We start from the raw sequence: 112,915 nt of genomic DNA on the forward strand, positions 1-112,915 counted from the left end.
CCAGCGAGGTGTCGATGGGCCGGCCGTGGTGGCGTCCGCGGAAGCTGGAGTAGCTGCCATCGTGCAGGAAGCCATCCTTGAGGACCTTGGCCAGCACGCCGAGGGACGCGAAATCGCCGTAATACCCTGCGGTCTCGCCGCTGACATTGACGTGCACCGCATGGTGGAAGTCGTCGCTCCACTGCCCGGCAAGACCGAAGCCGTTGGCATCGCGGGGATAGATCAGCCGCGGATTGTTCAGGTCCGATTCGGCGATGAGGGTCTTGGGAAGCCCTGTCTCCGTGGAGATGGCATCGCCCAGCGCGCCGAACTCCTCCAGGAGGTGCACGGCCCGCTCATCGCGGAGTGCGTGAACGGCATCCAGTCGCAGCCCGTCCACGTGATAGTCGCGCAGCCACAGGGCCGCGTTGTCCAGGATGTATTCACGGACGACATCGGATCCCGGGCCGTCGAGGTTGACCGAATCGCCCCACGTGTTGGCGTCCCCCTGCTTGAGGTAGGGGCCGAATTTGGACAGGTAGTTGCCGCTGGGTCCCAGGTGGTTGTAGACCACGTCCTGGATGACGCCCAGTCCGGCGGCGTGGGCGGCGTCCACAAAGCGCTGGTAGGCCGCAGGCCCGCCGTAGCCTTCGTGGACCGCGAACCACTGGACACCGTCGTAACCCCAGTTGTGGGTGCCGTTGAATCCGTTGACCGGCAGCAGCTCCACAAAGTCGACGCCGAGGTCCGCGAGGTAACCGAGCTTATCCGCGGCGGCGTCCAACGTTCCTTCGGGGGTGAAGGTTCCCACGTGCAGTTCGTAGATGACCGAACCGCGCAGTTCCTTGCCCTGCCAGCCGGCGTCCTGCCACCGGTGCGCGGCGGGATCGAAGGTTCGCGAGAGACCGTGGACGCCGTCCGGAACCCGCCGGGACCGGGGATCCGGCACGGGGGTGGTGTCGCCGTCGAGCAGGTAACCATAATCCACTTCGCCGCCGGCCGGCGCGTCCGGCGCGGACCACCAGCCTTCAGAGCCGGGAGCGGAACGGACCTTCTCCATGGGGTACTCCCGGCCGTCAGCCACGAGCACCACGGCGGCGGCGTCCGGCGCCCAGACATCAAAACGGCCGGTTCCCACGTTGGCCAGGGTCATCGTGTTTCTCCATTCGCTGGTACCAGCAGGGCCACCGGATAGGTGCCCAGCAGTTCGGCCACCGGAACGCTGCCGGGCCCGTACCCGACACCGGTGAGTTCATCACGCATCGGAACGGAAAGCTCGACGGCGGTGTCCCGCCATCCGCCGCCGGCCGCCAGTCCCGCAGGGAGCCTGGTGGCCAGGGCGAGCACGCCGGGGGCCTCCGCCGCCGCGCCGCGGGAGAAGGCCACGAGGTGGCCGGCCGCCGCGCCGGCTGCCTGCACCGGGCTGTAGCCGCCGAAAAGCTCCGGCTGGTCCCGGCGCAGCCGCAGTGCCCGCGAGATGACCAGGAGCTTGCTGGCCTCCGTGCCCGCGGCGGGCAGGGTGCCGGCGTCGATGGTTGCCAGTTCGTCGCGGCGCTGCCCGAAGTCCACAGGGCGGCGGTTGTCCGGATCGGTCAGGGACCGTTCCCAGAACTCGCTGCCCTGATAGACGTCCGGGACTCCCGGCATGGCCAGCTGGACCAGCTTCGCCGAGAGTGAGTTGGACGCTGCATGGGCATCGATGCGGTCCACAAACGCCGTGAGGGCTGCCGCCACCTTGGTGTTGTCAAACACGGCATCCACGGCTGCTGTGACGGTCTTTTCGAAGGCCCCGTCCGGTTCGGTCCAGGTGGTGGAGTTGCCGGCTTCGCGGGCCGCCTTCTCCGCGTAGCCCTGCAGCCGCTCCCGGCTGGCCGGCCAGGCGCCCACGATGGACTGCCACAGCAGGTTTTCGAACGGGCCGTCCGGGACGGGGGCCAGCCGGCGGAGGGTGACAAGGGTGTCGGCCCATTCAGCGGGGAGTTCGGCGATCACAGAAATCCGGGCCCGCGCGTCCTCGCTGCGTTTGGTGTCATGGGTGGACAGCGTGGTCATGGACAGCGGCATGTCGCGTTGGCGCCGCTCCATCCGCCGGTGGAATTCCGCCGGCTCCAGGGCGAACTCGGTGGGTTCGGCGCCCACTTCCGTGAGCGTGCCCAGCCGGGTGTACCGGTAGAAGGCGGTGTCCTCCACACCCTTGGCCATGACCATGCCGGAGGTCTGCTGGAACCGGACGGCGATGGCATTGTCCGGATCCAGCAGCAAGGGCAGGAGCGTGTCCACGGCGCCTACCAGCTCGGGGCGGTGGCCTGCTGCGGCGCCGGCTGCTTCGTTCAGCACTTCGGCGCCTGTGGGCAGGTAGGTCCGGTAAACCGGGAAGGCGGCGATGATTTCGGCGAGGGCGTCCGCAGCCTCGGTTACGGACAACCCGGCGGCCTCCGGCACAAGCCGGGCCAGCCGCAGCACCTCGGAGCGCAGGATGCCGTCCGCGATCATGCGCTTGGTGCCGAGGATCATCCCGGCGTAGTCGGCGGGGCTACCGCCCCGCAAGGATGCGTCCAGATCATCAAGACCCGGCTGGCCGGCCGGGTCCACAAAGAGCCGGTCCACGTCCGCCAGGGCGTCGTAGCCGGTGGTCCCTTCGCAGGCGAATTCGCAGGGCAGGACTTCCCCGGGTTCGAGGATTTTCTCCACCAGGATGTACGCACCGCCGCTGAGATCCTTGAGCCAGCGCAGGTATCCCCCGGGATCGGCCAGGCCGTCCGGGTGGTCCACGCGGAGCCCGTCCACCAGGTCCTCGGTGAACCAGCGGCCCACTTCGGCATGGGCTTCCTCAAAGACGCGCGGGGTTTCCACGCGGATGCCCGCCAGGGTGGTGACGGCGAAGAAGCGCCGGTAGTTCAGGTCGGCGTCGGCCCGCCGCCAGCCCACCAGCTGGTAGTGCTGGCGGTTGTGGACGTCCTGTGCGGAGTCCCCGGCCGAGTACGTTCCGATGGCCAGCGGGAACCGGTGGTCGTAGTACCGCAGCTCGCCGTCCACGATTTCCAGTTTGGCCAGGTCATCGTCCGAGCCCAGCATGGGCAGGCGCACCTTGCCCCCGGCGAGGTCCCATTCGACGTCGAACGCGTCCGCGTACGGCGAGTCCTTGCCTTCCTTCAGCAGGGACCACCACCACGGGTTCTGCACAGGAGTGGCAACACCCACATGGTTCGGCACGATGTCCACCAGGACACCCATGCCGTGGGCACGGGCGGCCTGGGATAGCGCCAGAAGACCTTCGGGGCCGCCGCGTTCGGGGTCCACAGCGGAAGGGTCGGTGACGTCGTAGCCGTGGTCCGATCCCTCCTCTGCCGTCAGGATGGGTGACAGGTAGACCCAGTCAGCACCCAGGTCTTTCAGGTAAGGGACGGTGGCTGCAGCGTCAAAGAGCGTGAAGCTGCGCCGGATCTGCAGCCGGTAGGTGGAGGCAGGGACCTTCACTTTTCGTCCGCCTTCGCTTCACTTGCCCTCGCTTCGCTGGCTTTGGCTGCCTGGGTCTGCGCCTCCACCATTTCTTCCTGCGCTTCTTCATGATCGGCCATGGAAGCCAGGGACGCGGCGGCGGACAGGTCCACGTCAGCTTCGGGGCCGGAGTAGGCCCGCAGGACCACCATGGATTTGGCATCCAGGGTCAGCGTGGCGCCGGCCTTGAGCGGTTCGTAAGCGTCTGCCTGGGTGGCGGTGTCGATCATGACCTCCCAGGACTGGGCGTACTCCTCCGACGGAAGGAGGAAGTCCACACTGTCGTCATGGGCGTTGAACGCCATCAGGAAGCTGTCGTCGGTGATCCGGCGGCCGCGGAAATCCTTCTCCTGGATGCCGTCGCCGTTGTAGAAGACACCGATGGTCCGGCCGAAGCCGTTCCCCCAGTCCTCGGGCAGCATCTCGGTGCCGTCGGTCCGCAGCCAGACGATGTCCGGCAGCTTCTCACCTTCGCCGCGGCGGACAGGACGTCCGTCAAAGAAGCGGCTGCGGCGGAACGTGGGGTGGTCGCGCCGGATCTTGTTCACGAAGGCTGTGAACTCGATCAGGGGCTGGTCCATGGCATCCCAGTGGATCCAGCTCAGTTCCGAATCCTGGCAGTAGGTGTTGTTGTTTCCCTGCTGCGTGCGGCCCAGCTCGTCGCCGTGGAGCACCATGGGCACGCCCTGGGAGAGCAGGAGGGTGGCGAGGAAGTTCCGCTGCTGGCGGGCGCGGAGCGTCAGGACTTTCTCGTCGTCCGTGTCGCCCTCTTCGCCGCAGTTCCAGGACCGGTTGTGCGACTCCCCGTCGTTATTGCCTTCACCATTGGCGTCGTTGTGCTTCTCGTTGTAGGACACGAGGTCGCGCATGGTGAAGCCGTCGTGGGCGGTGACAAAGTTGATGGAGGCCACCGGCCGGCGGGCGGAGCTTTCGTAGAGATCCGCGGAGCCGGTCAGCCGGGAAGCGAATTCCCCCAGTGTGGCGTGCTCGCCACGCCAGAAATCACGGACTGTGTCGCGGTACTTGCCGTTCCATTCGGTCCACTGGGGCGGGAAGTTACCCACCTGGTAGCCGCCCGGACCGATATCCCAGGGCTCAGCGATCAGCTTGACCTGGGAGACAATCGGGTCCTGCTGGATCAGTTCGAAGAAGGTGGACAGCTTGTCCACGTCGTAGAATTCGCGGGCCAGCGTGGAGGCGAGGTCGAACCGGAAGCCGTCAACGTGCATTTCCGTGACCCAGTACCGCAGGGAGTCCATCAGCAGCTGCAGGGAGTGGGGGTGCCGGACGTTCAGGGAGTTGCCGGTGCCGGTGTAATCCATGTAGTGCTTGTGGTCGCCGTCGACAAGGCGGTAGTAGGCCTGGTTGTCGATGCCCTTGAAGGACAGGGTGGGGCCCAGGTGGTTGCCCTCGGCGGTGTGATTGTAGACCACGTCAAGGATGACTTCGATGCCGGCACGGTGCAGGTCGCGGACCATGGCCTTGAACTCCTGGACCTGGTTTCCCACGTCCCCGGCGGAGCTGTAGGTATTTTGCGGGGCGAAGAAGCCGATGGTGTTGTAGCCCCAGTAGTTGTTCAGGCCCTTCTCCACCAGGGTGCCGTCATTGACGAACTGGTGGACCGGCATCAGTTCGATCGCTGTGGCGCCGAGCTTTTTGAGGTGCTCGATGACCGCGGGGTGGGCCACGCCGGCGTAGGTGCCGCGCTGCTCCTCAGGAATTTCGGGGTGCAGCTGGGTGAGGCCCTTGACGTGTGCTTCGTAAATGACCGACTGGTGGTAGGGAATACGGAGCTGGCGGTCGCCATCCCACTCGAAGAACGGGTTGATGACCACGCCGTGCATGGTGTGCGGCGCCGAGTCGGCGTCGTTTCGGGAATCGGGGTCGCCGAATTCATAGGAGAAGAGCGCAGGGTCCCAGTCGATCTGGCCCTCAACGGCCTTGGCGTAGGGGTCCATCAGCAGCTTGTTGGCGTTGAACCGGCTGCCGCCTGCAGGATCGTAAGGTCCGTGGACCCGGTAGCCGTACTTCTGGCCGGGCTGGATGTGGGGCAGGTAGCAGTGCCATACGTAGGCGTCCACTTCAGTGAGCTCGATCCGGGTCTCGGTGAGGTCATCGGCCAAGAGGCAGAGTTCCACCCGCTCCGCCTGTTCGCTGAACAGGGCAAAGTTGGTGCCGGTACCGTCGAAGGTAGCTCCGAGGGGGTAAGCGGTTCCAGGCCAGACTTCCATGATGCTCCTCTTTGGTTGCTGCAGCAGGGGAAACGGAACGCCCCACTGCAGGTGCGAACGTATGCCTACCGTAGCGGCAGGCTGTGACTATTACGTGAATGGGGCCCAGAGTTACTAAGCCTACTGACTTTACCCCAGGTGTAGGGTAAGGCATCGGCGACACTGCCGGCGGTGATAGGCCCGCCCTCGCAGGCGTCCGACGCCGATCTGCCGGCCTTGCCGTGCATTGCGGCGCCTAGTGCGGCCAGCGCAGCCCAACGCGCCGGGCCTGGAATGTCCAGTTTTTGGAACCGCCCGACGTCGGTCCCTGACTGCGCCAGCAGCGCACCAATGATGCCGGCCAGGACGTCGCCGCTGCCGGCCGTGGCCAGCCACGGGACGCCGTCGGCCTGGCTGAACACGGCTCCGTCTGGGGCCGCCACCAGCGTGGTGGCGCCTTTCAGGAGGACCGTGGCGCCCGTCAGCCCGGCGGCCTTGCGCGCGGCCGCCAGCGTTCCTGCCTCCACCTCTGGGCGGTCGGCGGGTTCGCCCAGCCGCGCCAGCAAGGCGGCAAGCTCGCCGGCGTGCGGCGTGAGCACCACCTGCGGCCCCAGGACCGCGGGCAGGGCAGGCAGCGCCCCGGCGTCGGCGATGACGGGCAGGCCGGATTCCACGGCGTCGCGGGCGCGCTGGAGCTGTTCGGTGTCGCCGGGCCCCATGCCCGAACCCACGAGCCACGCCTGGACGCGGGTGTCCGCCACGGAGCCCGTACTGCACACCACTTCCGGGCAGGACTGACGCACCAGGTTGGCCACCTCGGGCGGGCCCAGGTAGCGGACCATGCCAGCGCCCGCTGCCAGCGCACCGCGGCAGGCCAGCACGGCGGCGCCCGGATAATCGGCGGATCCTGCCACGACGCCCAGGACGCCGCGGGAATACTTGTGCGAGCGCCTCCCGGGCTGCGGCAGGAGCCGGGCCAGGTCCGCCAGCTCAAACCTGCGCAGTGCCGGCCATGGCAGGTCTTCTTCGATTCCGATGGGCACCACGTGGACGCGGCCGGCGTGATCGGCGCCAGGGTCGGCCAGCAGCCCCACCTTGGCTGCGCCGAATGTTACGGTCACCTCCGCGGACAGCACCGGCGCATGGGCTTCCCCGGTATCGGCATCCACGCCGCTGGGAACATCGCAGGCCACCACGATCCCCGGCTCCCCGGACGAGAGCCGCAGTTCCGCAAGACCCCTGACCAGGTCAGCGGCCGCCCCGCGTAGACCCCCGTTGGCGCCCGTTCCCAGAATTGCGTCAATCACAACGTCGGCACTCGCCACCTGTGCCGCAAGCTCGTTGGCGTTGAGTTCGGTGAGGAGGTACACCCGGCCGCCGGCGCGCTCAAAGGCAGCCAGCGCCTCGGTGTGGGCGGTTCCGGCGGCGAGCACCGCCGTCGTTCGCATTCCCCTGGCAGCCAGGAACGAGGCGGCAAAGAGGCCGTCTCCCCCGTTGTTGCCCTTGCCCGCCAGGACGGCCACGCTGGCGCCGTAAAGCCGCCGGCCACGTGACTTCAGCTCGTGGACCGCCGCGTTGGCGAGCCCGTAGGAGGCGCGTTGCATCAGAACAGCACCCACCCCTGCAGACAGGAACGGCTGTTCGGCCGCCCTGATTTGGGTTCCGGTATAAGCGCTGATCATGGCATCAGGTCCGTTGGCGGGTTGAGCAGGAGGTGGCTCAGCCTTCGGCCAGTACCGTGGCGGTGGCGATCCCGCCGTCGTGGCTCATGGAGACGTGCCACCGCTTGACGCCCTTGGACTCGGCCACTGCGAGGACGGTGCCTTTAACCTGGATGGTGGGTCCATGCTGGTCCAGCCCGATCCAGCAGTCCTGCCAGTTCATGCCTGCAGGCGCGCCGAGCACCTTGGCCACGGCTTCCTTGGCGGCGAACCGCGCGGCCAGCGAGCGGGTGTTCAGTTCACGTTCAGCGGGCACGAACAGCCGGTCCCGGAGCCCGGGGGTGCGCTCAAGCTGGCGGCCGAACCGCTCGATGTCTACAACGTCTACGCCAATGCCAACAATCATGGCGCTATTCTACGGGGACGCTCGTCACTGCACCGTACAGCGCCTTCCGCGGGAGACAACACAAGCCCCGGGCCAAAGGCTCGGGGCTTGTGTTGTTGGTGACTAACCAGCGCAGGGCCGGTCAGGCTGCGGTTACTCTACGGTGACGCTCTTGGCGAGGTTGCGGGGCTGGTCCACGTCGTAGCCCTTGGCCGAGGCGAGGGCCAGGGCGAAGATCTGCAGCGGGACCGTGCTGAGCAGCGGGGCCAGCAGCGTGTCGGTCGCCGGGATGTAGAAGACGTGCTCGGCGTAGGCCTTCACGGCCTCGTCGCCCTCTTCGGCGATCACGATGGTCTTGGCGCCGCGGGCCCGGACTTCCTGGATGTTCGAGACCACCTTGGCGTGCAGCGAGTCGCGGCCGCGCGGGGACGGGACCACCACAAAGACGGGCTGGCCTTCCTCGATCAGCGCGATGGGGCCGTGTTTGAGCTCACCGGCGGCGAACCCTTCGGCGTGGATGTAGGCGAGCTCCTTGAGCTTCAGCGCACCTTCCATGGCCACCGGGAAGCCAACGTGGCGGCCCAGGAACAGCACCGACTTCGCATCCTTCATGGACACGCCGAGTTCCTTGATCTGCGCCTCGTTGTCCAGGATCCTCTGGATCTTCGCGGGGATCTTGTTCAGGTCCGCCAGGATGTCCTTGATCTCGCCCTGGAACTTGTTCCCGCGCAGCTGCGCCAGGTACAGGCCCAACAGGTACGCGGCGGTGATCTGCGCCAGGAACGCCTTGGTGGAGGCAACGGCGATTTCCGGGCCGGCGTGCGTGTAAAGCACGGCGTCGGATTCCCGCGGGATGGTGGAGCCGTTGGTGTTGCAGATGGAGACGGTCTTGGCGCCCTGTTCCTTGGCGTACCGGACGGCCATCAGGGTGTCCATGGTCTCCCCGGACTGGGAGATCGAAACGATCAGGGTGTTCGCGTCCACGATCGGGTCCCGGTACCGGAATTCGTGGGAGAGTTCCACCTCGGTGGCGATCCGGCACCAGCGCTCGATGGCGTACTTGGCCACCTGCCCGGCGTACGCGGACGTGCCGCAGGCCAGCACAATGATCTTGTCGACGTTCTTGAGCAGCTCCGGGTCGATCCTCAGCTCATCCAGGGTCAGTCTGCCGTTAAGGTCCGAGCGGCCCAGCAGCGTCTGCAGGACGGCGTTGGGCTGGTCATGGATTTCCTTCTCCATGAAGGACGGGAACCCGCCCTTTTCCGCGGATTCGGGGTCCCAGTCAACGTGGTATTCCTTGCCCTCGGCCGGGGCACCGAAGAAGTCCGTGATCTCCACCGTGTCGGCGGTGATGGTGACAATCTGGTCCTGGCCCAGCTCCACCGCACGGCGGGTGTAGTCAATGAACCCGGAAACATCCGAACCCAGGAAGTTCTCGCCCTCGCCCAGGCCAACCACCAAAGGTGAGTTACGGCGGGCAGCGACCACAACGTCCGGCTGGTCAGCGTGAACCGCGAGGAGGGTGAACGCACCCTCGAGGCGCTGGCAGGCGAGCTGCATCGCCGTGGTCAGGCCGCCGTCGGAAACGTCGCCGTTAAGTTTGGTGCGGAAGATATCGCCCAGCAGCACGGCAGCGACTTCAGTGTCCGTCTCGGACTCGAAAACATAGCCCTTGCCCACGAGTTCGAGCTTCAGCTCGGCGAAGTTTTCGATGATGCCGTTGTGGATCAAGGCCAGCTTGCCGCCGTCGGCCAGGTGCGGGTGCGCGTTCTGGTCCGTGGGACCGCCGTGCGTGGCCCAGCGCGTGTGGCCGATACCGGTGAAGGTCTCCGGCAACGGACGCTCCTCCAGCTCAGCAAGAAGGTTGCTCAGCTTGCCGGACTTCTTCCGGGACTGAATAGACCCCGCAGAGACCACCGCCACCCCCGCGGAGTCGTACCCCCGGTACTCGAGACGGCGCAATCCCTCAAGGACTACATCCAACGCACTGTGACCGGCAATCCCACGGCCAGCAGAATGGCCCACATATCCAACGATTCCACACATGGACTCCAGCTTATCGGCAGCCGGGTTGAGTTCTAAACTCAGGGTCCTCCATTTCGCTCTCAGGCCCGCGCGGGGCAGAATCTCTAAAGTGACTTTGCAACGCAACGAAGCGAATGGAGAGGGTGCCTCCCCATTCGTTGAGCTGGACCGTCAGACCTGGTCCCGGCTCGCCGCCCAGATGGAGCAGCCCCTTAACGAAGAGGACATTGTCCGCCTGCGTGGCCTCGGCGATCCCCTGGACATGAAGGAGATCCGCGAGGTCTACCTGCCCCTTTCCCGGCTCCTGCACCTGTATGTGGAGGCCGCGGGCCAGCTTCATTCGGCCACCACCACCTTCCTGGGTGAGCAGACCCAGCGGACTCCCTTTGTCATCGGCGTGGCCGGCTCGGTGGCCGTGGGCAAATCCACCATCGCCCGCGTGCTCCGGGAGATGCTGCGGCGCTGGCCCGGCACTCCCAACGTCGAGCTGATCACCACGGATGGTTTTCTTTATCCCCTGGCCGAGCTCAAACGGCGCCAGCTGCTGGAACGCAAGGGCTTCCCGGAGTCTTACGACCGCCGCGCGCTGCTGCGTTTTGTGAGCGAGATCAAGGGCGGCGCGGAGGAGGTCCGGGCACCCTGGTACTCCCACGTTACCTACGACATCGTGCCGGAGAAGGAAGTGGTGGTCCGCCGCCCGGACGTGCTGATTGTGGAGGGCCTGAACGTGCTGGCCCCGGCCCGCCCGCGCCACGACGGCAAGCAGGGGCTGGCGCTGAGCGATTTCTTCGATTTCTCCATCTATGTGGATGCCAAGACCTCCTTCATCGAGGAGTGGTACGTGGAGCGGTTCCGGAAACTCCAGAGCACCGCATTCGCGCAGCCGGAGTCCTATTTCCACAGGTATGCGACGCTGTCCGACGAGGAAGCCGAGCGCACCGCCCGGGACATCTGGAAACGCATCAACGAGCCCAATCTGGAGGAAAACGTCCTCCCCACGCGCGGCCGGGCCCAGCTGGTTCTGACCAAGGACGCGGACCATTCCATCCGCCGCATGCTCCTGCGGAAGGTTTAACCCACATGTGCCACGACTGCGTGGCCGGAGGCCCCTCGGGGGCCAGCCGCCGCTCCTTTACCCGCTTCCTCGCCGCCGGAGCGGGGCTGACCGTCCTGGCAGCCTGCACGCCGGAGGCACCGGCCGGGGTGCCGCCGTCGTCGTCCTCCGCTGCCCCGGCGGTGACCTCCCAGGTCCCATCCCCGGTCGCGGCCCCTTCGGTGGAAAGCACGACGGCGGCAGTTGAGCCGCCGCCGCAGGCTCCCGTGCCGCCGTCGGCAACTCTCCCCCGTCAGTTCTCGCTGACGGACCCGGCCAGTCCGTGGCTCGTGGTCAACAAACACCGTCCGCTGTCGCCGGCGGACTACGTTCCGGCGGATCTCGTCCACCCCAACGTCCGGCTGGCTGTTTCCGGGGAGGCTGCTCTGCTGAACAGCACAACGGCGGTTGCCGCGGAAGCGATGTTCGCCGCCGCCGCGCACGACGGCGTGAGCATAACGCTGGCGAGCGGTTACCGTTCGTACGGCACCCAGGTGGCCACGTACAACGGCTATGTGGCCACCCGAGGCCAGGCCGATGCCGACACCGCCAGCGCAAGGCCCGGCTACTCGGAGCACCAGAGCGGCTGGTCCTTTGACATCGGCGACGGCGGCGGGGCATGCGGCTTCCAGCCGTGCTTCGCGGACCAGCCCGCGGCGGTGTGGGCGAAGGCGAACGGCCACCGCTTCGGTTTTGTGGTGCGGTACCCGTGGATGTTCCACCCGATCACCGGCTACTACTACGAGCCGTGGCACCTGCGGTACCTCGGCGTGGAGGCCGCCACGGACATGGCGGCCCGGGGCATCAGCACTGCGGAGGAGTACTTCGGGGTGGATGCGGCGCCGGCGTACGCCTGACCACCGTGCTGGTGTGTTGCAGGGGCGTCATCCCCTGTTAACGGCGATGCGCTAGCTTGGTACTCATGCTGACAGGATTCAAGAATTTCATTATGAAGGGCAATGTTGTTGACCTTGCCGTAGCCGTTGTGATGGGTGCCGCATTCAGCTCCGTCGTGACCTCTATCGTCCAGGGCCTGCTGACGCCCCTGATCGGACGTCTGTTCAGTGCCAAGGGCGTTGAAGAGATGCAGTGGGAGGGATTCATGTATGGGTCCGTCATCTCCTCCATCATTTCTTTCGTGCTGGTGGCCGCCTCCATCTACTTCGTGGTGGTACTTCCCATGAACCACATGATCGAGCTCCGTAACCGCAAGCTGGGAATCAACAAAGCTGTCAAGGAAGAGGCTGCGGAAGATCCGCAGATCGCGCTTCTGACCGAAATCCGGGACTCGCTGCAAAGCCGAACCCCCTAACTTCACGGCAACCATCTGTGGCCCGCTTCCTGAGGGAGGCGGGCCACACTTTGTTGTCTTGGATCAGTTGCTCAGCGGTCAGTCGGTGACCAGCTCGAGCGCGAGTTCTGTGCGGACCACGTGGACGAGACGCTCGGCGATGGCCTCAGCCGTCGCTTCATCGGCAGCTTCCACCATGACGCGCACTACAGGCTCAGTTCCAGACGGACGGAGCAGGACGCGTCCGGTGTCGCCCAGTTCAGCTTCGGCCTGGGCCACGGCCGCTGCGAGCACCTCGGAGCTGTGCACGCGGCTGCGGTCCACGCCCTTGACGTTGATAAGTACCTGCGGGAGCTTGGTCATCACGGTGGCCAACTCCTTGAGCGGCTTGCCCGTCAGGGCGATCTGCGCGGCAATCTGAAGCCCGGTGAGGACGCCGTCGCCTGTGGTGGCGTAGTCAGCGAAGATCACGTGGCCGGACTGCTCCCCGCCGAGGTTGAAGCCGCCGTCGCGCATACCCTCCAGAACGTAGCGGTCCCCCACTGCCGTTTCGCGGATGCTGATGCCTGCCTCGCGGAGGGCAATCTTGAGGCCGAGGTTGCTCATGACGGTAGCCACCAGGACGTCGTCGGTGAGCTTGCCCGAGGCTTTGAGAGCGACGGCCAGGATCGCCATGATCTGGTCACCGTCCACTTCGGTGCCTTCGTGGTCGACGGCGAGGCAGCGGTCGGCGTCGCCGTCGTGGGCGATGCCGAGGTCGGCTCCGTGCTTCAGCACGGCGGCTTTGAGCGGACCGAGATGGGTGGAGCCCACGCCGTCGTTGATGTTGTGGCCGTCCGGCTCGGCGCCGATCACGATGACGTCGGCGCCGGCGTCCTTGAAGACCTGGGGTGAGCAGCCGCTGGCGGCGCCGTGGGCGCAGTCCAGCACTACCTTCAGCCCGTCCAGGCGGTGCGGGAGGGTGCCCAGGAGGTGCACGATGTAGCGGTCCTCGGCGTCGGAGAAGCGCTGGATCCTGCCGACATCACTGCCGACGGGCCGTTGGGGCGCCCTGCTCATCTGTTCCTCGATGGCGTTCTCGACATCGTCGGGGAGCTTCCGGCCACCGCGGGCGAAGAACTTGATCCCGTTGTCCGGAGCAGGATTGTGGGAAGCCGAGATCATGACACCGAAGTCGGCGTCGAGGTCTGCCACCAGGTACGCCGCAGCGGGAGTGGGAAGGACACCGGCGTCGTAGACGTCAATACCGGAGCTGGAGAGCCCTGCCTCCACGGCGGCGGCGATGAATTCCCCGCTGGCGCGGGGGTCGCGCGCCACCACGGCGCGGGGCCGGGTGCCGTTGGTATTGCGGTCATGACCAAGCACGACGGCGGCCGCCTGGGCCAGGTTCATCGCCAGCTCGGCAGTCAACAGGCCGTTAGCCAGGCCCCGGACACCATCTGTTCCAAATAATCTAGACATCGTGGACAAGTCTAGAGGATGGACACGCGGGGCTTTGAACCGGCTGGTCAGGGTGACGCCGTCTTTGCTTTGCGGGAGCACAACATTAAGGGCAAAAGCCCGCCCCACCAACAGTGGGACGGGCTTCTGCGTAAGCGGGTTTAGCGCTTGGAGTACTGCTGAGCCTTACGGGCCTTCTTGAGACCGGCCTTCTTACGCTCGATGACGCGTGCGTCACGACGCAGGTAACCGGCCTTCTTCAGGGTGGCGCGGTTGTTCTCGGTGTCGATCTCGTTCAATGAACGGGCGATGCCGAGGCGCAGGGCGCCGGCCTGGCCGGAGATGCCACCACCGTGGATGCGGGCAATGACGTCGTACGCGCCATCAAGATCGAGGATCTTGAAGGGCTCGTTGACGTCCTGCTGGTGCAGCTTGTTCGGGAAGTAGTTATCCAGCGCGCGGCCGTTGATGGTCCACTTGCCGGTGCCGGGGACGATGCGCACGCGGGCAACAGCTTCCTTGCGGCGGCCAACTGCGGCGCCGGCGACGGTCAGTGCCGGGCGCTCCTTCTTGGGCGCTTCTGCTTCTGCAGGACCGCTCTCCGAGGTGTAGCTGGTCGGGTTTTCCTCAGCCACAACGGCCTCGGTGGTCTCTTCGTTCTGAGCCACGATTCTCCTTGTATAGATAAGTTGTTTGGTGGCCAGGACTACTGGGCGACCTGGGAAATTTCGAACGTCTTGGGCTGCTGGGCGGCGTGCGGGTGCTCTGCACCGCGGTACACCTTCAGTTTGCCCAGCTGCTGTGCAGCGAGGGAGTTCTTAGGGAGCATGCCCTTGATGGCCTTCTCAACGGCGCGGACCGGGTTGGATTCCAGGAGTTCCGCGTAGTTGACGGAGGTCAGGCCGCCCGGGTAGCCGGAGTGGCGGTATGCGCGCTTCTGCTCCAGCTTGGCGCCGGTCAGGGCAACCTTCTCAGCGTTGATGATGATGACGAAGTCGCCCATGTCCATGTGGGACGCAAAGGTGGCCTTGTGCTTGCCGCGCAGCAGGATTGCGGTCTGGCTCGCAAGACGACCAAGGACAACGTCTGTGGCGTCAATGACGTGCCACTGGCGGTTGATATCGCCGGGCTTCGGGGTGTACGTACGCACGGTTTTTGCCTCGTTCTTGTTCTGGCGTTCTTGTTTAGGTGTCACTCAAGCGTGTGCACCTACTATCTATGCGCTACCGGAACAGAGGTGAGGGCTCTATGTAACCAGTAATCCTGAGGTCCCGAATGTGCTCGTTGAGTAGTCATCCTGCAACCGGATTCTCAAGCGGGCACGCATCATCGAGAAAGGACACGCACAACGACTACCAATGTTAGCTTGAACCTGGCCTCAGGGTCAAAATGGGGTAGCCGGACACCCATGAGTAATTCCGCCGGCCCGACATAACAGGGGATGCAGTGACTACTTGGGGCGACCCTGGCTTAGCAGAACCACTTCTTGTGGCCGTCATCGGCCTGATAGGACTCATCGCCTCACCGTTGGCTGAGCTGCTCATCGCTGAGATGCTCCCCCGTGTCGGCCCGATGCCCGGTTGGGGAGCAAGGATCACGACGGCGGCGATCACCGGAGCCCTCAGCGGAGCCTTCGCACTCCGTTTCGGCGCCGACCCCGCACTGCCGGCCTTTGTACTTTTCGTCATTTTGGGTGTGCAACTGGCTCGAATTGACATCTCGCTGCACTTGCTGCCGGATCCGCTGGTTCTTTTGCTGCTAACAGGATGCCTTTTCTTACTTCTAGGGGCCGCCTTGAGCGGGGGACCCTGGTCCAGCCTCGCTCGCGCACTGTCCGGGACCGCAATTCTTTTCGTCATTTACCTGGCTCTGGCGTTAATTTCACCAGCAGGCCTGGGAATGGGCGACGTTAAGCTCGCCGCACCCGTAGGCCTCTACTTGGGGTACCTAGGCTGGAGCCAACTCCTTTATGGCGGACTGCTGGGGTTCGTTCTCAATGGCATTGTCACTGTTGTAGTGGTAGCGCGAAAGCGCAAAGAACGTACAGCAGAGGTGGCTCATGGGCCGTCAATGATCGGCGCCGCCGTGGGTATCGGGCTTTTGTTTTCCTAGTCCTGGAATCGGACACGACCGCAAGGCCAGGCTGCCCAGAGCAGCAATCCAAGTAGCAGCGCCTCCAAACGTCTGAGTAGTCGCGTACGGTTCCGAGTACGCGCTGAAAATACCAGGAAAAAAGTCGAGTACTACTACGCATTGTTGCGCTGAACGTCCGAATGCCAATCTCGTCTTAGCGAAGTCCAGCAAGCGCTAAGAAGTATGGGGCAGCTGGAAATTCGTTGAAATCAATTCACATCAAATTTCACCGAATCTAAGGAAAATAAAATGACTTCTCTCATGGTCTCAATGACTGCTTTCATCGCCGGCATCAAGGATCGCCTCGCTTCCGAAAAGGGCGCGACGATGGTTGAGTACGGCATCATGGTGGCTCTAATCGCGGTCATCGTCCTCGCAGCCGTCGGTCCGCTCGGCATCGCCATTCGCGATATGTTCGCCGGCATCACCGGCCAGCTGTAAACCAAAAGCCTCGTTGGCCGGCTCTGCTAGCTCTTTGGCTCCAGGGTCGGCCAACTCCTTTTGAAGCCAAAGGGAGCTCAGAACTCTATTTAGTGGCATCGGGCCCGGGGAGACGGTTGTGAAACCGAAACAGAAAGAACGCGGTGCGGTAGCCGTGGAAATGGCTATGATTTTGCCGCTACTGCTTCTCATAGTTATGGGAACCATCGAGTTCGGCCGGGTTCTCAATGTCCAAATCTCCATGACGCAGGCAGCACGTGAAGGCGCGCGATACGCAGCCATTCATTACAAGGACTCGAACTTGGATGTAAGAGCAGCGACGCTCGCTGCAGCGCCGTCACTCTCGGGTCTGCCCGTCGGGGTTACCCACAATGCTGGCAGCTGTACTAGTGGCGCCAACGTCACAGTCACGACCAAGGTGTCGCTGCCTTCACTCTCCGGCTTTCTGGACGCCGGCTTTTTTGGGTCTCCTGGGATGTTTCCCATGACCCTCACCGGAAAAGGAGTCATGAGATGCGGCGGTTAGATCAGGTTCGGGCTCAAAACGAGCATGTAGTGAAGGCTGAAAATTCCCAGCGGGGCGCCGCGAGCGTTATCGTGGCCATTCTTTTGGTGGTCCTCCTGGGCTTCTCTGCGTTGGCCGTCGATGTGGGTGCCATGTACGCGGAGAAAGCCCAGCTGCAAAACGGCGCGGATTCCGCCGCCCTGGCTGTGGCGAACCAATGCGCCAAGGGCGCTTGTGGCAACAGCACTGCGACAGGGCAGCTGTTTGCCAACAGCAACGCCAACGACGGCGCGAGCGGAGCCACCGTAACATTTCCCAGCGCCACCACCGTTCGAGTCGTAACCAAGGCCAGGGCAGCCGGCGCAACCGCGGACGGATTTTCCCTGTTCTTCGCCCGCGTAATGGGGTTCAACACCACCCAGATTGGCGCGACTGCCCAAGCCAAATGGGGGGCGCCTTCTGCAGCTACCACCCTGCCCTGGACATTCAGCGAGTGTGTTTTCAAGAAATACCTCAGCGCTACCCAACTCAATGAATTCAATTCGACCGGAACCTTCACGGGAAGTCCTACACCCACACACATTCTGCTCCGCTACGACACGAATGCCCCAGCGTACCCCGGCTGCGCCTCACAAAACGGCTACATGCCTGGTGGATTTGGTTGGCTGGATACGGACACAGGGTGCTCCACGGATGTCAATGTTGCAAACGCCGAAGTCGGCAGCAATCCGGGCAACGACCTACCCGCAGCTTGCCGCGATATGCCGGCCACCATAAAAGACTCACCGGTCCTCATCCCTGTCTACACATCTGCCGTTCAGAACGGTCAGAAGACAACTTATACGCTCAAGGGCTTCCTAGCGTTCCAGGTTACCGGTTATAAATTCGGCGGAGCCGTCCAAAGCCTCGACCCACTCGCCCCAGCCTGTAACGGCAACTGCCGCGGCATCCAGGGCTACTTCACCCGCTTTGTCTCCCTCCAGGAAGGGCTGACCACAACGAGCGGGACGCCCAACTACGGAGGCTCCGTAGTTTCACTCACTGAGTAGACACTGGCCTTATCCGCCGAACCGATGTACACAACTTTGGAAGGAGCAAGAAAGTGAAATCTCGCCTGCTGGGAGGCATTGCCGCACTATTGCTAGCAATCACCGGGACCATACTGCTGGCCGTTTACGTCCAGGCAGCCGATAGCAGGGCAGCCCAAGGGCTGAACCCTGTGAAAGTACTCGTCGCGAAGGAACACATTCCCGCCGGCACGAAAGTGGAGGATCTGGCCAGCAAGCTGAAGCTGGAGTCCCTGCCACAGTCAGCCGTACCGGCTGCCGCCCTGGAGAGCCTCGACGGCCACGCCGGCAAAGTCACATCCGCCAGCTTGGAGCCCGACGAACAGTTGCTGGCCGCCAAACTGTTGGATCCCAAGGAACTGGTTCCCGGGACTGTGCCGGTGCCGGATGGGCTGGAGGAAGTAACTTTCCTGCTGGCCCCGGAACGAATCCTGGGCGGCAGGCTCGAAGCCGGAGATGTCGTAACTGTTTACGGCTCTTTCAAGACTGAGGATGGAATTCCGGCTGACGCCAACGTGCCGGCGGAGGTCAAAGGTTGGAAGCAATCCACTGGTCTGCTCTTCCACGACGTTCTGGTGACAGCTGTCCAAAAGGCCGCCCCGGAAACAGCCAACTCGGGCTCTAATGGCTCCTCCGCCGATTCCGCGGTTGCCATGCCTAACGGCTCCGCTTTTGTCACCGTGGCAAGGAGCGATGCAGACGCCGCGAAAATGGTCTTTGGCGCTGAATTCGGAACACTGTGGCTCGCCAAGCAGACCGCCACGAGCACCAAATCGCAGCCTCCGGTCACTACCTTTGGTGGGCTGTACTGATGAGCCGGTTTGTTGCTATCACCGGGGTCCGCGACTTCGAATCCCGGGTGCGCCAAGCAGTATCCACCGCGCTACATGGCGAGCTGCAAACCCTGTCCCCGGAGGTTTTGTTCGGGGGGCCCGATGATGTCTTGGGACAGCTCACCGGCGCAGCGCCAGAAGTGCTGATCCTCGGTCCTGGAGTCAACGCGGAAGATGCACTCAAGCTGGCAACAGTGTTTGATCTGCAATTCCCCGAGATCAGTCTGCTCCTTGTCGCAGAGCCAACACCCGAGCTCGTTCTTCGTGCGATGCATTCCGGGATCCGCGATGTGGTCACCCCTGAAATTGAGACAAACGAGCTTCGTGTTCTTTTGGAGCGTGCCTGCTTGGCATACGCCAGCCGCCGCCGAGGGATGGCACTGCCCACGGATCCTGGTCAAGAGCGGGGCCGCGTAATAGCCGTCATGTCGCCCAAAGGAGGTGTAGGTAAGACCACCGTTGCAACGAACCTGGCGATCGGTTTGGGCAAAGTGGCGCCGATGAGCGTGGTGATCGTTGATCTTGACCTGCAGTTTGGCGATGTTGCATCAGGATTGTTGCTCGAACCCGAGCATTCGATCACGGACGCCGTTCACGGAACAGCCTCGCAGGACTCGATGGTCCTCAAAGCGTTCTTGACCGTGCACCCCGCGGGAATCTATGCTCTCTGCGCCCCAAGGACCCCCGCGGAATCGGATTACATTACAGGGGAGCATGTGAGCCGGCTCCTTGACCAGTTGGCAAGCGAATTCAAATACGTCATTGTGGACACCGCGCCGGGCCTGGGCGAGCACGTGCTGGCAACGTTGGAGCGGGCTACCGATGGGGTGTGGGTGTGCGGCATGGACGTTCCGAGCGTGCGCGGGTTGCACAAGTGCTTCGGGGTTCTGAGGGAGCTGCAATTACTGCCGCAGGGCCGTCATACAATCCTTAATTTCGCGGACCGTAAAAGCGGACTGTCGGTCCAGGACGTAGAGGCCACCATAGGAGTCCCCGTGGACGCAATAATTCCACGGTCAAGGACCCTGCCCTTCTCCACCAACCGGGGCGTACCCGTCCTCCAAGCATCCACCAGGGATGCGGCTTCGAAGGGGCTGAAAAAACTAGTGGACCGGTTCGACCCAGAGTGGGTAGCTTCCTCTCGCAATAAATTGCACCGAAGGGTGGTTGTGTCATGAAACTTTCAGATCGGCTCGCCAAGTCACAGAGCACTTCCACCCCCGCAATTGACACAAGCCACGGCTTACAGGCTGTACCCGAGCCAGCCATTCCACCTTCCCCGCCGGAAGCCTCCGGTTACGCTTCGGCAAGCCCGCCGCTGGCTCCGCTCTCCCTTGGGGGCATTCCCGTTGCCACACCCACCGACGCCCTCGCCGGGCTCAAGCAACGAGCCGCCCTGGCCCTGTTCCAGCGGCTGGGAACACGCTTCGGAGACACAACCTCTTCGGAGGAAGAACTGCGCGCTATAGCGGTTGACGAACTTTCGGCGGTCATCGACGAGGAGCAGGTACCGCTGTCCCCCGAGGAACGGCGCAGGCTCATCCGGGAAATCGCAGACGAGGTCATGGGATTCGGCCCACTCCAGCGGCTGCTCGAAGACCCTTCGGTCACTGAGATCATGGTCAACAAGTTTGATCAGATCTACATAGAACGTAACGGCCGTTTGTCACTAACGGGATCGCAGTTCAGTTCCGACGACCACCTGCGCAAGGTTATCGAACGGATCGTTTCCAAAGTAGGCCGACGCATTGATGAATCGTCGCCGCTGGTGGACGCCCGGCTCGAAGACGGTTCGCGCGTGAATGCCATCATTCCGCCCTTGGCTGTAAATGGCCCATCACTGACGATCAGGAAGTTCAGCAAGGTTCCGCTGACAGTAAAAAATCTCATTGACTGGGGCTCGCTGACCCCCGAAATGGCTGAACTGCTGAGCGCCTGTGTTCGGGCCCGGCTTAACGTCATAGTCTCCGGCGGAACCGGCACGGGTAAAACTACCCTCCTGAACGTGCTCTCGTCGTTCATCCCCGAGGATGACCGCATTGTCACCATAGAGGACGCGGTGGAGCTTCAGCTTCAGCAAGAGCATGTAGTCCGGTTAGAAAGCCGCCCTCCCAACATTGAAGGGAAAGGCGCCGTGGGCATCCGGGAGCTCGTCCGGAATTCGCTACGTATGCGGCCTGACCGGATCATTGTGGGGGAAGTACGCGGCGGCGAGTCCCTGGACATGTTGCAGGCAATGAACACTGGTCACGACGGATCACTGTCCACCGTCCACGCGAACTCGCCACGGGATGCCATCGCCCGGCTTGAGACGCTTGTGCTCATGGCCGGGATGGACCTTCCGCTGCGTGCTATCCGTGAGCAGGTCTCCTCGGCCGTGGACCTCATTATCCAAGTCACCAGGCTGAGGGACGGTAGCCGGCGGGTTACGCACGTTACAGAGGTGCAAGGAATGGAGGGTGACATTGTCACACTGCAGGATGCATTCCTCTTCGACTACTCAGCAGGCGTTGATCAGCACGGAAGATTCCTCGGCAAGCCGATCCCCACGGGTATTCGGCCGCGGTTTCTGGACAGGTTCGCGGACCTTGGCATAGCTATTCCCCCTGCTATCTTCGGTACGCCGATTTCAGTGGGGAGGGGGTAGCAGTGGACTCACCGGCTCTTTTTGTCGCGGCAGTCGCGTTATGCTTCGGTGCCCTCCTTGTCCTTGTCCTTGTTGTCCTTAAGCCTCGCTTCACTCCAATTCCCGTGGAACGCCGTCGACCCCATGGCGGTCCGGATAGAACTGCGCTAGGCCGGGCCTCGGAGTCGGCGACAAAATTGATGGGCGGATTCCTCGGCAAATCCGGGGGTCCCTATAACCAGGACCTGCTCTACAACGCGGGCGTAAAGCTGACCCCGGCCGAATTCTCGGTCTTGGTGGCCACTGCCGCCTTTTTGATCGGGTTGCTTGGCGGGCTGCTTAGCAGCCCGCTTATCGGAACGATGCTGGCGCTTGCCACCCCGGTGGGAGCACGTATGGTCTTGGCATTCCGCCGGGACAAGCGACGTGGCCAGTTCGACGCCCAACTATCGGGCACCATTCAAGTGCTCATCGGCGGACTCCGCGTGGGCCACAGCGTGATGCGCACCATTGAGGCCGCCGCTCACGAATCCGACGCACCCACCTCCGAGGAACTCAACAGAATTGTCAACGAAACCCGGATCGGCAAGGACGCCCGGGAGGCCATCGAGGATGCTGCGAATCGGATGGACAGCGAAGATTTCAGGTGGATCGGCCAGGCTATCCAGATCAACAGAGAAGTTGGCGGTGACCTCGCGGAGGTGTTGGAACAGGTGGCGGGTACAATCCGCGAGCGCAGCGAAATCAAGGGCCATGTGAGATCCCTGAGCGCTGAAGGCAAAATGTCGGCCTACATCCTGATGGCTCTACCTGTCGGTGTCGCGATGTTCGTCAGCATGATCAATCCCGGCTACTTGAATGTATTCATAGAAAAACCCATTGGTCACGTGATGATGGTCGTCAGTATCCTGATGTTCGCCATTGGTGGTTTTTGGATGAGCCGAATTATCAAGATCAAGTTCTGAGGACCCGCCATGACTACACTCGCTTGGATAATCATCGCTACAGTAGTTCTCCCCCTCACATACTTCGCGTGGTCCCTGGTGACCCTCGACCGCGGAGGGGCCTTGGCGGTTCAGAGCAACCTCGCCCGCGGATTCAACCTGGGCGCCGCCAGCTCCGCTCAACGTCCACCAGTTCTCCTCGGAATCTCCAAACGGCTTACCCCTGGAAGCTACGAAGCGAAACTCGATCGCTGGCTGTCGATGGCCGGGCGCCCAACCTCCATGCCGCTGGCAAAGCTGATCGTTGCCAAACCACTACTGGCATTTGCCGGCGCGGTGGCAGGAATCCTGCTCCTGGCGAACTCGTTCACATCCACGAATATAGCCCTCGCTGTTTTTATTACCTCGTTGTCGTACTTCCTGCCCGATCTGCTGGTATACAACAAAGGCATAAAGCGGCAGGAGGCCATAGAACTTGAATTGCCCAACACGCTGGACCAGATGCTGATTTCCGTGGAGGCGGGGCTGGGGTTTGAATCCGCTATGGCCCGGGCAGGGTCCTCCGGCGATGGTCCATTAGCCCAAGAACTAATGCGCACGCTACAGGACATACAGGTGGGCCGGCCGAGACAGGAAGCCTACGAAGCTTTGGCGGATCGATCTTCGGTCCCGGACTTGCGAGGGTTTGTGCGGGCTGTAATACAGGCTGATAAGTACGGAATCGGTATCGCGAAGGTCCTCCGGACCCAAGCAAAGGACGCTCGGGTGAAGCGTCGCCAGCGAGCAGAAGAAAAGGCCATGAAGCTTCCAGTAAAGGTACTCTTTCCGCTAATTTTCTTTATTTTCCCCGTGCTGTTCATCGTCCTGCTCGGGCCTGCAGCGATCAACATTATCGAGGCCCTCTCGTAGGCGTGCTGCGACCTAGAGCTGTGGCAGAACAGTAAGCGCGCCAATCGGCGCCCCAAATGCCGGACCCCCTCGGAACCCAGAACCGAGGGGGTCCGTTTGTGTGCCCAGACAGCCCCTTCGGGGTTAAGCGCAGTAGACCCGAAGGGAAAGCACAGGAAATTCGCAGCTGCGGCAGCGTTAGCGCAGGATACTCCAAGATCCGGTCAAGTTGGTTTCAACGATTGCTAGCTTCGTTTTAGAGCTGGTGCAGGGCCAGCCATCCGAACTCGCTCAGGAGTACGACATGCTTTCTCTCATCGCTACCATTCACACCCTCGGCTTCAACCTTAAGAGCCGCCTCAGCAGCGAAAAGGGTGCCACCGCCGTCGAATACGGCATCATGGTTGGCCTCATCGCAGTTGTCATTATCATCGCTGTCAGCACCTTGGGCGGCACTCTTAACGGCTTCTTCGAGTCGATCAACACCCAGCTCGCCCCCGCCGCCCCCTAAGTAGTAGTCCCAGATCTGGGTCTTGTCTATCCATTCCATTCCGCAGGTTGTGCGGTGCAGGAGGCGTACCTGCACCGCACAACGTGCCTCCCGTCCATAATGAGGCCCGAACCAGCGACAGAGGACGTATTGCGAATGCAGAACAACGAACGCGGTGCGGCCGCCGTCGAGTTCGCGATCCTGCTACCCCTTCTCTTGCTGCTGGTGCTGGGAACCATCGAATTCGGGCGCGCCTACAACGCCCAGATCACCCTCACCAACGCCGCGCGCGACGGTGTCAGGGTTATGGCCATCGCCAACGACCCCGCCGGCGCCAAGACTGCGGCCAAGAACGCCGCGGCTTCCGTCAGCACGGCGATACCCACGTCAGACGTCACGCTCAGCACCTCCACGTGCAGCACCGGCAACCAGGTGACGCTCACCATCAAATACACCCTCTCCACCATCACTGGCATAGCCGGCCCGTTCCCCATGACCGGAAAAGGAGTCATGCTGTGCGGCGGCTGACCGGAGGCACCCAAACCAGGGAACGCGGCGCCGTTACGGTCATCGTGGCGCTCCTGATGGTGGTTCTCCTTGGCTCCGTGGCGATCGCCGTTGACGTCGGAGTGATCTACTCCGAGCGCGCCCAACTGCAGAACGGGGCGGACGCCGCGGCCATAGCCACTGCCCAAAAGTGCGCCCGGGACGCGAGCAGCGAGTTGTGCTCGACGACGTCCACGCTCGCCGGCAGCCTCGCGAACCAGAACGCACTGGACGGTCTGAGCAAGGTCTACTCCATTGACCTGGACAAGACCGCGAGAAAAGTGGCCGTCCAAACGTCTGCCAAAGAGAAGGGCGGAACAGACAACTCGGTGTCCCTCTTCTTCGCGGACATCCTGGGGTTCCCGACCAAGGAAGTTGGAGCCAAGGCGTCGGCCGTGTGGGGCAGCCCCAAAGCGGGACGGACGGCTTTTCCTTTGGCCTTCTCCATTTGCCAGGTCAAGGACAGAGTGGGCGGGGCACTCCAGCTCCTCCAGGAACACGGCAAAAACAGCAACCCCGGCTGCAATTACGGGCCTTCCGGTGCGGCCGTTCCCGGCGGCTTCGGTTGGCTGGCCCCTGACGCCGGAAAGTGCGGGGGCAGCATTGATCTTGCCCTCAGCCAGGGCGGTAGCGATACCGGCAACAACGCGCCCACCAACTGCGCGACGGAGCTCAACCGCTGGGCCAGCGAAATCACCGCCGGACGGGAGATCATCGTCCTGCTTCCCATCTTCAACAAAGTCACGGGCACCGGCGCAGGTGCCGTCTACGGCCTGATATCTTTCGCTGCCTTCAAAGTAACCGGCTGGAAGTTCAGCGGAAACGCTGCCCTTCCCTACGAATTCCGCAGCGGCATCTCAGCAACCACCGGCGTGACCAAAGCCACCGAGTGCAAAGGCGATTGCCGCGGGATCATCGGCAGCTTCGTCAAATACGTCTCCCTCGCCGACGGCTACTCGCTGGGTCCCGTGGACGAATACGGGGCCACCATCGTCCGCATGACCCTCTAGTTCCCTCGCGCCCATTCCCAATCCAGGAGTACATAGTGAAATCTCGCATGCTGGCAGGAACGGCTGCGATTGCTTTGGCGATTGTGGGCGCCCTTCTCATCATCTTCTACGCGCAGGGCGCCGACCAGCGAGCGGTGGCGGCAATGAATCCAGTCACCGTCTTGGTAGTCAAGAAGGCCATACCGGCAGGCACTCCTGTGGACCAGATGGCGGCATCGTTGACCATTGAGAAGGTGCCGGGTACCGGCGTGGCCGGGAGCGCGCTCAGTACCCTTGAGAACTCCGCTGGCACGGTCAGCGCTGTGGACCTCATCCCCGGAGAGCAGCTCCTCGCCGAACGCCTCGTCGCCCCTGAAACGGTCAAGGCCGAGGGCACTGTGGAAATACCGGCCGGCTTCCAGGAGGTCTCCTTCGAAGTGGAGCCTAAGAGGGTGGTGGGCGGACGGATCGACGTCGGCGACCACGTCGGCTTCTTCCTCTCATTCGACAACGGAGCGTTCAAAGCCAAACCCGAAGACGCGACCACCCAGCTCACCCTCCGCAAGGTCCTCGTCACCGCCGTCCAGCGCGCACCGCAGACCACACCCGCCGAAAAGCCGGCCGACGGTCACCCCAGCCCCCAGGACACCACCCTTCCGGAGGGCTCGCTGATGCTGACCGTCGCGGTCAACGACGTCGACGCCGGCAAGATCGTGTTCGCCTCCGAGTTCGGTCGCCTCTGGCTGACCAAAGAACCCCTCGATGCCCAGGACAACGGCCCCCGCATCGAGCGCAAGGAAGTGGTGTACAAGTGAGCCGCTTCGTGCTCCTCTCCCCGAACTCCGACTTTGACCACAAGCTCCGCCAGGCTGTAGCGCACGGACTCCGTGGCTCGGTCCAGACCATCGCCTCCGACATCCTTCCCGCCGGACCGCAGGAGCTGTTCGCCCTCCTCAACCAGGAACAGCCGGAAGTCCTCATCATCGGCCCGGACGTCTCCCCCGACGAGGCGCTGCGTTTCGCCAAGGTCTTCGATGTCCAATTGCCCGGCCTCAGCATTGTGCTTGTCAGCGACGCCGATCCCGCCGTCCTCCTGCACGCCATCCGGGCGGGGATCAGGGACATCCTGAGCCCCCACGCCGATGCCGCCGAAATCCGCGTCCTCCTGGAACGCGCCTGCCAGTCCTTCGCCACCCGGAACCGGTCCTTCGACGCACCACCACCCGAAAACGGCGGTAAGGGACTGGTCGTCGGCGTATTTTCCCCCAAAGGCGGCGTCGGCAAGACCACCCTTGCCACCAACATCGCCATCGGGCTGGGCCAGATCGCCCCCATGAGCGTGGTCATCGTGGATCTGGACCTCCAGTTCGGCGACGTCGCATCCGGCCTGTACCTCAATCCCGAGCACACCGTCACCGACGCCGTCAGCCCTGCCGCGGCCCAGGACTCCCTGGTCCTCAAAGCATTCCTGACCGTCCACCCCGCTGGCATTTATGCCCTGTGCGCGCCGCCGACCCCAGTGGATGCGGACCACATCACGCCCGAACAGGTCACCCACCTTCTGGAGCAACTGGCACGCGAATTCCAGTACGTGGTATTGGACACCGCGCCCGGCCTGCCCGAGATCGGGATCGCAGCGCTGGAGCAGTGCACCGATGTGGTGTGGGTCAGCGCCATGGACATCCCCAGCCTCCGTGGCCTCAGGTCCGGCCTGGAAGTCCTCCGCCAGCTGGAGATCATGCCCGAGTCACGTCACGTAGTCCTGAACATGGCCGATGCCAAGTCGGGCCTGACAGTCCAGGACGTGGAGTCCACCATCGGTGCACCCGTGGATATCAGCATTCCCCGTTCCCGCGCCGTGGCACTGTCCACCAACCGGGGCATCCCTGTTCTCCAGGAATCGAAAAAGGACCCGGCCGTCAAGAGCCTTAAACAGCTGGTTGAACGCTTTAACCCCGTCTGGCGGACCCAGGCCCAACGCAAGCTCCACCGAAGGGTGGTCATCTAGTGAAACTCTCCGAACGGATCCAAACCGTCCAGGACAGGAACCAGTCGCTCCATCCGGCGGTCGCCCTGCGCCCTGCCGTTGCCGGTACGACGGCGGCGCGTACCAAGGCGCCCCGGCCCACGGCGCGTGAGGCGCACCTTGAGGAGTCCGCAGGAGCCCAACCTCCCGCCGTCGTACTTTCGCATGCCGGTTCACCGGACCTGGCTCCCCCGGCACCCAAGGCGCAACCGGTGGATGTATTTGCCGCCATGAAGCTCCGTGCCGCGAGCGCCCTCTTTGAACGGATGGGCGCACGGTTCAACGACGCGTCGGTGACCGAGCAGGAGCTTCGCAGCACCGCGAAGGAAGAGCTCACCCTGATCATTGACGCGGAACAGGTTCCCCTGTCCGCGGAGGAGCGGATCCGGCTGGTCCGCGACGTCGCCGACGACGTACTGGGGTACGGGCCGCTGCAGCGGCTGCTGGACGATCCGGCCGTCACGGAAATCATGGTCAACCGGATGGACCAGATCTACGTGGAGCGCAAGGGCAAGCTCACCCTCACCGAATCCCGGTTCAGCTCGGAAGAGCACCTGCGCAAGGTGATTGAGCGCATTGTTTCCAAGGTTGGACGACGGATCGATGAGTCTTCGCCGCTGGTGGACGCCCGGCTGGAAGATGGTTCCCGCGTCAACGCCGTGATCCCTCCCCTGTCCGTGGGCGGGTCATCCCTGACCATCCGAAAGTTCAGCAAGGTACCCCTAACGGTCCGCAACCTCATTGACTTCGGCACCCTCACCCCGGAGATGGCAGAACTGCTGGACGCCTGCGTCAAGGCCAAGCTGAACATCATCGTCTCCGGCGGCACCGGCACCGGAAAGACCACGCTGCTCAACGTCCTGTCCTCCTTCCTTCCAGCAGACGAACGGATCGTCACCATTGAGGATGCGGTGGAGCTGCAGATCCAACAGCAGCACGTGGTCCGGCTGGAAAGCCGCCCACCGAACACGGAAGGGAAGGGCGAGGTGACCATCCGCGAATTGCTGCGCAACTCCCTGCGTATGAGGCCTGACCGCATCGTGGTAGGCGAGGTCCGCGGCGGCGAATCACTGGACATGCTGCAGGCCATGAACACCGGCCACGACGGCTCTCTTTCCACGGTTCACTCCAACTCTCCGCGCGACGCTGTGGCCCGCCTGGAGACCCTGGTCCTGATGGCCGGCATGGACCTTCCACTGCGGGCCATCCGGGAACAGATTGCATCGGCTGTGAACCTGATCGTCCAGATCTCTCGGCTGCGCGACGGGTCCCGCCGCATCACCCACGTCACGGAGGTCCAAGGCATGGAAGGGGACATTGTGACCCTGCAGGATGCTTTCGTTTTTGACTACTCCGCCGGGATGGACTCCCACGGGCGTTTCCTTGGCAAACCGGTGGCCACCGGCATCCGGCCGCGGTTCATCGACAGGTTCGAAGACCTCGGCATCCACGTCTCACCGGCGGTGTTTGCCGGCTCCCTCTCCCCGGTGATGAAATGACGGCTCTCTACCTCGGGGCCGCCGTCCTGCTGGCGGCAGTGAGCCTCCTCGGCATCGCGGTGCTGACCCCCGGCACGCCCGAGGTGCCGATGGACCGCCGTCGTCCGTTCGAATCAAACCCGCCCACCACGCTGACGCGCTTTGCAGCATCCGCAGTCACCTCCTTCGAACGGATGCTGGGAGGCCGGAACGTCCAGCTCTTTTCGCGTGCCCAGCTGGAAAACGCCGGCCTCAGGCTGAGCCAGTCCGAATTCTTCATCCTGGTGGCGGCCGGAGCGTGTGTGGGATTCCTGGTGGGTGTTGTCACCGTCGGGCCGCTGATGGGGTTGTTGCTCGCAATCTTCTCTCCCTTCGTGGGGCATCTCGTCCTTGGATACCTGGTGGGGAAGCGGCGGGCGAAGTTTGATACCCAGCTCGGCGATACGCTTCAGCTCCTCTCGGGAGGCCTGCGCGCCGGCCACAGCATCCTTCGCGCCATCGACGCCGCCGCGGCGGAATCCCAAAAGCCCACCTCGGAAGAGATGCGGCGGGTGATCACTGAGACCAGCCTGGGCCGCGATCTCCTGTCAGCCCTCAATGACACCGCCCTCCGGATGAAGAACGAGGACTTCGTCTGGGTTTCCCAGGCCATCCAGATCAACCGCGAAGTTGGCGGCAACCTGGCGGAGGTGCTGGACCAGGTGAACGAGACCATCCGCGAACGCAGCGAGATCAAGGGGCACATCAAGGCCCTTGCCGCGGAAGGAAAGTTCTCCGCCTACATCCTCATTGCCATGCCATTCGGAATTGTGGCCATGCTGCTTTCGGTCAGCCCAAACTACATGAACCCAATGTTCAGCCACCCCCTGGGCTGGGCCATGATCGGCGGCTCGTTTGTCCTCATGACCATTGGCGCCCTATGGATGCGCAAGATCATCGACCTGAAGTTCTGAGGACATGATGAACCCGCTGATTCTCGTCTCCGTGGTCTTGGTCTGTATTCCCGTCGCCGGACTGGCCTGGTCCCTTCTGACCGCGGATCAGAAAGGCCGGGTGGCAACGGCCGAGCTCCTGGGCCGTGGCGCCTCCCTCTCAGGACTGGTGGCTCCGCCCAGGGCCAGTATGCTCGAAGCCATCGGGCGACGGCTGACTCCGCCTGCGTACGTGGCGTTCTTGGACAAACTGCTTTCGCTCGCCGGCCGGCCGGCCTCCATGCCCCTGGGAAAAGTCCTTGGTTCCAAGCTGGCCATCGGCCTGACGGGTGCGTCGCTCGGTATCTACCTGACCGCCGTCGGAAATACGCCCATGATGAAGCTCGCGGGCATTTTCCTCCTCTTCCTGGGCTATTTCATTCCGGACCTGATGCTGTACAGCAAAGGCCTGGAGCGTCAGAAGGCCATGCAGCTGGAACTGGCCAACACCCTTGACCAGATGCTGATTTCCGTAGAGGCGGGTCTCGGCTTCGAGGGGGCGATGGCCCGGGCCGGCGAAAACGGCAACGGACCTTTGGCGGACGAACTGGTCCGCACTCTGCAGGACATGCAGGTGGGCCGCAGCCGCCGCGAGTCCTACCAGGCGCTTGCGGAGCGCACCAGCATCCCGGAGCTGCGAAGCTTTGTCCAAGCGGTGGTACAGGCGGACACCTACGGCATCGCCATCAGCCGCGTCCTGCGGATCCAGGCCAAAGTCATGCGGGTAAAACGCCGCCAGCGTGCCGAGGAAAAGGCCATGAAACTGCCCGTGATGATCCTGTTTCCACTGCTGTTCTTCATCTTTCCCGTGCTCTTCATCGCCATTCTGGGTCCCGCGGTTATCAACACGGTTGTCACTTTCAGCGGGCAATGACTGTTTTAAAGCGCAAAGTCAGGGATGACTCAAGGTTTCCACAGGATCTACTTAAGACAGGCTCTCACGTTTCTACAGGAAGTAGCCTTGAAGCATGGATAGTCCACCACTCCCCTTCAGCAGCGGGGACGTCCCTGCCCAGCCGTCGGCTGCGGGGGCTGCAGCGGGCGTGGGATCGGGCCCGCCGGCTACAGGAGAAAATACCCTGCGCTGGGTCGACCCGGACATCCTGGCGGAGTTGGAAGAAGAACTCGACGGCCCCGAACTTGCCCTTGGATTCGCCCGAGACTACGCGTCTTTGTGGGACCAACGCTTCAGCCGGCTTGCGGCAGCGGTCCACACCGAAGACCGCCCCGCTGCGTTGGACGCCGTTATCAGCCTGCGGATCGCTTCAGCCATGGTGGGCGGGACCCGGTTGTCCGTATTGGCCCAAGCCCTGGAGGAAGCCATCCGCCGCAGGGACTTCGTCCAAGGCCAAGGTCTCCTGGCAATCGTGGCTGAGCACGGCGGGCATACAGTCTCAGAGCTCCAGGCAAGCTACATCCTCAAAAACGACTAGTGATCGGTTCCCGGCCAGCCCTGTAGGTCGGTCCTCTTCGGTGCGAGCCGGTAGCCCACCCCCCGCACGGTCTGCAGCCAGCGCGGTGCCAGCGGATCTTCCCGCAGCTTGCGGCGAAGGTTCCCCACGTGGACTTCCACAGCCCGCTCGTCTGCCTCACTGATGTAGGCATCCGCCTCATAAAGGTCACCCCGGACCGCCCGCACCAGATCGGATCTCGTACACACCGCCCCCTCGCCGCGGAGCAAAATGTGCAGGAGATCGAACTCGCTGCGCGTGAGCCCGAGATTGACCTCACCAATCGCCACCGTGCGGGTGCGGTAATTCAAAATGAGCCCATTGTGCTGGATAACCCCCTGGTGGGTGAAGGTTGCCGGCGCGGCCGGAGGGGAAGCCCACGAAGCAGCCTGCGGCGGACTGGTGACCTCATGCCGCGGCCGCCGCATCATAGCCGCCACCCTGGCCCGGAGTTCACGCGGCCGGAAGGGCTTGGCGATGTAGTCATCGGCTCCCGCGTTCAGGGCCGAGAGCAGATCGGGTTCCTCTGTCCGGCCGGTCAGCATGACTACATAAGCATCACTGAAATTGCGGATCCGGCGCAGAACCTCAAAACCGTCAATGTCCGGAAGGCCGATGTCCAGCGTGACCACCTGGGCTTTGTTGTGCCGTACCGCCTCGACGCCTTCCCGGCCCTCGGCAGCGGTATGCACCTCAAAGCCAGCCTGACTCAGGATTCCCTCCAGGAGATTCCGTACATCAGCGTCGTCTTCAATTACTACTGCTACGCCAAGATATTCCATGTCTATCCCTGTTGCCAGGTGGAAGAGGTCCCCATCAGCCCAGCGCCAATCCCTCGTCCACTCCAACTCTTTACACGCTACAAGTATGAACGGCGGATGACACGCCTTTCCGCATTTAGTTTTGAAAAGTCAATTACGATGACAACACAGCACACTAAGATTCGTAGGGCTGATTAGCTCAGTGTTCAGATATTCTGCTGCATCAATTTCATTGGTGACGGAGTGGGGGCCGTCAGGAAAGTTGGAGACCCCGCATGGCTCGACGTCCCTCGCCCAAGGGAGTTGCCCTCTACTTCAGAAACCTCGGCCCCCGCACCCAGGTTGCCTTGTGCCAGCTTCCGCTGTCCCTGATTGTCACGGTCATTGGCGTGATGACACCCGTCGGCTGGCCATCGCTGCTGGGCAGCCCCCTCTACATGGCCGGGATCGCCCTTCCCATCATTCTTTTCGGGGCGTGTTTCCTGACGCCATGGGAGCGGATGCCAGACAGCTCCTATCTGCTGATTCCGGTCCTTGACCTGCTTGCGATCGGGCTCCTCCGGAACAGTGCCACAACCCTGCTCCCAGGACTCGTGGTTTTGGTCGTCTTCCCGGTCATTTGGTTGGCCGCCTCGGGGTTGCTGGTCCGTTCCAGCCTCTTACTGTGCGCAGTAGGGCCATTCTTCATCATGTTGCCGTCCGCCGCCGGAAAATTCCCGGTCATGACGGCAACGGACCTTACTCCACTCGTCCTTTTCCCGCTGGTGATGCTTGCTGTTTCACTCGCAATCCGCTTCGCCAGCGTCAATATTCGCGCCCAGCAGCGCGAGCTGCAAACCTTGAGCGAGGAACTACGGGAGCTGCTGGCCGCGAGCCAGGAACGCGAGAAACTGCTGATGACCATCCTGGACGCTACCGATGTCGGCATTGTCGCCGTCGATTCGAACGGTGACCAACTGCTGGCCAATGACATGACGCGGCGATGGCAGCAGAACGCCGCAGCCGCCGGCGTCCTGCGTGCTGACCACAGCGAAGAGCTGGTCTTCGCCCAGGACAAGATCACTCCCCTGCCGCCGGACAAACGTCCCCTCCGGCGCGCCATCGAAGGCGAATCTTTCGCCGACTATCTCGTGTGGATCGGTAAGGGCCCCCAACAGCGAGCGGTGTCTACCGCCGCCAGGCCGTTAATGGACGACGGCGGCCGCCTCACCGGAGCGGTGGTTGTCTTCAGCGACGTGACGGGGATGGTTGAAGCCATGGCCGCGAACGAGGAACTGGTCTCCAACGTCTCCCACGAATTCCGGTCCCCGCTCAATTCCATCCTGGGCAACATCGACCTGGTACTCGAGGCCGGCGACGGGCTTCCCGCCATTACACTCCAGCGGCTGGACGTGGTGCAGCGCAACTCCGAACGGCTGCTTGCCCTGGTCTCTGACCTGACGCTCGAGGCGTCCGCCGCCCTGAATGTCCACCCGAAACGCACCGACATTTCCGGACTCGTGGAGACCAGCATCGGCTCAGCCCAGGCATACGCGGAACGGGCAGCCGTAGCGCTGATGGCCGACGTTCCCTCGCCGCTCTGGGCCCACGCCGACCCGCTGCGGATCGGCCAGGCACTGGACAATGTGGTGTCCAACGCCATCAAGTACTCCCCCAACGGCGGCACTGTGACTATCAGCGCGGCCAGCACCGGAGACTGGGTCAAGCTTGTTGTCCAGGACACCGGTATGGGCATGGCGCCAGAGGATGCGGCCAAGGTCTTCAGCCGGTTCTTCCGCACCGAGTCTGCCCGGGACGCAGCCATCCCCGGAGCCGGGCTGGGCCTTGCCATCACCAAGACCATCTTGGAACGCCACGGCGGGGCCATCGCCTGCGCCAGTGCCCTGGGCGGGGGCAGCACGTTCACCATGACCCTGCCCGTCGAATCCAACCCCGGTGGTTGAGCCCGTCGAAACCCAAGCCCGGTGGTTGAGCCTGTCGAAACCCAAGCCCGACGAAACCCCCAGCACCGGTTTTCCACATAAAGCATCCTCCCACTCGTAGGGCCGCCGACTGCGCTGCAGAATCGTCTCATGCCATTCGCGTATATGCTCCGCTGCTCAGACGGCTCCTACTACGTGGGCAGCACGGTGAATATCGAAATGCGTCTCGCGCAACATCAATCGGGTGAAGGGGCCGCCTACACGCGCCGCCGACGGCCGGTGGAGCTCGTTTGGATTGAAGAGTTCAGCCGTGTTGACCAGGCGTTTGCGCGGGAGAAGCAGGTTCAAGGCTGGAGCCGCGCGAAGCGGGAAGCGCTTATGTCAGGGCGGTACGGCGACTTGCCGGGGCTTTCGGCCGCTCCTGGCAGGCCAACGATTCCGTAGGGTTTCGCCAGGCTCAACCACCGGACCGCCACTCGGTTTCGACAGGCTCAACCACCGAGCTCTGTTTCGACAGGCTCGGTTTCGACAGGCTCAACCACCGGAGCTCAATGCTTGCGGACTGCCCTCGTCAGTTCGGCGCGGGCCGGCATCTCGTCGTCGGACGGGTAGGCAACTTCTTCCAGGACGAGCGGGTGCGGGGCGGCCAGGACGGACTTCGCGTCCCGTTTTTTGGCCAGCAACCGCTCATGCATCCAGCCCGGCTCCTCGATTCCCTCGCCCACGAACAGGGCCGAGCCAACCAGTGAGCGAACCATGTTGTGGCAGAACGCGTCGGCCTGGACGGTGGCCACGATGACTCCGTCCTCACCGCGGTGGAACTCGAAGCGCTGCAGCTCGCGGATGGTGGTGGCGCCGTCCCGCGGCTTGCAGTATGACAGGAAGTTCTGCAGCCCAAGCAGCGGCGCGGCGCCGGCGTTCAACAGGTCCACGTCCAAGGGGCTTTGGTGCCAAAGCGTGAAGTACCGTTCGAGCGGATCCCACAGGGCGGGACCGTCAGCGATGCGGTAGCTGTACCGCCGCCACAGCGCGGAGAACCTGGCATCGAACCCCACGGGCGCCAAGGACACGAGGTGAACCTCGATAGCCCCCGTCAAGTTCCCCAGCCCGCGGCTGAGGGCGCCACGAATCCGCCTTAGGAACGCGACAGCGGGATCCAGTTCGTGCCCGCGCGGCAGTTTCAGCCACTCGGCCTCGGTCAGGTCCAGGTGGACCACCTGGCCGCGGGCGTGCACGCCGGCGTCGGTACGTCCCGCCACGGTGACCCGGATGGGCCGGCGGATCAACAACGCCAGCGCCTCTTCCAGGATCCCTTGGACGGTGCGCAATCCCGGCTGCACTGCCCACCCATTGAAGGGGCCGCCGTCGTACGATAAATCAAAGCGGACACGCAAAAACCCGCCGCCCCCCAAAACGGGGGCAGCGGGTTTTTGGTCGTTCATAGACATAAGTCTATGCGACGGAATTGGCGAATTACTTCGCTTCGTTCTCGTCCTTGTTCTTAGCGGCGGGAGCCTTAGCAGCCTTCTTAGCGGCCGGAGTTTCTTCGGTGGCGGCTTCCTCAGCGGCCGGAGCCTCTTCGGTTGCAGCTTCCGTCTCAACTTCAGCAGCTTCGGTCTCGGTTTCGGCAGGCTCAACAACCGGAGCTTCTTCAGCAACCGGAGCTGCCTTTGCGGCAGCCTGGGTAGCCTCGGCCACAACAGCCTGCTTGGCGGAAACCGGCTCGAGAACCAGTTCGATGACAGCCATGGGAGCGTTGTCGCCCTTACGGTTACCGATCTTGGTGATGCGGGTGTAGCCGCCGTTGCGGTTCTCCACTGCCTGTGCAATGTCGGTGAACAGCTCGTGGACGATGCCCTTGTTGCTGATCAGGCCGAGTACACGGCGGCGGGAAGCCAGGTCGCCACGCTTGGCAAAAGTCACCAGACGCTCGGCGTAGGGCTTCAGTCGCTTGGCCTTGGTCACCGTGGTGGTGATCCGCTTGTGCTCGAACAGTGCGGCGGACAGGTTCGCGAGCATAAGACGCTCGTGAGCCGCTCCGCCTCCGAGGCGCGGACCCTTAGCGGGGGTAGGCATAATAGTTTCTCCTCATATGGAAGCCAGTGGGCTGCGCACACCGTGGTGCATCCAGCCAGCCGGCCAAGATCTGTTATTTAGAGTTCGTCGTCGCCGAAAGCGGCGTCGTCCTCTTCAATTGCTGCGGCGCGTGCTGCGAGGTCAAAACCGGGAGGCGAGTCCTTGAGGGACAGGCCCAGTTCAACCAGCTTTGCCTTGACCTCGTCAATGGACTTCGCACCGAAGTTACGGATGTCCATGAGGTCAGCCTCAGAGCGTGCAACAAGTTCACCCACGGTGTGGATGCCCTCACGCTTGAGGCAGTTGTAGGAACGGACGGTGAGGTCCAGATCCTCGATCGGCAGTGCCATGTCTGCTGCCAGGGCAGCATCCGTCGGCGACGGGCCAATCTCGATACCTTCAGCTGCGGTGTTCAGCTCGCGGGCCAGACCAAAGAGTTCCACCAGGGTGGTACCTGCGGAAGCAACAGCATCGCGCGGGGCGATGGCCTGTTTGGTCTCGACGTCGACAATGAGCTTGTCGAAGTCGGTGCGCTGCTCAACACGGGTTGCTTCCACGCGGAAAGTAACCTTCAGGACCGGCGAGTAGATCGAGTCGACCGGGATACGGCCGATCTCGGAGTCGCCGGACTTGTTCTGAGCTGCCGAAACGTAGCCGCGGCCGCGCTCGATGGTCAGTTCGAGTTCGAACTTGCCCTTCGAGTTCAGCGTGGCAATGTGCAGATCCGGGTTGTGGAATTCGACGCCGGCCGGCGGAGCGATGTCCGCGGCGGTGACGACTCCGGGGCCCTGCTTGCGCAGGTAAGCCACAACCGGCTCGTCGTGCTCGGAGGAAACCGAGAGGCTCTTGATGTTCAGGATGATCTCAGTGACATCTTCCTTGACACCCGGAACCGTGGTGAACTCGTGCAGCACGCCATCGATCCGGATGCTGGTTACAGCGGCACCGGGGATGGAGGAGAGCAGGGTACGGCGGAGGGAGTTTCCGAGGGTGTAGCCGAAGCCCGGTTCCAGCGGTTCAATAATGAAACGCGAGCGGTTATCGGAGACGACCTCTTCGGAGAGGGTGGGGCGCTGTGCAATGAGCACTTAGGTTTCCTTTCGGCGAGCATCCGCTATATGACGCAACACAGGTGGTGGAAATTCGGTCTGAAGACTTAACGCGGCTGGGCTTGCCCGGACCATTGACGGTCCGGGCAAGCTCAAGCAGCTGGAAAAGCCTTAGACGCGGCGGCGCTTCGGCGGACGGCAGCCGTTGTGCGCTGCGGGGGTGACGTCCTGGATGGAGCCAACCTCCAGGCCAGCGGCCTGCAGCGAGCGGATTGCGGTCTCGCGGCCTGAACCCGGTCCCTTGACGAAAACGTCAACCTTGCGCATGCCGTGCTCCTGCGCACGCTTGGCAGCAGCTTCGGCAGCCATCTGGGCTGCGAACGGGGTGGACTTGCGTGAGCCCTTGAAGCCAACCTCACCTGAGGAAGCCCAAGAGATAACAGCGCCGTTCGGGTCCGTGATGGACACGATGGTGTTGTTAAAAGTGCTCTTGATGTGCGCCTGGCCCAGCGCGATATTCTTTTTGTCCTTCTTACGCGGCTTGCGAACCGCGCCACGAGTCTTCGGGGGCATTTTTTCTCCTACAGAAAGTTATTGGGGGAAGACGAGTCAATCCCGAGGGATTTAACGGGCCTTCTTCTTGCCTGCAACGGTGCGCTTCGGACCCTTACGGGTACGTGCGTTCGTCTTCGTACGCTGTCCGCGCACTGGCAGGCCCTTGCGGTGGCGAATACCTTCGTAGCTGCCGATTTCAACCTTGCGGCGGATATCAGCTGCTACTTCGCGGCGAAGGTCACCCTCAACCTTGTAGTTGCCTTCAATGTAGTCACGAAGTTCTACCAGCTGGGTATCGGTGAGGTCCTTAACGCGGACGTCAGCGCTGATGCCAGTGGCAGCCAGGGTTTCGTGTGCACGGGTCTTGCCCACGCCGTAGATGTAAGTAAGCGCAATTTCCAACCGCTTTTCGCGGGGAATGTCTACGCCAGCGAGACGAGCCATAGTGGCAGTGCTCCTTGAATAAACCGGAGGTCGTAGGCAGTACACCCGCACGTTCTGTGCGGCCCCAGCCTCCGACCGGGGGTTAGCTGTCCGGGCTCATACGTCCCAGTTCAGCTTGTGCTGCCTTTTATTTACTTGCGTGGGTTAGCAACCCAGGATTTCCCTTGGAGGGGAAATTAGCCCTGGCGCTGCTTGTGGCGCGGGTTCTCGCAGATCACCATGACCCGGCCATTACGGCGGATCACTTTGCACTTTTCGCAGATCTGCTTGACGCTCGGCTTGACCTTCATGGCGTTCCTTTGCGTGTGGCAGTTGGTCAACTGGTGCAGCCTTCAGCTCACGCTGAGGCCGCCCAGAATTTACTTGTAGCGGTAGACGATACGACCCCGAGTGAGGTCATAAGGGCTCAGTTCCACCACTACCCGGTCCTCAGGGAGAATCCTGATGTAGTGCTGGCGCATCTTGCCTGAGATGTGCGCGAGTACGATGTGCTTGTTGGTCAGCTCAACGCGAAACATCGCGTTAGGCAGCGCCTCAGTCACAACGCCTTCGATCTCAATGACCCCGTCCTTCTTGGCCATACCCTCCGCTAACTGTTGTTGCCGCAGCCCTGCCGGATTGCACCGGACATGACCACGAACGTTTTTGTTGGATCGGTTGTTGCCTCCGGCCCCAAACAGGGCACAGCTGGGCAGACAACCAACAAGCAACATTACTACATCTGTACTCAGTTACCAAAAAATACCGAGTTACACAATCCCGTCCAGGATCGCCAAGCGTACGACGTCGGCTGCCGCGCTCTGCAGGGTAATGAGGCTCACCTGCCGGGCAGTTTCAGTACTGCGGTCCAGCGCCACGTCTCCAGTGGCGAGGCAGAACACAGTATCCCCGTCGGCCAGCGTATGCGAAGGGTTCAGCGCCCGAGCCAAGCCGGCATGCGCGGCAGAAGCAGTCCGCTTGCATTCGGCGGGGTCCAGGATGGCGTTTGTCGCCACAACTACAAGCGTTGTGTTCAACGCAGGCGGGCCGGCATCCGCTGACGGGGAATCGGGAACCCGGAAGCGCGCGTCTAAGGTGGGCCCACGCGAGCCGGGTTCCCTGGCCGAGCTTGCGAGGTTAGGGAGCTCGTGGGGCGGCACGACCGAGCGCGCGGAGGGTTCGGGATTTCCCGGAAGTGCCTCCACGGGAAACCCCAGTGCGTTCACCACGGCCAGCGCCCCCACAACCACGCCGTTCTCGAGCATGACCGATGCCGTACCCAGTCCGCCCTTGAACTGTCCCCGGCCAATGAGAGCTCCGGTGCCGGCGCCCACACTGCCGCGCCCGACGTCGTGCCCGTCCTTTTCCGCAGCGGCCGCAACAGTCGCTGCGTAGCCCATCTCCGCCGTCGGGCGCGCAGAGAAGTCGCCGCCCCTGCCCAGGTCGAAGATGGCGGCGGCGGGGACGATCGGCACCACTCCCCCGGGGACGGCGAAGCCCCGGCCGTTCTCTTCGCACCAGCTCTGTGCACCGTGTGCGGATGCGAGCCCGTAGGCACTGCCGCCGGTGAGGACCACAGCGTCCACGGTGGACACCAGCGTGGTGGGGTCGAGCGCGTCGGTCTCATGAGTGCCGGGACCACCGCCGCGGACATCCACGGAACCCACTGTCCCCGGCGGCGGCAGGACCACGCTTACGCCTGTCAGCCAGCCGTCGCCGGTCTTCTGCTGGTGTCCTACCCGAATCCCCGGCACATCAGTTATGGCTCCCATGGGCTCCATTGTGCTCCATCGCGGACCGGCGCTCCGGCGCGTCAAACAAACACTGTGCAATACTGCTGGAAACACGGCGTTAATGGGCGATGAAGCCTCCAACAACAATCCTCTGGCGAGGGCTTATGCGGGATTCTGCTCACCGACCGTGTGGTGAAGTATGGCTAGATCCCCTGCCCGCCGGGCCCGCCTAGTACGGGCCCCGATCTGTTGGAGACCCTCATGACTCGTCAACTCGCCTCCACACTTTCCACAGAGCCGCCTGGCCCTCCTGGCCCGCCAACGCGGCGACGCCCGAAGCACTGGTCCGGCCGGGCCCGGCGGGACTTCTTCGTGTTCCTGGCGTTGGCACTCCCAAACCTCGTACTCATCGCAGTGTTTACCTACCGCCCGCTTATCAGCAATATCTACTACTCGACCCTTGACTGGACCCTGGGTTCGGCGTCGGCAACGGTGGTGGGACTCGACAACTACGTCACCTTCTTCAGCAGCAACGACGCTACCAAAGTGCTCGGCACCACGGCAGTGTTCACACTGGTGACAGTGGGCGGCTCCATGATCCTTGGCCTGCTCATCGCCTTGGCGCTGAACTCCAAGGTCCGCGGCACAACGTTCGCGAGGTCGGCGGTTTTCGCCCCGTACGTGCTGTCCGGCGTGGGGGTGGGCCTGGTCTGGCTGTTCATTTTCGATCCCGGCTACGGTGTGCTGGCCTGGATCCTCCGCGGCCTGGGACAGCAGAGCCCGCAGTGGATCAATGACCCGCAGCTTTCCCTGGTGATGGTCATCCTCGTCTACATCTGGAAAAACCTCGGATACTGCGCCGTGGTCTACCTTGCCGGCCTGCAGTCACTGCCCCAGGACGTTATGGAAGCCGCCTCGCTCGATGGGGCGAACGGATTCAGGCGCTTCGTCAGTATGTCGATCCCGCTGCTGTCACCCACCACCTTTTTCCTGCTCATCACCAGCATGCTGAGCTCCCTTCAGGCCTTCGACCTGATCCGGATAATGACGCCGCTCGGGACTGGCACCAGCACCCTGATCTACGAGGCCTACCTGCAGGCATTCGGGGCCTTCAACAGGGCCGGATACTCCGCCTCAATTTCCGTGATCCTGTTTGCCATCCTGCTGGTGGTCACTCTGCTCCAACTCCGCTTCGTGGAACGAAAGGTGCATTACTCATGAGTTCCCTGTCGCCGGTCAACCCCGACCCGAGCGCTCCCCCGCTCGTCCACCCTGAAGCCTTTGTGCCCCGCGAGCGTCCGTTCTCGGCTCGGAACCTGCTCCAGACAATCGCCGGCGGATACATTCCGCTGTTTGTTGCCACGATGGTGGTTTTCCTGCCCCTGCTGTGGATGATCCTGAGTTCCCTCAAACAGCCTGGTGAAATCATCACCACGGACCTGCAGATTCTTCCGGACAGCGTCAACCTGGAGAACTACAACATCGCAATGACCACCGTGCCGTTCGCCCAGTTCTTCATCAACAGCACGATCGTGACCGTGGTTGGCGCCACCGTCAAGGTGCTGCTGGCCATCCTGACCGCTTATGCGCTGGTGTTCGTCCGCTTCCCCTTCAAAAACGCCATCTTCATACTGATTCTCGTGGCCCTGATGGTACCGCCGCAGGTATCCATCCTGCCCAACTACATTCTGATCGCCGGCATGGGCGGCAAAAATACTCTCTGGGGCATCATCCTCCCAGGACTGGGAACCGCATTCGGAACGTTCCTCCTTCGGCAACACTTCCTGACGCTGCCAGCATCGATCCTGGAATCCGCCGAGATTGACGGCGCAGGTCATTGGCGCCGCCTGTGGCAGATCGTGGTCCCGGTCTCGGTTCCTTCCATTGCCACAGTGGCGCTGGTGACGGTTGTCAGTGAATGGAACGAATACATCTGGCCGCTCATCATCACGGACCGCCCGGAAACCATGACCCTGCCGGTCGGCCTGACGCTGCTGCAGAACTCCGAAAGCAACGCCTCCGGCTGGGGCATCCTCATGGCCGGCGCTGTGCTGGTCATCGTACCCATCCTGGTGATCTTCGCAGCACTGCAGCGCTACATCGTTGCCGGCCTCACCCAAGGCAGCGTTACCGGCTGACCCGCGTCCGCCGTCGTTCTTCCACCAGAAGCAGCAAATCCCTTTAAGGCAACAACCGAAAGGAACCATCATGACCACGAATCTTGACCGACGGCACTTCCTGGGCCTCGCCGGCGTCACCGCCAGTGCGGCAGCGCTTTCCGCCTGCGGGGGCCCTGACACGGGCGGCACCACGGCAGCAAGCGAAGCGGCGGACATTGATTTCAGCGGCGTCAAGCCGGCCGCGAAGATCGATTTCTGGTCCAACCACCCGGGCAAGTCCCAGGACGTCGAGAAATCCATCATCGAAAAATTCCACGCGAAGTACCCGGACATCAAAGTAAACCTGGTCACGGCCGGAGCGAACTACGAGGAAATCGCGCAGAAGTTCCAGACCTCGCAGGCCGCCAAATCGGGGCTGCCCGCTGTTGTGGTCCTGTCCGATGTCTGGTGGTTCCGCTACTTCACTAACGGCAGCATCATTCCGGTCGACGGACTGATCAAGGAGCTGGACATCAAAGTCGACGATTTCCGACAATCCCTCGTGGACGATTACAAGTACGACGACAGGCAGTGGGCGCTTCCCTACGGGCGCTCTACGCCGTTGTTCTACTACAACAAGGACCACTTTGCTGCCGCAGGCCTGCCGGACCGGGCGCCCGCAACGTGGCAGGAATTTGGCGAGTGGGCCCCGAAGTTGAAAGCGGCCTCCGGTGCACAGTATGCCTACATCTATCCCGCCCTGGCCGGCTACGCAGGCTGGACCCTGCAGAACAACCTTTGGGGCTGGGGCGGCGGCTGGTCAACGGACTGGGAGATCACCTGTGATTCGGCCGAATCGGTGGAAGCTTTGCAGTGGGCCCAGGACTCCATCTATAAGCACGCCTGGGCGGGGGTCTCGTCCAAGGAAGCCGCCGACGATTTCTCGGCCGGTCTGACCTCCTCCACCATCTCCTCGACCGGTTCCCTGCTCGGGGTGCTGAAGTCTGCCACCTTCAACGTTGGCGTAGGTTTCCTTCCTGGCGGCCCCAAAGCGAAAAGCGGAGTTTGCCCCACGGGCGGCGCCGGCCTGGGCATCCCGAGCGGTATCAGCAAGGAGGAACAGCTCGCCGCGGGAACGTTCCTGAAGTTCATGACCGAGCCTGAAAACACGGCGGCATTTTCCGCCGCCACCGGTTACATGCCGACCCGCACCTCCGCCGACATGACGGCGGTGCTGGCCAGAACTCCCCAGATCAAGACCGCCATGGACCAACTTGCCGTAACCAAGGTGCAGGACCGCGCCCGCGTGTTTCTCCCGGGCGCCGACCAGGAGATGGCCAAAGCTGCCGCCAAGATCCTTACCCAGGAAGGCGACGTAAAGGCCACCATGACCGAGCTGAGGGCCACACTCGAGGGAATCTACACCAAGGATGTTAAGCCGAAGCTCAAGGCGTGACGATGCACTAAGTGCCCTGCGATACGCAAAATCCCTGCCGCTACCGGTATTCAGATAGCGACAGGGATTTTGCGCGTCGACGGCAAAGCTGCGTCGAAGGACCTACGGGATCGGAATAGGCACGACGCCGAGCGGCACCAGGTGCTCCGCTCCGCCGTCGGGTGCTGAGAGTACCCAGATCCCCTTCTCGTGAACGGCAACCGAGTGCTCCCATTGGCACGAGCGCTTGCCGTCGGTGGTCACCACAGTCCAATCGTCCTCCAGCACGGCGGTGTCGATGCTGCCGCGGACCAGCATGGGCTCGATGGCGAGGCACAGTCCGGGCTTGATCTTGGGACCGCGGTGACTGGTGCGGTAGTTCAGGACATCCGGGGCCATGTGCATTTCGGAGCCGATGCCGTGGCCCACATAGTCCTCCAGGATGCCCAGCGGCTTGCCCGGCACGGACGAGACGTAGTCGTCGATGGCCGCGCCGATATCGCCCACGTGGCTGCCCGTGGCCAGTGCGGCGATGCCGCGCCACATCGCGGCCTGCGTCACATCGGAGAGCCGCTGGTCCTCGGGGTCAACCTTGCCCACAATGACGGTCCGTGCAGAGTCGGAGTGCCAGCCGTCAACAATCGCGCCGCCGTCGATCGAGATGATGTCGCCGTCGTTGAGGATCTTGCCGCCGGGGATGCCGTGCACCACTTCCTCGTTCACGGAGGTGCAGATGGTGGCGGGGAAGCCGTGGTAGCCGAGGAAGTTCGACTTGGCGCCGGCCTCGTTCAGCACTGCGGCGAAGACGTCGTCCAGCTGCTTGGTTGTGACCCCGGGAGCTGCGGCTGCCACCGCTGCGTCCAGCGCACGGTTCAGCACCAGCCCGGCGTCGTGCATGATGCGCATCTGGGCGTTGGTCTTGTATTCGATACGGGGCTGGCCGAAGGCCATGGTGTGTCCTCTCAATGGCTGAGGCTCCTCCCGGATGCCGGGAGGAGCCTCGGAAAAGCATGTTGCGGGACTTAGGCGGCCTGGGCTGCCTTGATGGCCTGCATCACGCGGTCGGTGACCTCGTCGATGCCGCCGATGCCGTCAACCTGGGTCAGGATGCCGCGTTCGGCATACTTGGCCACAACGGCTTCGGTCTGCTCGTGGTACAGGTCCAGGCGATGGCGGATGACGGCTTCGTTGTCGTCGCTCCGGCCGGTTTCCTTGGCACGGCCCAGCAGGCGGGCGACGAGTTCTTCGTCGTCGGCTGTGAGCTGCAGGACGACGTCGAGCTTTTCTTCGCTGTTCGCGAGAATACCGTCCAGGTAGTCCACCTGCGCCGTGGTGCGCGGGTAGCCGTCCAGGAGGAAGCCGTTTTCTACGTCCGGCTCGCTGAGGCGGTCGCGGACCATCTTGTTGGTGACGCTGTCCGGAACGAAGTCCCCTGCGTCCATGTACTTCTTGGCTTCGATGCCAAGAGGAGTTTCGCCCTTCACGTTGGCGCGGAAGATATCACCGGTGGAAATCGCCACGACGCCGAGGCGCTCGGAAATGCGTTCCGCTTGCGTTCCTTTTCCGGAACCGGGGGGTCCAATAATCAACATTTTCGTCATCGCAAAAGCCCTTCGTAGTGACGTTGCTGTAGCTGCGCATCTATTTGCTTGACGGTTTCAAGGCCAACGCCCACCATGATCAGGATCGAGGTGCCACCGAACGGGAAGTTCTGGTTCGCGTTGATCAGTACCAGTGCCACCAGCGGAATCAGTGCCACGAAGCCCAGGTACAGGGCACCGGGCAGCGTGATCCGGGAGAGCACGTACTGCAGGTAATCCGCGGTCGGTTTTCCGGCACGGATACCCGGGATGAAACCGCCGTACTTCTTCATGTTGTCCGAGACCTCTTCAGGGTTGAAGGTGATCGCGACGTAGAAGTAGGTGAAGAACACGATCATGGCGAAGTACAGCGCCATATAGATCGGGTGGTCGCCTCGGGTCAGGTTGTTGTTAATCCACTCAACCCACGGCGCGAGAGCCTCGCCCGCTTTGGGCTGGTTGAACTGTGAGATCAGTCCCGGCAGGTAGAGCATGGACGATGCGAAGATCACGGGGATCACGCCTGCCATGTTCACCTTGATGGGGATGTAGGTGCTGGTGCCGCCGACGGTCCGGCGTCCGATCATCCGCTTGGCGTACTGCACCGGGACACGGCGCTGGGACTGCTCCACAAACACCACCAGGGCAACCGTCACCAGGCCGATCACCAGGACCATAAAGAACGTACCCGGGCCCTGTGAGCTCCAGATGGCGCCCAGAGACGTGGGGAATGTTGCCGAGATGGAGGTGAAGATGAGCAGCGACATGCCGTTGCCCACACCCTTTTCGGTGACGAGTTCGCCCATCCACATGATGAGCCCGGTGCCGGCGGTCAGCGTGATGATCAGCAGGATGGTGGTGATGATGCTGTCGTCAGGAATGATCGGCAGGGCACAGCCCGGTAGCAACTGGCCTGAACGTGCCAGCGATACCAGCGTCGTGGCGTTCAGCAGGCCCAGGGCGATGGTGAGGTACCGCGTGTACTGGGTGAGTTTGGACTGCCCGGAGGCGCCCTCCTCGTACAGCTCCTGGAACCGGGGAATGACCACCCGGAGCAGCTGCACGATGATGCTGGCCGTGATGTACGGCATGATACCCAGCGCGAAGATGGACACCTGAAGCAAGGCACCGCCGCTGAACAGGTTGACGAGCTGATAAAGCCCGCCAGCGCTCTGACCGTTCTGCAAGCATTGCTGGACATTCTGGTAGTTCACACCAGGCGAGGGGATGAACGCACCCAAGCGGAAGATTGTGATGATTGCCAGCGTGAACAACAACTTGCGTCGCAGGTCAGGCGTGCGAAAGGCCCGGCCAATTGCGCTAAGCAAGCGTCCTCCTGTGTTGTTTATAAGCGTGGTGTGATGGGGGACAATAATCCCAACAACCGAGTCTAACGGGTGGATCGGCCATGCGAATAATCCGCGAACCCGCGATTGCGGCGAACGGGCGTAAATAGTCGGCAGGCGGATGCGAAAAAACTCCCGGTGTGCAGGGCCCTGGGGGCCTTGCACACCGGGAGTTCACAACGGGCGTTCGCCCACCGTCTACTAGAGAGCGGTGGTGCTTCCGCCTGCTGCTGCAATCTTTTCTGCGGCGCTGGCCGAGAATGCGTGGACGGTGACGTCAACCTTGACGGTGATGTCGCCGGTGCCAAGCACCTTGACGGGCTGGTTCTTGCGAACAGCACCCTTTTCGACCAGGTTCTCCACGGTGACTGTGCCACCTTCCGGGAACAGCTCGTTGAGCTTGTCCAGGTTTACAACCTGGAACTCAACCCGGAACGGGTTCTTGAAGCCGCGCAGCTTCGGCAGGCGCATGTGCAGCGGCAACTGGCCGCCGGCAAAGCCAGCCTTGATCTGGTAGCGGGCCTTCGTACCCTTGGTACCGCGACCAGCGGTCTTACCCTTGGAACCTTCACCACGACCAACTCGGGTCTTGGCGGTCTTGGCACCCGGGGCGGGACGCAGGTGGTGAACCTTCAGTGTGTTCTGCTTCTCAGCAGTCTCTGCGGCGATCTTTTTCTCTGCCATTTACTTCGCCTCCTCTACCTTTACCAGGTGCGGAACCGTGTTGAGCATTCCAACCGTCACGGCGTCGGCGGTGCGGACAACGGTGTGTCCGATCCGCTTCAGGCCGAGGGACCGAAGGGTGTCGCGCTGGTTCTGCTTGCCGCCAATGGCGGACTTGATCTGAGTGATCTCCAACTGAAGGTCGGAGGGAATCAGGTTCTTAGCCATGGCTTAGACACCCGCCTTCTGGTTCAGGATTGCCTTCACCATTGCCGGCGGAGCAACCTCGTCCAGCGGCAGGCCGCGGCGTGCTGCCACTGCTGCCGGCTCTTCGAGCTGCTTCAGCGCAGCAACAGTCGCGTGAACGATGTTGATGGCGTTGGAGGAACCCAGCGACTTGGAGAGGATGTCGTGGATGCCCACGCACTCCAAGATGGCGCGAACCGGACCACCGGCAATAACACCGGTACCGGCAGAAGCCGGACGCAGCATTACGACGCCGGCAGCGGCCTCACCCTGAACGCGGTGCGGGATGGTGTTCCCAATGCGGGGAACACGGAAGAAGGACTTCTTGGCCTCTTCAACGCCCTTCGCGATTGCGGCGGGAACTTCCTTAGCCTTGCCGTAGCCCACGCCGACCATACCGTTACCGTCACCAACGACGACCAGAGCGGTGAAGCTGAAGCGACGACCACCCTTGACCACCTTGGAAACGCGGTTGATGGTGACAACGCGTTCAATGAACTGGCTCTTCTCGGCTTCGCGGCCGCCGTCGCGGCCACCACGGCCACCACGGCCGCCGTCGCGACCGCCCTGAGCACGGTCGCCACGCTCGCCGCCACGACGAGCGCCACCACGGCGGTCATCGGCAGCAGCTGCGGGCGCAGTGGCCGGAGCAGCTACGGCTTCAGTAGCCTTCTGATCTGCAGACACAGTGTCCTTTTCCTTGTTTGCTTCCGTCACAGTGACAGCCCACCTTCACGTGCACCGTCAGCGACGGCGGCGATCCGGCCGTGGTACTTGTTACCACCGCGGTCGAAGACAACAGCTTCGATGCCGGCAGCCTTGGCACGAGCGGCAACGAGCTCGCCAACGCGCTTGGCCTTGGCGGTCTTGTCGCCTTCGAATGCACGAAGGTCGGCTTCCAGTGTGGAGGCGCTTGCTACGGTCAGGCCCTTGGTGTCATCGACAACCTGGACGAATACGTGGCGTGCGGAACGGTTGACGACCAGACGAGGACGTACAGCCGTGCCGGAGATGCGCTTGCGGATACGAAGCTGGCGGCGGCTGCGCGAAGCAGACTTGCTCTTGTTCGTACGCTTCTTGTTAATTGAGATGGCCATGGTTACTTACCAGCCTTTCCGACCTTGCGGCGGATGACTTCGCCTGCGTAGCGGATGCCCTTGCCCTTGTAGGGGTCCGGCTTCCGCAGCTTGCGAATGTTGGCAGCAACCTCGCCGACCTGCTGCTTGTTGATACCTGAAACAGAGAGCTTGGTCGGGGTCTCAACTGCAAAGGTGATGCCGTCCGGTGCGGTGACATTTACCGGGTGGCTGTAGCCGAGAGCGAACTCAAGGTCAGATCCCTTGGCCTGAACGCGGTAACCAGTACCAACGATTTCAAGCTTCTTCTCGTAGCCCTTGGTAACGCCCTCGATCATGTTGGAAATCAGGGTGCGGGTCAGGCCGTGGAGTGAACGGGAGGCGCGCTCGTCGTTCGGGCGGGCGACAGTCAGGGTCTCTGCTTCCAGGGAAACCTCGATCGGGCTGGCCACAGTGTGGTTCAGCTCGCCTTTGGCACCCTTGACGCTGACGACAGAGCCGTCAACCTTGACCTCAACGCCGGCAGGAACGGTGATGGGGAGACGTCCAATACGTGACATTATTCTCTTCCTTTCCCGTTACCAGACGTAGGCGAGGACTTCGCCGCCCACGCCCTTCTTGCCGGCTTGCTTATCAGTCAAGAGGCCGGAAGAGGTGGACAGGATTGCGACACCCAGGCCACCGAGCACGTGCGGGAGGTTGGTGGACTTTGCGTAAACACGCAGGCCCGGCTTGGAAATACGGCGAACGCCAGCGATTGAACGCTCGCGGTTCGGTCCGAACTTAAGGTCCAGGGTCAGCTTCTTGCCAACCTCTGCGTCTTCTTCTTTCCAGGAGGCGATGTAACCTTCAGCCTTCAGGATGTCGGCAACGCGTGCCTTGAGCTTGCTGTACGGCATGGACACGGAATCGTGGTACGCCGAGTTTGCATTGCGCAGACGCGTAAGCATGTCTGCGACCGGATCAGTCATTGTCATTTGGGCTCTTGCCCTTCCTCATAACGGTTTCCTCGCTGCCGCATAAAGCTTCAGCGAAGGACCTGTTACGTAGTTAGATTAGTCTTCGGCCTTGAACGGGAAACCGAGTGCCTTAAGCAGCGCGCGGCCTTCGTCGTTGGTCTTGGCGGTGGTTACAACCGTGATGTCCATGCCGCGTACGCGGTCGATGGAATCCTGGTCGATTTCGTGGAACATAACCTGCTCGGTCAGACCGAAGGTGTAGTTGCCGTTGCCGTCGAACTGCTTGCCACTGAGGCCGCGGAAGTCGCGGATACGGGGCAGAGCCAGCGTGACCAGACGATCCAGGAATTCCCACATGCGGTCTCCACGCAGGGTTGCGTGTGCGCCGATGGGCATGCCTTCGCGCAGCTTGAACTGTGCGATCGACTTGCGGGCCTTGGTTACCTGCGGCTTCTGGCCGGTGATCAGGGTCAGATCGCGGACAGCGCCGTCGATCAGCTTGGAGTCCTTAGCGGCATCTCCAACACCCATGTTCACAACGACCTTCACCAGGCGGGGAACCTGGTTCACGTTGCTGTACTTGAATTCCTCAACGAGCGTGCTCTTGATGGAATCGGCGTACTTGGTCTTCAGACGAGGAACGATCTTCGCTGCCGGAGTCTCGAGAGTCTCAGTCATTAGATGTCCTTCCCGGAGCTCTTGGCCACGCGGACACGCACTTCACGCTTCACGCCATCGCGCTCAACGGTCTCGGTGCGGAAACCGACGCGGGTGGGCTTCTTGGTGGACGGGTCAACCAGAGCCACGTTGGAGATGTGGATCGAAGCTTCTACGACCTCGATGCCACCGGTCTTGGTGCCGCGCTGCGACTGACCGGCCTTGGTGTGCTTGGTTACGCGGTTAATGCCCTCAACCAACAAGCGGTTGGTCTCGGGGAATACGCGCAGAACCTTGCCCTGCTTACCTTTGTCGCCGCCGCGCTCAGCCTTGGCGCCAGTGATGACCTGAACGAGGTCACCCTTTTTGATCTTAGCCATGGACTAGAGCACCTCCGGAGCCAGAGAAACGATCTTCATGAACTTCTTGTCACGAAGTTCACGACCAACCGGTCCGAAGATACGGGTACCGCGGGGGTCACCGTCAGCCTTCAGGATCACAGCTGCGTTCTCGTCAAACTTGATGTAGGAACCATCCGCACGGCGGCGTTCCTTCTTGGTACGGACGATGACTGCCTTAACAACATCGCCCTTCTTTACGTTGCCGCCCGGAATTGCATCCTTGACGGTAGCGACGATGACGTCGCCAATGCCTGCGTAGCGACGGCCAGATCCACCGAGAACGCGAATGGTAAGGATTTCCTTAGCACCCGTGTTGTCGGCGACCTTGAGTCGCGACTCCTGCTGAATCACTATTTACTCCTTGCGTCGCGCCGGTTCTCAGACCGAAAATCTTCCTACGGAATGAGCCTTGCGGAACGGTTGATCGGGGTGTCTCTTGACCTGCCTGGATTTTGCCAGACCAGGCCTAAACTCCCGTGCCAAAAACATTTGCTTCCCAGGCGGATCCGGACAGGTCCGAGGCGCTAGGGGGCACTATGCCGTGGCACGATTGTTTACGAGGTTGATAACGGCGCACAGAGGGCGCCATACAAACTCAATATCCTAGCACAGTTGGGGCCATCTCCCATATCACACGGTGGCATACAGAGCACAACCACTGCCTTCTAGAGCCGGCAACGCACGACGGCGTCACGCACGGCACGCTTTCGGCCCACCGGGTGTGCAACTCCCCCGGAAACCCGGCCTCCCGCCGTCGAACGCTCTCTCATTTGACGCAGGTTTTTGGGCGACCCTCTCTCACTTAATGTGGGTTCTTCACCAACGCTCTCTCACTCTCCTCAGGAAAGTGAGAGAGCGTTGGTGCCTTTCCTGCATTAAGTGAGAGAGCGTCCTGGGAACGCGGACGACGGCGTCACGCAGGGCACGCTTTCGGCCCACCACCGGTGCCACTCCCCCGGAAACCCGGACTCCCGCCGTCGGACGTCCCCCAAGAACCTGCTCCGCGTGACACCGCCAGCCGGCCCACCCGCAACAAAACGCAGGAAACCCCCGCTCCCAAGAGGGAGCGGGGGTTTCCGGTGCAGTACCTGCAGGCAGGCTGCGGGTGTTACTTAGCCTTTTCGAGGATCTCGACCAGACGCCACCGCTTGGTAGCGGACAGCGGGCGGGTCTCGGCGAGGAGAACGAGGTCGCCGATGCCGGCGCTGTTCTCTTCGTCGTGAGCCTTGATCTTCGTGTTGCGGCGGATGACTTTGCCGTACAAAGCGTGCTTTACGCGGTCTTCAACCTGGACAACGATGGTCTTTTCCATCTTGTCCGAGACTACGTAGCCACGCTTCGTCTTACGGTCACCGCGTTCGCCAGCCGTAGCTGCTGCGGAAACAGTTTCCGTCACGTTCTCGTCCTTTTCACTCACTTGGCATCCTCCTCGGCCTCAACCGTTTCAGCCGTTTCGGCCTTCTTGGCTGCAGCCTTCTTGGACTTCTTCTCTTCCTTGGCTTCCACAACCGGTGCGGCAACCTCGGCACGAATGCCCAGCTCGCGCTCACGGAGAACGGTGTAGATGCGTGCGATGTCCTTCTTTACCGCGCGCAGACGACCGTGGTTCTCCAGCTGACCGGTGGCGGACTGGAAACGCAGGTTGAACAGCTCTTCCTTAGCCTTCCGGAGTTCTTCAACGAGGCGCTCGTTGTCGAACGTGTCCAGCTGTGCGGATGCAAGTTCCTTGGATCCTACTGCCATTTCTATTCACCACCTTCGCGACGCAAAATGCGTGCCTTCAACGGGAGCTTGTGGATTGCCAGGCGCAGGGCCTCGCGAGCTACCGATTCCTCGACGCCGGAGATCTCAAAGAGAACCCGGCCCGGCTTGACGTTTGAGACCCACCATTCCGGCGAACCCTTACCGGAACCCATGCGGGTTTCGGCAGGCTTCTTGGTGATCGGACGGTCAGGATAGATGTTGATCCAGACCTTGCCGCCACGCTTGATGTGGCGGGTCATCGCGATACGGGCAGACTCGATCTGACGGTTGGTGACGTATGCCGGGCTCAGAGCCTGGATACCCCATTCACCGAAGGAGACCTTGGTGCCGCCCGTAGCAGCGCCGGAACGACCCGGGTGGTGCTGCTTACGGTGCTTGACTCGACGTGGGATAAGCATTTAAGCCTGTCCTCCTTCTACTGCAGCAGGTGCAGCCTCAACTGCCGGAGCCTCGGCAGCCGGAACTGCCTCCGCTGCCGGACGGTCGGTACGACGACGGCGGTCACCACGGTCAGCGCCGCCGGCGCCACCCGGGCGGCCCGGACGGTCGCTGGGGCCGCGGCCACGGGACGGAGCAGCAGCTGCCTGCTGAGCCAGTTCCTTGGCGGTGACGTCGCCCTTGTAGATCCAGACCTTCACGCCGATGCGGCCGAAGGTGGTCTTGGCCTCGTAGAAGCCGTAGTCGATGTTCGCACGGAGGGTGTGCAGGGGCACACGGCCTTCGCGGTAGAACTCCGAGCGGGACATTTCTGCGCCACCCAGTCGACCGGAGCAAGCGATACGGATGCCCTTGGCACCTGCACGCTGAGCGGACTGCATTGCCTTCTTCATCGCACGGCGGAAAGCCACGCGGGAAGTCAGCTGCTCAGCAACGCCCTGGGCAACAAGCTGTGCTTCCATCTCGGGGTTCTTGACCTCGAGGATGTTCAGCTGGACCTGCTTGCCCGTCAGCTTCTCAAGCTCGCCGCGGATGCGGTCTGCTTCAGCGCCGCGGCGGCCGATAACGATGCCGGGACGTGCCGTGTGGATATCCACGCGGACACGGTCACGGGTGCGCTCGATCTCAACCTTGGCGATACCGGCGCGCTCCATGCCAACTGACATGAGCTGACGGATACGGATGTCTTCGCGAACGAAGTCCTTGTACCGCTGTCCGGGCTTGGTGCTGTCAGCGAACCAGTGCGATACGTGATCGGTGGTGATGCCGAGTCGGAACCCGTGCGGGTTAACTTTCTGTCCCACTTAGCGAGCCTCCTCTTTCTCAGGTGTAGCGACTACCACAGTGATGTGGCTGGTGCGCTTCTTGATCTGAAATGCACGACCCTGAGCACGCGGCTGGAACCGCTTCATGGTCGGGCCTTCATCAACGAACATTTCGCTGATGATGAGGTCGCTTTCGTCAAACGCAACACCGTCGCGGTCCGCGAGGGACCGGGCGTTTGCGATTGCCGACTGTACTACCTTGAATACCGGCTCCGAAGCTGCCTGGGGGGCAAACTTCAGAATTGCCAGAGCCTCATTCGCTTGCTTACCACGAACAAGGTTGACGACGCGCCGGGCCTTCATAGGCGTTACGCGGATGTGACGCGCAATTGCCTTGGCTTCCATTGCTTTCCTTCTCTCGTCTTTGACGTAAGTGCAGGCGCCTAGCGGCGCTTGCCCTTACGGTCGTCCTTGACATGGCCGCGGAATGTCCGCGTGGGAGCGAATTCGCCGAGCTTGTGCCCGACCATCGACTCGGTGACAAACACCGGAATGTGCTTGCGTCCGTCGTGTACGGCGATCGTGTGCCCGAGCATGTCGGGGATGATCATCGAACGGCGGGACCAGGTCTTGATGACGTTCTTGGTGCCCTTATCGTTTTCCCTGGCTACCTTTACAAAGAGGTGCTGGTCAACGAAAGGACCTTTTTTCAGGCTGCGTGGCATGTGTCCAGGCTCCTATCGCTTGTTCTTGCCAGTACGACGGCGACGAACAATAAGCTTGTCGCTCTCTTTGTTGGGACGCCGGGTGCGGCCTTCCCGCTTACCGTTCGGGTTGACGGGGTGACGTCCACCGGACGTCTTACCCTCGCCACCACCGTGCGGGTGGTCAACCGGGTTCATCGCGACACCACGGACGGTCGGGCGAACGCCCTTCCACCGCATGCGGCCGGCCTTACCCCAGTTGATGTTCGACTGCTCGGCGTTGCCGACCTCGCCGACGGTTGCGCGGCAGCGCACGTCAACGTTGCGGATTTCGCCGGAAGGCAGACGCAGCTGGGCGAAGCGGCCTTCCTTGGCAACAAGCTGGATCGATGCGCCGGCGGAGCGGCCCATCTTGGCGCCGCCACCCGGACGCAGTTCAACTGCGTGGATTACGGTACCAACCGGGATGTTGAGCAGCGGCAGGTTGTTACCGGGCTTGATGTCAGCACCGGAACCTGCCTCAACAACATCACCCTGGGAAAGCTTGTTCGGAGCGATGATGTAGCGCTTGGTGCCATCAATGTAGTGCAGGAGGGCGATGCGAGCCGTACGGTTCGGATCGTACTCGATTTCGGCAACGCGGGCGTTGACGCCGTCTTTGTCGTGGCGACGGAAGTCGATCAGACGGTACTGGCGCTTGTGGCCACCACCCTTGTGACGGGTCGTGATCTTACCGGAGTTGTTACGGCCGCCCTTTTTGGGCAGCGGACGTACCAACGACTTTTCCGGCGTCGACCGCGTGATTTCGGTGAAGTCCGCTACGCTCGAGCCACGACGGCCCGGGGTAGTCGGCTTGTACTTACGGATTCCCATAATTTATTTCCTCGTTAAAGTGGTCTCCGCTACGAGAGCGGACCGCCGAAGATGTCGATGGTGCCTTCTTTGAGGCTCACAATTGCACGCTTGGTGTTCTTGCGGGTACCCCATCCGAATTTGGTGCGCTTGCGCTTACCGGCACGGTTGATGGTGTTGATCGATTCGACCTTGACGGAGAAAATCTTCTCCACGGCCAGCTTGATCTCGGTCTTGTTCGAGCGGGGGTCCACCAGGAAGGTGTACTTGCCCTCATCGATCAGGCCGTAGCTTTTTTCCGATACGACGGGTGCAAGCACGACGTCGCGCGGGTCTTTGATGGTGGCTGCACTCACTTGGCATCCTCCTCGTTCTTTGCTACTGCCCGGTCAGCAACGAATGCTTCGTAGGCAGCCTTGGTGAAGACAACGTCGTCAGAGACGAGTACGTCGTAGGTGTTCAGCTGGTCTGCGTACAGAACGTGAACACCGGCGAGGTTGCGCACGGAAAGTGCTGCAACATCGTTGGCGCGCTCGATGACAACCAGCAGGTTCTTGCGCTCGGAAACTTCGCGCAGCGTTGCCAGTGCGTTCTTGACGGACGGCTTGGTGCCCTCCACCAGTTCAGCAACAACGTGGATGCGTCCGTTGCGTGCCCGGTCAGAGAGTGCGCCGCGCAGTGCAGCAGCAATCATCTTCTTGGGGGTGCGCTGGCTGTAGTCACGCGGTGTGGGACCGTGGACTACGCCACCACCGGTCATGTGAGGAGCACGGATTGAACCCTGACGGGCGCGGCCGGTGCCCTTCTGCTTGAACGGCTTGCGACCTGCACCGGAAACTTCGGCGCGGGTCTTGGTTTTGTGGGTACCCTGGCGAGCAGCAGCGAGCTGGGCTACGACGACCTGGTGCAGCAGCGGCACGTTGGTCTGAACGTCGAAGATCTCTGCAGGCAGGTCAACCTTGACAGTGCTAGTCATTGAACTAGGCTCCCTTCACGGCGGTGCGTACGAGTACGACCTGGCCGCGGGCGCCGGGGACGGCACCCTTGATCAGGAGCAGCGACTTCTCGACGTCAACTGCGTGAACCGTGAGGTTCAGCGTGGTGTGACGAACGGCGCCCATGCGGCCGGCCATTTTCATGCCCTTGAAGACGCGGCTCGGGGTGGATGCGCCACCGATTGAACCGGGCTTACGGTGGTTCTTGTGAGCACCGTGTGAGGCGGGAGCACCGTGGAAGCCGTGACGCTTCATAACACCGGCGAAGCCCTTACCCTTGGTGGTGCCGATAACGTCGATCTTCTGGCCGGCTTCGAAGAGCTCAACAGAAAGCTCCTGGCCCAGCTCGTAAGTGTCAGCATCTGCAGTGCGCAGTTCGACGACGTGGCGGCGAGGCGTGACGCCTGCCTTTTCAAAGTGACCAGCCAGCGGCTTGGTGACCTTGCGGGGATCGATCTGGCCGTAGCCGATCTGAACAGCTACGTAGCCATCAGTGTCTGCGTTGCGCAGCTGGGTGATGACGTTCGAATCTGCCTGGACCACAGTGACGGGGATGAGCTTGTTGTTCTCGTCCCAGACCTGGGTCATGCCGAGCTTCGTGCCCAGCAGGCCCTTTACGTTACGGGTTGCGGTCATAGTCTCTCAGCACCTCCCTACAGCTTGATTTCGATGTTCACGTCGGCCGGCAGGTCGAGACGCATAAGCGAATCAACAGCCTTCGGCGTGGGATCGATGATGTCGATAAGACGCTTGTGCGTGCGCATTTCAAAGTGCTCGCGGCTGTCCTTGTACTTGTGCGGAGAGCGGATAACACAGTAAATGTTCTTCTCCGTCGGCAGCGGCACGGGGCCAACTACCGTTGCGCCTGCGCGCGTGACCGTCTCAACGATCTTCCGTGCTGAAACGTCAATGACCTCGTGGTCATATGACTTCAGCCGGATGCGGATTTTTTGTCCCGCCATGTCGCCTGACTCTCTTTCAGTTAGTGCTGCTCCCGGTGAGGGCTGCTCTGTTCACTTTCTTGTTGCATGTGGCTGCCGAAGCATTTGAAGTCTGAACTACCACCCGCCGCACAAGCTGAATCCGGATGAATCCGGGTTCCTCAACCTGCCGACGTAACCGACCCCCGCGGTCGGGCGTGTCGCGCTTAGCACGCATACAAATCCGCAGTTCCATGGGGAGTGGGTTATGTTTGGGCTTCCACTTGGACCCTGACACCCGGCATTATCCGGATCGGGACACGAAGAAGCGCTTGAACAACTCATCTAGTATGCCGGATATTATGCCCAGAAGCGAATCTGCAGGCTGACACCTCCCCTTACAACATATGGGCCAGCACACTGCTCATTGGGCCCTGCACCGCCTGCGGTCATTGCCTTCGGCAACATCCGAATGGATGATGGGGGAATGACCGTCGAAAATGACGTTTCCGTCCAGGACCTGGCCGGCCGTCTGCCCAGCTCATTCACCCTGGGAGTTGCCGCGGCGGCCTTCCAGATCGAAGGCTCCCTCTCCGCTGACGGGCGGGGTCCCTCCGGCTGGGACGCCTTCGCGGAGAAACCCGGCGCCATCATCGATGGACATTCCCCCGCCGTGGCCTGCGACCACTACAACCGCTCGCCCGAAGACGTGGCCCTGATGCGGGACCTCGGCGTGGATTCCTACCGCTTTTCCATCTCGTGGCCGCGGATCCAGCCGGACGGCCGCGGCGCGTTCAACGAACAGGGTCTGGACTTCTACGACCGCCTGATCGACCAACTGCTTGAGGCCGGCATCTCCCCCATGGCCACCCTCTACCACTGGGATACGCCCCTGCCCCTGGAGCACCGTGGCGGCTGGATGAACAGGGCAACCGCCGAACGCTTCGCTGAGTACGCCGGGGAAGCCGGCCGGCGTTTTGGTGATCGCGTGGACCAATGGGTCACCCTCAACGAACCCGCCTCTGTAGTGCTCAACGGCTATGCTCTGGGCGTTCATGCCCCCGGACAGGACCTGCTCTTTGACGCCTTTCCTGCCGTCCACAACCAGCTGCTGGCCCATGGCATGGCTGTCCAGGCGTTGCGTGCAGCAGGGGTCCGCGGCGGAATCGGCGTGACCAACCTCCACTCCCCTGTCCGGCCAGCCACGCCGAAAATCACGGACAAGTACATCGCGCTGGTGTTTGACCTGATGCTCAACCGGATATATGCCGATCCGGTCCTCCTGGGCCGCTACCCCCGCCCGCCGCTCATCGCCAAGCCCTGGTTCCGGTCCTTCGGAAGAATCCCCGACGCCGACCTCCGCACCATCCACCAACCCCTGGACTTTTACGGGGTGAACTATTACTACCCCACGAAGGTGGCAGCCGGACGGGGCCCGGCCGAAAGCCCCACGGGTCCCGCCGAGGCCATGGTGCGGGTGCCGTTCCACCAGGAGCCGTTTCCCGAATACGGCACCACGGGTTTCGGCTGGCCGGTAGCACCGGATCATCTGGGTATCCTGCTGCGCGAACTCAAGGACCGCTATAAGGGCGACCTGCCCCCGCTGTACATCACCGAAAGCGGCGCCAGCTTCCCGGAGCCCGACCATGTGAGCGGCCCCATCCAGGACCGGCAGCGGATCAATTACATCGCGGGCCACCTGCGGCAAGCGCTGGACGCGACGGCCCCGGGCGGAATCGCCCACGACGTGGACCTCCGCGGCTATTACGTCTGGACCCTGATGGACAACTTCGAATGGGCTGCGGGGTACTCACAGCGCTTCGGCCTGGTGCACGTGGATTTCGACACCCTGCAGCGCACTCCCAAGGAATCGTTCTACTGGTACCGGGCACTCAGCCAGGCCCGGAGATCCCTGGCCGGAGAAGGCCCTCCGGCGTGAAGATGCTCGGCTGAACTGCGGCTAACACCAGGCTGACCCCCGGCGAACCCGGACGAACGCCCCGGCTGACGCCGGCCGGCCCTGCTACTTGTCCTTGTTTGCCCGGTTGATGCGTTTGGCGCGGTCAATCTCGGTGCGGAAATGCTTTTTGGCCCAGAAAACTCCGGCGACCACGGCTGCCGCGATGATCAGAAATATCAGCCATCCCATTATGTACTCCTCTCGCTGTCAGCAACAGTATCAGGGCCGGCGTGACGGTATCTGTCCTCGCGGGCCGGCTGGTTCAGCTCAGGACCAGGAGTCATCTCCGGGCCTTCGTCCGGCGTTTGACCGGCCGTTCCGTGGTTCAACCGCCAGACGGCAAAGACGATCAGCCCGACGGCGATGAACGCCAGCAGCAGGAATGTGTACTGCCGCATGGCCCACAGAATGCAGGCCGCTACCCCGGCCGCGCCCCACCAGACAAACATCCGTTCCCCCAGGCCAAGTCCTGCCGCGAGCAGAAGGGCGAGAAGAACCAGAACCCACAGCTGCTGCCCACCGTTGCCGCCGGACACTATGCCCAGGCCGCTCAGGGAGAGCAACATAGACGCCGCGCCCACCATAAACCGGCCGGCAGATTGGTTGCCGGAGAAGTACCGCAACCCGCCGAGGACAGCGGCCAGGACCACGTACCACTGAACAACCCAGAATGGACTGGGAGACTCGGTCAATTGCCGGCCTGCGCTTCCACCCGTCGCGTCCAGTTCGAAGATGGCAGCACGCTGGACGGCGGCGGTCAGAAGCAACGAGCCCAGTTCCAGGGCGATCCGTCGCGCCCTTGCGGGTGCCTCCCGGTAGAAGATTCCGACGGCGGCGGCCAGTACGGCCGCGGCCGTCCAGGACGTTGCATCGAGCCGGATTCCGACGAAGACCGTCAGGACGAGGCCCAGGAAGGCCGTGCCGGCCAGCGACCAACGGCGCACCGGCTCAGCCTGCAACGGGCCGCTGCGCACGAGCCGCACCGCGTAGAGTGCGGCCGAAGCCACACCCGCGCCGGTCAGCCACGGCAGGAATCCGCCCCAGGCGCCCGGGATGTCCTGATATGCCTCCGCCGCCAAGGCGACGGACCCGCCGAGCGCGGCCAGGGCTGCCGGCGGATACAGGACCGGCAGCTCCTCGATGTGGGACGCGGTAAAACACACGGCTGACAGGACCAGTACGGCCGCTCCCGTCACCCAGTCCGCCGCCAAGGGCGAGATCAACAGTCCGGCACCGGCAAACGAACCGGCGGAAACCAGCCAGAGCCAGTGCTCGACATCCGCGGCGCCAGCCTTCTGCCGGCGAGCGTTCTCTAGGTGTCCGTTCTGTTCGTGCCCGTTCTGTAAGCGACCGTTCTGTTGTCGACCGTACTGCCGTCGTCGCAAGATGCCGGTTGCGGCTGCGAGCAGCGCAACACCCAGCAGGGCCACCGCAGTTCCTGTGTGGCTCAGGACCGGGAACACCAGGAACGTCCCCCCGAACGTGAACAGCGGGCCGAGGGCGAGTACTCCGAAGAGGGCCGCATACACAGCGAAGTAGGAGGCTCCCCTGGCACCGAAAAGTCTCCTGGCCACCACTGCCGAGACCAGCAACACCAGCAGTTCCAGCAACACCACCCAGCGGCCGCCGTCGTCATCCTGCCGCAGCAGCCCGACACCACCAGGCCTCGTCATGTACGCGAGCGGCAGCAACGCCTGCCCCGCCAGGGTGATCCAGACTGCGGCCTGCTGGAAGGGGATGTCCGCCAGCCGTGAGCGCATCAACCAGCGGACGGCGTGCTGGGCCGCGAGCACCAGCGCAAACGTCACCGAAACCACGGTGGGCGAGGCGGTGATGTCGTAGCTGAGGACCAGCGCGAGGCCCGCGGTCAGCCCGCGGGCCGCCACAAAGTACCATCCCTTCCTGGCGCGCTGCTGCTCGGCCACCACCATCAGCATGGCGTAGACCGCGAATGTACCCACAATGAGTTCCACCCGAAGCAGGTCGCCGTCGCTGAGGACCAGCAGCGATACAAAGGCAAACGGCGCCAGCCCGACGGCACCCGCCCCCCGACGGAGGAAGTACCCCGAAGCGGCGGCGCCGAGGGCCGCGACTCCTGAAGCGGAGGTCCCCTGCCAGTCGGCGGAACCTGCCTGCGCAAGGCTGGCGCTGCCTGCCAGCTGGAGAAGGATCAGGGCGCCGGCGTCCGCAAGGATCCCGCGGGGAGCACGACGGCGGATAGCGGCCACCAGCGGAAGACACAGCTGAAGTGCCAGTACGGCCACCAGGACCATTGCCGGGCGGACCACTTCGGCCGCGATGACCACCGGGCCTCCGTCCTGCTGTCGCTGGTGAAAGGCTGTCAGCGCAAGGACGGTGACTGCCGCCCGGGCGAACCACCAGTACGCCCAGCGGTGTTGGCGCAGGCGCTGACTCGTCGCCGTGACGACCAGATACGCCATCACCAGCAGCAGCGCCACGTTGCCGGCGCCTTGTGAAACCGCCTGGAACGCGACCGCCGCGGCCACCACAGACATACCCAACGGCAAGGCCTCCCACACCGTTGCAAACCATTCCGGTTCCAAAGCAGGCCGTGGAACCATCAGGGCTCCGATGATAAAAGCGGCAGTCAGCTGGACGATCACGCCGACGGCCGTCAAGCCGTGGTCCGGCGAGGCCTCAATGAACGGCAGCCCGACCAGAACCAGTGCGCCGCCGGCACCGAAGCCGCCCAAGGTTGCCTCCGGCGCCAACGTCCGTACGCCCGCGCGTTCCACGACCGCCGTCAGGAGTTGCTGGCACACGAGTGCCAGCAACAGCGCGAACACGGCCGCCTCGGCCCGCCCGGAGTGGTCATCCATCACCGCCGCGACGGTTACGGGGACCGCACAGGTGAGGGCCAACCGGGACCCCAGAACCAACCGGCCGCGGAAATCGCCTGCCACGAAGACACTACGGATCGCCCAGAAGCCTGCAGCTGCCAGCAGCATTCCAGCCAGCGGCCACGCACCCATCGAGGGAGAAACGATGCCGGCCAAGACCAGTGCGGCTACTGGCGCCCATTCGGCCCGGCCTGCCCATCTGGCGGCCAGGACGATGCCCGTGGCCAGCGACAACGCCACCGGCCCCCACAGCGGCACGGTTGCGCCGGCTTCGACTGAACCATAGCCCTCAATTGAACCGAAGAAGCCGGCAGCCATCCTCTGAATGCTGAACGTCGTCACGGCAGTAAGTTGGAGGGCGAACGTAGCCAGGGCATCAAACTGCCAGCGCGCTCCGGTGGCAGTGGGGCTGTTACTGGCGGCGGATGACTCAGCCTGCCGTGGCTCGGGGAACCACAGTGTCAGCTTTTCCGACAGAAGCGCCAGTCCCCCTGCCTGCGCGCCGAACAGTACGACGGCAACGAGGAGTGCATCGCTCCCCCGGCCGGTCAAATGCCAGATTTCGACGGCGGCAGCCAGGGTCAGGGCGGCTCGCGCCGCGTAGAAGTTGATCAGCCGGAACCGCCCCGGGATAGCGGCCATCAGGGCGAAGTAGATACCGCATATCCCCATGACCAGGGCGTACTCTGCCTTGTCCAGGAGCAAGGGTACGCCGGTGGCGACGACGGCAACGGCGGGAACCACCAACGGGTGCAGGACCATCAACGGCCTCACATACACCGGCGGCAGCCAGCACGGCCGGGCGAGGGCAACGCCCGTGAGCAGCACCGCCACGGCTATGAGCACAGCGAAGTACCAGACAAGCGCGCCACCCAGGATTGAAACGCCGGAGAACGCAGTGGAGGCCACAAACGTGAGGGAGAGGTACACCAGGACCCTGCTCTCGAGCCGGACGGCCGCCGCAACATAGGCAGCAGTCCCAATCAGCGACGTGATCAACCAGGCGGCCGGGCCCTGATGCAGCGCAAAGTTGTAGAGGGCAAGGCCGGTCACAGGAACGAGGGCGAGCCCGGTGCCGGTGAATGCCACGGCGGCTGGCTTCAACCGAGGGGCCCGGGCGTGCAGCACAAATCCCGCTCCATAGAACAGCGCAGTGACTGCGCACGCTCCGGCAAAGCGCAACATGGGCGGAAGGCCGGTACCGATGAAGAGTGCTGCTGCAGCCACCAGCAGCAGGCTGGCCACGTACAGCGTGATGTTGATGTTCTGCCGGTCCCGCTTTTCACGCCGGGCCTGGCGCTCCGCCGGTGACTCCGGGTAGGTCTGGAAGGCGGCTGTCGGGGGCTGCGTCGGATTCTGCTGCGACACCGGTGCGCTGTTCGACGGACGCGAATAGGGCGCCGAAAATGGCGGCGCCAAAGGGATCGTTCGCTCGGGTGGGGATGCCCGCAACCACTCCGGCGGCGAGTCTGCGCCGGTGGAACTTGGCGCTGGCGTGGCGCCCGGACCTGGCTGGCCTGACGACTGAAGCTTGGCCACGGCGTCGAGCCACCCCTGAAGATGACCGGCGCGGTAGCCCGCTTCATAAGCTTCGTCCCTCACGGCGATCCCCCATTCAAAGGGCAGGCCTGCCTGCACTGTTAATCCATTGATTGGATTAACCCTAACAAAGAACAGCCCCGCTGCACTAGCAGCGGGGCTGTTCCAAACTTTGCGTCAGGCCGTCAGACGGCCATCCGCTCAGTAATCAACAAGTAATTACTTGACGATCTTGGTAACGCGTCCTGAACCAACGGTGCGGCCGCCTTCGCGGATAGCGAAGCCGAGGCCCTCTTCCATGGCGATGGGCTGGATGAGCGCAACGGTCATCTCAGTGTTGTCGCCAGGCATAACCATTTCCGTGCCTTCCGGCAGGGTGATAACGCCGGTTACGTCCGTGGTGCGGAAGTAGAACTGCGGGCGGTAGTTCGAGTAGAACGGGTTGTGGCGTCCGCCTTCATCCTTGGAGAGGATGTAGACGTTGGCCTCGAAGTCGGTGTGCGGGGTAATGGAACCCGGCTTGACGACAACCTGGCCACGCTCTACGTCATCGCGCTTCAGACCGCGGAGCAGGAGGCCACAGTTCTCGCCGGCCCATGCTTCGTCGAGCTGCTTGTGGAACATCTCGATACCGGTAACCGTGGTCTTCTGGACCGGGCGGATGCCGACGATCTCGACCTCAGAGTTGATAGCAAGGGTTCCACGCTCGGCGCGGCCCGTCACAACGGTGCCACGGCCAGTGATCGTGAAGACATCTTCGATCGGCATCAGGAACGGCTTGTCACGGTCGCGTACGGGGTCCGGAACGGACTCGTCGACAGCTGCCATGAGGTCCTCAACGGACTTGACCCAGATGGGGTCGCCCTCGAGAGCCTTGAGACCGGAAACGCGAACAACCGGAGCTTCATCGCCATCGAAGCCCTGAGCCGAAAGCAGCTCACGAACTTCCATTTCAACGAGATCCAGCAGTTCTTCGTCATCAACCATGTCCGACTTGTTCAGCGCAACCAGCAGGTAGGGAACGCCAACCTGGCGGGCAAGCAGAACGTGCTCGCGGGTCTGAGCCATCGGGCCGTCGGTGGCGGCAACCACGAGGATTGCACCGTCCATCTGTGCAGCACCGGTGATCATGTTCTTGATGTAGTCAGCGTGACCCGGAGCGTCTACGTGTGCGTAGTGGCGCTTCTCGGTCTGGTACTCAACGTGGGAAATGTTGATCGTGATGCCACGCTGGCGCTCTTCCGGAGCAGAGTCAATCGACGCGAAGTCGCGCTGCTCGTTGAGAGTCGGGTACTTGTCGTACAGCACCTTGGAAATGGCGGCAGTCAGCGTCGTCTTACCGTGGTCAACGTGACCAATGGTGCCGATGTTGACGTGCGGCTTAGTCCGCTCGAACTTTGCCTTTGCCACAGGTTCCTCCTAGAACGTTTTCAAATGACTTACCCTTCAACCGCGCTTATCGCGGCAGAAACTCAGGCAAGTCTACTTGGGGGGCTTTGGATTGGTGAAATTGCAGATTCAGGAACTAATACTAGTCCCTCGAGCCTGTTCGTGCAGATGGCCGGGCCCGGCTTGACCGGACCCGGCCACCTGCACCAGGTGAGCTTCCGTGAACCGGAAACACACCCGAGTTTTTGCTGCGAAAGTCGGAAGACTACTCGCCGCGGTTCTTCTGGATGATCTCGTCGGCAAATGCCTTCGGAACCTCCGCGTAGCTGTGGAACGTCATGGAGTACACAGCGCGGCCCTGGGTCTTCGAACGCAGGTCACCGATGTAGCCGAACATGCCGGACAGCGGGACGTGCGCACGGATTACCTTGACACCCTGTGCATCTTCCATGGACTGCATCTGGCCACGGCGGGAGTTGAGGTCACCGATTACTTCACCCATGTATTCCTCAGGGGTGCGGACCTCTACATCCATCAGCGGTTCGAGCAGGATGGGGTTCGCCTTGCGTGCGGCTTCCTTGAAAGCCATACGGCCGGCGATCTTGAACGCCATTTCCGAAGAGTCAACATCGTGGTAAGCGCCGTCAATCAGCGTCGCCTTGATGCCAACAACCGGGTAACCGGCCAGGACGCCGTCGTTCAGTGCATCCTGGATACCGGCGTCAACCGACGGGATGTATTCGCGCGGAATACGGCCACCGGTGACCTTGTTCTCGAACTCGTAGAGCTCGCCCTCGGAAGTGTCCAGCGGCCCAATGGCAATCTGGATCTTCGCGAACTGACCCGAACCACCGGTCTGCTTCTTGTGCGTGTAGTCGTGACGCGCAACAACATTCTTGATGGTTTCGCGGTATGCGACCTGCGGCTTGCCGACGTTGGCCTCGACCTTGAATTCGCGGCGCATGCGGTCCACCAGGATATCCAGGTGGAGCTCGCCCATGCCGGCGATGATGGTCTGACCGGTGTCTTCGTTGAGGGAGACCTGGAAGGTCGGGTCCTCAGCGGAGAGCTTCTGGATAGCCAGTGAGAGTTTCTCCTGGTCACCCTTGGTGTTCGGTTCGATGGCAACCGAGATCACGGGCTCCGGGAAGCTCATGGACTCGAGGACGATCTGGTTGGCGGAGTCACACAGGGTGTCGCCCGTGGTGGTGTCCTTCAGCCCGATCGCTGCGTAGATGTGGCCGGCGGTAGCGCCCTCAACAGGCATTTCCTTGTTGGCGTGCATCTGGAACAGCTTGCCGATGCGCTCCTTCTTGCCCTTGGTGGAGTTGACCACCTGAGCACCTGCTTCGACGTGACCGGAGTACACGCGGATGAAGGTGAGCTGGCCGAAGAACGGGTGCGCGGCAATCTTGAACGCCAGAGCAGAGAACGGCTCCTCGGAGGAAGGTGCGCGCGTGAGTTCCTTCTCTTCGTCCCGAGGATCGTGGCCGATCATCGGCGGGACGTCGAGCGGGTTCGGCAGGTAGTCAACCACGGCGTCAAGCATCGGCTGAACGCCGCGGTTCTTGAACGCGGAGCCACAGAAAACCGGGTAGAGCTCAGAGTTGATCGTCATCTTGCGGATGCCGGCCTTGAGCTCCTCGACGGTGAGTTCTTCACCCTCAAGGTACTTCTCCATGAGCTCTTCGGTAGCGTCAGCCACCGTCTCAACGAGGGCTGCCCGGTATTCCTTGGCCTTCTCCAGCAGATCCGCAGGGATCTCCTGGACCTCGTATTTGGCACCCATGGTGACGTCACCCTTGGAGTCGCCCGGCCAGACCAGCGCGCGCATTTCCAGGATGTCGACAACGCCGACGAAGTCGTTCTCGGCACCGATCGGCAGCTGCATAACAAGCGGCTTGGCACCGAGGCGGCTGATGATGGTATCTACCGTGTAGTAGAAGTCAGCACCGAGCTTGTCCATCTTGTTGACGAAGCAGATGCGCGGAACGTTGTACTTGTCAGCCTGGCGCCAAACGGTCTCAGACTGAGGCTCGACACCTTCTTTACCATCGAACACGGCAACGGCGCCGTCGAGGACGCGCAGTGAGCGCTCAACCTCGACGGTGAAGTCAACGTGGCCGGGGGTGTCAATGATGTTGATCTGGTTGTTGTCCCAGAAGCAGGTCACGGCGGCAGACGTGATGGTGATGCCGCGTTCCTTTTCCTGTTCCATCCAGTCAGTCGTCGAAGCGCCGTCGTGCGTTTCGCCGATCTTGTGGTTCACACCTGTGTAGAACAGAATGCGCTCGGTGGTGGTGGTCTTGCCGGCATCGATGTGAGCCATGATGCCGATGTTGCGGACCTTACTAAGGTCTGTAAGCACGTCCTGTGCCACGGTGTCTCCCTTTCGGATGGACTACGCGTTCGCCGCCGGCTCAGTCGAGCCGGCGGCGTCCGGGAAGTATTACCAGCGGTAGTGTGCGAAGGCCTTGTTGGACTCGGCCATCTTGTGGGTGTCTTCGCGACGCTTCACAGCGGCACCGAGACCGTTGGAGGCATCCAGGATTTCGTTCTGGAGACGCTCGGTCATGGTCTTTTCACGGCGGGCCTTGGAGTAGCCAACCAGCCAACGCAAGGCGAGGGCGGTGGAGCGGCCCGGCTTGACCTCAACCGGAACCTGGTAGGTAGCGCCACCAACGCGGCGTGAGCGGACCTCGAGGGAAGGCTTGACGTTCTCCATGGCCTTCTTGAGGGCTGCTACGGGGTCGCCGCCGGACTTGGCGCGGGCGCCTTCGAGGGCACCGTAAACAATGCGCTCTGCGGTGGACTTCTTACCGTCAACCAGCACCTTGTTGATCAGCTGGGTGACCAGCGGGGAGCCGTAAACGGGATCTAGTACGAGCGGCCGCTTGGGGGCCGGACCCTTGCGAGGCATATTACTTCTTCTCCATCTTTGCGCCGTAGCGGCTGCGGGCCTGCTTACGGTTCTTCACACCCTGGGTATCGAGGGCGCCACGGACGATCTTGTAACGGACACCGGGGAGGTCCTTCACGCGACCGCCGCGAACGAGCACAATGGAGTGCTCCTGCAGGTTGTGGCCTACACCGGGGATGTAAGCGGTAACTTCAACGCCACCGTTGAGGCGCACGCGTGCAACCTTACGAAGAGCCGAGTTCGGCTTCTTGGGGGTGGTGGTGTAAACGCGGGTGCAAACACCGCGGCGCATCGGGCTGCCGTTAAGCGCGGGAGCCTTGGTCTTTTTGACCTTAGGCGTGCGGCCCTTGCGGACCAGCTGGTTAATCGTAGGCACTCTCGTGTTCTCCGTTGGTTGGATCTCTACCTTCACGCTCAGGCGCCAGCCTGAGCACAATGGTTTTGGCGTTGTTCCTTGCAGCTGCGGCTCTGGAAGCTTGCGCAGGCGTGCAAAAGCGTGGCATTCGTTGCGCACCTTACCCGCAACCCGGAAACAAGCTCCACCCAGCATCATGAGAACAAAACCAAAATGATGCTGCGGCGGCCTTCATCCACTGCCACACAGAACAATTACACAAAGTTTAGCACGGCTGGACCCGGGCCTTTAAACGGGTATAGAGGAAAGGCCCCGCCTCCACGGAGTGGAAGCGGGGCCTTTCAACGCAATCGACTAGCGGAAATCGTTGCCGAGATCGTAGTCATCCAGCGGGATGGCGTGGAACTCGGGAGCTCCGTCGCCGCCCAGGGAGTCGTACGAGAAGTCACTGAACGCGCTGGGGCCGGTGAACAGGTTGGCCTTGGCTTCTTCAGTGGGCTCCACGGTGACCTCGGTGTAGCGCGGGAGACCCGTGCCTGCCGGGATCAGCTTACCGATGATGACGTTCTCCTTGAGGCCGAGCAGCGGGTCGCTCTTGCCTTCCATGGCCGCCTGCGTCAGGACGCGGGTGGTCTCCTGGAAGGAAGCTGCCGACAGCCAGGACTCGGTGGCCAGGGACGCCTTGGTGATGCCCATGAGTTCAGGACGTCCGGAAGCCGGAGTCTTGCCCTCGGACACAACGCGGCGGTTGGCGTCCTCGAAGCGGCTGCGCTCGGCGAGCTCGCCGGGGAGCAGATCCGATTCGCCGGACTCGATGACCGTGACGCGGCGCAGCATCTGGCGGACGATAACCTCGACGTGCTTGTCGTGGATACCGATGCCCTGGCTGCGGTACACGCCCTGGACCTCGTCCACCAGGAACTTCTGCGCGGCACGGGGACCCATGATGCGCAGAACCTGCTTCGGATCCACCGGACCGTTGATGAGCTTCTGGCCTACTGTGACGTGCTCGCCATCCTCGATGAGGAGGCGTGAACGGCGCAGCACCGGGTAAGCGATCTCTTCAGAGCCGTCATCCGGGGTGATGACCAGGCGCATCTGACGCTCGGACTCTTCGATGGCGATTCGGCCGGCTGCTTCAGCAATCGGCGCGACACCCTTCGGAGTACGGGCTTCGAAGAGCTCCTGGATACGGGGCAGACCCTGGGTGATGTCGTCTCCACCGCTGGCGGACACAGCACCACCGGTGTGGAACGTACGCATGGTCAGCTGGGTACCGGGCTCACCGATGGACTGTGCGGCGATGATGCCGACAGCCTCGCCGATGTCCACGGTCTTGCCCGTGGCCAGTGAACGGCCGTAGCACAGGGCGCAGGTGCCGACGCTGGACTCACAGGTGAGTACGGAGCGGACCTTGACCTCGGTGATGCCGGCTGCGAACAGTTCAGCGATCACGACGTCGCCGCAGTCGGTGCCGCCGGCTGCAAGGACATTGCCCTTGGAGTCCACAACATCAACAGCGAGCGTGCGGGCGTAGGCGCTGTTCTCGACGTTCTCGTCCAGGACCAGCTCGCCGTTGGCGTCCGGCACGGCGATTGCCGTGACCAGGCCGCGTTCGGTGCCGCAGTCCTCTTCGCGGACGATGACGTCCTGCGACACGTCCACCAGACGACGGGTCAGGTAACCCGAGTTGGCGGTACGCAGCGCAGTGTCAGCCAGACCCTTACGGGCACCGTGCGTGGCGATGAAGTATTCCAGCACCGACAGGCCCTCGCGGTACGAGGACTTGATGGGACGCGGGATGATTTCACCCTTGGGGTTGGCCACCAGGCCACGGATACCCGCGATCTGACGGACCTGCATCCAGTTACCACGTGCACCGGAGGACACCATGCGGTTGATGGTGTTCATCGGCGACAGGTTGTCACGCATTACCTGGGCGATCTCGTTGGTTGCCTTGTTCCAGATCTCGATCAGTTCCTGGCGACGCTCGTCGTCGTCAATCAGGCCCTTGTCGTACTGGCCCTGGATCTTGGCAGCCATGGTTTCGTAGCCGGCGAGGATCCGCGGCTTGTCCTTGGGTACCTCGATGTCCGAGATGGCGACGGTAACGCCTGACCGGGTGGCCCAGTAGAAACCGGCGTCCTTCAGGTTGTCCAGCGTTGCCGCCGTGACCACCTTCGGGTAGCGCTCGGCGAGATCGTTGACGATCGTGGACAGTTCGCCCTTGTCCGCAACGTTCTCAACCCACGGGTAATCCGCCGGCAACGTCTGGTTGAAGATGACCTGTCCAAGGGAGGTCTGGACGATCACCGGCTGGCCGGCTTCCCAGCCTTCCGGAGCTTCCCAGCCCGCGTACGGAACGAAGCCTTCGAGACGGATCCTGACCTGCGAGTTCAAGTGCAGCTCGCGGAGGTCGTAGGCCATGATGGCTTCGGAAACCGAGGAGAAGACGCGGCCTTCGCCAGCTGAGCCGACACGCTTGGTGGTCAGGTGGTAGAGACCGATGATCATATCCTGCGAAGGCAGGGTGACCGGGCGGCCGTCGGACGGCTTTAGGATGTTGTTCGAGGACAGCATCAGGATGCGTGCCTCAGCCTGGGCCTCGGGGCTCAGCGGCAGGTGGACTGCCATCTGGTCGCCGTCGAAGTCAGCGTTGAAGGCGCCACAAACCAGCGGGTGGAGCTGGATTGCCTTGCCTTCAACAAGCTGCGGTTCGAACGCCTGGATGCCAAGGCGGTGCAGGGTGGGTGCACGGTTGAGCAGCACCGGGTGTTCGGTGATGATCTCTTCCAGCACGTCCCAGACCTGCGGACGGTAACGCTCGACCATGCGCTTGGCCGACTTGATGTTCTGTGCGTGGTTGAGGTCAACCAGTCGCTTCATCACGAACGGCTTGAAGAGCTCCAGTGCCATCTGCTTGGGCAGACCACACTGGTGCAGCTTCAGCTGCGGGCCGACGACGATGACCGAACGGCCGGAGTAGTCAACGCGCTTGCCGAGGAGGTTCTGGCGGAAACGACCCTGCTTGCCCTTGAGCATGTCGCTCAGGGACTTCAGCGGACGGTTGCCAGGACCCGTGACCGGACGGCCGCGACGGCCGTTGTCGAAGAGGCTGTCAACAGCTTCCTGAAGCATACGCTTCTCGTTGTTGACGATGATCTCCGGGGCACCGAGATCAAGCAGGCGCTTGAGGCGGTTGTTGCGGTTGATCACACGACGGTAGAGGTCGTTGAGGTCGGAGGTCGCGAAGCGGCCACCGTCCAGCTGGACCATCGGGCGCAGTTCCGGCGGGATCACCGGAACGGCGTCCAGCACCATGCCCAGCGGGCTGTTGTTGGTGGTCAGGAACGCGTTGACCACCTTCAGTCGCTTCAGGGCGCGGGTCTTGCGCTGGCCCTTGCCGTTGGCAATGATGTCGCGCAGCAGGTCAGACTCGGCCTGCATGTCGAAGTTCTCAAGACGCTTCTTGATAGCTTCGGCACCCATGGAGCCTTCGAAGTACATGCCGTAGCGGTCGCGCAGCTCGCGGTAGAGGCCTTCGTCGCCTTCGAGGTCTGCGACCTTGAGGTTCTTGAAACGGTCCCAGACCTGCTCGAGACGTTCGATCTCGGCGTCGGCACGCTTACGCACGTTAGCCATCTGACGGTCCGCGGAGTCGCGGGCCTTCTTCTTGTCGGCAGCCTTGGCACCTTCACCTTCGAGGCGCGCGATCTCGTTTTCGAGGTCACGGGCGATCGTGGCGATGTCGGAGTCGCGGTTGTCGATCAGCTGCTTCTTCTCGATGTCGTGCTCAACCTGCAGGTTGGGCAGTTCTTCGTGGCGGCTGTCGGCGTCGACGCTGGTGATCATGTAGGCAGCGAAGTAGATGACCTTTTCGAGGTCCTTCGGTGCCAGGTCAAGGAGGTAGCCCAGACGGGACGGAACACCCTTGAAATACCAGATGTGCGTGACCGGGGCGGCCAGCTCGATGTGGCCCATGCGCTCACGGCGGACCTTTGCACGGGTGACTTCAACGCCACACCGCTCGCAAATGATGCCCTTGAAGCGCACGCGCTTGTACTTACCGCAGTAGCATTCCCAGTCACGGGAAGGGCCGAAGATCTTCTCGCAGAAGAGGCCGTCCTTCTCGGGCTTGAGCGTGCGGTAGTTGATGGTTTCCGGCTTCTTAACCTCGCCGTAAGACCAGCCACGGATGTCATCCGCGGTGGCAAGGCCGATCTGCATGAGGCCGAAGGAGGATTCGCTGGACATATGGTCCCTGTTCTCTCTTGTTCTCTAAATTCTGAAGTCTTGGTTACGGGAAGAGGGAGGTGACTTACCGGGAAAGTCAGCACGGCGGGGCCGCTTGCTTTTCCCGGTAAGTCCCCTGCTAAACCTCTTCTACGGAACTGGGCTCTGCACGAGACAGATCGATGCCCAGTTCTTCCGCAGCCGTGAAGACTGCGTCATCAGAGTCACGCATTTCAATTGTGGTTCCGTCCGTGGAGAGTACTTCCACGTTCAGGCACAGCGACTGCATTTCCTTGATCAAGACCTTGAAGGACTCAGGAACGCCCGGCTCGGGGATGTTCTCGCCCTTGACGATTGCTTCGTAGACCTTGACACGACCGTGGATATCATCCGACTTGATGGTGAGGAGTTCCTGGAGTGTGTACGCGGCGCCATAAGCTTCCAGCGCCCACACTTCCATCTCACCGAAGCGCTGGCCACCGAACTGTGCCTTACCACCCAGCGGCTGCTGCGTGATCATGGAGTACGGGCCAGTGGAACGGGCGTGGATCTTGTCGTCCACCAGGTGGTGGAGCTTCAGGATGTACATGTAGCCGACCGAGATCGGATCCGGGAACGGCTCGCCGGAGCGGCCGTCGAAGAGGCGGGTCTTGCCTGAGGAGTTGATCAGGCGGTCGCCGTCGCGGGTGACGTTGGTGGAGTCCAGCAGACCCGTGATTTCCTCTTCACGGGCGCCATCGAACACAGGCGTCGCAACAGTGGTTGAGCCACTCTCGCGCGGCAGGTTCGGCAGCTGCTTCATCCACTCGGGCTCACCCTCGATCTTCCAACCGGTCTTGGCAACCCAGCCGAGGTGCGTTTCCAGCACCTGGCCGACGTTCATACGGCCCGGAACACCCAGCGGGTTCAGGACGATATCCACGGGGGTACCGTCTGCAAGGAAGGGCATGTCCTCGATCGGGAGGATCTTGGAGATAACACCCTTGTTGCCGTGACGGCCGGCGAGCTTGTCGCCGTCGGTGATCTTGCGCTTGGCGGCCACGTAGACGCGCACCAGCTGGTTCACGCCCGGGGGCAGTTCGTCGTCGTTGTCGCGGTCGAAGACGCGGACGCCGATCACGGTGCCGGACTCGCCGTGCGGAACCTTCAGGGAGGTGTCGCGCACTTCGCGGGACTTCTCACCGAAGATGGCACGCAGCAGGCGCTCTTCCGGGGTCAGCTCGGTTTCACCCTTCGGGGTGACCTTTCCGACCAGGATGTCGCCGGCTTCAACTTCGGCACCGATGTGGATGATGCCGCGCTCGTCCAACCCTGCCAGGACTTCCTCGGACACGTTGGGGATGTCACGGGTGATTTCCTCGGCACCAAGCTTGGTGTCGCGGGCATCGATCTCGTGCTCCTCGATGTGGATGGAGGAAAGAACGTCCTCGGCAACAATGCGCTGCGAGAGGATAATGGCGTCCTCGAAGTTGTGGCCTTCCCATGACATGAATGCCACGAGCAGGTTCTTACCGAGGGCGAGTTCGCCCTGGTCCGTTGCCGGACCGTCGGCGATGATGCCGCCGACCTCGAGGCGCTGGCCTTCGTTAACCAGGACACGGTTGTTGTAGCAGTTGCCCTGGTTGGAGCGTGCGAACTTGTTGATGCGGTAGTTGGTTTCCGTACCGTCGTCGTTGAGCATGATGACGAGCTCAGCGGAAACCTCGGTAACCACACCGGCCTTCTTCGCGATGGTGACATCACCGGCGTCGACGGCGGCGGCGCGCTCCATGCCGGTGCCCACGAACGGGGCTTCGGAACGGACCAGCGGCACGGCCTGGCGCTGCATGTTGGCACCCATGAGTGCGCGGTTAGCATCGTCATGCTCGAGGAACGGGATCAGTGCCGTAGCCACGGACACCATCTGGCGCGGGGAAACGTCCATGAACTCGACCTCGCCGGCGGGAACCAGCACAGGCTCGCCTCCACCACCACGGGCGCGGACCAGGACGGTCTCTTCGGCGAACTTCTTGTTCTCATCCAGCGGAGCGTTGGCCTGAGCGATCAGGACCTCTGCCTCGTCGTCGGCCGTGAGGTACTGGACCTCATCGGAGACAACGCCTTCAGCGACGAGACGGTAAGGAGTCTCGATGAAGCCGAACGGGTTGATGCGGCCGTAGGATGCCAGCGAACCGATCAGACCAATGTTCGGGCCTTCAGGGGTTTCGATGGGGCACATACGTCCGTAGTGGGACGGGTGAACGTCTCGAACTTCCATGCCTGCGCGGTCACGGGACAGACCACCCGGGCCAAGCGCGGACAGACGGCGCTTGTGGGTCAGACCCGACAGCGGGTTGTTCTGGTCCATGAACTGCGACAGCTGGGACGTTCCGAAGAACTCCTTGATGGCTGCAACAACAGGGCGGATGTTGATCAATGTCTGCGGCGTGATTGCCTCGACGTCCTGGGTGGTCATCCGCTCGCGGACAACGCGCTCCATACGGGACAGGCCGGTGCGGACCTGGTTCTCGATGAGCTCGCCGACGGCGCGGATACGACGGTTGCCGAAGTGATCGATATCATCGATATCGACGCGCAGCTCGTGGTCCTGGCCGTCACGCTTGCCCGTGAGGGTCTTCTCGCCGGCGTGCAGGGCAACCAGGAACTTGATCATGGCCACGATGTCTTCAACGTGCAGGACCGAAGCTTCCTTGTCGCCAAGGGAGCGGTCGATGCCAAGCTTGCGGTTGATCTTGTAACGGCCAACCTTGGCCAGATCGTAGCGCTTGGAGTTGAAGTACAGGTTGTCCAGGAGGGACTGGGCAGCCTCGACTGTGGGCGGCTCGCCCGGTCGCAGCTTCCGGTAGATGTCCAGCAACGCGTCTTCGCGGGTCTCGGTGGCGTCCTTCTCCAGCGTTGCGCGCATGGAGTCGTACTGGCCGAACTCTTCGAGGATCTGGCCTTCGGTCCAGCCCAGGGCCTTCAGCAGAACAGTGACGGACTGCTTGCGCTTACGGTCGAGGCGAACGCCGACCTGGTCGCGCTTGTCGATCTCGAGTTCAAACCATGCACCGCGGGACGGGATGATCTTGGCAGTGAAGATGTCCTTATCACTGGTCTTGTCGGCGGTGCGCTCAAAGTAGGCGCCCGGTGAACGGACCAGCTGGGAGACGACCACACGCTCGGTGCCGTTGACGACGAACGTGCCCTTCTCCGTCATGAGGGGGAAGTCGCCCATGAACACGGTCTGCTGCTTGATTTCGCCCGTGTTGTTGTTCATGAACTCGGCCTTGACGTACAGCGGTGCCGAGTACGTTGCGTCCCGGTCCTTGCACTCGGCCATGGTGTACTTCGGGTCAGCGAACTCCGGATCGGAGAAGCTCAGGGACATGGTGCCCTGGAAGTCCTCGATCGGGGAGATCTCTTCAAAGATGTCCGACAGCCCGGACGAGGTGGCGACGCTGAGATCGTTTTCTTCGACGGCCTTCGCTACGCGCGCCTGCCAGCGTTCGTTTCCGACCAGCCAGTCGAAGCTGTCCGTCTGCAGGGCAAGGAGATTCGGAACGTCCAGCGGTTCGTGAATCTTTGCGAATGACAGCCGGCGCGTGGCACCATCAGTGCTGTTTGATTCGATAGCGGTGGCAGTGTTATTTACATTAGAGGTGCTCGAGGCGACCAAGAGGGATCCTTCCACAGACCTTCAGGCGTTTTCAGATCTCCCCCGCTGTGCACCCTGCGGAATGACTCCGCAGTGCTACCATCCGGTTCCGCTATATGACCCGGGCCGGGGCTTTCCATACAATGACGTTGTTGACGGCACGTTGATGGTCAGCTGCCAGGCAAAGCCCACCGCTATATGAAGGCTGAAGGTAAACAGGGAAGACGCAAATATCTACGATACGGCAAAACCAATTACGTGTCTACCCCACAACCGGACTTATTGCAAGCACCTATTTTTTGCACCGGAAGAGGCGTCAGAGGTGCAGCGTAACGCCTGCTGCTGTGCATTCGCCGGCGTTGGCGAACACGGCGTCACGCACGGCGTCCTTTGATTCCTGCTCGGGCGCGGCTCCCTTTTTAACTGCCGATGAGTGGTCAAGGGCCAGGACGCTGAGCGAGGTAAACAGTCCCACCAGGTTCCCGGACACTGTTTCCTTGGCGTCCTGCGCGGCAAAGTAGATGTCCTCGTAGGCATTGGAATCGTCCCGGATGGTCCTGTACTCGGCGTAGAGCGAGTTGAACGTCTCGCAGGCTCCCTTAGCGCCCCCGGCCTGGGGGCCGGCCGACGGACTGGAAGAGCGCGACGGCGACGCGGTGGAGGGCGCGGAAGTGGACGCAGTGGGGGTTGCTGTTGATGAAGAGCTGGCAGGCGCAGGAGTGGCAACGCTGCAGGCGGTGAGCCCGGCGAGGCTGGCTATGGCTGCCGCGGCGACGATTTTCTTCAAGATGCTGCTCCCTGTTGTTGCTTTGCCCTGATTTTTTTGTTGCTCTGATGCATTCGTCTTCGCCGTCCACCCTACGCACCGCCGCGATCACGCGCACATCCGTCGGATGGGTAGTTCTCCCCTACGGGCCGCGGCCGGCACGACTGGAATCAGCGGTGCCCGTTCGGCGTTTGGATTAGTGGGTGACATGACTCACGGTAGCCTTGGAAGTACATCGATTCAGAGCGGAAGAGATCACAATGGGCAACTCCAACGACAATACTGACGTTGTTATCCTGGCTGGTGCGCGCACGCCGCAGGGCCGGCTCAACGGGCAACTGGCGAGCTTCACCGCCGTCGAACTCGGAGCGCACGCGATCAGGGCCGCGATTGCCGCGAGCGGCGTGCAGGCCGGCCAGGTGGATGCCGTCATCATGGGCCAGGTCCTGCAGGCCGGTGCCGGGCAGAACCCCGCCCGCCAGAGCGCCATTGGCGCAGGGATCGGCTGGAATGTTCCCACTCTCACCATCAACAAGGTGTGCCTGTCCGGGCTGACCGCCGTGATCGACGCCGCCCGGATGATCCGCAGCGGCGACGCCACCGTGGTGGTGGCCGGTGGCCAGGAATCCATGTCCCGCGCGCCCCACCTCCTGCCGGGTTCGCGCCAGGGCTGGACCTACGGCGCCATCCAGGCGCTGGATGTAGCGGCGCACGACGGACTCACGGATGCGTTCGATGGCCAGTCGATGGGGCTGTCCACCGAAACCAAGAACCTGACGCTGGGCATTGACCGGACCTCGCAGGACAACGTTGCCGCCCAATCGCACCAGCGCGCGGCGCTGGCGGCGAAGAACGGCGTCTTCGACGACGAGATCGCACCCATCAGCGTCAAACAGCGCAGAGGAGATCCCGTAGTTGTGGACACCGACGAAGGCGTTCGCCCGAACACATCCATCGAGTCCTTGTCCGGGCTGCGGGCAGCCTTCGTCAGCGACGGAACCATCACGGCCGGCAACTCCTCTCCCCTGTCCGACGGCGCCTCCGCCCTTGTGCTGGCATCGCGCCGGTTCGCGGAGGAGAACGGCCTGGAATACCTAGCTGTGGTGGGAAAGCCCGGCCAGGTTGCCGGTCCGGACAACTCCCTGCATTCGCAGCCATCCCACGCCATCAAGAACGCACTGCAGCGGGCAGAATGGAGCACCGCCGACCTGGACTTCATCGAAATTAACGAAGCATTCGGTTCGGTCGCAGTGCAGTCGCTGAAGGACCTGGACTACCCGCTGGAAAAGTGCAACATCCACGGCGGCGCCATTGCGCTCGGCCACCCGATCGGGGCGTCCGGTGCGCGGTTGGCGCTGCACGCGGCCCACGAACTCAAACGGCGTGGCAGCGGCAAGGCCGCGGTCTCCCTGTGCGGCGGCGGCGGTCAGGGTGAAGCCCTGCTGCTGTACCGCGACTGATGGCCAGCAGGGACTGATGGTGGGGCAGGCCGGCAACGGAAGTGCCGCCGTCGGACGTCAGCGCTTCCTTGCTGACGCCGCCGCGCGCGGCCTGCCCGTGCAGATTGTGGAGCGCCTCGCCGCGCGGAGCCTCGAGGAGGCTGCCGGGATCCTGGGCATCACGCCTGCGGAGATCGTGAAGTCCCTGGTGGTCAAACACAAGGACGGAACGTTCCTGTTCGCGCTGATTCCGGGTGACCGGCAAATCTCCTGGCCAAAACTGCGGACCCTGGTGGGCGTCAACAAACTCTCATTGCCGCCCGCGGACGTGGCCCTTGGTGCTACCGGCTACGAACGGGGCACCATCACTCCGCTCGGTAGCACCACCGCCTGGCCGGTGTACGCGGACGTCACCATTGCCGGCCGCCGCATCTCCATGGGTGCCGGTGAACACGGCTACAGCGCGTTTGTGGACGCCGACGCCCTCACCGCGGCACTGGGCGCCGTCGTCGCCGATATCTCCGAACCCAACTAGCAACGCGGGGTCACTTACGGCCCATCAGTGGGCACTTCATGGGCCGTAAGTGACTCCGCGTTGGGTTAAATGCAGGAAACCCCGCCCACCGAAGTGGACGGGGTTTCCGTGAAGGGGCGTGAGTTACTTGAGGGTAACGGTTGCGCCGGCAGCCTGGAGCTGCTCCACTGCCTTCTCGGCAGCTTCCTTCGTGACGCCTTCGAGAACAGCCTTCGGAGCGCTGTCAACAACGTCCTTAGCTTCCTTCAGACCCAGGGAAGTGATTGCGCGAACTTCCTTGATCACTGCGATCTTCTTTTCGCCAGCTGATTCGAGGATAACGTCGAATTCAGTCTGCTCTTCAGCTTCTTCAGCTGCGCCGCCACCGGCGGGGCCAGCAACAGCAACTGCAGCTGCAGTAACTTCGAAGGTCTCTTCGAAGAGCTTGACGAACTCGGAGAGCTCGATGATGGTCAGTTCCTTGAAAGCTTCAATGAGCTCTTCGTTGGTGAGCTTCGCCATGGTGTGGCGTCCTTCCTATAGGTGGTGCTTGGCGGCCTGGGCCATTGCCTTCACACCGGAGTCTGGTGGGTGAAGAAGAACTAGTTCTCTTCGGCAGCGGGTGCTTCGGCGGGAGCCTCAGCAGCTGCTTCGGGGGCTTCGTCTGCGGCCGGAGCTTCTTCCGCGGCGGGAGCCTCGGCTGCTGCCGGTGAACCGTTCGCTTCTTCGAGCTTGAGGCGCAGTGCGTCAATGGTGCGTGCAGCGGCGGCGGCAGGAGCCTTGAGGATGCCTGCAACCTTTGCGAGCTGCAGCTCGCGGGACTCGAGTGCTGCCAGGGCAGCGACTTCGCTCGCGTTCAGTGCCTTGCCCTCGAAGTAACCGGTCTTGATGACCAGCTGCTTGTTGGCCTTGGCAAAATCCGTCAGGCTCTTGGCAGCGGCAACTGCGTCACCCTTGATGAACGCGATTGCAGTGGGGCCGGAGAGCTGGTCGTTGAATGCTTCGACACCAGCTTCCTTGGCTGCAATTGCGGTCAGGGTGTTCTTGACGACCGAGAACTTGGTGTCCTGGCCGAGAGAAACACGCAGCTGCTTGAGCTGTGCAACGGTGAGCCCACGGTATTCGGTCAGGACAGCGGCGTTCGATTCCTTGAAATCGTTAGTGATCTCAGCTACTGCTGAAACCTTTGTAGGCGTTGCCATAACCCTCCTTCCGGGGATAGTGCCGGTATGCGACGGTCCCCGCTCAGATGAGCTAAAACTAAAAAACGCCCCGCGCAGATGCACGGGGCTTGGCTCGACACGGCTTTCACTGTGGAGCGTTGCTTCGTTCACCTGCGCCGGCCGCCCTATGTTCAGGGTCCTTCGTCCAGAAATACATTTGGCCTCCCGCACACAACTGCAGAGTTGAGCTGCGTTCAGGAGAATGGATTTCCAACAACCGACGGTCTTTGGTAGTTCAAGCTTACGGGACGGGCCGCCGGACCACCAAATCGGCCTCAGCTCTTACTGGTGCCCAGGTATGGGAGCTGTTTTTGCCAGATGCCGGTCACGCCGGCCGTGGTGAAGCCCAGCTGCTGGTTGACCGTCAACAGGTACCTGTTCTCCGGCGCGTTCCAGGTGTAGATCACCCGGGCGTCGGGGAACTGCTCGGTGAGCCGCTCCATGTTGGCCACCTTAATCAGCAGCCCCAGCTTGTTCCCGCGGTGCTCCTGCAGGACCAGGGTGTCGTCCTGGAACACCACATCGGGCCGGTGGGCCAGTACGCTGATAGTGGTCAGACCCACCAGTGCCCCGGTGGCCAGATGCTCAACGGCGGTGACCACCGTCCGCCTCCCCTGCGCGATGGTGACCTCTTCCGCCCCGCGGAGGATGCCGCCGTCGAACACCATGTCCTGCTCTACGGGGGTCTCCAGGGAAGGATCGACGTCGGCGCCCGCCTGGTTCTCGAGCACGGCCACGGCTTCCAGCCACTCATCCGGGCAGCGGTCAGTCCAGTGATGGAGCCGGTACCGCGCGTTGTTGGCTTCATCGGCCTCGGCCTGGAGATCGGCCACGAGTTTGGTGTCCAGAGGCAGTGCACAGGCGCTGAACTGTTCGATGTGCTGCAGCGTGTAGCCCGTCCGGCGCGCGAATTCGACTTCCCGGCTCTCCAGCGGCACAAAGCCCTGGCCTGAACCCGGCACCAGCTGGGCAGCCTCGAACTCGTGCAGGGACGCGCCGGGATGGTTGGTGTCAACAAGGATCAAGGTGCGGCCCTCGCTGCGCGCCAGGTGTTCGGCCGCGAGGAGCAGCTTGCGGCCCACCCCCTGGCGCTGGAATTCCGGCAGGATGTCCAGCGTGAACTCCGCCATGTCCAGGTTGTCAGTCAGCGGCAGGGCAATGTCCACCGTACCGATGATCTGGTCCCCGGCCTTGGCCACCAGGATGATCTGGCGCTCATAGGGATCGGCCAGCTCCAGGAGCTTCTCCAGCGGCGTGTAAGCGAGGTCATCACTGCCCCAGGTCTGCATCCGGACTTTGCGGCCCACCTCGACGGCAGCCAGAAAATCCGTTGCGTCAGGCGCGTCCAAGGTATCCGGGATCCACAGCTGCTCGATCCGTACGTCTTCTGCCATCAGGTGCGTCATCCCAGCCGTTTCTGCCATTCGCCCTCATAACCAGCAGGTTTGAATCCAAGCACATTATTTATCGCCAGCATATGCCGGTTTTCCACAGCGTTCCATGTCAGCACCGAACGCGCCGCGGGCCACCGATGCTGGGCCGCCCGCAGGTTCGCCGTCTTAATCAGCAATCCCAGCCTCTTGCCGCGGTGCTCGGACGAGACCAGCGTGTCCTGCTGGGCAATGCTCGCAGGAATGCCCGGCCGCCAGTTTAGGACCGTGTAGGCCACCAGCTTGCCGGTAGGCCTGTGCAGCGCCGCCGCGACCTGGCTCTGCACGCCGCCGCGGCTGCTCGACTGCTCCTCCTGCCGGACCCTGGCTGGGTCCCAGTCCTCAGCTTCCCAGTCCAGGCCGGCAATAGGGACATCCGTGCTCATCCGGTTCTTGAGGACTGCGTATTCAGCCACGAGTTCGTCAGGACAGCGATCAGACCAGCCCACCAGGGTGTAGCCGGTGGCCCGTGAAGACGCCTCCAACTCCAGTCCATCGAGTTGGTTCGCCGGGACTGGCACCGTAAGCCGACTGGCCCTCTCCACCTGCTCGAGTTCGTAACCAGCACGGGCCGCAAAGGCGACGGCAGGATCATCTGCGGGGAGCCCACCCGCTCCCGATTTGGCGGGGATGAGCCGGACCGCATTCTCCACCGTCCCGGCGGGCAGCTCGCAGTAGGCATCCAGGGAAGTGCGCCCAGCGTCGGCGGCCACAGCCTCGGCATGCGCCAACAGCCGGCGGCCCAATCCCAGCCGCCGGAAGCGTGCCGACACGTCCACCAGGATCCCTGCGGTGGACGTGTTTTCACGCAGGGGCAGGGTTACGGAGCAGGTTCCCACCGTCTGCTGGCCCAGCCGTGCGATGAAAAGCCGGCGATCTTCGTACTTATTGCCTCGCCAGTATTCCAGGCTCTCCATGGCTGTGGGGCAGCGGTCCAAGTCTCCCCATTTATCCAGCTCATGCTGCTCGCGCAAGGCTTGGCACTCATGGAAGTCCATTACGCCGACGGTGCCGACGGCACTGTGGTCCGTCCCGGCGTCGAGCGCTGAAGGAATGGCGACTGCGGTGATCATCAACTGCTGACCGGTCATGCCCCAAGCCTAACGATCTGCACGGTTTGGTGGGGTTAAACCAAAGGACCGCCCGGCGCAGTGCCGGACGGTCCTTCGGTGTGCCGGAATAGACCGGCGGAGGTACTGCTGAGGACTAGACCTCGGTCAGGACCTTCGTGACGTTGGGGTCGACGGCGATGCCGGGACCGAACGTGGTGGCCACGGTGGCCTTCTGGATGTAGCGGCCCTTGGAAGCGGACGGCTTCAAACGAAGCACCTCTTCCAGTGCAGCTGCGTAGTTCTCGGCCAGCTTGATGGCGTCGAACGAAACCTTGCCGATGATGAAGTGCAGGTTCGAGTGCTTGTCGACGCGGAAGTCGATCTTGCCACCCTTGATGTCGTTGACAGCCTTGGCGACGTCTGCGGTCACGGTGCCGGTCTTCGGGTTCGGCATCAGGTTACGGGGACCCAGGACCTTACCAAGACGGCCAACCTTGCCCATGAGGTCAGGGGTGGCAACGGCTGCATCGAAATCGGTCCAGCCGGCTGCGATCTTTTCGATCAGGTCATCGGAACCAACGAAGTCGGCGCCGGCAGCGATTGCTGCCTCAGCCTTGTCGCCCGTTGCGAAGACCAGGACGCGGGAGACCTTACCGGTGCCGTGGGGCAGGATAACGGTGCCGCGGACCATCTGGTCAGCCTTGCGAGGGTCAACGCCCAGGCGGAAGGCAACCTCAACGGTGGCGTCGAACTTGGACGGGTTGGTGTCCTTGGCGAGCGTTACTGCCTCGAACGGCGCGTAGAAGTTCTCCGCGTCGATCTTGGCGGCTGCTGCCTCATATGCTTTGCTGCGCTTTGCCATGCTGCTTATTTCTCCTTGTGCAGTTGTGGTCTGCGGACCGCGCTGGGCCCTGCCACAGCCGAGGATCCTGCATGGATCCTGCGACATTTCGGTTTGTGCCGGTTGTCCGGCAGTGGTGCCGGTTTCCCGACGGTGAAGGCTATTAGCCTTCTACGGTGATACCCATGGAGCGGGCGGTACCGGCGATGATCTTCGCTGCGCCTTCGAGGCTGGTGGCGTTGAGATCTTCCATCTTGGTGGTGGCGATCTCGTTGACCTGGGCCTGAGTCAGCTTGGCAACCTTGACGGTGTGCGGGGTGGGTGAACCCTTGGCAACGCCTGCAGCCTTTTTGATGAGCTCTGCAGCCGGCGGGGTCTTGGTGATGAACGTGAAGGAACGGTCCTCGTAGACCGTGATTTCCACGGGGATAACGTTTCCGCGCTGGGCTTCTGTTGCAGCGTTGTACGCCTTGCAGAATTCCATGATGTTGACACCGTGCTGGCCAAGCGCAGGACCGATCGGCGGGGCCGGGTTAGCGGCGCCTGCCTGGATCTGCAGCTTGATGAGGCCGGTGACCTTCTTCTTGGGAGCCAATGTAAGGTCCTTCTCTCAATATCTTCCTGGGACACAGGAGCGTGCCTCAGGTTATTGGCCGCCATGGCGAGGCGACCGGCCGTTCCGGGGCTGCTAAGCGGGCAGTCCGGAACGAATTCTGTGCGGGGTTATTAGATCTTGCTGACCTGGTTGAATGCCAGGGTGACCGGGGTTTCGCGTTCGAAAATCGACACGAGCACCACGAGGGTCTGGGATTCCACCTTGATCTCGGAGATCGTGGCGGGAAGGGTCTCGAACGGACCTTCCTTGACGATGACCGATTCGCCGACCTCGAAGTCGACGTCGATCTGCGCGGCAGCGTGCTTGACGGGTTTGCCCTTTTCGGCCTGCTCTTCTTCGAAGACCGGCGCGAGCATGGAGAAGACTTCGTCGAGGCGCAGCGGCACCGGATTGTGGGCGTTGCCCACGAAACCGGTTACACCGGGGGTGTGGCGGACGGCGCCCCAGGAGGCATCCGTCAGGTCCATGCGGACCAGGACGTAGCCGGGGATCCGGACCCGGTTGATGACCTTGCGCTGAGCGTTCTTGATCTCAACGACCTCTTCCATGGGCACCTGGATTTCGAAGATGTAATCTTCCATGTCCAGGGTCTGGATGCGGGTCTCAAGGTTGGCCTTGACGCGGTTTTCGTAGCCGGCGTAGGAGTGGATGACGTACCAGTCACCCTCCTGGCGGCGCAGCTTGGCTTTGAATTCGTCGGCGGGGTCAACTTCGGCTTTGGCGGCCGCGGCTGCCAGGGCGTCTGCATCAGCGTCGTCGCCCTCTGAGTCGCCCTCAGCGAGTTCGCTTTCAACGGCGTCACCCTCTGAATCGGCATCCTCTGAATCGTCGGAATCGTCGGCGGAATCGGCGTCGGCGGATTCGGGCGCAGCGGACTCAACCTCAGACTCTTCACCGGCTTCAACCGTGGGGGCCGCCGTGTTGTCCGTGGACTCTTCCAGCTCAGTCTCGGTTACCTCGAGCTCCTGCTCAGACACTTGGTCTCCTGCTTCCTCATTGCCTAACATGCCTATTTAAATGGCTCAATTCCGCACACCGCGTGGATTCTTCCGGTTTACCCGGACAAGGCCACGCGGCCTGCGGACGATATGCCTTAGCGGTCCCCGGGAGCTATCCCGCCGAAGACCCAGCTGACCACGGTTCCAAAACCGATGTCCAGCAGGCTGACGATCACCATCATGATGGCCACGAACACCAGCACCACGAACGTGTAATTGATCAGTTCCTTGCGGGTTGGTGCAACAACCTTCTTCAGCTCGCCGATGACCTGGCGCATGAAGAGTGCAATACGAGCGAAGAAGTTTGCCTTGGCGTCCTTCTTAGCTGGGCGGCCCTTGGAGCTGCTGGCAGCTGTTTCGGTCACCTGGTCCTCGCTCATCTTCGCAATGTTGGATTACCCGGTCCTGATCAGAACCATGGTTGCTGCGCTTGCTCCGGCATTCCGCCGGAACAGCTTGCGCAGGGCAGACAGGACTCGAACCTGCAACCTGCGGTTTTGGAGACCGCTGCGCTACCAATTGCGCCACTACCCTATGGATCGAAAACAGCATCCTGACAAAACTTCCGCAGTTCGCACTGGGGCGCACGTCATCATCCGTGTTTTCAACACCGGAGAACCAGTCTACGCAACAACTTCGTCTACGTCGAACCAGCCTCATTCCGGGCCGTCCAATCCGCCCTGGTGGGTGACTTGACCTGCAGTCACATCCACGCCGGCAGCCCGAACGATCCGCTGAACAGCATAGAGTAGATCACGTCGAATTCCACCATTCAGCCTCCGGGCTGCAAGCGAAGAACGGACCCTGCCATGTCTGCCGCCCGCGTTTCCAAGCGCATTTCCGCTATTGCCGAATCTGCAACCCTGGCCGTTGATGCCAAGGCCAAGGCGCTGAAGGCAGCTGGTCGGCCGGTTATTGGCTTCGGGGCAGGGGAACCGGACTTCCCCACCCCGGACTACATCGTCAAGGCGTCCATCGAGGCCGCCAGCCAGCCCAAATACCACCGCTACTCCCCCGCCGCCGGGCTGCCGGAGCTCAAAAAGGCCATCGCCGAGAAGACGCTCCGCGACTCCGGCTACGCTGTGGATCCGTCCCAGGTCCTGGTGACGAATGGCGGTAAGCAGGCCGTGTACAACACTTTCGCCACGCTGGTGGATCCGGGCGACGAAGTGATTGTCCCGACACCGTTCTGGACCACGTACCCGGAGGCCATCCGGCTCGCCGGCGGTGTCCCCATTGAGGTATTCGCCGGACCTGAGCAGGACTACCTGGTCACCGTTGAGCAACTTGAGGCCGCTGTGACGGACAAGAGCAAGATCCTGCTGTTTGTCTCGCCGTCCAACCCCACCGGCGCCGTGTACAGCCCGGAGCAGGTGGCTGAGATCGGCAAGTGGGCCGCCGCCAAGGGGCTCTGGGTGGTCACCGACGAGATCTACGAGCACTTGACCTACGACGGCGTCCCGTTCACCTCGATCGCCACGGCAGCCCCGGAACTCGGCGACAAAGTGGTCATCCTCAATGGCGTGGCCAAGACCTATGCGATGACCGGCTGGCGTGTGGGCTGGATGATCGGCCCGGCCGACGTCATCAAGGCGGCCACCAACCTGCAGTCGCACGCCACGTCCAACGTTTCGAACATCATGCAGATTGCAGCCCTCGCCGCCGTCTCCGGACCGCTGACCGCCGTCGACGAGATGAAGGTGGCGTTTGACCGCCGCCGCAAGGCGATCGTGGCCGGCCTGAATGCGATCGACGGTGTTGAATGCCCGACGCCGAAGGGTGCGTTCTACGTCTACGCGGACGTCCGTGCGCTGCTGGGGAAGGAATTCCCGACGGCGGCGGGCACCGCAACACCGTCCACCTCCGCCGAGCTCGCTGCTTTGATCCTGGATGAGGTTGAGGTGGCCGTGGTGCCCGGTGAGGCGTTCGGCCCCTCCGGCTACCTGCGGCTCTCCTACGCCCTGGGCGATGAGGACCTGGCCACCGGCGTCGCCCGGCTTCAGGACTTCCTGGGCCAGGCCAAGTAGGGACGCTCTCTCACTTCCTGCAAGAAAAACGCAATCGCTCTCTCACTTGGTGAGAGAGCGATTGGCGTTAAGCCACAGGAAGTGAGAGAGCGTTGGGGAAAAGGGCACATTATGTGAGAGAGCGTCCGGGGTGGGCTACAGGAGGCGGCGTTCGGCGGCCCACTTGGTCAGCTCGTGCCGGCTGGAGAGCTGGAGTTTGCGCAGCACTGCTGACACGTGGGTTTCCACGGTTTTGATGCTGATGAACAGCTCTTTGGCCACCTCCTTATAGCTGTAGCCGCGGGCGATCAGGCGCATCACTTCGAGCTCGCGGGCGGAGAGCCTGTCCAGCTCGTCGTCGGCAATGTCCGCCGGAGCGGTGCCGAAGGCGTCCAGCACGAAGCCGGCCAGCCGGGGCGAGAACACGGCGTCGCCGCCGGCCACACGGAACACGGCGTCGGTGATTTCGGCCCCGGAAATTGTCTTGGTGACGTACCCCCGGGCGCCGGCGCGGATGACCGATACCACGTCCTCGGCGGCGTCGGAGACGCTCAGGGCCAGGAACTTGGTAGTGCCCAGGAGCGCCACGGAACCCGCGATGACTTCCCGGCCACCACCGCCCAGGCCGCCAGGCAGGTGCACATCCAGGAGCACCACCTCCGGACGCTCCTGCGCGATTACAGCGATGGCCTGCTCAACAGTGGCCGCTTCCCCAACAACGTGGATGCTCTGATCGAGGTCGGCTTTGAGCCCCGAACGGAAAATGGCGTGGTCGTCCACGATCACCACCCGGACCGGCTGTGCGGGGCGGATGGTCCCGGTCCCCTGTACGTTGTTCATGATTTCCCTTCCGCGTTGTCCGTTTGGAGCGCCGGCATTCCCAGCCGCACCTCCGTACCGTCCGGCGTGCTGGTGATGGAGGCGGTCCCGCCGTGCCGTTTCATGCGCCCAACGATCGATTCACGGACGCCGAGCCGGTCTTCGGGTACATCCTGCAGCTCGAAGCCCGGACCCCTGTCCTTGATGAAGATTTCCGTGCGTCCATCGGAAACTTCCAGGTAGACAGAGACGGTCCCGCCGCCGTGACGGGACGCATTGAGCATCGCCTCACGGCTGGCCTGGAGCAGCGCCTCGTGGGATTCGGTCATGGCGGTGTCCCCGACGCTGACCACCTCCACGGCGTTGCCGAGGGAGTCTTCCACCTCGGCCGCCGCCGCCTTGATGCGGTCCGAAAGCTGGCCTGCCTCCTTACCGGGGTCTTGGAACAGCCAGCTCCTGAGTTCGCGTTCCTGGGCCCGGGCGAGCCGGAGGACGTCGTGTTCGTTTCCCGCCCGCCGCTGGATCAGGGCGAGGGTCTGGAGGACGGAGTCGTGCAGGTGGGCAGCAATCTCGGCGCGCTCCGTTTCGCGGATCCGGCCCGCACGCTCTGTTTCCAGGTCCCGCCAGAATTTGAGGGCCCACGGAAGGAGCACCAGAACCACACCGCCCAGCACCGCCACCGACGCGAGCAGGGCCAGCCAGGTCTGTTCCCAGGATCCGGAACCGGAGACCATTACCAGCACGCCGGCAACCACCAGCGCCAATCCGGCGGCGAGGCGCGCCCAGCCGCCTGCCTGATCGGCCTTGGTTTTGTCCACGAGCCCGGCACGGCGGGTTTCGTCGAGCTGCATCCAGGCGATGGCTGCACCGCCCAGCACGGCGGCGGCGGGAACGAGGGTCCCCAGGGGCACGTCGACGCCGAGCATCCGGGCAATCATGATGCCCGCCACCAAGAGGAGCCCGGCGCCCAGCAGCATTTCCTTGCCGTACCGCGTGCGGCGGACCCGGAACCACGGCGGCCGCACGGCGGCCGGGTAACCGGCGGGGTAGCCGGCACGGGGCCCGCCGCCGGAGACACCACTGGGAGCGAAACTGGGGGCGAAAGCACCGGCGTCGGGATTTCCCCACCATGGACCGGCAGCGGGCAGACCGGGCGAGGTCGGCACTGGCGGAGGCACGGCGCTGAATGCCGGGTCAAGGCTGACGGCCGGCGCAATTGGCGACGCCGGACGCCTGGCGTTGCGGCGGGCGCTTTCGTCGGCGGTGGGGACCATGATCCAGAGCCACGCATAGAAGGCCAACCCGGCGCCGCCGGCGAGGGTTGACAGTGCCATGCCGATCCGCACGCTTTTCACGGGCCAGCCCAGATGCGCCGCGAGGCCGGCGCAGACGCCCGCGATGACGCGGTCGCTGCTGCGGACAAGCGGTGGGCGGGTGAGGGCGGGGATCATGTGTCAATCCAAGCACGGATCAGGGTTCCCCGGACCCGATTCCGGCCTGAACCGGGGGTAACTCAGGGGCGAGTCAGGGTGTTCCCCAGTAGAGCGCCGCCGCGCCGGACGGCAGGATCGAAGTATGAACTCCCAGACCCCTGCACCCGATGATGGCCAGCCCACGGAACCGCTCCCCCCACGCGACCCGGACCAGCCAACCGAACCCCTGCTGCCGCCCCCGGCTTCCCCGCAGGACACCCCCCCGGCCGCCGGTCCCAACGACGGCCCGTACGCCGGACCTTATTCAGGTCCGTATTCCAACCCGTCTGCGGGCCAGTACGCCGGCCAGTACACCGGCCCGTATGCCGGCGCCAAAGCACCGGGCCGGCCGAATGACTTCTTCACCTGGGTCCGGAGCCACGGCATCCAGCGGGGCCGTGACCGGTGGATCGGCGGCGTCTCCAGCGGCATCGCTCACCGGATGGGCATTGATCCGCTGATTGTGCGCGGCATCTTCATTGTCCTCAGCCTCTTCGCCGGAATCGGCGTCCTGCTCTACGGCCTGGCCTGGGCATTCCTTCCCGAACCCGACGGGCGCATCCACGTCCAGGAAGCCGGGGCCGGCCGCTGGTCCAGCGGCATGACAGGCTCGCTGATCACCACCGTGGTGGGGCTCACCGGGCTCGGCGGCGGATTCTGGGGCTGGAGCCGCAACGGCTTCGGCGGATTCCTCTGGTCTGTCTTCTGGGTGGGCGGCGCCATCTACTTGATCTACTACCTGACCCAACGCAGCAAGGCCCGGAACGGAGCACCCATAAACGCCACACCGCAGCCGGCCGGCGGAAACTCCGGTTACTCGGCCGCCTATCCCACAACCCCCTACGCCTCGCCGTTTGCGGCGACGGATTCCACCTCCACCCGCAAAGCCGGCTCGTCCGGCAGCGCACCTTACCTGCCGGTCCCGCCGTCGAGCGCAGACCCGCAACACGGCGGCGGCAGCTACGGCGGCGGTGGCTCCTACGGCGGGGGCGGTAGCGACGGCGGTGCCTACGGCGGCTACCAGCCACCGCAGGGCCCGGCCCGGGCACCCAAAGTCCGCCCCTCCGGCCCCGGCGCCCCAGCCGTAGCCATTACAGCCGGAACAGCGCTCCTGGTGGGTGGCGGACTCAACGCCCTTAACGCCGGTAACGTCATCAACCTCGGCGACGCCACCAACGCGATCGTCTGGGCCAGCGGCGCTGCGGTCCTGGGCCTGGGCATCCTCATTGCGGGGCTGCGCGGCAGGACGTCAGGAATCCTCGGCTTCTTCGCCGTTGTGGCCCTGGTGATCGGCGGAATCTTCAACGTCGTGGGCAACGGCGATAGGGTCCGGTTCACCCAGGTCAACTGGGCACCCGTCAGCGTCGAACAGGCACGGAACGGCTTCGACATCACCGCAGGCCGCGGGACTGTTGACCTCACCGAGCTGAACGTCACCGCCCCGCTGGCCTCCGACGTCGTAGTTCCCCTGGACATCACCGCCAGCAACGTCAAGGTGGTCATTCCGGACAACGTCCCCGTGGACATCAGGGCGGACATGACCATGGGCAACCTCAGCGAACGCAACGACCACCGGAGCGGCATCTCCACCCGCGAGAGCAGCTACAACAGCGACAAGCCCGGCGCCAAGCTGATCGTGGAGATCAACGGTACCTTCAGCAACGTCACCATCCAGGAAGGGAACTGACATGAGCAACGTCAATCCGTCACCGGACCCATACACTCCGGAAAGCACGACGGCGGCCGGTCACCCCGGAGCCGACGCAACACCGTCAGCCACCCGCGTAGGAACCGTCGTCTGGGGCCTCATCGTGATGGCGCTGGCCGCCCTGATCATCATCGCCCAGTTGGGCGTGGTGACCCTGAACGGCACCTACGTCCTGATCGGCCTGATGATCGGCGCCGGCTCCGCGCTGGTGATCGGCGGGCTCCTCTCGGCCCGGAAACGTGACAACGAACCCACAACAGGGAAGTCTTGAACCATGGACAAATTCTTTAGCATCGTCAGGGGCTTCGGCCTGAAACGTGGACCCCAATGCTGGATAGGCGGCGTGTGCGGCGGCATCGCAGCGAAGCTCAACGTGGATGTGGCCTTCGTGCGGATCGCTTTCCTGGTCTTCTGCCTCCTCCCCGGCCCCGCCGTGGTCCTGTACATCACGGCCTGGCTGGTCCTTCCCGACCAGCGGGACTCCATCCCGCTGCAGAACTTCCTGGACCGCCGCTCCATCAGCTGACACCCAAGGCCAAGAACCGCCAGGCCCCCGCTCCCCGGGATCGTTCCGGGCGCGGGGGCCTTTCTGCTGCCGTGGTCGTTGCCATGGAACGCGGGCTTTTGTAACCGGTTTGTGTCGTAACGCACACCGCCGACTACAATCTAGGTGAGCTCAGCGTGGCGCTCTGCCTGTATACCTTCACACCAGGATTTGAGCCGAGACATGAAAATTGGAATTCTTACCAGCGGCGGCGACTGCCCCGGACTGAACGCTGTCATCCGCGGAGCCGTCCTCAAAGGCATCGCCATCCATGGCCACGAATTCGTGGGGTTCCTGGACGGCTGGCGGGGCGTCGTCGAAGGCGACGTCATCGACATCCCCCGCACCATGGTCCGCGGCATCGCCAAGCAGGGTGGCACCATCCTGGGCACCTCCCGCACCAACCCGTTTGAAAACGGCGGCGGGCCGGAGGTCATCAAGGCCCACATGGACCGCCTCGGCATCGACGCCATCATCGCGATCGGCGGAGAAGGGACTCTGGCTGCTGCGAAGCGCCTTACGGATGCCGGCCTCAAGATTGTGGGCGTCCCCAAGACCGTGGACAACGACCTCGACGCCACGGATTACACGTTCGGTTTCGACACGGCCGTGCAGATCGCCACGGAGGCCATCGACCGGCTCCGAACTACGGGCGAGTCCCACCACCGCTGCATGATCGCCGAGGTTATGGGCCGCCATGTGGGCTGGATCGCCCTGCACGCCGGCATGGCCGCCGGCGCGCACGCCATCCTGATCCCCGAGCAGAAGGTCAGCATCGAGCAGATCACCGAGTGGGTCCAGGAAGCCCACGACCGTGGCCGCGCACCGCTGATTGTGGTGGCCGAGGGCTTTGTGCCGGACCACATGGAATCCCCGCACTCCGAGCGAGGCCTGGACACGTTCGGCCGGCCACGGCTGGGCGGCATCGCGGACCAGCTCGCCCCCGAGATTGAAGCCCGCACCGGCATCGAGACCCGCGCCACCATCCTGGGGCACATCCAGCGTGGCGGCGTCCCGTCCGCGTTTGACCGTGTGCTCGCCACCCGCCTGGGCATGGCCGCGATCGACTCCGTCGTGGAAGGCTACTGGGGCACTATGGTGGCGCTCAAGGGAACGGACATTGAGCACGTGAGCTTCGACAAGGCCCTGGGCCAGCTGAAGACCGTTCCACAGAAGCGCTACGACGAGGCTGCCGTCCTCTTCGGCTAAGCCGTCGTCGCTGTGCTGGGTAGGCTGGGGATATGACTCTTGACCCCGGTTCCGCCGCCATCATCCAACTCGCTTGGGCCCGGCATTTGGGGCTCGACGACGGCGCTTTCGCTGCGTCGCTGAGTTCAGGCGAGCGGATGGTCAGGGCGGACAACGCTGCAGAGACAGTGGAGTTCGTAAGGCTGTTCGGCAGCTCGGCACTTGTGGGACCGCAATGGGTCATTGATGCCGCCGCCGGAATTCCGGACGGGGAGATGGCACAACATGTGACCCTGCTGACCCTGACACGGTCCCACGGAGGCCACGGACTGGGCTCTGCGGCGTTGTTCTTCGCCGACGACTTGCCCCTGCGCCAGCCCTCCGAAGAACTCACCGTGTCCCACGGAAATCCGGAGGCGATCGAGCTCGAAGGCCTGTGCCCGCCGGACGACGTCAACGAAGTGCACCTGTCAGAACTTGAGAACCGGTACACGATTCTCCACGAGGTGGACGGGCGGCGCCTTCCGGTGGCGTGCGGCGCCTACGGGGAATGGGAAGGCCTTCTCGCCCAGATGGGAGTCCTGGTGGACCCAGAGTGGCGCCGCCGCGGGCTGGGATCCGTGGCCGCATCCATCGCTGCCCACGAGGCCCTCGCGGCGGGCCTCACCGTCCAGTGGCGCGCCGAAGTCAGCAATACCGGGGCTGTGGCCCTGGCGCGCCAGCTTGGCCTGTCCGCCGGCGGCATTCAGACCAGCGTGCACCTGGGCTGAACTGCAATTCAGCCGGCCGCGGGGACTTCGGCTTCAGCACCATCCCCAGGCTTTCGGCCACAACACGGGCCTGAATCAGTGCAGCCATGGCCGCTGCCCCCAGCACTGAACCGATCTGCCGGCTGGTATTGAAAACACCCGAGCCGGCACCCGCCTGGCGCGACGCCAGATTTCGCGTGGTGGCATTGGCGATCGGCCCGAAGATGCAGCCCATGCCCAGGCCCTGCACCGCACTCGGCAGGAGGAACATCCAGACAGGGGTATCGGGCGTCATAAGCACCGAAGTCCAGGAGATGGCCAGGGTGAAAAGCAGCATCCCGGCCACCGCAAACCAGCGCGGATTGACGCGGTCAATCAGCTTGCCCACTATGGGCGACAACGCACCGGTGAGCACGGCCATCGGAATCAGCAACAGGGCAGACTGCGTGGGAGTCAGGCCCAGTGCGACCTGGTAAAAAATCATGGAAGCCAATGGGTAGGCCGTGATGGAGAATCCCACCACGGTTATGCCCGCGTTTCCCAGCGCGAAGTTCCGGTCCTGGAACAGGCCCAGCGGCAGCAAGGGTTCGCCCTCTCCGTTCAAGCCACCACTGCCAGCCGATGAAAATGGCCATCACAACTACGCCGGCGATGATCAGGCCCCACACGGTGAACGGGCCGCTGTCTAAGGTCCCCCACTTGTAGGTTTGGCCTTCCTGATAGGACACCAGGTACGCGCTGGTAACCCAGAAGACGGCCGTGATATCGGCGTCGAGCCTTTCCGATACTGGGGTTAGCCACGAACACGATGGTGGTGTCTATCAGGATCATAAAGAACCCCACCACCAGCGACCACAAAGCCAACCAAGGCCTGGCTACGGCTTCCATGCGGTTCCTTTGTTTACGTTGGCGGCCGGCCGTGACTCACTGCGGAAACGCTACCCCAGCAGATCGAGGATGTCCGTGCGTGCGAACATCTGCGCGGCGGCCCGGGCGGATGGGCTGCCGGCGTCGGGATCTGCACCGGCCTCCAGCAACACCCGGGACACGTCCGTGAACCCCTTGAATGCTGCCCCGGCCAAAGGGGTCTGGCCGCGGTCGTTGGCCGTATTGGTCTCACCGCCGTGCTCAAGGATCAGCTGCACAGTCTCCGTGTGGCCGTGGTACGCGGCCAGCATCAGCAGGGAATCGCCGGCAGCGTTGGTCATAGTACCCGGGGCGCCGGCGTCCAAATAGCCGCGCAGGAGCCCGGTGTCCCCATCCCGGGCAGCCTGGAAGAGCCGGTGCGCCAACGCCACGGCCTCGTCGTCGGGCGTTGAGGCGTCGGCTTTGGCGTCGCTGGGTGAAGCGGCGTCGGGTGCGGTGTTCTCGGTCATCAGCGGGTCCCTCTCAGGAATCCAGTCTGGCGCCCCACTACCTGGCCGGCGTCGGGAGCAACAATTATTTCCTGGGCAGCGATGTAAGGCTCCTCGCCGTCCAGCACGGTCAGCATTTCATCCGGTGCGACGGACCGCTTGATGACGGCCAACGCCACCGGACCCATTTCGTAGTGCTGGGCAACGGACGTCACTGTCCCGACCTTCCGCTCGCCGAGCATCACCTGGCTGCCGGGAGCTGGCATGGTGTGCTGCGACCCGTCCAGCTGCAGGAACACCAGGCGCCGCGGCGGATGGCCCAGGTTGTGCACGCGGGCGATGGTCTCCTGGCCCTTGTAGCAGCCCTTGGAGAGGTGCACGGCGGTGCGGAGCAGGTCCAGTTCGTGCGGAATGGTTTTGTCGTCGGTTTCCGCCCCCAGCCTGGGGCGCCACGCAGCAATGCGGAGGGCTTCGGCCGCCATAACACCGGCGAGTGGGCGGTCCGCCAAAGTATCCTCGAGTCCGGCGGCCGGCACCAGGTACTCGATCCAGGGCCGCTCCAGCCCGGGGTGTCCTTCTTCCGGGACCACGGCGTAGGAGTAGCCGCCGGTGCCGACGTGCGGCCACGGATCCCGCCACGCCAGCAGTCCGGACCACTCCTCCACAGTTTTGGTGGACCCGAGCACGGCCCAGTCGGCGGAGACGTCGGTGATCTCGACTCGCAGCATGAACTTCATTTTGTTCAGCCACTCAGCCAGCGGCGCAGCCTCGGCGGCCTCAACAATCAGCCAGGTGGTCCCGCCGTCGTCCACTACGCGGGCGTCAAACTCGATCCGGCCCTGGACACTCAGCAACAGCAGCTCGCTTGACTCCCCCGGCTGCAGGCCGGTGACCTGTTGGGACGAGAGGGTGTTCAGCCAGGTCAGCCGGTCCGGACCGCTGACGGTCACCACGCCGCGGTGGGAGAGGTCGACGACGGCGGTACCGGTTGCGAGGGCGCGCTGCTCACGCAGCGGCTCACCGTAGTGGGATGCAACGCCGGCGTCCGCGCCGGTGGCCTCGACGGCGCCGGGGCGCGACAGTAGGGGGCTGGGAGTAGTCATACTGGAGGAACGTCCTTAGGTGAGTAGGTATTCCGGTCTCGGGCAGCGGGACCCGCTACCCACCCGCTGCGGCGTCAGCGGTATTCGGGGTTCTCGAAGTCGAAGCGGGTTCCCGCTTTCCATTCTTCAGGAAGATTGCCGTACGCGGGAATCCCGCCGGCGTCCTTGAGCATCCGGGCGAAATGCAGCAGGTTCCAGGTCATAAAGGTGGTGTTGCGGTTGGTGAAGTCGGATTCGGGGCCGCCGGAGCCTTCATCCAGGTAGCTCGGGCCCGGACCCACCGGGCCGATCCAGCCGGCGTCGGCCTGCGGCGGGATGGTGAAGCCGACATGCTGCAGGCTGTACAGCACGTTCATGGAACAGTGCTTGATGCCATCCTCGTTGCCGGTGATCAGGCAGCCTCCCACCTTGGGGTAGAACGCCCACTGGCCCTTGCTGTTGAGCTGCCCGGAGTGGGCGTACAGCCGTTCGATGAGCTTCTTGGTCTGTGAGGAGTTGTCGCCGAGCCAGATGGGACCGGCAACCACCACAATGTCGGCTTCTTCAACAGCCGGGTACAGTTCCGGCCACTCATCCGACGGCCAGCCGTGCTCGGTCATGTCGGGGTAGACACCGCTGGCGATGTCGTGATCGACAGTCCTGATCACACGGGTGCTGACGCCCTGCTTCTCCATGATGAGGCGGCTGACGTTGATCAGGCCTTCGGTGTTGCTGGTCTCCGGCGACAGTTTGAGAGTCCCGTTGAAGAACACAGCCTTCAGGTCGCTGTAATCCGTGGAGTCCTTCGGTGTAGCCATGACGCTCCCTTGATTCACTCGTGGGTGAAGCCCAGGACGCCAAGTCTACTGAGAATCGGTGACGCGGCGGGGTGTCAGGAAACCTTTTTCAGGAAAGCCGAGGCGTGCGCCTCGAGACCCTTGCCGGGCTGTGATGTTCCGCCAGGGGCCACGTCCCAGCGCCAGAGCAAGTTGCCGTCCACGAGGCCGAAGATCCGGGTGGCCGCGCTGTAGTCCTTGGAGTGGCTGCCGCGCATCACCATGTCGGTGGTGAGCTGGATCTGCGGGCCTTTGATCTGCCCGTAGTAGAGCTCAGAGATCCCGCCGGGATGTGAGATGGACACCGAGATATCGAACCCGCCGTCTTTGTTGCGCAGCGCTTCGACTTCATCGGCGCTCTTGAGTGCGGGAACAATATCGGCCGGAATCAGGCCCGGTCCGCCGTCGGCATCAAGCTGTTTGCGCTCCAGCGCCCAAAAGCCGGTCTCAACAGTCAGCGGCCGCAGGCGTGTGCCGTCGTCGTCAGTTAACCAGCTCTCCGCGCGGTACTGCAGATACGGCAGGCCGTTATGCGTGAAGGACACATGCTGGACGAAGTGCTCCGAATCCTCGTCCCCGCTGCCGAGCCGGCCGCTGCCTTCCCACTCACCAATGAGCCAGGAAAGCGGAACAAGTTCCGGTGTCAGGTCTGTTGGAATTTCTATCGGCACGGCAATTACCTCAGGAAAATGCTAGCTCGTTGAACGGGTTTACTTCTGGCCTTTGAAGAGGCGGTAAACCACAAAGCCGGCGAACCAGGCCATGGACAGGCTGGCGATGCCGAGCAGGACGAGGAAGAAGATTTCAAATGCAAGTACGGACATGATGCCATCCTAACCGGTTAGTAGATGAGTAGTTTGTCTATGAAGTAAGCCAGGGAGCCCACGGCCGAAACCGGTGCAAGCCCCATGCTAACCGCAGCCAAAAGATTGAGCGGACCGCCGCGGAGTGTTACGAGGCGGCGGAAGCTGACCAGTACGGCGCCCACCACAACGCCGAAGATCGCCGCTGGCACAACTGCAATGTCGGAGAACACCAGGCCTGCCAGCGGCCCGGCAAGTCCTGCCATCACGATGCCGAGGGGTGCCACGATGCTGTCCGGCCATCGGATCAGGCCGGCCAGCAGTGCCACGGCGGCGCTGATGGCAGCCACCAGGAGCATCTCCCGCACGCCGTTGAAGCGCGCGCCGGCAATCCAGCCTGCACCCAGGCATGAGAGGAGCACACCGGCGCAGCAGCCAAGGGTGGATTCAAGCCGTTGGGCCTGGCCGGTGCCTCGGATGAGCTGCACTATGAACACGGCCATCATGCCCAGCGCCATGAATGCAGGCGTCCAGTCCAGGAAGCCCGGTGCGGGGACGAAACCGGCAGAGAGCGCAGATCCGACGCCGGGCAGCGCAATGACGGCTGCCAGGGTCTTCTTTGCGGGGATGCGGAGGAAGTGGGGCCAGCCGATGCCGACCGCCATTGCGATCACCACGGCGACGCCGATAAGTGCCTCGCGGGAGACGTACACGCCGGCGATGATTGCCACGAGACCCGCCACTCCGACAACACCGATGACCCACGAGCCCAGTGATTTTGCCGGGGCCTGCACCTCGGCGGTCACCGGGGACCCGGCCGGCCGGTTCGCGGCGGCTTCGACTCTGCACTCAATTCGTGGCATCCCATTCTGGCGGTGGACCCGGCGGCTCTGCCTACCGCGTCAGGGCGTTCTGCCCCACGGCTCAATCCTGCCTTATATGACCCGGATATGTCGCAAAACGAAAGTTTGCCGGGCCGGAATCCGAGCCGTCGCGCGGGCTGATGGGTATACTCAAAGTTCAGCTACGCTTCCTGCAACGGATGCCGGCCGGTTAGATCCTTAGTCGGCCAACTTCGCTGCAGTCAGATAGTACCGGCCGGTGAAAACCCGGTTCAGTCGCCCGAAGATGCGCGGACGCCCCTTGGAGGAACAATGTCGCACATCCTGCTATTGACGAACAGCACCGGTTCATCGGTAGACATCCTGCCTGCCCTGGAATTGCTGAATCACCGCGTGCACATCCTCGCCGCGGAACCCACAGCCCTGCTGGAGACAGATCCCTGCGACATCGTGCTCCTGGACGCCCGCAAGGACTTGGTTGGCGCCCGCTCCCTCACGCAGTTACTGAAGGCCACCGGCCTGAGCGCACCCTTGGTCCTGATCCTGACAGAGGGCGGCATGGCCGCCGTTTCCTCGGCCTGGGCCGTGGATGACATCGTGCTCGAATCAGCAGGTCCCGCCGAAGTGGAAGCCCGCATCAGGCTTTCCGTGGCGCGGGCTGTGCCGGACAAGGATGACGCCCCCACGGAGATCCGCGCGGCAGGTGTGGTCATCGATGAAGCGAGCTACACGGCGCGCGTCAACGGAGCGCCCCTGAACCTGACGTTCAAGGAATTCGAACTACTCAAATACCTCGCCCAGCACCCCGGCCGCGTCTTCACCCGCCAGCAGCTGCTCACCGAGGTATGGGGCTATGACTACTATGGCGGCACGCGCACCGTGGATGTCCACGTCCGTCGGCTGCGTGCCAAGCTTGGCGCCGACCACGAAAACCTGATCAGCACGGTCCGGAACGTCGGCTACCGCCTGACCCTGGTGCGGCAGCAGGAAGACGAACTGACAGAAGCCTGACACCGTTCAACAGCATCTTCAGGCACGAACAGCCCCGGACGAGTGGTCCGGGGCTGTTCGTGTATTTGTGAAGCTTTGTTGGTGGAGGACATACGGGTCGAACGTATCGAGGCCACCCCACTGGTGGATCCCCCTCGTTCCCGCCGTAACCGGCGGGTGAGATACGACTATACGTGCCTGCCCCGGGGCCATCAAATCGGAGCGCCTTCCCGCCGGGGCGTATAGCCTAGCCTCATGAGTCCAGCGCACCCGGAAAAATGGCCCGTCCTTGTTGTCCACGGCGGCGTGGAGGAACAACTGCTGAAGGACTGCGTGACGCTCCTGGCAGCTGCCGAGGAGTCTGACGGCAACCCCTCGCTGTCTGAACAAACGGTGGTGACGCTCCGCGCCGGGGACTCTGCGGAGCATTCCCTCCTGACCCTTGCGCTCTACGCGCCGGACGAAGATTCCGATCCTTCCTCCGGTCAGGACCTGGCAGGGTTTGCGGTTGTTGTGGCGGAAGCGGACGGCAGCGGCGTGCTGGAAATTGCCGTCCATCCGAGCTACCGCAACCAGGGCGTGGCGGACCGCCTTGTGGGCGCACTGAAGTCAGGGCGCGGCCTGGACGGCCTGAAGGCCTGGTCCCATGGCAACCACGAGGCGGCAGCGGACCTCGCCGCCCGCTACGGCTACGGTCCGGTCCGCGAACTCTGGAAGATGAGGCTGACTACCGCCACTGCGGAACTGCCCGACGTCGGCCTCCCGGACGGCGTCACGCTCCGCGCCTTTGTGCCGGGCAAGGACGAGGACGGTTGGCTGGCTGCGAACCGCGCCGCCTTTGCCCACCACCCCGAGCAGGGCTCTATGTCCCGCGCGGACCTGGATGCCCGGCTGGCCGAGGACTGGTTTGATCCCGCCGGCTTCCTGCTGGCGGTGGACGCCGCGGACCGGCTGTTGGGATTCCACTGGACCAAGGTGCATCCGCGCCACGGCGCCCATCCGGCGATCGGCGAGGTCTATGCGGTGGGCGTCACACCGGCCGCGCAGGGTATGGGCCTGGGCAAAGCGCTCACAGTGGCAGGCATCAGGCATCTGCAGGGCCTGGGGCTTCACGCCGTGATGCTTTATACGGATGCCGACAACACTGCGGCCGTTTCCCTCTACCGGGGCTTGGGCTTCACCCGCTGGGACATGGACGTGATGTACGGCCCGCTGACCGCCGTTTAGGGGAGCCCGGGTGAGTTAGCCCACTCGTGTGACTAACAGCTTCGGATAAGCCCAAATCCAGGGCTCGTGGATGCTGATTGATTGTAAGGTTGGTAGAGAACCGCGCCGGCCGAGGGCCAGCATCAAGCGCCAGGTAAGAGGAGAGACCATGAAACCGGAACCCGCCGGAACAGTCACGTCCGAAGGCGCTTCGGTGCCGGTGCGCGCGCGCTTCGGCTCGTCTGAAGTCCCTGCCTCGCGTGCAACGCAGGACCGGATCGACATCCCCGAATTTGCGCCAAACCCTGTGCCCGAAGGGGACATCCGGCCGGACCGGTTCCTGGACCGCGAGCTCAGCTGGCTGGCATTCAACTCCCGCGTCCTGGAACTCGCCGAAGATCCCGCGCTCCACCTCCTGGAACGTGTGGCTTTCCTGTCCATCTTCGCGTCCAACCTGGACGAGTTCTTTATGGTCCGCGTGGCAGGCCTGAAGCGGCGGATCGCCACCAACCTCGCTGTGCCCTCCCCTGCCGGACTTAGCCCTGTGGAGGTCCTGGAGAAGATCGGCGACGAAGCCCACCGTCTCCAGCAGCGCCATGCGCAGGTCTACGCCGAACAGATCCGCCCCGCCTTGGCCTACGAGCACATCCACCTGATGCACTGGGACGAACTGGACGACGCCGCCAAGCAGCAGCTCAGCGCCATGTTCGCCGAAAAGGTCTTCCCCATCCTGACGCCTCTGGCTGTGGACCCGGCGCACCCGTTCCCCTACATTTCGGGGCTGTCCCTGAACCTGGCCGTGGTGGTTCGCAACCCTGTGAGCGACAAGGAGCTCTTCGCCCGCCTCAAGGTTCCGGACCAGCTTCCCCGCCTGATCTCCATCGACGGTCCGCGGGCCGGAGCTGTCGCGGGACGCGTGGCGCGTTTTATTGCTCTTGAGGAAGTCATCGCCGTCCACTTGGACAAGCTCTTCGCCGGCATGGAAGTCCTGGAACACCACATTTTCCGCGTCACCCGCAATGAAGACCTTGAGGTGGAAGAGGACGACGCCGAGAACCTCCTGCAGGCGCTGGAGAAGGAACTGCTGCGCCGCCGGTTCGGCCCTCCCGTACGTCTTGAGGTCACCCACGACATCAACCCGAACATCCGGGCCCTGCTCATCCGTGAGCTCGGCGTGGAAGAGTCCGAGGTGTACTCGCTGCCGGCTCCGTTGGACCTCCGCGGGCTGTCCGTCATTGCCGGAATTGACCGTGCCGACCTTCATTACCCCAAGCACCTGCCGCACACGTCCCGGTTCCTGAACGAGTCCGAGACGTCCAAGGCCGCCAACGTTTTCTCGGCCATGCGCCGCCGCGACATCCTGCTCCACCACCCGTACGACTCCTTCTCCACCTCGGTGCAGGCGTTTCTGGAACAGGCGGCCGCGGACCCCAAGGTCCAGGCCATCAAGCAGACCCTGTACCGGACCTCGGGCGACTCCCCCATCGTTGACGCCCTGATCGACGCCGCCGAGGCCGGCAAGCAGGTGCTGGCCCTCGTGGAGATCAAGGCCAGGTTCGATGAGCAGGCCAACATCTCCTGGGCCCGCAAGCTGGAACAGGCGGGCGTCCACGTGGTCTACGGCATCGTGGGCCTGAAAACCCACTGCAAGCTGTCGCTGGTGGTTCGCCAGGAAGTGGACGGGCTGCGCCGCTACTGCCACATCGGCACCGGCAACTACCACCCCCGGACGGCCCGCTACTACGAGGACCTTGGCCTGCTGACCGCCAATGACCAGGTGGGCGAGGACCTTTCCAAGCTGTTCAACCAGCTCTCCGGCTACGCGCCGAAGTCCACGTTCAAGCGGCTCCTGGTTGCTCCCCGCTCCGTCCGCTCGGGGCTGATTGACCGCATCGAGACCGAGATCCGCAACGCCCGCGCCGGGCTGGCCGCCAGGGTGCAGATCAAGGTCAACTCCATGGTGGACGAAGCCATCATCGATTCCCTGTACCGCGCCTCCCAGGCCGGCGTGATGGTGGACGTCATTGTGCGCGGCATTTGCTCGCTGCGTCCCGGCGTTCCGGGCCTCAGCGACAACATCACCGTGCGCTCGGTGCTGGGCCGCTTCCTGGAACACTCCCGGGTTTTCGCCTTCGCCAACGGCGGCGATCCCGTGGTTTACATCGGCTCGGCCGACATGATGCACCGAAACCTGGACCGCAGGGTCGAGGCCCTGGTCCAGCTGTCCAATCCTGACGACATCCGCTACGTCCTTGACCTGCTGCGGCGCTACATGGACCCGGAAACAGCCAGCTGGCACCTGGATAACGAGGGCATGTGGAACCGGCACCACATTGCCGACGACGGCAGCCCCCTCGACGACATCCAGTCCTGGCTGCTGGCCTCGCGCACCCGCCAGCGCAGCCTGAGCCGGCGGTAGGGCTACGGCGTTGGCGAGCGACAACCTCGTAGCAGACCAGACAGACCATCCCGGCGAGGCAGTTGCCGTCGTCGCGGCCGGGGCGCTGCCCTGGCGGATCAACTCGGACGGTCTTGAAGTCCTGCTGATCCACCGTCCGCGGTATAACGACTGGTCCTGGCCCAAGGGCAAGATCGACCCCGGCGAGACCATTCCCGAATGCGCCGCACGTGAGGTGCAGGAGGAAATCGGGCTTGCCGCGCCCCTGGGCATCCCGCTCCCGCCCATCCACTACCACGTGACGTCCGGACTGAAGGTGGTCCACTACTGGGCGGTCCAGGTCAACGGTGCCCGGCTCGTTCCCGACGGCAAGGAGGTGGACCGCGTGGTGTGGTGCGCCCCCGAAACGGCCGCCGGGCTGCTGACCAACCCGTCCGACGTCGTTCCCCTGGAGTATCTGCAGGCTGCCCATACCCGCGGCGAGCTGAACACGTGGCCGCTGATTGTGGTGCGGCATGCGAAGGCCAAACCGCGCTCGTCCTGGTCCAAAGCCGAGGGTGAACGGCCGCTGGCCGCGACGGGAATCAGGCAGGCTCAGGCTGTCGGCCGGCTGCTGCAGGCCTGGAAGCCGCCGCGCGTGGTGACCAGTCCTTGGCAGCGCTGCGTGTCAACCGTGGCGCCGTACTTGAGGGCGACCGGGGCCAAGGTCAAACTGGTGGAGGCGCTGACAGAACATAAGCACTCCCGGACGCCCAAAAAAACCGCTGCCATCATCGAGTCGCTCCTGGAAAAGGCACAGCCCGTCGCCGTCTGCACGCACCGTCCTGCACTGCCCACAGTACTGGGCCAGCTGGGCAAGCACATGCCGGGCCGTCTGCGCACGCTCCTGCCGGACTCGGACCCTTATCTGTCCCCTGGCGAGATGGTGGTGTGCCACGTGGCCGTCGGCAACAAGCACCGCATCGTGGCCGTGGAGCAATTCAAGCCCTTCGACGACTAAGGCTTTCCGCACCAGGCCGGCCGGGGCATCGCTGCCGGGCTGGCCCCGGGGTTGGCCGCTTTGTTCTGCTGGTTGAGCCTGCTGGGTTGGTTGGGACTGACCGGGCCGGCCGTCATGTGGATCCCGGCGGTGGCCCTCATGGCATACATGACGTTCGTCAGCTTCCTGGCGATGTCGGCGGCGGCCGCGGGAGGAGCGCCCCGGTAGACTTTAGCCGTGAGCATCCCGACGCCTTATGAAGACCTCCTGCGTGACGTCCTGGCCCATGGCACGCACAAATCCGACCGCACGGGCACCGGAACCACCAGTGTTTTCGGCCGTCAATTGCGCTTTGACCTTGGCCGGAGCTTCCCGCTGGTCACCACCAAACGCGTGCATTTCAAGTCCGTGGCGGTGGAGCTGTTGTGGTTCCTGCGCGGCGAATCGAACCTAAAGTGGATGCAGGATCAGGGCGTGAGTATCTGGAACGAGTGGGCTGACGCGGAAGGCGAACTGGGTCCCGTGTACGGCGTCCAGTGGCGCAGCTGGCCTACCCCTGACGGCGGCCATATTGACCAGATCGCCGAGCTCGTGGAGAACCTCAAAACCAACCCGGATTCACGCCGGCACATCGTGTCCGCGTGGAACGTCTCCGAGCTCAAGGAGATGGCGCTGCCTCCGTGCCACGCGTTCTTCCAGTTCTATGTGGCTGACGGCAAACTGTCCTGCCAGCTCTACCAGCGCTCGGCGGACATGTTCCTGGGCGTGCCCTTCAACATCGCCTCCTACGCCCTGCTCACCTGCATGATTGCGCAGCAGGTGGGGCTGGAGCCCGGCGAGTTTGTATGGACCGGCGGCGACGTCCACATCTACGAGAACCACATGGACCAGGTCCTGAAGCAGCTGGACCGGGAACCGTATGACTACCCGCTGCTGTTGATCACCCGGAAGCCGGCGTCGATCTTCGATTACACGCTCGAGGACTTCGAGGTGGTGGGTTACCAGCACCACCCCACGATCAAGGCCCCAATCGCCGTATGAGTACCGGAAACGCAGCAGACCCCCAGTCCTTCGCGCAGGAGCTTGCCGGTTCCGTGACCGGCGTCGGCTTGGTGTGGGCGCAGACGTCCGGCGGCGTGATCGGCAAAAACGGCGACATGCCCTGGCACCTGCCCGAAGACCTGAAGCACTTCAACCGCCTCACCGTGGGGCACCCGGTGATCATGGGCCGCAAGACCTGGCTGTCCTTCCCGGACAAGTACCGGCCCCTGCCGGGCCGGACGAACATTGTGATCACGCGGCAGAAAAACTGGGGCGATTCGCCTGAGGCGGAGGGCGCCGTCGTGGTCCCTTCCCTGGATGATGCCCTCCTGGAGTCTCAGTTCGTCGACGGCGGCGAGACAGTGTGGATCCTGGGCGGCGGCGAAGTCTTCCGCCAGTCCACCCAACTCGCCAACGTCGCGGTGGTCACCACCATCGATGTGGAGGCCGACGGCGACACGTTCGCTCCCGAGCTCGATGAAACCTGGGAGGCGGCGGCGTCCGTCCCGCCGGACGGGTGGCTGACAGCTGCCAACGGAACACGCTACAGGTTTACCAAATGGATGAGGACGCAGGGCTGAGATGCTGAAAAAACCAGAAACACTGTTTGTCCTGGGCTACATGCTGCTGCCGCTGCTCGCGCTGCTGTCTGCGATCGTTGGCCTGACCATGATCCTGGGCGGCAACAAGATCGCCGGTGCCATCATCCTGGTGGTGGTCACGCAGGTCTTCGCCTTCGGCGCCTTCTACGCTTTACGGCTCCGCAAAGCTGCGATGCAGGCGGAAACCAACCGCGGCTGACCTCGGTTTCATGCCGCACGCCGTCGCACGCCGTCCCCACGGGGTATGACGTAACCGACTGCGCCTGGCCCGTTCCGGCGTCTAAACTGTACGAATGACTACAGCAGCTACCCCCTCCGTCGGCCTGGTCGGATGGCGCGGCATGGTCGGCTCCGTCCTGATGCAGCGTATGCAGGACGAGGGCGACTTCGCCAGCATCAACCCGGTGTTCTTCTCCACGTCAAACGCGGGAGGTGCCGCCCCGTCAATTGCCGGTGCTGCCGCCGGCGCGGCCGGCAAGCTTGAGGACGCGTTCGACGTCGACACGCTCGCTAAGCTGCCCATTATTGTCACCGCCCAGGGCGGGGACTACACCAAACGCGTGCACACCGAGCTGCGCAGCCGCGGCTGGGTCGGCCTCTGGATCGACGCCGCCTCGACGCTGCGCATGAACGACGACTCGATCATCGTGCTGGACCCGATCAACCGGGACGTCATCGACAAGGGCCTGGTCAACGGCACCAGGGACTTCATCGGCGGCAACTGTACTGTGTCCTGCATGCTTATGGGCCTCGGCGGGCTGTTCAAGAACGGCCTCGTCGAATGGGGCACCTCCATGACCTACCAGGCGGCCTCCGGCGGCGGCGCCCGGCACATGCGCGAGCTGCTCAGCCAGTTCGGCACGCTCAACGCCGAGGTCAGCTCCGAACTGGACGACCCGGCGTCCGCCATCCTGGAAATTGACCGCAAGGTACTGGCCCACCAGCGCACCGACATCGACGCCACCCAGTTCGGCGTGCCGCTGGCCGGTTCCCTGATCCCGTGGATCGATGCGGACCTGGGCAACGGCCAGTCGAAGGAAGAGTGGAAGGCCGGGGTTGAGACCAACAAGATCCTGGGCACGTCGGACGAAAACCGGATCATCATGGACGGCCTGTGCATCCGGATCGGCGCCATGCGGTCGCACTCGCAGGCTCTGACGCTCAAGCTCCGCGAGGACCTGTCCGTGGCCGAGATCGAGAAGCTCCTCTCGGAAGACAACGAGTGGGCCAAGGTCGTCCCGAACACCAAGGAAGACTCCATGGCAGGCCTGACCCCCGTGGCCGCGTCCGGCACACTGGACATCCCCGTGGGCCGCATCCGCAAGATGGAAATGGGCCCGGAATACATCAGCGCCTTTACCGTTGGTGACCAGCTGCTCTGGGGCGCCGCCGAGCCGCTACGCCGCATGCTCAACATCGCCACCGGGAACCTGTAGGTCCGCCTCACTTTAAGCAGCAACGCGGGGTCACTTAAGGCCCATTCCGCACCGTCGGATGGGCCTTAAGTGACCCCGCGTTGCTATCAGTGTCAGCTGTCCAGGAACGCGCGGTATAGTTTGGCCGCCTTGTCGAAAGCCGCCTGACCAGCGGGTCCCAGTGGCCGGGTCTCGTCAAAGAGTTCAGCCACGACGGCGGCGCTCCGGATCGAGCCGGCTCGCGCCCACGTGCCGATCACTTCTCCCCCTGCCACGACTGTCTTCTTGAATACTCCGTTGCCGCCCGGGACGATCTTGTTGGCGTGCTCCGGCGCCAAGACGAGGGTGCGGTCCTGGTAGCCCAGCACAAACTCGTCGAAGCCCGCCAGCAGGAGGACAGACCGCTGTCCGGGCACACCGTCGTCGAGCATTGACGCAGTCTCCGGTGACATCCAATAGCTGGCACCCCCGAATTCCAGCTCCACCAGCTGCCCGCTGACGAGCTCAAACGCGGCCCGCACGTTGGTCAGGGGAATCTGCGTCCACCACGCGAAGTCGCGGACGCTGGCAGGGCCGTGGCTGCGGAAGTAACGCAGCATGAACTCGGCGGTCGCTTCCTGCTGTTCAAGGTCCCGAGACACCGGGATCCAGTCATCGAAGGCCACCAGCAGCTGCTGGTTCCCGGCCAATGGTCCTTGGACCAACCATCCGTGCCGACACAACGTCCCCAGGATATGGATCCCGCGCTGACCGGTGGTGGGCTGCCCGGCTGCCGCAAACACGTCAAAGGCTTCGGTCCGGCTCACGGGACCGCCGGCCGCGATCCGCTCCAGGGCTACGTCGCGGCATTTCTCGATGTCCGCCCATGTGATGTCCAGTTCCCGGTGCCGGCCGGCAAGGATGCGGCTGAGACGCTCGGTGGTCAGGCCCAGCATCCAGCGCAGATCCTCGGGAGCCACGAAGTGCAGCGTGCCGCGCATCGGCCAGGACCGGACCACGCTGCCACTGTCCAGGGCTGCCCGGACGTCCGTCAACCCTGCACCCGGAACGCGGAGGCCGATGGCCCAGAGCGCGGCCTGCAGGTCCTGCGCCTGCGTGGCCGTCATCCAGCGGACCGCATCCTCAACCGAGCCACGTCCGGGGCCGATGAGTCCTTGAGAGGCAAGGCGCAACCTGCCCATCACCTTGGGGCTCACGCGGTTCAAGGCCATGTCCTCATCGTAGGACCTTGCCCGATAGGGTGTAACCATGACTTTGGGGAGTTTGTGGCACTTGTTCGCGCGCGGAACACAGATATCGCTGCTGGCAGGGAGCATTTCGGTCCTGGCCGGCCTGGCCATCGGCCAGGCCCCGGCCATTGGATTCCAGCCCGGGGGAGACGGCGGGGCACCCCTGGAACTCTTATTGCCTTCCCTGTTCCTGTCGCTGGGCGGAGGGTACGCCGTACACTTTCCCGGCATCCGGGTGGGCCGCGGCAAGGTCCGCATTTTGCGCGACTGGAAGATCAATCCCGTAAGCGGCCGGCTGCTCTGGATCCTCGCCCACGCCACCGCCACGATCGGTTTGGTGGCCTGTGTCCTCGCTGGCAGGCTGACGCTAGAGCGCCAGGCCAATGAGCAGCGGTTCCGGGTGAAGTTCAATGCCAAAGCGTTCGACGACGCCGGCGCGCACCTCGCGCGCGATGGCCAGCATGTCCGTGGCGCTGGCGGAGCCACGGTTGGTGATGGCCAGCGTGTGTTTCGTGGACAGTGACGCCCGCCCGCCGGAGGCGCTGACCCCCTCCAGGCCATAGCCCTTGCCGAACCCTGCCTGGTCGATCAGCCACGCGGCGGACAGCTTCACCAGCCCGTCCGCCCCGGCGGGGTACTGCGGCGCGGACTCCGGCAGCGTTGCCGCCACGTCCAGGGGGACTATCGGGTTGGTGAAGAACGAACCAGTGGAATAAGTGTCCCGGTCGGCGGGGTCGAGGACCATGCCCTTGGAGGCACGCAACCGCAGGACTTCCCGGCGGACATCGTTGGAGTAAGCCCGTTTGCCTGCCTCCACACCGAGTGAGCGGGCCAGTTCGGCGTAGCGGATGGGCGCGCTCATCCGGCCCAGCGGGAGCTGGAATTCCACGGTCAGCACCACGTAGCGGGGTGAGCCCTCGACAGTGGTCTGCTTCAGAATGGAATCGCGGTAGCCGAACTTCAACTCGGAGTTGGTGAAGGTCTGAACCGAGTTCCGGCTCCGGTCCCAGGTGCGTACCGCCGCGATGGTTTGGGAGACGTCAGATCCGTAGGCCCCGACGTTCTGCACCGGCGTGGCGCCCGTGGCGCCCGGGATACCGGACAGCGCTTCAACGCCGGACCAGGCATGCAGCACGGCGTGTTCCACCAGGGCATCCCAATTGTGGCCGGCCTGGACCACCACTGCCACGCCGCCGCAGGAATCCTCGGCGTTGACGGTGAACCCCTGCGAGGCGATCCTGACCACGGTGCCGGGGAAACCGTCGTCGGAAATCAGGAGGTTGGAGCCGCCGCCGATGATGAGGACCTGCTCCCCCGCAGCGTCCGCCGTGCGGACGGCGTCGATGATCTCCGCCTCGGTTGTGGCCTCAATGTACTTGCCGGCGGGTCCTCCGACGGCGGCGGTGGTCAGGGCAGAAAGCAGGGTGGAAGTCACCTATCCACCCTAACTTAGGGGAAACGCTATGAAAGTTTCCGGGCCACCGGCGAGAGCAGGAAGGTGGCCACCAGCATCACCATCACGGCCAGCAGCGAGTGCAGGATGCCCACGTGTTCGGCCAGCAGCCCCAACAGCGGCGGCCCGCACAGAAAGGCACCGTAGCCGATGGTGGAGACCACGGAGACGCGGGCCGCGGCCTTGGCGGGATCGTCGGCGGCGGCGGACATACCCACCGGGAACCCCAGTGAGGCGCCGAGTCCCCAGATGGCCAAGGCCACAAAGGCGATCCACGGAACGGGGGCGAACACAAACACGCCGAGCCCGAACACTGCCAGCGCGGCGCACCAGCGCATCACCGGGACGCGGCCGAAGCGGTCCAGGACCACCGTGCCGGCGAAGCGTCCGATGGTCATGAACGTCACGAAGAGCCCGTAGCCCGCGGCGCCGGCAGCGTCGGTCTGGCCGTGCCCGTCGGCGAGGGCCAAGGCCACCCAGTCCCCTGCCGCACCTTCGGCCAAGGCAAGCCCCAGGACCATGACTCCGAGCAGCAGGGTGCGCCGGTCGCGCCAGGCATCCGCGATCTTGCGTTTGTTGTCCAGCGGGGCCCCGGAACCGTCAGCCGGCGCGCCGGCGGTGACAATGGGGATCGGGCCGGTGAACGGATCCTCGAAGTTGTCCGGGACGTACTTCCGCTCCCCCGCGACCGGGGTGACATCTGAACGGAACCAGGCTGCCGCCGTCGTCACCGAGACGGCAACCACGACGCCGGCCGACACCAGGTGCCAAAACACCGGGACGGAGGCGGCTGCGGCCCACGCCCCAAGGCCTGCACCTGCCACGGTGCCGAGGCTGAACGCGCCGTGGAGCCGGGGCATGATGTGCCGGCCCACCGCGCGTTCCACCGAGGCACCCTCAACATTGGCGGCCGTACTCCAGCTGGCGGAGCCCAACCCGATGACGGCAAGACCCGCGGCCACCGCGACCGGGGTGGCCAGTACCGATGTTCCAAATCCGGCGATGGCCATGCCGCAGCCCACCATGATGGCGCCGGCACGAATGGTCCGTTTGGAACCCAGGCGGAGCACGATCAGCCCCGACGCGGACACCGAGACGAACGACCCCAGCGTCATGCACAGCAACAGCAAGCCCACAGTGCCGGGGGTCAGGTCCAGCCCGTCGCGGATCGCCGGAAGCCGGGATACCCAGGATGCGAAGGCCAGTCCGCTGCCGGCGTAGGCAACCACCACGGCATTGCGCCAAGCCGTGACCTCGGCCGAGGCAGTTGTGTTCAGGGTCAAAGGATCATGAAAGCCTGACGACGGCCTGGGCCTTCATCAGCACTTTCTGGCCCGCCGCAACCACGGTGAGGTCAACGCGGGCGGTGCCGGCCTCGGCGTCGAGCTTTCCAATGGCGCCGCTGACCTCGATGATGGCCCCGGCGTCCGGGGTTCCGGTGGTGTCGGTGACCAGGACCGGCCTGGTGAAGCGGGTCTGGAAGTCGACGACGGCGGCGGGGTCGCCTGCCCAGTCGGTCACCAGCTGCACGGCGGCACCCATGGTGAACATGCCGTGGGCGATGACGCCGGGCAGTTCCACGCCGGTGGCGAAGGCTTCGTTCCAGTGGATGGGGTTGAAGTCGCCGGAGGCGCCGGCGTACTTGACCAGGTCGGTGCGGGTGACCTCGATGGTGCGGCTGCCGATGTCCTGCCCGGCGCTGAGTTCGTGGAAGCTGGGGCTCATTGTTACTGTCCCTCTCCGCGGACCAGGATGGATGACGTGGTGGTGGCAACTGCCTCGCGCGGTCCGTTGCCGCCGTCGGTCAGGGCAAAAATTTCCTGGCGGGTGGTGATCATGGCCCCGCCGCCCATGGCCCGGACACCGTCAACGTGCAGTTCGGCAACCAGGCGGTCGCCGGCAAAGATGGGGCGGTGGTGGATGAAGCGCTGGTCCGCGTGGACCACGCGGGAGAAATCGATGCCGGCATCCGGATCCTCGATCAGCTGGGCATCGGCGCGCTGGGCGATGATGATGGCGAACGTGGGTGGTGCCACCAGGTCTTTGTGCCCCAGGGCCTTGGCGGCCTCGACGTCGAAATGGGCTGGGTGCGTGGCCTTGACCGCGCGGGCGAACTCGCGTATCTTCTCGCGGCCGACGTCGTAAACCTCTGCGGCAGGGTAGCTGCGGCCCTGCAGGTCCGGATTGATAGTCATGGCCTCAAGCCTATCGTTGCCCGGCGTCCGGGAGGGCCTTGCACCACCTTGATATGATGAATTAATCATTCCATCAAGTAGTTTTACCAGGAGCGCCGCCCATGTTGTCTCCCGCCCAGGCTCCGCTCTACGAGATCAAGGCCAACCTGTTCAAGGCCCTTGCCCACCCGGCACGGATTCGAATCCTGGAACTGTTAGCCGCCGCGCCGGAGAACACGGCTGCCGTGAGCTACCTGCTCGCTGAAACCGGGCTCGAGGCCTCCCACCTCTCCCAGCACCTGGCCACCCTGCGCAAGCACAAAGTGGTCACCTCAGTGCGGTCCGCCAACTCGGTGACGTACCGCCTGGCACATCCGATGATCGCCGAATTGCTGGCCATCGCCCGGATCTTCCTCCTCGACGGCCTGGCCGATTCCAACGCACAGCTCAGACTCGCACAGGGCCTGCCCAGCGAGCATCTGAAACGTTCAGATTCATGAGGGCCGCCTTGGCGCACCTCAGCCGGTTCCTGCCGTCCCGCCGCGACTATGACGGGCTGCGCTCGTCATGGAAAACGGATCTGCTGGCCGGCACCACGGTGGGGATTGTGGCCCTGCCGCTGGCCCTGGCGTTCGGAGTAAGTTCGGGCGTCGGCGCTGAAGCCGGACTCATCACCGCCGTTGTGGCCGGGCTGGTGGCGGCCGTGATGGGCGGCTCCCCTGTCCAGGTATCGGGCCCCACAGGCGCCATGGTGGTGGTGCTTGCCCCGGTAGTGGCAGTCCACGGCACTGGCAGCGTGGCGCTGCTGTCCGTAATGGCGGGACTGCTGGTATGCATCCTTGGAATCAGCGGCCTGGGCCGGGCCGTGGCGTTTATCCCCTGGCCGGTGGTGGAAGGCTTCACGCTGGGAATAGCCGCCATCATTTTCCTCCAGCAGGTTCCGCTCGCCACCGGTACAGCCGGGATCCCGGGGCACAACACGCTTCTGGCCGCCTTCGAGAGCACCTCCCAGGCCACCTTGCCCGCGGTTCTTCAGACGCTCGGCGTCGTGGTGGGTGTGGCCGCCGTGATGCTCCTGCTTGCGAAGGTGAACAAGTCCCTGCCCGCGAGCCTAATCGCAGTACTGCTGGCCACTGTGGCGGCTGAGCTGCTGCGGCTGGACATTCCACGGATCGGCACCCTGCCACATTCCCTGTCCGCACCGTCGATGCCGTCCCTTGATCCGGCAGTGCTGGGCGGGCTGCTCATGCCTGCGGTGTCCATCGCAATACTGGCCGCCATCGAGTCCCTGCTTTCCGCACGCGTGGCAGCCGGCATGGTTGGCCCTGGCGGGAGGCCCTCCGGGGCGTACAGTCCGGACCGGGAACTCATGGGGCAAGGACTGGCCTCCGTTGCGGCGGGGTTCTTCGGCGGCATGCCGGCCACAGGCGCCATCGCCCGGACCGCGGTCAACGTACGCTCCGGAGCCAAGACCCGGCTCGCTGCGATTGTTCACGCGCTCGTGCTGCTGGCCATCATCTACTTGGCGGCCAGCCTGGTAGGAAAGATCCCGCTGGCGGTCCTGGCCGGGATCCTGATGGTCACGGCAACCCGCATGGTGTCACGGCACACGGTCACCGCCATCATGCGCTCCACCCGGGCCGACGCCTTTGTGTTCATCCTGACGGCGCTTATTACCGTGGCCTTCGACCTGATAGTGGCCATCGAGATCGGGCTTGTCGCCGCGGCCCTCTTTACGCTGCGGAAGTTCGCCACGCTCAGCAGCGTAAAGCGTGAAGAGATTCCAGGACCGCACGAGGAGGGGGACGAGCACATCGCGCTCTTCAGGCTGGACGGGGCCATGTTCTTCGGCGCCGCGGAACG

Annotated in this window: 117 protein-coding genes and 1 tRNA gene (2 of these 118 only partly in view); 45 read left to right on the plus strand and 73 right to left on the minus strand. The window is 63.3% G+C overall.

Translation table 11 applies throughout. From position 1 onward, the window contains the following. From treZ to glmS, 6 genes are all read right to left on the minus strand, one after another. Positions 1-1,132, minus strand: partial view of a malto-oligosyltrehalose trehalohydrolase gene (treZ, locus tag FYJ92_RS13605; RefSeq protein ID WP_185261185.1) — the 5' portion only. The gene continues 659 nt to the left of window position 1, outside the view; 1,132 of the gene's 1,791 nt are visible here — the first part of the coding sequence; its start codon is at positions 1,130-1,132; its stop codon lies beyond the left edge, outside the window. Beyond that, a complete protein-coding gene (treY, locus tag FYJ92_RS13610) occupies positions 1,129-3,456 on the minus strand; it encodes a malto-oligosyltrehalose synthase (RefSeq protein WP_185261186.1) in 2,328 nt (775 codons plus the stop codon). The genes treZ and treY overlap by 4 nt, the downstream gene beginning before the upstream one ends. Next, entirely contained in the window at positions 3,453-5,708 is a 2,256-nt protein-coding gene (gene glgX, locus FYJ92_RS13615; RefSeq protein ID WP_185261187.1) for a glycogen debranching protein GlgX, read from the minus strand. Before glgX ends, treY begins: the two co-directional genes overlap by 4 nt. A 65-nt stretch (positions 5,709-5,773) precedes the next feature. Further along, positions 5,774-7,369 (minus strand): NAD(P)H-hydrate epimerase, encoded by a 1,596-nt coding sequence (locus FYJ92_RS13620; protein ID WP_185261188.1) that lies wholly within the window; start codon positions 7,367-7,369, stop codon positions 5,774-5,776. A gap of 37 nt (positions 7,370-7,406) precedes the next feature. Continuing rightward, positions 7,407-7,754: a holo-ACP synthase gene (locus FYJ92_RS13625; protein ID WP_056344245.1), complete on the minus strand. Its 348-nt coding sequence runs from the start codon at positions 7,752-7,754 to the stop codon at positions 7,407-7,409. Positions 7,755-7,886: 132 nt separating this feature from the next. Then, a complete protein-coding gene (gene glmS, locus FYJ92_RS13630) occupies positions 7,887-9,779 on the minus strand; it encodes a glutamine--fructose-6-phosphate transaminase (isomerizing) (protein WP_185261189.1) in 1,893 nt (630 codons plus the stop codon). Between the two features lie 88 nt (positions 9,780-9,867). Between glmS and coaA the strand changes: the two genes are divergently transcribed. The 3 genes from coaA to mscL all read left to right on the plus strand — a co-directional run bounded on the left by coaA (position 9,868) and on the right by mscL (position 12,163). Further along, on the plus strand, positions 9,868-10,833 hold the full coding sequence (gene coaA / locus FYJ92_RS13635; protein ID WP_185261190.1) for a type I pantothenate kinase: 966 nt from the start codon (positions 9,868-9,870) through the stop codon (positions 10,831-10,833). Positions 10,834-10,838: 5 nt separating this feature from the next. Beyond that, complete coding sequence (locus tag FYJ92_RS13640) at positions 10,839-11,708, plus strand: D-alanyl-D-alanine carboxypeptidase family protein (protein WP_185261191.1); 870 nt, start codon at positions 10,839-10,841, stop codon at positions 11,706-11,708. A gap of 65 nt (positions 11,709-11,773) precedes the next feature. Then, on the plus strand, positions 11,774-12,163 hold the full coding sequence (gene mscL, locus FYJ92_RS13645; protein WP_185261192.1) for a large conductance mechanosensitive channel protein MscL: 390 nt from the start codon (positions 11,774-11,776) through the stop codon (positions 12,161-12,163). Positions 12,164-12,241: 78 nt separating this feature from the next. Here mscL and glmM read toward each other — a convergent pair whose 3' ends face one another. The 3 genes from glmM to rplM form a co-directional block, all read right to left on the minus strand. Next, positions 12,242-13,603, minus strand: coding sequence for a phosphoglucosamine mutase (glmM, locus tag FYJ92_RS13650; protein WP_185261193.1), 1,362 nt, complete (start codon positions 13,601-13,603; stop codon positions 12,242-12,244). Between the two features lie 140 nt (positions 13,604-13,743). After that, a complete protein-coding gene (rpsI, locus tag FYJ92_RS13655; RefSeq protein ID WP_056344277.1) occupies positions 13,744-14,250 on the minus strand; it encodes a 30S ribosomal protein S9 in 507 nt (168 codons plus the stop codon). Between the two features lie 38 nt (positions 14,251-14,288). Next, positions 14,289-14,732 carry a 50S ribosomal protein L13 gene (gene rplM / locus FYJ92_RS13660; protein ID WP_058931751.1) on the minus strand — a complete coding sequence of 148 codons (444 nt, stop codon included), beginning with the start codon at positions 14,730-14,732 and terminating at the stop codon, positions 14,289-14,291. Positions 14,733-15,070: 338 nt separating this feature from the next. On the opposite strand from rplM, the gene FYJ92_RS13665 reads away from it, so the two are divergent. The 18 genes from FYJ92_RS13665 to FYJ92_RS13750 all read left to right on the plus strand — a co-directional run bounded on the left by FYJ92_RS13665 (position 15,071) and on the right by FYJ92_RS13750 (position 30,952). After that, positions 15,071-15,694 (plus strand): prepilin peptidase, encoded by a 624-nt coding sequence (locus FYJ92_RS13665; protein ID WP_255482084.1) that lies wholly within the window; start codon positions 15,071-15,073, stop codon positions 15,692-15,694. A 270-nt stretch (positions 15,695-15,964) separates the two neighbouring features. Continuing rightward, positions 15,965-16,156, plus strand: coding sequence for a Flp family type IVb pilin (locus FYJ92_RS13670; protein ID WP_255482085.1), 192 nt, complete (start codon positions 15,965-15,967; stop codon positions 16,154-16,156). Between the two features lie 118 nt (positions 16,157-16,274). Then, complete coding sequence (locus tag FYJ92_RS13675; RefSeq protein WP_185261194.1) at positions 16,275-16,682, plus strand: TadE/TadG family type IV pilus assembly protein; 408 nt, start codon at positions 16,275-16,277, stop codon at positions 16,680-16,682. Continuing rightward, entirely contained in the window at positions 16,670-17,710 is a 1,041-nt protein-coding gene (locus FYJ92_RS13680; RefSeq protein ID WP_185261195.1) for a TadE/TadG family type IV pilus assembly protein, read from the plus strand. Before FYJ92_RS13675 ends, FYJ92_RS13680 begins: the two co-directional genes overlap by 13 nt. A gap of 53 nt (positions 17,711-17,763) precedes the next feature. Next, positions 17,764-18,540 (plus strand): Flp pilus assembly protein CpaB, encoded by a 777-nt coding sequence (locus FYJ92_RS13685; RefSeq protein ID WP_185261196.1) that lies wholly within the window; start codon positions 17,764-17,766, stop codon positions 18,538-18,540. Next, a complete protein-coding gene (locus FYJ92_RS13690; RefSeq protein WP_185261197.1) occupies positions 18,540-19,739 on the plus strand; it encodes an AAA family ATPase in 1,200 nt (399 codons plus the stop codon). Before FYJ92_RS13685 ends, FYJ92_RS13690 begins: the two co-directional genes overlap by 1 nt. Continuing rightward, entirely contained in the window at positions 19,736-21,208 is a 1,473-nt protein-coding gene (locus FYJ92_RS13695) for a CpaF family protein (protein WP_185261198.1), read from the plus strand. The genes FYJ92_RS13690 and FYJ92_RS13695 overlap by 4 nt, the downstream gene beginning before the upstream one ends. Positions 21,209-21,387: 179 nt before the next feature. Further along, positions 21,388-22,152, plus strand: a complete 765-nt coding sequence (locus FYJ92_RS13700) for a type II secretion system F family protein (RefSeq protein WP_255482086.1) — start codon at positions 21,388-21,390, stop codon at positions 22,150-22,152. Between the two features lie 9 nt (positions 22,153-22,161). Further along, positions 22,162-23,040, plus strand: coding sequence for a type II secretion system F family protein (locus FYJ92_RS13705; protein ID WP_185261200.1), 879 nt, complete (start codon positions 22,162-22,164; stop codon positions 23,038-23,040). A gap of 283 nt (positions 23,041-23,323) precedes the next feature. Next, on the plus strand, positions 23,324-23,530 hold the full coding sequence (locus FYJ92_RS13710) for a Flp family type IVb pilin (RefSeq protein ID WP_185261201.1): 207 nt from the start codon (positions 23,324-23,326) through the stop codon (positions 23,528-23,530). A 135-nt stretch (positions 23,531-23,665) separates the two neighbouring features. Beyond that, positions 23,666-24,037, plus strand: coding sequence for a TadE/TadG family type IV pilus assembly protein (locus tag FYJ92_RS13715; protein WP_185261202.1), 372 nt, complete (start codon positions 23,666-23,668; stop codon positions 24,035-24,037). Further along, a complete protein-coding gene (locus FYJ92_RS13720) occupies positions 24,025-25,065 on the plus strand; it encodes a TadE/TadG family type IV pilus assembly protein (protein ID WP_185261203.1) in 1,041 nt (346 codons plus the stop codon). The genes FYJ92_RS13715 and FYJ92_RS13720 overlap by 13 nt, the downstream gene beginning before the upstream one ends. Positions 25,066-25,100: 35 nt before the next feature. Then, positions 25,101-25,859, plus strand: coding sequence for a Flp pilus assembly protein CpaB (locus FYJ92_RS13725; protein WP_255482088.1), 759 nt, complete (start codon positions 25,101-25,103; stop codon positions 25,857-25,859). After that, on the plus strand, positions 25,856-27,052 hold the full coding sequence (locus FYJ92_RS13730; protein WP_185261204.1) for an AAA family ATPase: 1,197 nt from the start codon (positions 25,856-25,858) through the stop codon (positions 27,050-27,052). The genes FYJ92_RS13725 and FYJ92_RS13730 overlap by 4 nt, the downstream gene beginning before the upstream one ends. Then, on the plus strand, positions 27,052-28,569 hold the full coding sequence (locus FYJ92_RS13735) for a CpaF family protein (protein WP_185261205.1): 1,518 nt from the start codon (positions 27,052-27,054) through the stop codon (positions 28,567-28,569). Before FYJ92_RS13730 ends, FYJ92_RS13735 begins: the two co-directional genes overlap by 1 nt. Beyond that, positions 28,566-29,501 carry a type II secretion system F family protein gene (locus FYJ92_RS13740; protein ID WP_185261206.1) on the plus strand — a complete coding sequence of 312 codons (936 nt, stop codon included), beginning with the start codon at positions 28,566-28,568 and terminating at the stop codon, positions 29,499-29,501. Before FYJ92_RS13735 ends, FYJ92_RS13740 begins: the two co-directional genes overlap by 4 nt. Positions 29,502-29,508: 7 nt before the next feature. Beyond that, positions 29,509-30,393, plus strand: a complete 885-nt coding sequence (locus tag FYJ92_RS13745) for a type II secretion system F family protein (RefSeq protein WP_185261207.1) — start codon at positions 29,509-29,511, stop codon at positions 30,391-30,393. A 94-nt stretch (positions 30,394-30,487) separates the two neighbouring features. Beyond that, positions 30,488-30,952: an Hpt domain-containing protein gene (locus FYJ92_RS13750; protein ID WP_185261208.1), complete on the plus strand. Its 465-nt coding sequence runs from the start codon at positions 30,488-30,490 to the stop codon at positions 30,950-30,952. Here the strand turns inward: FYJ92_RS13750 and FYJ92_RS13755 are convergent. Further along, entirely contained in the window at positions 30,949-31,752 is an 804-nt protein-coding gene (locus tag FYJ92_RS13755; RefSeq protein ID WP_185261209.1) for a response regulator transcription factor, read from the minus strand. The genes FYJ92_RS13750 and FYJ92_RS13755 overlap by 4 nt on opposite strands. A gap of 254 nt (positions 31,753-32,006) precedes the next feature. On the opposite strand from FYJ92_RS13755, the gene FYJ92_RS13760 reads away from it, so the two are divergent. Together FYJ92_RS13760 and FYJ92_RS13765 are read left to right on the plus strand one after the other, a co-directional pair. Continuing rightward, positions 32,007-33,674, plus strand: a complete 1,668-nt coding sequence (locus FYJ92_RS13760) for a cell wall metabolism sensor histidine kinase WalK (RefSeq protein ID WP_185261210.1) — start codon at positions 32,007-32,009, stop codon at positions 33,672-33,674. A 144-nt stretch (positions 33,675-33,818) separates the two neighbouring features. Further along, complete coding sequence (locus FYJ92_RS13765; protein WP_255482418.1) at positions 33,819-34,097, plus strand: GIY-YIG nuclease family protein; 279 nt, start codon at positions 33,819-33,821, stop codon at positions 34,095-34,097. A gap of 104 nt (positions 34,098-34,201) precedes the next feature. On the opposite strand, the gene FYJ92_RS13770 is transcribed toward FYJ92_RS13765, so the two are convergent. From FYJ92_RS13770 to FYJ92_RS13805, 8 genes are all read right to left on the minus strand, one after another. Then, positions 34,202-35,095: a tRNA pseudouridine(38-40) synthase TruA gene (locus tag FYJ92_RS13770; RefSeq protein ID WP_185261212.1), complete on the minus strand. Its 894-nt coding sequence runs from the start codon at positions 35,093-35,095 to the stop codon at positions 34,202-34,204. A 31-nt stretch (positions 35,096-35,126) separates the two neighbouring features. After that, on the minus strand, positions 35,127-35,729 hold the full coding sequence (rplQ, locus tag FYJ92_RS13775) for a 50S ribosomal protein L17 (RefSeq protein ID WP_185261213.1): 603 nt from the start codon (positions 35,727-35,729) through the stop codon (positions 35,127-35,129). 77 nt (positions 35,730-35,806) lie between these two features. Continuing rightward, positions 35,807-36,817 carry a DNA-directed RNA polymerase subunit alpha gene (locus FYJ92_RS13780; protein WP_056344331.1) on the minus strand — a complete coding sequence of 337 codons (1,011 nt, stop codon included), beginning with the start codon at positions 36,815-36,817 and terminating at the stop codon, positions 35,807-35,809. A gap of 132 nt (positions 36,818-36,949) precedes the next feature. Further along, positions 36,950-37,351 carry a 30S ribosomal protein S11 gene (gene rpsK / locus FYJ92_RS13785; RefSeq protein WP_018769149.1) on the minus strand — a complete coding sequence of 134 codons (402 nt, stop codon included), beginning with the start codon at positions 37,349-37,351 and terminating at the stop codon, positions 36,950-36,952. A 51-nt stretch (positions 37,352-37,402) separates the two neighbouring features. Then, a complete protein-coding gene (rpsM, locus tag FYJ92_RS13790; RefSeq protein ID WP_066293239.1) occupies positions 37,403-37,777 on the minus strand; it encodes a 30S ribosomal protein S13 in 375 nt (124 codons plus the stop codon). Positions 37,778-37,953: 176 nt separating this feature from the next. Further along, positions 37,954-38,067 carry a 50S ribosomal protein L36 gene (gene rpmJ / locus FYJ92_RS13795; protein WP_009358722.1) on the minus strand — a complete coding sequence of 38 codons (114 nt, stop codon included), beginning with the start codon at positions 38,065-38,067 and terminating at the stop codon, positions 37,954-37,956. A 69-nt stretch (positions 38,068-38,136) separates the two neighbouring features. Next, positions 38,137-38,358, minus strand: a complete 222-nt coding sequence (gene infA, locus FYJ92_RS13800; protein WP_009358723.1) for a translation initiation factor IF-1 — start codon at positions 38,356-38,358, stop codon at positions 38,137-38,139. Positions 38,359-38,526: 168 nt separating this feature from the next. Continuing rightward, a complete protein-coding gene (locus FYJ92_RS13805; RefSeq protein ID WP_185261214.1) occupies positions 38,527-39,528 on the minus strand; it encodes a P1 family peptidase in 1,002 nt (333 codons plus the stop codon). A 222-nt stretch (positions 39,529-39,750) separates the two neighbouring features. Here FYJ92_RS13805 and FYJ92_RS13810 point away from each other — a divergent pair, with 222 nt between their 5' ends. The 3 genes from FYJ92_RS13810 (at position 39,751) to FYJ92_RS13820 (ending at position 43,044) form a co-directional block, all read left to right on the plus strand. After that, positions 39,751-40,710 (plus strand): carbohydrate ABC transporter permease, encoded by a 960-nt coding sequence (locus FYJ92_RS13810; protein ID WP_185261215.1) that lies wholly within the window; start codon positions 39,751-39,753, stop codon positions 40,708-40,710. After that, positions 40,707-41,627 (plus strand): carbohydrate ABC transporter permease, encoded by a 921-nt coding sequence (locus FYJ92_RS13815; protein ID WP_185261216.1) that lies wholly within the window; start codon positions 40,707-40,709, stop codon positions 41,625-41,627. The genes FYJ92_RS13810 and FYJ92_RS13815 overlap by 4 nt, the downstream gene beginning before the upstream one ends. A 70-nt stretch (positions 41,628-41,697) precedes the next feature. Next, the gene (locus FYJ92_RS13820) at positions 41,698-43,044 is read left to right on the plus strand and encodes an ABC transporter substrate-binding protein (RefSeq protein WP_185261217.1); all 1,347 of its coding nucleotides are present in this window, start codon (positions 41,698-41,700) and stop codon (positions 43,042-43,044) included. A 102-nt stretch (positions 43,045-43,146) separates the two neighbouring features. Here FYJ92_RS13820 and map read toward each other — a convergent pair whose 3' ends face one another. The 23 genes from map to rpsJ form a co-directional block, all read right to left on the minus strand. Further along, positions 43,147-43,974 (minus strand): type I methionyl aminopeptidase, encoded by an 828-nt coding sequence (gene map, locus FYJ92_RS13825; RefSeq protein WP_185263814.1) that lies wholly within the window; start codon positions 43,972-43,974, stop codon positions 43,147-43,149. Positions 43,975-44,045: 71 nt separating this feature from the next. Further along, positions 44,046-44,615, minus strand: coding sequence for an adenylate kinase (locus FYJ92_RS13830; protein WP_185263815.1), 570 nt, complete (start codon positions 44,613-44,615; stop codon positions 44,046-44,048). A 5-nt stretch (positions 44,616-44,620) separates the two neighbouring features. Then, positions 44,621-45,931, minus strand: a complete 1,311-nt coding sequence (gene secY / locus FYJ92_RS13835; RefSeq protein WP_185261218.1) for a preprotein translocase subunit SecY — start codon at positions 45,929-45,931, stop codon at positions 44,621-44,623. Positions 45,932-46,150: 219 nt separating this feature from the next. Beyond that, positions 46,151-46,633 (minus strand): 50S ribosomal protein L15, encoded by a 483-nt coding sequence (rplO, locus tag FYJ92_RS13840; protein ID WP_104062629.1) that lies wholly within the window; start codon positions 46,631-46,633, stop codon positions 46,151-46,153. Next, on the minus strand, positions 46,634-46,840 hold the full coding sequence (gene rpmD, locus FYJ92_RS13845) for a 50S ribosomal protein L30 (RefSeq protein WP_056344352.1): 207 nt from the start codon (positions 46,838-46,840) through the stop codon (positions 46,634-46,636). Between the two features lie 3 nt (positions 46,841-46,843). Further along, complete coding sequence (gene rpsE / locus FYJ92_RS13850; protein WP_185261219.1) at positions 46,844-47,575, minus strand: 30S ribosomal protein S5; 732 nt, start codon at positions 47,573-47,575, stop codon at positions 46,844-46,846. Continuing rightward, entirely contained in the window at positions 47,572-47,955 is a 384-nt protein-coding gene (gene rplR / locus FYJ92_RS13855) for a 50S ribosomal protein L18 (RefSeq protein WP_056344358.1), read from the minus strand. The genes rpsE and rplR overlap by 4 nt, the downstream gene beginning before the upstream one ends. A gap of 2 nt (positions 47,956-47,957) precedes the next feature. Continuing rightward, a complete protein-coding gene (rplF, locus tag FYJ92_RS13860; RefSeq protein ID WP_056344361.1) occupies positions 47,958-48,494 on the minus strand; it encodes a 50S ribosomal protein L6 in 537 nt (178 codons plus the stop codon). A gap of 18 nt (positions 48,495-48,512) precedes the next feature. After that, positions 48,513-48,911, minus strand: coding sequence for a 30S ribosomal protein S8 (gene rpsH, locus FYJ92_RS13865; protein WP_056344363.1), 399 nt, complete (start codon positions 48,909-48,911; stop codon positions 48,513-48,515). A 78-nt stretch (positions 48,912-48,989) separates the two neighbouring features. Then, entirely contained in the window at positions 48,990-49,571 is a 582-nt protein-coding gene (gene rplE / locus FYJ92_RS13870; protein ID WP_185261220.1) for a 50S ribosomal protein L5, read from the minus strand. Further along, positions 49,571-49,930 carry a 50S ribosomal protein L24 gene (rplX, locus tag FYJ92_RS13875; RefSeq protein ID WP_185261221.1) on the minus strand — a complete coding sequence of 120 codons (360 nt, stop codon included), beginning with the start codon at positions 49,928-49,930 and terminating at the stop codon, positions 49,571-49,573. The genes rplE and rplX overlap by 1 nt, the downstream gene beginning before the upstream one ends. 3 nt (positions 49,931-49,933) lie before the next feature. Further along, positions 49,934-50,302, minus strand: a complete 369-nt coding sequence (rplN, locus tag FYJ92_RS13880; RefSeq protein ID WP_024366126.1) for a 50S ribosomal protein L14 — start codon at positions 50,300-50,302, stop codon at positions 49,934-49,936. A gap of 757 nt (positions 50,303-51,059) precedes the next feature. After that, positions 51,060-51,368: a 30S ribosomal protein S17 gene (gene rpsQ / locus FYJ92_RS13885; protein ID WP_056344371.1), complete on the minus strand. Its 309-nt coding sequence runs from the start codon at positions 51,366-51,368 to the stop codon at positions 51,060-51,062. Further along, positions 51,365-51,694, minus strand: a complete 330-nt coding sequence (gene rpmC / locus FYJ92_RS13890) for a 50S ribosomal protein L29 (RefSeq protein WP_185261222.1) — start codon at positions 51,692-51,694, stop codon at positions 51,365-51,367. The genes rpsQ and rpmC overlap by 4 nt, the downstream gene beginning before the upstream one ends. 2 nt (positions 51,695-51,696) lie before the next feature. Then, entirely contained in the window at positions 51,697-52,113 is a 417-nt protein-coding gene (gene rplP / locus FYJ92_RS13895) for a 50S ribosomal protein L16 (protein ID WP_056344375.1), read from the minus strand. Beyond that, positions 52,114-52,956 carry a 30S ribosomal protein S3 gene (gene rpsC / locus FYJ92_RS13900; RefSeq protein WP_185261223.1) on the minus strand — a complete coding sequence of 281 codons (843 nt, stop codon included), beginning with the start codon at positions 52,954-52,956 and terminating at the stop codon, positions 52,114-52,116. Continuing rightward, positions 52,957-53,322, minus strand: coding sequence for a 50S ribosomal protein L22 (gene rplV / locus FYJ92_RS13905; RefSeq protein WP_185261224.1), 366 nt, complete (start codon positions 53,320-53,322; stop codon positions 52,957-52,959). 38 nt (positions 53,323-53,360) lie between these two features. Further along, on the minus strand, positions 53,361-53,642 hold the full coding sequence (gene rpsS, locus FYJ92_RS13910) for a 30S ribosomal protein S19 (RefSeq protein WP_011775591.1): 282 nt from the start codon (positions 53,640-53,642) through the stop codon (positions 53,361-53,363). Between the two features lie 12 nt (positions 53,643-53,654). Then, positions 53,655-54,494: a 50S ribosomal protein L2 gene (gene rplB / locus FYJ92_RS13915; protein ID WP_185261225.1), complete on the minus strand. Its 840-nt coding sequence runs from the start codon at positions 54,492-54,494 to the stop codon at positions 53,655-53,657. A 29-nt stretch (positions 54,495-54,523) separates the two neighbouring features. Then, complete coding sequence (rplW, locus tag FYJ92_RS13920; RefSeq protein ID WP_018773664.1) at positions 54,524-54,829, minus strand: 50S ribosomal protein L23; 306 nt, start codon at positions 54,827-54,829, stop codon at positions 54,524-54,526. Further along, positions 54,826-55,449 carry a 50S ribosomal protein L4 gene (gene rplD, locus FYJ92_RS13925; RefSeq protein WP_185261226.1) on the minus strand — a complete coding sequence of 208 codons (624 nt, stop codon included), beginning with the start codon at positions 55,447-55,449 and terminating at the stop codon, positions 54,826-54,828. Before rplD ends, rplW begins: the two co-directional genes overlap by 4 nt. A 4-nt stretch (positions 55,450-55,453) precedes the next feature. Next, positions 55,454-56,104: a 50S ribosomal protein L3 gene (rplC, locus tag FYJ92_RS13930; RefSeq protein ID WP_056344391.1), complete on the minus strand. Its 651-nt coding sequence runs from the start codon at positions 56,102-56,104 to the stop codon at positions 55,454-55,456. 17 nt (positions 56,105-56,121) lie between these two features. Then, positions 56,122-56,430 (minus strand): 30S ribosomal protein S10, encoded by a 309-nt coding sequence (gene rpsJ / locus FYJ92_RS13935; RefSeq protein ID WP_038464699.1) that lies wholly within the window; start codon positions 56,428-56,430, stop codon positions 56,122-56,124. 445 nt (positions 56,431-56,875) lie between these two features. On the opposite strand from rpsJ, the gene FYJ92_RS13940 reads away from it, so the two are divergent. Continuing rightward, entirely contained in the window at positions 56,876-58,327 is a 1,452-nt protein-coding gene (locus tag FYJ92_RS13940) for a GH1 family beta-glucosidase (protein ID WP_185261227.1), read from the plus strand. Positions 58,328-58,411: 84 nt separating this feature from the next. On the opposite strand, the gene FYJ92_RS19135 is transcribed toward FYJ92_RS13940, so the two are convergent. The 9 genes from FYJ92_RS19135 to FYJ92_RS13980 all read right to left on the minus strand — a co-directional run bounded on the left by FYJ92_RS19135 (position 58,412) and on the right by FYJ92_RS13980 (position 76,069). Further along, positions 58,412-58,537: a hypothetical protein gene (locus tag FYJ92_RS19135; RefSeq protein WP_255482101.1), complete on the minus strand. Its 126-nt coding sequence runs from the start codon at positions 58,535-58,537 to the stop codon at positions 58,412-58,414. Beyond that, complete coding sequence (locus FYJ92_RS13945; RefSeq protein ID WP_185261228.1) at positions 58,537-62,577, minus strand: hypothetical protein; 4,041 nt, start codon at positions 62,575-62,577, stop codon at positions 58,537-58,539. Before FYJ92_RS13945 ends, FYJ92_RS19135 begins: the two co-directional genes overlap by 1 nt. A 390-nt stretch (positions 62,578-62,967) precedes the next feature. Continuing rightward, positions 62,968-64,158 carry an elongation factor Tu gene (gene tuf / locus FYJ92_RS13950; RefSeq protein ID WP_111906637.1) on the minus strand — a complete coding sequence of 397 codons (1,191 nt, stop codon included), beginning with the start codon at positions 64,156-64,158 and terminating at the stop codon, positions 62,968-62,970. A gap of 244 nt (positions 64,159-64,402) precedes the next feature. After that, positions 64,403-66,517 carry an elongation factor G gene (fusA, locus tag FYJ92_RS13955; RefSeq protein WP_185261229.1) on the minus strand — a complete coding sequence of 705 codons (2,115 nt, stop codon included), beginning with the start codon at positions 66,515-66,517 and terminating at the stop codon, positions 64,403-64,405. Between the two features lie 69 nt (positions 66,518-66,586). Beyond that, complete coding sequence (rpsG, locus tag FYJ92_RS13960) at positions 66,587-67,057, minus strand: 30S ribosomal protein S7 (protein ID WP_011692813.1); 471 nt, start codon at positions 67,055-67,057, stop codon at positions 66,587-66,589. 1 nt (position 67,058) lies between these two features. Continuing rightward, a complete protein-coding gene (gene rpsL / locus FYJ92_RS13965; protein ID WP_011692814.1) occupies positions 67,059-67,433 on the minus strand; it encodes a 30S ribosomal protein S12 in 375 nt (124 codons plus the stop codon). 333 nt (positions 67,434-67,766) lie between these two features. Continuing rightward, positions 67,767-71,666: a DNA-directed RNA polymerase subunit beta' gene (locus tag FYJ92_RS13970; protein WP_185261230.1), complete on the minus strand. Its 3,900-nt coding sequence runs from the start codon at positions 71,664-71,666 to the stop codon at positions 67,767-67,769. A gap of 118 nt (positions 71,667-71,784) precedes the next feature. Continuing rightward, positions 71,785-75,303 carry a DNA-directed RNA polymerase subunit beta gene (gene rpoB / locus FYJ92_RS13975; RefSeq protein ID WP_185261231.1) on the minus strand — a complete coding sequence of 1,173 codons (3,519 nt, stop codon included), beginning with the start codon at positions 75,301-75,303 and terminating at the stop codon, positions 71,785-71,787. A 295-nt stretch (positions 75,304-75,598) separates the two neighbouring features. Then, positions 75,599-76,069, minus strand: a complete 471-nt coding sequence (locus FYJ92_RS13980; protein ID WP_185261232.1) for a hypothetical protein — start codon at positions 76,067-76,069, stop codon at positions 75,599-75,601. A gap of 239 nt (positions 76,070-76,308) precedes the next feature. On the opposite strand from FYJ92_RS13980, the gene FYJ92_RS13985 reads away from it, so the two are divergent. Both FYJ92_RS13985 and FYJ92_RS13990 read left to right on the plus strand, forming a co-directional pair. Continuing rightward, positions 76,309-77,508, plus strand: coding sequence for an acetyl-CoA C-acetyltransferase (locus tag FYJ92_RS13985; protein ID WP_185261233.1), 1,200 nt, complete (start codon positions 76,309-76,311; stop codon positions 77,506-77,508). 16 nt (positions 77,509-77,524) lie between these two features. Continuing rightward, entirely contained in the window at positions 77,525-78,022 is a 498-nt protein-coding gene (locus tag FYJ92_RS13990; protein WP_185261234.1) for an aminoacyl-tRNA deacylase, read from the plus strand. 123 nt (positions 78,023-78,145) lie between these two features. Here FYJ92_RS13990 and rplL read toward each other — a convergent pair whose 3' ends face one another. From rplL to FYJ92_RS14035, 9 genes are all read right to left on the minus strand, one after another. After that, positions 78,146-78,523, minus strand: coding sequence for a 50S ribosomal protein L7/L12 (gene rplL, locus FYJ92_RS13995; RefSeq protein WP_056344416.1), 378 nt, complete (start codon positions 78,521-78,523; stop codon positions 78,146-78,148). 80 nt (positions 78,524-78,603) lie between these two features. Beyond that, positions 78,604-79,203 carry a 50S ribosomal protein L10 gene (rplJ, locus tag FYJ92_RS14000; protein ID WP_160673150.1) on the minus strand — a complete coding sequence of 200 codons (600 nt, stop codon included), beginning with the start codon at positions 79,201-79,203 and terminating at the stop codon, positions 78,604-78,606. A gap of 296 nt (positions 79,204-79,499) precedes the next feature. Continuing rightward, on the minus strand, positions 79,500-80,618 hold the full coding sequence (locus FYJ92_RS14005) for a GNAT family N-acetyltransferase (protein ID WP_185263816.1): 1,119 nt from the start codon (positions 80,616-80,618) through the stop codon (positions 79,500-79,502). An 8-nt stretch (positions 80,619-80,626) separates the two neighbouring features. Beyond that, positions 80,627-81,745, minus strand: coding sequence for a GNAT family N-acetyltransferase (locus FYJ92_RS14010; RefSeq protein WP_185261235.1), 1,119 nt, complete (start codon positions 81,743-81,745; stop codon positions 80,627-80,629). 115 nt (positions 81,746-81,860) lie between these two features. Beyond that, positions 81,861-82,568 (minus strand): 50S ribosomal protein L1, encoded by a 708-nt coding sequence (gene rplA, locus FYJ92_RS14015; protein ID WP_111906643.1) that lies wholly within the window; start codon positions 82,566-82,568, stop codon positions 81,861-81,863. Positions 82,569-82,710: 142 nt separating this feature from the next. Beyond that, entirely contained in the window at positions 82,711-83,142 is a 432-nt protein-coding gene (gene rplK, locus FYJ92_RS14020) for a 50S ribosomal protein L11 (protein ID WP_024365990.1), read from the minus strand. A 131-nt stretch (positions 83,143-83,273) separates the two neighbouring features. Further along, on the minus strand, positions 83,274-84,140 hold the full coding sequence (gene nusG / locus FYJ92_RS14025) for a transcription termination/antitermination protein NusG (RefSeq protein WP_185261236.1): 867 nt from the start codon (positions 84,138-84,140) through the stop codon (positions 83,274-83,276). 116 nt (positions 84,141-84,256) lie between these two features. Then, complete coding sequence (gene secE, locus FYJ92_RS14030; RefSeq protein ID WP_185261237.1) at positions 84,257-84,541, minus strand: preprotein translocase subunit SecE; 285 nt, start codon at positions 84,539-84,541, stop codon at positions 84,257-84,259. A gap of 81 nt (positions 84,542-84,622) precedes the next feature. Then, a tRNA-Trp gene (locus tag FYJ92_RS14035) sits at positions 84,623-84,695 on the minus strand. Between the two features lie 275 nt (positions 84,696-84,970). Between FYJ92_RS14035 and FYJ92_RS14040 the strand changes: the two genes are divergently transcribed. Then, positions 84,971-86,188 carry a pyridoxal phosphate-dependent aminotransferase gene (locus tag FYJ92_RS14040; protein ID WP_185261238.1) on the plus strand — a complete coding sequence of 406 codons (1,218 nt, stop codon included), beginning with the start codon at positions 84,971-84,973 and terminating at the stop codon, positions 86,186-86,188. 135 nt (positions 86,189-86,323) lie between these two features. On the opposite strand, the gene FYJ92_RS14045 is transcribed toward FYJ92_RS14040, so the two are convergent. Both FYJ92_RS14045 and FYJ92_RS14050 read right to left on the minus strand, forming a co-directional pair. Continuing rightward, a complete protein-coding gene (locus FYJ92_RS14045) occupies positions 86,324-87,007 on the minus strand; it encodes a response regulator transcription factor (protein WP_185261239.1) in 684 nt (227 codons plus the stop codon). Then, positions 87,004-88,437 carry an ATP-binding protein gene (locus FYJ92_RS14050; protein ID WP_185261240.1) on the minus strand — a complete coding sequence of 478 codons (1,434 nt, stop codon included), beginning with the start codon at positions 88,435-88,437 and terminating at the stop codon, positions 87,004-87,006. Before FYJ92_RS14050 ends, FYJ92_RS14045 begins: the two co-directional genes overlap by 4 nt. A gap of 124 nt (positions 88,438-88,561) precedes the next feature. Between FYJ92_RS14050 and FYJ92_RS14055 the strand changes: the two genes are divergently transcribed. The 5 genes from FYJ92_RS14055 (at position 88,562) to FYJ92_RS14075 (ending at position 92,668) form a co-directional block, all read left to right on the plus strand. Then, on the plus strand, positions 88,562-90,145 hold the full coding sequence (locus FYJ92_RS14055) for a PspC domain-containing protein (RefSeq protein ID WP_185261241.1): 1,584 nt from the start codon (positions 88,562-88,564) through the stop codon (positions 90,143-90,145). Between the two features lies 1 nt (position 90,146). Beyond that, a complete protein-coding gene (locus FYJ92_RS14060; RefSeq protein WP_185261242.1) occupies positions 90,147-90,437 on the plus strand; it encodes a hypothetical protein in 291 nt (96 codons plus the stop codon). A gap of 3 nt (positions 90,438-90,440) precedes the next feature. Next, positions 90,441-90,692: a PspC domain-containing protein gene (locus FYJ92_RS14065; protein WP_185261243.1), complete on the plus strand. Its 252-nt coding sequence runs from the start codon at positions 90,441-90,443 to the stop codon at positions 90,690-90,692. A 201-nt stretch (positions 90,693-90,893) separates the two neighbouring features. Then, on the plus strand, positions 90,894-91,919 hold the full coding sequence (locus tag FYJ92_RS14070; protein WP_185261244.1) for an ATP-dependent 6-phosphofructokinase: 1,026 nt from the start codon (positions 90,894-90,896) through the stop codon (positions 91,917-91,919). Between the two features lie 32 nt (positions 91,920-91,951). After that, positions 91,952-92,668, plus strand: coding sequence for a GNAT family N-acetyltransferase (locus tag FYJ92_RS14075; RefSeq protein WP_185261245.1), 717 nt, complete (start codon positions 91,952-91,954; stop codon positions 92,666-92,668). Here the strand turns inward: FYJ92_RS14075 and FYJ92_RS14080 are convergent. The 6 genes from FYJ92_RS14080 to FYJ92_RS14105 form a co-directional block, all read right to left on the minus strand. Then, positions 92,586-93,251: an MFS transporter gene (locus FYJ92_RS14080; RefSeq protein ID WP_370525989.1), complete on the minus strand. Its 666-nt coding sequence runs from the start codon at positions 93,249-93,251 to the stop codon at positions 92,586-92,588. The two genes, FYJ92_RS14075 and FYJ92_RS14080, sit on opposite strands and share 83 nt — an antisense overlap. 334 nt (positions 93,252-93,585) lie before the next feature. Further along, positions 93,586-94,023, minus strand: coding sequence for an ankyrin repeat domain-containing protein (locus FYJ92_RS14085; protein ID WP_185261246.1), 438 nt, complete (start codon positions 94,021-94,023; stop codon positions 93,586-93,588). Continuing rightward, the gene (locus FYJ92_RS14090) at positions 94,023-95,105 is read right to left on the minus strand and encodes a folate-binding protein YgfZ (RefSeq protein WP_185261247.1); all 1,083 of its coding nucleotides are present in this window, start codon (positions 95,103-95,105) and stop codon (positions 94,023-94,025) included. The genes FYJ92_RS14085 and FYJ92_RS14090 overlap by 1 nt, the downstream gene beginning before the upstream one ends. Positions 95,106-95,179: 74 nt before the next feature. Beyond that, a complete protein-coding gene (locus tag FYJ92_RS14095; protein WP_185261248.1) occupies positions 95,180-95,902 on the minus strand; it encodes a flavodoxin family protein in 723 nt (240 codons plus the stop codon). A 74-nt stretch (positions 95,903-95,976) separates the two neighbouring features. Further along, positions 95,977-96,591, minus strand: a complete 615-nt coding sequence (locus FYJ92_RS14100; RefSeq protein ID WP_185261249.1) for an FABP family protein — start codon at positions 96,589-96,591, stop codon at positions 95,977-95,979. Positions 96,592-96,761: 170 nt separating this feature from the next. Next, a complete protein-coding gene (locus tag FYJ92_RS14105; protein ID WP_255482419.1) occupies positions 96,762-97,496 on the minus strand; it encodes a permease in 735 nt (244 codons plus the stop codon). A 381-nt stretch (positions 97,497-97,877) separates the two neighbouring features. On the opposite strand from FYJ92_RS14105, the gene FYJ92_RS14110 reads away from it, so the two are divergent. The 4 genes from FYJ92_RS14110 (at position 97,878) to FYJ92_RS14125 (ending at position 103,159) form a co-directional block, all read left to right on the plus strand. Beyond that, complete coding sequence (locus FYJ92_RS14110; RefSeq protein WP_185261250.1) at positions 97,878-98,576, plus strand: response regulator transcription factor; 699 nt, start codon at positions 97,878-97,880, stop codon at positions 98,574-98,576. A gap of 234 nt (positions 98,577-98,810) precedes the next feature. Continuing rightward, complete coding sequence (gene mshD / locus FYJ92_RS14115; protein ID WP_185261251.1) at positions 98,811-99,782, plus strand: mycothiol synthase; 972 nt, start codon at positions 98,811-98,813, stop codon at positions 99,780-99,782. Between the two features lie 148 nt (positions 99,783-99,930). After that, complete coding sequence (locus FYJ92_RS14120; protein ID WP_185261252.1) at positions 99,931-102,180, plus strand: RNA degradosome polyphosphate kinase; 2,250 nt, start codon at positions 99,931-99,933, stop codon at positions 102,178-102,180. A gap of 10 nt (positions 102,181-102,190) precedes the next feature. Then, a complete protein-coding gene (locus FYJ92_RS14125; RefSeq protein WP_185261253.1) occupies positions 102,191-103,159 on the plus strand; it encodes an NUDIX hydrolase in 969 nt (322 codons plus the stop codon). On the opposite strand, the gene FYJ92_RS14130 is transcribed toward FYJ92_RS14125, so the two are convergent. Continuing rightward, on the minus strand, positions 103,156-103,383 hold the full coding sequence (locus FYJ92_RS14130) for a hypothetical protein (protein WP_185261254.1): 228 nt from the start codon (positions 103,381-103,383) through the stop codon (positions 103,156-103,158). The genes FYJ92_RS14125 and FYJ92_RS14130 overlap by 4 nt on opposite strands. Here FYJ92_RS14130 and FYJ92_RS14135 point away from each other — a divergent pair. The 4 genes from FYJ92_RS14135 to asd all read left to right on the plus strand — a co-directional run bounded on the left by FYJ92_RS14135 (position 103,376) and on the right by asd (position 106,217). Next, positions 103,376-104,179, plus strand: coding sequence for a thymidylate synthase (locus FYJ92_RS14135; RefSeq protein ID WP_185261255.1), 804 nt, complete (start codon positions 103,376-103,378; stop codon positions 104,177-104,179). The two genes, FYJ92_RS14130 and FYJ92_RS14135, sit on opposite strands and share 8 nt — an antisense overlap. Next, a complete protein-coding gene (locus tag FYJ92_RS14140; protein ID WP_185261256.1) occupies positions 104,176-104,760 on the plus strand; it encodes a dihydrofolate reductase in 585 nt (194 codons plus the stop codon). The genes FYJ92_RS14135 and FYJ92_RS14140 overlap by 4 nt, the downstream gene beginning before the upstream one ends. Position 104,761: 1 nt before the next feature. Then, positions 104,762-104,980: an NF038396 family protein gene (locus FYJ92_RS14145; RefSeq protein WP_185261257.1), complete on the plus strand. Its 219-nt coding sequence runs from the start codon at positions 104,762-104,764 to the stop codon at positions 104,978-104,980. Positions 104,981-105,074: 94 nt separating this feature from the next. After that, positions 105,075-106,217 carry an aspartate-semialdehyde dehydrogenase gene (gene asd / locus FYJ92_RS14150; RefSeq protein WP_185261258.1) on the plus strand — a complete coding sequence of 381 codons (1,143 nt, stop codon included), beginning with the start codon at positions 105,075-105,077 and terminating at the stop codon, positions 106,215-106,217. A gap of 92 nt (positions 106,218-106,309) precedes the next feature. On the opposite strand, the gene FYJ92_RS14155 is transcribed toward asd, so the two are convergent. The 5 genes from FYJ92_RS14155 to FYJ92_RS14175 form a co-directional block, all read right to left on the minus strand. Further along, positions 106,310-107,407, minus strand: a complete 1,098-nt coding sequence (locus FYJ92_RS14155; RefSeq protein WP_185261259.1) for a winged helix DNA-binding domain-containing protein — start codon at positions 107,405-107,407, stop codon at positions 106,310-106,312. A 385-nt stretch (positions 107,408-107,792) separates the two neighbouring features. Continuing rightward, positions 107,793-108,860 carry a UDP-N-acetylmuramate dehydrogenase gene (locus FYJ92_RS14160; RefSeq protein ID WP_185261260.1) on the minus strand — a complete coding sequence of 356 codons (1,068 nt, stop codon included), beginning with the start codon at positions 108,858-108,860 and terminating at the stop codon, positions 107,793-107,795. Between the two features lie 26 nt (positions 108,861-108,886). Then, a complete protein-coding gene (locus tag FYJ92_RS14165; RefSeq protein WP_370525990.1) occupies positions 108,887-110,161 on the minus strand; it encodes a sugar MFS transporter in 1,275 nt (424 codons plus the stop codon). A 4-nt stretch (positions 110,162-110,165) separates the two neighbouring features. Beyond that, positions 110,166-110,603: a MaoC family dehydratase gene (locus tag FYJ92_RS14170; protein WP_185261261.1), complete on the minus strand. Its 438-nt coding sequence runs from the start codon at positions 110,601-110,603 to the stop codon at positions 110,166-110,168. A gap of 2 nt (positions 110,604-110,605) precedes the next feature. Further along, positions 110,606-111,073 (minus strand): MaoC family dehydratase N-terminal domain-containing protein, encoded by a 468-nt coding sequence (locus FYJ92_RS14175; RefSeq protein WP_058931676.1) that lies wholly within the window; start codon positions 111,071-111,073, stop codon positions 110,606-110,608. Positions 111,074-111,174: 101 nt separating this feature from the next. Here FYJ92_RS14175 and FYJ92_RS14180 point away from each other — a divergent pair, with 101 nt between their 5' ends. After that, positions 111,175-111,552, plus strand: a complete 378-nt coding sequence (locus tag FYJ92_RS14180; RefSeq protein ID WP_185261262.1) for a metalloregulator ArsR/SmtB family transcription factor — start codon at positions 111,175-111,177, stop codon at positions 111,550-111,552. Further along, positions 111,549-112,915, plus strand: partial view of a SulP family inorganic anion transporter gene (locus tag FYJ92_RS14185; protein WP_185261263.1) — the 5' portion only. It continues 295 nt past the right edge of the window; the window shows 1,367 of its 1,662 coding nt (coding positions 1-1,367); its start codon is at positions 111,549-111,551; its stop codon lies beyond the right edge, outside the window. The genes FYJ92_RS14180 and FYJ92_RS14185 overlap by 4 nt, the downstream gene beginning before the upstream one ends.

The sequence above is a fragment of the Pseudarthrobacter sp. NBSH8 genome, from assembly GCF_014217545.1.
In the GTDB taxonomy this organism is placed as follows: Bacteria; Actinomycetota; Actinomycetes; order Actinomycetales; family Micrococcaceae; genus Arthrobacter.

Bases quoted from the DNA above. Each gene is read 5' to 3' on its own strand.
- glgX (WP_185261187.1), bottom strand. From the start codon at position 5,708: ATGGAAGTCTGGCCTGGAACCGCTTACCCCCTCGGAGCTACCTTCGAC.
- FYJ92_RS13620 (WP_185261188.1), bottom strand. From the start codon at position 7,369: ATGATCAGCGCTTATACCGGAACCCAAATCAGGGCGGCCGAACAGCCG.
- FYJ92_RS13625 (WP_056344245.1), bottom strand. From the start codon at position 7,754: ATGATTGTTGGCATTGGCGTAGACGTTGTAGACATCGAGCGGTTCGGC.
- glmS (WP_185261189.1), bottom strand. From the start codon at position 9,779: ATGTGTGGAATCGTTGGATATGTGGGCCATTCTGCTGGCCGTGGGATT.
- FYJ92_RS13640 (WP_185261191.1), top strand. From the start codon at position 10,839: ATGTGCCACGACTGCGTGGCCGGAGGCCCCTCGGGGGCCAGCCGCCGC.
- mscL (WP_185261192.1), top strand. From the start codon at position 11,774: ATGCTGACAGGATTCAAGAATTTCATTATGAAGGGCAATGTTGTTGAC.
- glmM (WP_185261193.1), bottom strand. From the start codon at position 13,603: ATGTCTAGATTATTTGGAACAGATGGTGTCCGGGGCCTGGCTAACGGC.
- FYJ92_RS13670 (WP_255482085.1), top strand. From the start codon at position 15,965: ATGACTTCTCTCATGGTCTCAATGACTGCTTTCATCGCCGGCATCAAG.
- FYJ92_RS13680 (WP_185261195.1), top strand. From the start codon at position 16,670: ATGCGGCGGTTAGATCAGGTTCGGGCTCAAAACGAGCATGTAGTGAAG.
- FYJ92_RS13690 (WP_185261197.1), top strand. From the start codon at position 18,540: ATGAGCCGGTTTGTTGCTATCACCGGGGTCCGCGACTTCGAATCCCGG.
- FYJ92_RS13695 (WP_185261198.1), top strand. From the start codon at position 19,736: ATGAAACTTTCAGATCGGCTCGCCAAGTCACAGAGCACTTCCACCCCC.
- FYJ92_RS13700 (WP_255482086.1), top strand. From the start codon at position 21,388: ATGGGCGGATTCCTCGGCAAATCCGGGGGTCCCTATAACCAGGACCTG.
- FYJ92_RS13705 (WP_185261200.1), top strand. From the start codon at position 22,162: ATGACTACACTCGCTTGGATAATCATCGCTACAGTAGTTCTCCCCCTC.
- FYJ92_RS13710 (WP_185261201.1), top strand. From the start codon at position 23,324: ATGCTTTCTCTCATCGCTACCATTCACACCCTCGGCTTCAACCTTAAG.
- FYJ92_RS13715 (WP_185261202.1), top strand. From the start codon at position 23,666: ATGCAGAACAACGAACGCGGTGCGGCCGCCGTCGAGTTCGCGATCCTG.
- FYJ92_RS13740 (WP_185261206.1), top strand. From the start codon at position 28,566: ATGACGGCTCTCTACCTCGGGGCCGCCGTCCTGCTGGCGGCAGTGAGC.
- FYJ92_RS13745 (WP_185261207.1), top strand. From the start codon at position 29,509: ATGAACCCGCTGATTCTCGTCTCCGTGGTCTTGGTCTGTATTCCCGTC.
- FYJ92_RS13750 (WP_185261208.1), top strand. From the start codon at position 30,488: ATGGATAGTCCACCACTCCCCTTCAGCAGCGGGGACGTCCCTGCCCAG.
- FYJ92_RS13755 (WP_185261209.1), bottom strand. From the start codon at position 31,752: ATGGAATATCTTGGCGTAGCAGTAGTAATTGAAGACGACGCTGATGTA.
- FYJ92_RS13760 (WP_185261210.1), top strand. From the start codon at position 32,007: ATGGCTCGACGTCCCTCGCCCAAGGGAGTTGCCCTCTACTTCAGAAAC.
- FYJ92_RS13765 (WP_255482418.1), top strand. From the start codon at position 33,819: ATGCTCCGCTGCTCAGACGGCTCCTACTACGTGGGCAGCACGGTGAAT.
- FYJ92_RS13770 (WP_185261212.1), bottom strand. From the start codon at position 35,095: ATGAACGACCAAAAACCCGCTGCCCCCGTTTTGGGGGGCGGCGGGTTT.
- rplQ (WP_185261213.1), bottom strand. From the start codon at position 35,729: ATGCCTACCCCCGCTAAGGGTCCGCGCCTCGGAGGCGGAGCGGCTCAC.
- rpsK (WP_018769149.1), bottom strand. From the start codon at position 37,351: ATGCCCCCGAAGACTCGTGGCGCGGTTCGCAAGCCGCGTAAGAAGGAC.
- rpsM (WP_066293239.1), bottom strand. From the start codon at position 37,777: ATGGCTCGTCTCGCTGGCGTAGACATTCCCCGCGAAAAGCGGTTGGAA.
- rpmJ (WP_009358722.1), bottom strand. From the start codon at position 38,067: ATGAAGGTCAAGCCGAGCGTCAAGCAGATCTGCGAAAAGTGCAAAGTG.
- infA (WP_009358723.1), bottom strand. From the start codon at position 38,358: ATGGCCAAGAAGGACGGGGTCATTGAGATCGAAGGCGTTGTGACTGAG.
- FYJ92_RS13805 (WP_185261214.1), bottom strand. From the start codon at position 39,528: ATGGGAGCCATAACTGATGTGCCGGGGATTCGGGTAGGACACCAGCAG.
- FYJ92_RS13810 (WP_185261215.1), top strand. From the start codon at position 39,751: ATGACTCGTCAACTCGCCTCCACACTTTCCACAGAGCCGCCTGGCCCT.
- FYJ92_RS13815 (WP_185261216.1), top strand. From the start codon at position 40,707: ATGAGTTCCCTGTCGCCGGTCAACCCCGACCCGAGCGCTCCCCCGCTC.
- FYJ92_RS13820 (WP_185261217.1), top strand. From the start codon at position 41,698: ATGACCACGAATCTTGACCGACGGCACTTCCTGGGCCTCGCCGGCGTC.
- map (WP_185263814.1), bottom strand. From the start codon at position 43,974: ATGGCCTTCGGCCAGCCCCGTATCGAATACAAGACCAACGCCCAGATG.
- FYJ92_RS13830 (WP_185263815.1), bottom strand. From the start codon at position 44,615: ATGTTGATTATTGGACCCCCCGGTTCCGGAAAAGGAACGCAAGCGGAA.
- rplO (WP_104062629.1), bottom strand. From the start codon at position 46,633: ATGGCAGAGAAAAAGATCGCCGCAGAGACTGCTGAGAAGCAGAACACA.
- rpmD (WP_056344352.1), bottom strand. From the start codon at position 46,840: ATGGCTAAGAACCTGATTCCCTCCGACCTTCAGTTGGAGATCACTCAG.
- rplR (WP_056344358.1), bottom strand. From the start codon at position 47,955: ATGGCCATCTCAATTAACAAGAAGCGTACGAACAAGAGCAAGTCTGCT.
- rplF (WP_056344361.1), bottom strand. From the start codon at position 48,494: ATGTCACGTATTGGACGTCTCCCCATCACCGTTCCTGCCGGCGTTGAG.
- rpsH (WP_056344363.1), bottom strand. From the start codon at position 48,911: ATGACAATGACTGATCCGGTCGCAGACATGCTTACGCGTCTGCGCAAT.
- rplE (WP_185261220.1), bottom strand. From the start codon at position 49,571: ATGACTGAGACTCTCGAGACTCCGGCAGCGAAGATCGTTCCTCGTCTG.
- rplX (WP_185261221.1), bottom strand. From the start codon at position 49,930: ATGGCTAAGATCAAAAAGGGTGACCTCGTTCAGGTCATCACTGGCGCC.
- rpmC (WP_185261222.1), bottom strand. From the start codon at position 51,694: ATGGCAGTAGGATCCAAGGAACTTGCATCCGCACAGCTGGACACGTTC.
- rplP (WP_056344375.1), bottom strand. From the start codon at position 52,113: ATGCTTATCCCACGTCGAGTCAAGCACCGTAAGCAGCACCACCCGGGT.
- rplV (WP_185261224.1), bottom strand. From the start codon at position 53,322: ATGGAAGCCAAGGCAATTGCGCGTCACATCCGCGTAACGCCTATGAAG.
- rpsS (WP_011775591.1), bottom strand. From the start codon at position 53,642: ATGCCACGCAGCCTGAAAAAAGGTCCTTTCGTTGACCAGCACCTCTTT.
- rplB (WP_185261225.1), bottom strand. From the start codon at position 54,494: ATGGGAATCCGTAAGTACAAGCCGACTACCCCGGGCCGTCGTGGCTCG.
- rplD (WP_185261226.1), bottom strand. From the start codon at position 55,449: ATGACTAGCACTGTCAAGGTTGACCTGCCTGCAGAGATCTTCGACGTT.
- rplC (WP_056344391.1), bottom strand. From the start codon at position 56,104: ATGACCGCAACCCGTAACGTAAAGGGCCTGCTGGGCACGAAGCTCGGC.
- rpsJ (WP_038464699.1), bottom strand. From the start codon at position 56,430: ATGGCGGGACAAAAAATCCGCATCCGGCTGAAGTCATATGACCACGAG.
- FYJ92_RS13940 (WP_185261227.1), top strand. From the start codon at position 56,876: ATGACCGTCGAAAATGACGTTTCCGTCCAGGACCTGGCCGGCCGTCTG.
- FYJ92_RS19135 (WP_255482101.1), bottom strand. From the start codon at position 58,537: ATGGGATGGCTGATATTTCTGATCATCGCGGCAGCCGTGGTCGCCGGA.
- rpsG (WP_011692813.1), bottom strand. From the start codon at position 67,057: ATGCCTCGCAAGGGTCCGGCCCCCAAGCGGCCGCTCGTACTAGATCCC.
- FYJ92_RS13970 (WP_185261230.1), bottom strand. From the start codon at position 71,666: ATGTCCAGCGAATCCTCCTTCGGCCTCATGCAGATCGGCCTTGCCACC.
- FYJ92_RS13985 (WP_185261233.1), top strand. From the start codon at position 76,309: ATGGGCAACTCCAACGACAATACTGACGTTGTTATCCTGGCTGGTGCG.
- FYJ92_RS13990 (WP_185261234.1), top strand. From the start codon at position 77,525: ATGGTGGGGCAGGCCGGCAACGGAAGTGCCGCCGTCGGACGTCAGCGC.
- rplL (WP_056344416.1), bottom strand. From the start codon at position 78,523: ATGGCGAAGCTCACCAACGAAGAGCTCATTGAAGCTTTCAAGGAACTG.
- rplJ (WP_160673150.1), bottom strand. From the start codon at position 79,203: ATGGCAACGCCTACAAAGGTTTCAGCAGTAGCTGAGATCACTAACGAT.
- FYJ92_RS14005 (WP_185263816.1), bottom strand. From the start codon at position 80,618: ATGGCAGAAGACGTACGGATCGAGCAGCTGTGGATCCCGGATACCTTG.
- FYJ92_RS14010 (WP_185261235.1), bottom strand. From the start codon at position 81,745: ATGACCGGTCAGCAGTTGATGATCACCGCAGTCGCCATTCCTTCAGCG.
- rplA (WP_111906643.1), bottom strand. From the start codon at position 82,568: ATGGCAAAGCGCAGCAAAGCATATGAGGCAGCAGCCGCCAAGATCGAC.
- secE (WP_185261237.1), bottom strand. From the start codon at position 84,541: ATGAGCGAGGACCAGGTGACCGAAACAGCTGCCAGCAGCTCCAAGGGC.
- FYJ92_RS14040 (WP_185261238.1), top strand. From the start codon at position 84,971: ATGTCTGCCGCCCGCGTTTCCAAGCGCATTTCCGCTATTGCCGAATCT.
- FYJ92_RS14045 (WP_185261239.1), bottom strand. From the start codon at position 87,007: ATGAACAACGTACAGGGGACCGGGACCATCCGCCCCGCACAGCCGGTC.
- FYJ92_RS14050 (WP_185261240.1), bottom strand. From the start codon at position 88,437: ATGATCCCCGCCCTCACCCGCCCACCGCTTGTCCGCAGCAGCGACCGC.
- FYJ92_RS14055 (WP_185261241.1), top strand. From the start codon at position 88,562: ATGAACTCCCAGACCCCTGCACCCGATGATGGCCAGCCCACGGAACCG.
- FYJ92_RS14060 (WP_185261242.1), top strand. From the start codon at position 90,147: ATGAGCAACGTCAATCCGTCACCGGACCCATACACTCCGGAAAGCACG.
- FYJ92_RS14065 (WP_185261243.1), top strand. From the start codon at position 90,441: ATGGACAAATTCTTTAGCATCGTCAGGGGCTTCGGCCTGAAACGTGGA.
- FYJ92_RS14070 (WP_185261244.1), top strand. From the start codon at position 90,894: ATGAAAATTGGAATTCTTACCAGCGGCGGCGACTGCCCCGGACTGAAC.
- FYJ92_RS14075 (WP_185261245.1), top strand. From the start codon at position 91,952: ATGACTCTTGACCCCGGTTCCGCCGCCATCATCCAACTCGCTTGGGCC.
- FYJ92_RS14085 (WP_185261246.1), bottom strand. From the start codon at position 94,023: ATGACCGAGAACACCGCACCCGACGCCGCTTCACCCAGCGACGCCAAA.
- FYJ92_RS14090 (WP_185261247.1), bottom strand. From the start codon at position 95,105: ATGACTACTCCCAGCCCCCTACTGTCGCGCCCCGGCGCCGTCGAGGCC.
- FYJ92_RS14095 (WP_185261248.1), bottom strand. From the start codon at position 95,902: ATGGCTACACCGAAGGACTCCACGGATTACAGCGACCTGAAGGCTGTG.
- FYJ92_RS14110 (WP_185261250.1), top strand. From the start codon at position 97,878: ATGTCGCACATCCTGCTATTGACGAACAGCACCGGTTCATCGGTAGAC.
- mshD (WP_185261251.1), top strand. From the start codon at position 98,811: ATGAGTCCAGCGCACCCGGAAAAATGGCCCGTCCTTGTTGTCCACGGC.
- FYJ92_RS14120 (WP_185261252.1), top strand. From the start codon at position 99,931: ATGAAACCGGAACCCGCCGGAACAGTCACGTCCGAAGGCGCTTCGGTG.
- FYJ92_RS14130 (WP_185261254.1), bottom strand. From the start codon at position 103,383: ATGCTCACGGCTAAAGTCTACCGGGGCGCTCCTCCCGCGGCCGCCGCC.
- FYJ92_RS14140 (WP_185261256.1), top strand. From the start codon at position 104,176: ATGAGTACCGGAAACGCAGCAGACCCCCAGTCCTTCGCGCAGGAGCTT.
- FYJ92_RS14145 (WP_185261257.1), top strand. From the start codon at position 104,762: ATGCTGAAAAAACCAGAAACACTGTTTGTCCTGGGCTACATGCTGCTG.
- asd (WP_185261258.1), top strand. From the start codon at position 105,075: ATGACTACAGCAGCTACCCCCTCCGTCGGCCTGGTCGGATGGCGCGGC.
- FYJ92_RS14155 (WP_185261259.1), bottom strand. From the start codon at position 107,407: ATGGCCTTGAACCGCGTGAGCCCCAAGGTGATGGGCAGGTTGCGCCTT.
- FYJ92_RS14170 (WP_185261261.1), bottom strand. From the start codon at position 110,603: ATGAGCCCCAGCTTCCACGAACTCAGCGCCGGGCAGGACATCGGCAGC.
- FYJ92_RS14175 (WP_058931676.1), bottom strand. From the start codon at position 111,073: ATGACTATCAATCCGGACCTGCAGGGCCGCAGCTACCCTGCCGCAGAG.
- FYJ92_RS14180 (WP_185261262.1), top strand. From the start codon at position 111,175: ATGTTGTCTCCCGCCCAGGCTCCGCTCTACGAGATCAAGGCCAACCTG.